Source organism: Bradyrhizobium sp. Ash2021 (assembly GCF_031202265.1).
Lineage (GTDB): Bacteria > Pseudomonadota > Alphaproteobacteria > Rhizobiales > Xanthobacteraceae > Bradyrhizobium.
Genome location: NZ_CP100604.1, coordinates 5,237,257 through 5,350,691, shown reverse-complemented (window position 1 = coordinate 5,350,691; position 113,435 = coordinate 5,237,257). Strand labels below are relative to the sequence as shown.

Below are 113,435 nucleotides of genomic sequence, written 5' to 3'. Positions count from 1 at the left end.
GGTGTTTGCCGACGCGGTGGCGGCCTGCGAAAAGGCGCCGAGTTCGACGCCGTTCAAATGGAATGGCGGCAAGCAAACCGCGGTGATCGGCTTGAACTCGGTCAAGCCAAGCAAGGACACCATCATCGCAAGCTACACGCTGGTCGCCGACAGCGTCTATTGCGACTACGATCCAGTCAAGAAGAAGGCCGATATCGGATCGAACTTCCTGGAGCGGGAATCCTTTTAGGCTTCGCTCCGCTTGACGATATCTTCGATCTCGTCGAGCAGCTTTCGCCACGCCACATCAAGCTCCGGCGACCACTCTGTTCCGAGAACCTCGCGCAGCGTATCGGCGATCACGCCGAAGAACGCGACGAACAGTTCGCGCGGCGTGCCATAGGCGTCGTGCGACGACACCTCGCATTCGATCAGGCGAAAATGGCCGCTGCGTTCGCCTGCGAAATCCAACATCGCCTCGATCGTCAGCGCCAGCATCGAGCCCTTGACGGGCGCGCTGCCTTCGCTGCGAAACATGCCCTCGGCCTCGGGGTGCTTTTCGAACAGCCGGCGATAGACCAAAGGCGTCAGATCCTCGCAGCGCGCCGCGGCAAGTTCAAAACTGCGCGGAATCGGATTTTCTGACGGCATCATCATCTCTCGGGATGATCTCGAAAAAAAGAGCAGGGCGGAAGCCCTGCTCAAAAATTGTGTCGACCCTGTTTTCCCCAAAATTCGGATTTGATCTTGATTGATGGGGTGACGCTGCTTGTGCGCGCCGGGCTCCTCCCGAGACTTGGACCACCAGACCTGAGCCTTGCGGCTGGCCTGAGGCAGCACTGGTAGACCATCTTTTTCGTCTTGTCACCATTTTCAGCAACGAATGTTCAAAATTCGAGCAAATTGCGAAATGATTGGGAACTCACCACTGCCGGTTGCATGTCGGCCGCCAAAACCGCCGGTCGGATAAGAGGATAGGGCGGGCTCCACCGGCGCGGCGGGCGTGCCGGCCAACACCGTCCGCGTGGCGGAATTTCATGGCGACCCGCAACATAACCGGGAACGCAATCTCGACTCCGGACTCTCTTGGTGATTAGTTGGACAACGGATGGGTTTTATGATGCGCCGGCGGCTGAAGAAATTTCTTCCCATAGTCCTGATGGCTCTGATCGTGCAGATTTTTGCACCGATCGGCGCGACCTGGGCTGCCAGCATCGCCGCCTCAGACCCGTTGGCCGCTGCCGTGATCTGCCATGGCAATGCGCCACAGGCGTCAGGACAGACCGATCAAACGGGCGGCCATCGCGCCCATGACGGATGTTGCTCGGTTTGCAGCGTGCTCGCCACCGGCGCGCCCGTCGATGCGCCGCAGGTTGCGGCCGCGATCTCGGTGGATCGCCAGGCCGGGCGCGTGGTCTGGGTCGCGTTCACACCTGACCTTTTTGGTTCACGCGCGGGGTCTCACGAGCAAGCCCGCGCCCCACCGCAGTTGACGTGATCTTGGCGGCCTTTGGCCGTTCGAATGCGTTCACGACTCAACATTTGCGGAGAATTCCATGTCTATCCGTGTTTGGCGCGCGGGCCTGCCAGGGCTTGCCATCGCGCTCGTTCCCCTAAATGGAGGCATCGCCCACGAAATCGTAGGTAATCGCTTCTTTCCAGCAACGATCGGCATTGACGATCCCGGCGTGAACGACGAGCTGTCGCTTCCCACCGTCGACAGCTTCAAGACCGGCGACGTTCCGCCAGTGCGGCAGCGCGACATATCCAGCGAGTTTTCCAAACGGATCACCGAGGATTTCGCGATATCGTTTGGCTCGACCTACACCTTTCTTGGCCCGATCGACCCAACGGCAGCCGGAGCCAACGGTTTTCAGAACCTCGATACCACCTTCAAATACCGCGTTTACAAGAACCCGGAACATGAGTTCGTGATGTCGGTCGGTCTGAGCATCGAGTGGGGCGGGACGGGTGCCGAAAGCGTTGGCGCGGAGCCGTTCCATCATTACACGCCGAATCTCTATTTCGGCAAAGGGCTCGGCGATCTTCCGGACACGCTGTCCTGGATCAGACCGGTCGCGATCACCGGCCAAGTCGGCTATTCGATCCCTGCCAGAAACTCGACCACTACGTTTGGCATCGATCCGGACACCGGCAATCCGACTGTTGACACCCAATTCAATCCCCGAGTTCTGAATTGGGGTGCGACGATCCAATACAGCATGCCCTATTTGAAGTCCGCCGTGGTCGATCTCGGCTTGCCCGATTTCGTCAATCATATGATCCCGATTGTTGAAGCGACGCTCCAAACGCCGGTCTCGAATACATTCACCTCGGGGACCCTGACGACCGGCACCATCAATCCCGGGGTTATCTGGGTCACAAATACATTTCAGATCGGCGTCGAGGCGCTGATCCCGATTAACAGGCAAAGCGGCACCAATGTCGGGGTGATCGCGCAATTGCACCTCTACCTCGATGACATCGATCCGCGCGGCATCGGCAAGCCGATCTTCGGCGGGCCGGTTCAGCCCGCAAGCCCCTTTCCAAGGAATTGACCATGCGCCGCTCATCTCTTGCCGCCATCATCCCGCTGCTGCTGTTGCTCGCGACCGGCGAAGCCGCCGCGCACGCTTTTCTCGATCACGCCGAACCGCGCGTCGGCAACACCGTCGCGGCGGCACCACATCAGGTCACGCTGTGGTTTACCCAAAAACTGGAGCCAGCGTTCAGCACCATCACCGTGACCAACGCCGCCGGCGAGCGGGTCGATACCGGCAAAACCCGCGTCAGCGGCAATCAGATGTCGATATCGTTACGCTCCGGGGGCGTCGGAACGTATCATGTCACCTGGCACGTGCTTTCCGTGGACACGCATACGACTGACGGCAATTTCACCTTCCAGGTCGGCAAGTAAGGCCGCGGGCAAACCGATGGACTGGTTAGGTGCGGATATCGACGGTCCGCTGGTTGTCATTCGCGCACTGCATTTTGCCGCCACTGCGATGACGACGGGAATCCTGATTTTCCGCGTCGTGGTGGTGGATGCCGCCTTTGGTCCGTCAACGCCGACCAGCAAAATTGTCCGGGCGCAGACGCTTCGCCTGGCCTCGATTTGTCTCGCGCTGTCCGTGGTGTCAGGCGTGGTCTGGCTGCTGCTGGAGGCCGTCTCCATGAGCGGTCTTGCGCTGCCGGAGGCCATGACCTCGGAGGTGCTGTCGACCGTGGTGAACCAGACGCAATTCGGACGGGTCTTCGAAATCCGCTTCGCGCTGGCGGTCATTTTGGCGGGCTGTCTCGGATATGACCGGTTTCCGCCGGCCCGCTGGCTCGCGCTCGCAATCTCGCTCGGCCTGATTGCGGCCATCGCCTGGACCGGGCATGCCGGATCGACGCCGGGTGAGATGGGAATCCTGCATCTGGTCGCCGACACGCTGCATCTCGTTGCCGCAGCGATCTGGACTGGAGGCCTCGTATCGCTGGTGCTGCTGTTGTCGGCAAGCCGGCGTGACCGGAGTTCTGCGGGCGCATCATTTGCATGGCAGGCGACGACGCGCTTCTCGACGATGGGCATCGCCGCGGTCGCGGTGATTCTTGTCACCGGCATCGTCAACACATGGATTTTGGTCGGCTCCTGGCACGCGCTGATCGGGACTGGCTACGGGCAACTCCTGATGCTGAAAATCGCGCTGTTCATCGTCATGCTGTTGTTTGCCGCGGCAAATCGATTTTGGTTGACGCCGCGGCTCGCGTTGCCGTCAAGCGCGCCGCAGCCCGATGCGCGTCGCCAGCTGGCGCGTAACAGCATAATCGAGTTCGGGTTGGCGCTGATAATTTTTGCCATCGTCGGGATGCTGGGTACCTTGCATCCCGCCATCCACGCCTTTGCGTCTGACGTCCCGATGCAATAACTGTCTCGCTGAAAACGATAAGGACCACGAAATGCAAATCAAATGGCCAGCGTTGATGTCAACCGCAAGCGCCATCGCAGGCGCGGCCCTGCTGTTGGTATTTTTCACAGCGTCGGTGCGCGCCGAAGAAATCAAGGCCGGCGATCTCGTCATCTCGCAAGCCTGGAGCCGCGCGACACCGAACGGGGCGAAAGTCGCCGGCGGCTACCTCACTATCGAAAACAAGGGCTCCGCACCCGATCGCCTCATCGGTGGCGCAGGGGACATCGCCGGCAAGGTCGAGGTCCACGAGATGGCCGTGAATGACGGCGTGATGACGATGCGTCCACTCGACAACGGCCTGACGATCGAGCCGGGCAAGACCGTCAAGCTTGCGCCGGGCGGCTATCATCTGATGATGTTCGACCTGAAGGGGCAGCTCAAACAAGGCGACAAGGTACCGATTACGCTTGAATTTGAAAAAGCCGGCAAGGTGACGCTGTCGCTCGATGTGCAGGGCGTCGGCGCGCGCCGGCGCCCGCGGGCGCCGATGGGGCAGGCGGTCACATGGAGATGAAGAATATGCCGGATCATCCCGGCATGAAGATGCGATGACGATGGCGATGGCGCACCGGCGGTCTCTTGGTCCGCTATTGTCGCGGCTCGCGTTAGGCATCTTCTGCCTTGGTTGGCTGTGGTGCTTGACGGCAGGACCGTCGGCTGCCGCGGGCGATGACGATAATTTCTTCACGCATATTCACACAGAGAAGGCGATGGCCAATGTCACGGTTTCGCCGGGACGCGCCGGGCCGGTGGACATCACGATCCAGCTTGAGACGATGGAAGAGAAGCCGCTGACGGCCAAGGCCGTGTCGGTGACGCTTTCCGATGCGAAAGCCGGAAAGCGGCTGCAGGCGGTCCAGGCCGAACATAGCTTCGACGACAGCTGGCACGTGAGAATTCCCAATCTGGCGGCCGGGCGATGGATGCTCGGCCTTGGCATTTCGATCGCCGATAGCGACACGTTCAGCGTGGAATCGCCGATCCTGATCAAATGAACGTATGCGCCATCAAGGCGCGGATTCCGGCACGGGATCGCGTCCCCCGGATGGATTTTGCTCGTCACAATCTTTGGGCCGAAATGGCCGGAAATCCGCATTTCTTGCGGCTTTTTCACACTCCCCGGCCTTGTGTTTTCGTACCCGATCCGGTTTCACTGCACCCCTCTCGTGTCCCCGCTGATTCCCTTGAGTTTGACCCATGCGATTGTCGCGTTTTTTCCTGCCGATCCTGAAAGAGAATCCGAAAGAGGCGGAGATCGTCTCGCATCGGCTGATGCTGCGCGCGGGCATGATGCGGCAGGAGGCGGCTGGCATCTATGCCTGGCTGCCGCTGGGTTTTCGGGTGCTGAAGAAGATCGAGCAGATCGTCCGCGAGGAACAGGACCGCGCCGGCGCCCTGGAACTGTTGATGCCGACGCTGCAGCTCGCTGATCTCTGGCGCGAAAGCGGCCGCTACGACGCCTACGGGCCGGAGATGCTGCGCATCAGCGATCGCCACAAGCGCGAATTGCTGTACGGGCCGACCAATGAGGAAATGATCACCGAGATTTTTCGCGCCTACGTCAAATCCTACAAGAGTCTGCCGCTCAATCTCTACCACATCCAGTGGAAGTTCCGCGACGAGCAGCGTCCGCGCTTCGGCGTGATGCGCGGCCGCGAATTCCTGATGAAGGACGCCTATTCCTTCGACATCGACGAGGCGGCGGCACGCCGTTCCTACAACAGGATGTTCGTCGCTTATCTGCGCACCTTTGCGCGGATGGGGCTGAAGGCGATCCCGATGCGCGCGGAAACCGGCCCCATCGGCGGCGATCTCAGCCACGAATTCATCGTGCTCGCCGAAACCGGCGAGTCCGGCGTCTATTGCGACAGCGACGTGCTCAATCTGCCGATCCCCGGCGACGATGTCGATTACGACGGCGATCTCACCGGCATCATCAAGCAATGGACCTCGGTCTATGCCGCGACCGAAGACGTCCATGATGCCGCGCGCTTCGAACGCGAAGTGCCCGCCGACAAGAAGGTGCATACCCGCGGCATCGAGGTCGGCCAGATCTTCTATTTCGGCACCAAATATTCGGACGCCATGAAGGCGCTGGTGGCCGGCCCCGACGGCGCCGACGTGCCGATCCATGGCGGCTCCTACGGCGTCGGCGTGTCGCGCCTGGTCGGCGCGATCATCGAGGCTTGCCATGACGATGCCGGCATCAAATGGCCGGAGGCGGTCGCACCGTTCAAGGCAGTGATCCTGAACCTGAAGCAGGGCGACGCGGCCGTCGATGCAGCTTGCGAAAAGCTGTATGGAGAATTGCAGGCCAAGGGCGTCGATGTGCTCTATGACGACACCGACCAGCGCGCCGGCGCGAAATTCGCGGCCGCCGACCTGATCGGTATCCCCTGGCAGATCCTGGTCGGCCCCAAGGGCCTCGCCGAGGGCAAGCTCGAGATCAAGCGGCGCAGCGACGGATCGCGCGAGAATCTCAGCCCGGCCGAAGTGGTCGCGCGGATAGCAGGATAAAGATTATCCACCGGACGCGTTGAAGTCAGGCATTCCGGCCACATTTGGCCCGAATCATGGGATTATCGAAAGATGGATGAAACCATGAACGAGACAGTCCGAACCCCGCCTTTTGCGCCATTCGAGTGGCTGCTGTCCGGACGCTATTTGCGGGCACGTCGCAAGGAAGGTTTCATTTCCGTCATCGCCGGCTTTTCCTTTCTCGGCATCATGCTCGGCGTCGCCACGCTGATCATCGTGATGGCCGTCATGAACGGCTTCCGCAAGGAGCTGCTGGACAAGATCCTCGGCCTCAACGGGCATTTGCTGGTGCAGCCGCTGGAATCGCCGCTGACCGACTGGAAGGACGTCGCCGAGCGGATCAGCCAGGTCTCCGGTATCCGGCTTGCCGCGCCCGTGGTGGATGGCCAGGCGCTGGCGTCCTCGGCCTTCAATGCATCCGGCGTGCTGGTCCGCGGCATGCGCGCCGACGATCTCAACAATCTCACCTCGATCGCCTCGAACATCAAACAGGGCACGCTCGAGGGATTCGACGAGGGGCAGGGCGTCGCGATCGGCCGCCGGCTCGCCGATCAATTGTCGCTGCATGCCGGCGACAGCATCACGCTGGTCGCGCCGCGCGGCGCGGTCACGCCGATGGGCACGACGCCCCGTATCAAGCCCTACAAGATCACGGCCGTGTTCGAGATCGGCATGTCGGAATACGATGCCGGCTTCGTGTTCATGCCGCTGGCGGAGTCGCAGGCCTATTTCAACCGCAAGGACGACGTCACCGCGATCGAGGTGTTCACCGCCGATCCCGACAAGATCGACACCTACCGCAAGACGGTGACGGAGGCCGCCGGGCGACCGGTGTTCCTGGTCGACTGGCGGCAGCGCAACTCGACCTTCTTCAATGCGCTCCAGGTCGAGCGCAACGTGATGTTCCTGATCCTGACCATGATCGTGCTGGTCGCGGCACTGAACATCGTCTCCGGCCTGATCATGCTGGTGAAGGACAAGGGCCAGGACATCGCGATCCTGCGCACCATGGGCGCCTCGCAGGGCTCGATCATGCGGATTTTCCTGATCACGGGAGCCGCGATCGGCGTGGTAGGGACCTTTGTCGGCTTCCTGGTCGGGATGTTGATCTGTTTGAACATCGAATCGATCCGGCAGTTTCTGTCCTGGGCCACCAACACGCCCTTGTTCGACCCCACGCTGTATTTTCTGTCGCGCCTGCCGGCCGAGATCGATTTTGGCGAGACCTCGGCGGTCGTGATCATGGCGCTGACGCTGTCGTTCCTGGCGACGCTGTATCCAGCCTGGCGCGCCGCGCGCCTCGATCCTGTCGACGCGCTGCGGTACGAGTGAGGACGAGATGGCCGAGGGGGCAGAAGATGTACCGGTTATTTATCTTCACGAGATAAAACGCCAGTACAGGCAAGGCGAGGCGACGCTGACCATTCTCAACGGCGCCAAGCTGGCGCTGTGGGCGGGGCAATCGGTGGCGCTGGTGGCGCCGTCGGGTTCTGGCAAATCGACGTTGCTGCATATCGCCGGCCTGCTCGAAGGCCCCGACGACGGCGAGGTCTATGTGGCGGGGACACCGACCTCGCAATTGTCGGATACCGAACGCACGCTGATTCGTCGTACCGACATCGGCTTCGTCTATCAGTCGCACCGGCTGCTGCCGGAATTCACCGCGCTCGAAAACGTCATGCTGCCGCAGATGATCCGCGGCCTCAGGCGCGCCGAGACCATCAAGCGCTCCACTGAGATCCTGTCCTATCTGGGCTTGAGCGATCGCATCACCCACCGGCCGGCCGAATTGTCCGGCGGCGAACAGCAGCGCGTCGCGATCGCGCGCGCGGTGGCCAATGCGCCGCGCGCGCTTTTGGCGGACGAGCCGACCGGAAATCTCGATCCGCACACCGCCGATCACGTATTCAATGCGTTGATGCAGCTGGTGAAGGCGACGCGGGTCGCGATGCTGATCGCGACCCACAATATGGAACTCGCCGGCCGGATGGACCGGCGGGTGTCGCTGGTCGATGGCCAGGTTGTCGAGCTGGAATAAAGCGTTTTCAAGCGAAAGCCTGCCCCGGACTTGATCCGGGGTGGATACCGGTTCGCATAAAGAATACGCGTCAAAACGAGAATCAATAAGCGCGATGCCGCCGGCGCGCGGGATCCACCGCACTTGCAAAATAGGGATTAAGCAGGCACTCCGCGCCACGGCCGGCCGCCGTGCCTTTGCATTGCGCGATGGTCGAGTAACGGCATTCGAAATAGGTCGGGTCGCCAAACACCCGCATGCAAACCGGATAGCTCGGGTCGTAGGTTTGGGCCTGCGCCGGTTGGGCGATCGACACCGCGCCAACTGCCAACATCGCCAAAGTCAGAATGCGCATCAATACCTCCTGCGGGGCATCCGACCGCGATCGGCCGGCATTTCGGCCTTGGCAATGAAATAGGAGGTTTCGGCGCGCGTGGCTACCGTGCCGAAGCGCGCGCCTGGTGCGGCTTGTGTCGTTGGCCGATGTCCAGGCCGTCGAGCCGGCGTAGAGCGTTTCCAGGCGAAAAGCTGCCGCGACTTGATCCGGAGTGGTTGCTGGTTCGCGCTTTGAAAATGCGTCAAACCAAGAATCCAGAGCACCGTTCTGATTCAATATTCTTGCAGGACCGTTGCTCCGGCGCTCAGTAAGCGTGGTGCCGCCGGTAGCGCGCCGGGACTTCCGCGTTCGCGACATAGGGGTTGAGCACGCATTGCGCCGAGCGGCCCGATGCAGTTATGGCGCACTGCTCCATCGACGTATAGCGGCATTCGTAATAGGTGGCCGGTCCGTACACGTGCAGGCAGACCGGATAGCCCGGTGCATAGGTTTGGGCCGCTGCCGGGCCAGCGGCTGCGGTAGCGATCGCCAGAATCGCCAAAGCCGATGCGCGCATCAGTACCTCCTGCGGGACATGCGGCTGCGGTCGGCGACCATTTCCGCCTTGGCGCTGAAATAGGGGTTTTCCGCGCAGGTTGCGACCCGCCCCGCAGCACTTGCCTGGCACTGCTGGTAGGTTGTGAAACTGCAATCGCCGAGACCCGAGCCGAAGTCGCAACCCCTGATGCAATAGGGGTAATCGCGGGCCGATGCCGCCGGCATCGCAACCGTTGCAGACGCGGCACAGCCCACTATCAGCGCCAGTAATGCCGTTCGCATGACGTCCTCCGTGTCCGACTTTGACGGGAATTGTCAGCCGTCAACAGACAACCCATGCGAGGGCTGCGTCAAATCACGTTCGCGCGCTGAACGCTTGGGATCGTGCAAATGGTCGGCCTCGCTCTCGCCGATCCTCAATGCGCCGTACCCGGTTCACTATCTGGGGTAGCCCGGATAGGCCGGCGGCAAGCGGCGACCGCGGCCGGCATAGGGCGGCGCGTCGCCGTCGCCGACATAATAGGGATTGGCGATGCACCACAGGCGGCGACCGGAAGCTGTGGCCTGACACTGCTCATAGCTCGTGAAGGTGCAATTGCTCAGGCCGGGATGGTCGTTGCCCTGGATGCAGAACGGATATCGCGTGCCGACCGCTTCGGCGGGCATGGCGCCGAGTGCTATGAGACCGCCGGCTGCCAGCAACGCTAGAATCACTCTACGCATTTTCAAATCTCCCCAACGCCCGAATTTCCCCAACCTGACGGCTGTTCTTCGGCATCATCGAACTTCCATTATTCCGATCCAAGCCGTACGCGCGCCTTCTCGTCAATACATTCTCGCGTGCGAACGATGGTGCGCGATTGAAATGTGAGTTTTTTGCGACGAGCGCGATCACAAAGTTCCGAAAAGTGCCTGTTATGCAATATTAACTTACGTTTTCAGCGAAGTCGTTTCGCGCCGGCTGTTGCAGTGAAGTTACAGCATTTCAAACGAACGCTGCTATGAGGTGGCAACGGCCTTGGGGGCTGTACAAAAATCGGAACGGAATAAAAAAGATGAAGAAGGTTTTGCTTGTTACGGCCAGTCTGATCGCGCTCGGCGCGGCTGCGCCGGCAGTGGCTGCTGATCTTGCTGCGCGTCCTTACACCAAGGCGCCCGCGATGATCGCCGCTGTGTACGACTGGAGCGGTTTCTACGTCGGCGCCAACGGTGGTTGGGGTTCGAGCCACAACAGCTGGGATTCCGTGCCGCCGTTTTTGGTCGGCGGTGAAGGCAGCCATGACGCAACCGGCGGCGTCGCCGGTGGTCAGGTCGGTTATCGCTGGCAGTCCGGCACCTGGGTGTTCGGCGTTGAAGCGCAGGGTGACTGGGCTGACCTGAAGGGATCGAACACGAGCCTGCTGTTCCCCGGTTTCGTCAACACCTCGAAGATCGACGCGTTCGGCCTGTTCACTGGTCAGGTCGGCTATGCCGCCAACAACGTCCTGTTCTACCTCAAGGGTGGTGCTGCGGTGACCGCGGATCGTTACCGCATCAACACCACTGGCGGCGCTCTCTCCGCCACCACCAGCGACGACACCCGCTGGGGTGGCGTGGTCGGTGTCGGCCTCGAATACGGCTTCGCCCCGAACTGGTCGGCCGCGATCGAGTACGATCACCTGTTCATGCAGGATCGCACCTACAGCTTCACCACGCCGGCTGGCGCGTTCTTCGGTGCCGATCGCATCCGTCAGGACGTCGATCTGGTCACCGTCCGCGTGAACTACAAGTTCGGCGGCCCGATCATCGCGAAGTACTGATCTCGCGATCATCGATGAGATCAAAGCCCCGGGCATTGCCCGGGGCTTTTTTCGTTGGCGCACCGCCGGGTTGGGTCGAGCCGGGACAGGAACTGGCGCGGAAGACGTGACGGGGCAGCCCAAACGCCCTGCAGCTGGTGACGTCGAGCACCGGCGTCCGACCGAAGATTTCGCGCAGGAATTAACTCGCGATCAGGCTCAATTTGATTGTGACGGATATCCGCACTGGAAAACGGACGGTCGGCGGGGCATATTTGCGGGATGGCAAGCGGCATTTGGACCACCGAACATTTCACCTGCTCCGGTTGCGGGATGGATTACGACGCGACAAGAGAGCAGCATTCGGACAAGCATTCCGGCAGTTTCAAATGCGGGATTTGCCAGGCCGAGGTCCATGCCTGGTCCGGCCTTTATGATTTCTTCGATTGGAAGGCCAAGCCGATGAAGTCGCCGGTTTTTGGCAAGAAGAAGTGACCGATTTCCAAACGCCCACGGGAAGCCAAGCAACTCGTCGCGCGTCTTGCCTTGATCGGCAGCTAGAACCCTTGTCCCCCTCTCGCCGCCACAGCGACCCGGGGGAGGGGCAAACCGATTCTCGTCGGGCCGGTAACTAAAAAGGTCGCTTCTAAAACCGGCCAACGACCGCCCCTCGGGTAGTGGGTCAGTTTGATTGTGGCAGGATGGCTGGCTTGAATCGGGCCGCCATGGGCGCATATTCGACGGATGATCGAGCAGCGACCAACTTTTATGGCGCGGAAAATTCCCGGAACTGGCTGGGGGATTGATATTCTATGGCCCGATGGCGAAACCGAAGTAATCAAGGGCTTTATTACGGAACATGACGCGGGCAAGTGGATTGCTGAGCACTCCAAGGCGTGGCTGGGAAATACGGACAACTCACCTCCAACGTCCGAGGGACCCCAACCAACTCGCTAGGTCGATCAATTCATCGTGCGGCAGTACGCTATCGGCAATGGCCACTTGGTCTGCGTCATGTGGCGCGGAGGTGGATAGCATCTGCCAGATCTCGCCAAAGGCGAGTCCCGTTAACCAAGCGATTTATTTCAGGGTCAGTTTCTCAAACGGACCCACGACCGTCCCTTGACTCCGAAGAACAAAAAGGGAACACTGTTCTTCATATGTTCTAGTCCAGGGAGGCGGGGATGTTGAAGACCTTTATGGAAGAAGCGGCGGCGCTGGCGTCGATCACGCTGTTCGTCGGGATGATCGCGGTCTGGGCGCAGCTGATTCCGCAGTTCTGAACAAGGCGGGCAGGGACCGGGCGAAGCCATGCGGCTTCGGCAGGGGCCCCCTTGGGACATACGCCTTGGGCGTGCGTCCCTTGGGGAAAAGCCGGATGGCGAAGGCTCATTCGCCGTCGCGCGTGGACTCCGGTCGCGTCAGGCATCACCATGGCGGGCGAGTCGGGTCTGGAGGCTTGGGTTTCCTTTGGGTTTCCTTTGCGTGTCCGTTGGCCTGACGATCGCAGCCATCCCTGACCCAGAAGCGCTTGAGCAGCCATGTCCAGTGCCGGATTCGTTCATCTCCACGTTCATTCGGCCTATTCGCTGCTGAAGGGCTCGATCAAGATCCAGAAGCTCGGCGAACTCGCCAAGGCGGACCGCCAGCCGGCGCTGGCGCTGACCGACACCGACAACATGTTCGGGGCGCTGGAATTCTCCGACAAGATGGCGGGCTACGGCATCCAGCCGATCATCGGCTGCGAGCTCGCGATCGACTTTGGCGACCAGGATCCCAATGCGCGCAATGCGCTGGCTTCGGCGCCTTCCCGAATCGTATTGCTGGCGGCGCGCGAGCGCGGCTATCGCAGCCTGATGCGGCTGAACTCACGGGCGTTCCTGGAGACGCCGGTCCATCAGTCCCCGCACATCAAGTTCGAGTGGCTGGAGGGCGATGCCGAGGATTTGATCGCGCTCACCGGCGGTCCCGACGGGCCGATCTCGCTGGCGATTCACGGCGATCATGCAGCCCTTGCCGCGACGCGCTGCGACCGGCTGGCGAGCCTGTTCGGCGATCGCCTCTATGTCGAGCTGCAACGTCACGGCATCGAGAAGGAGCGCCGCGCCGAGGCCGGCTTGATCGATCTGGCCTACGCCAAGGGACTGCCGCTGGTCGCGACCAACGAGCCGTACTTTGCCGCCAACGATGATTACGAAGCCCATGACGCGCTGTTGTGTATCGCCGGCGGCCGGTTGATCGCCGAGACCGATCGCGATCAGCTCACGCCCGATCACCGCTTCAAGACCCGGGCCGAAATGGCGGTATTGTTCGCCGACATTCCGGAGGCGCTGGCATCGACGGTGGAGATCGCGGAGCGCTGTTCGTTCCGGCCGAAGACGCGCAAGCCGATCCTGCCGCGCTTCACGGTCGGCGCCGGCAGCAATGCAGCCGACGCCGAAGCCGAGGAGGCCGCCGAACTGCGGCGCCAGGCCGAGGCGGGTCTTAGCCATCGCCTGAAGGTCCACGGCCTCGCGCCGGGCATGACCGAGGAAACCTATCAGGCGCGGCTGGCGTTCGAACTCGATGTCATCACCCGCATGAACTATGCGGGCTACTTCCTGATCGTGGCCGATTTCATCCAGCACGCAAAATCCGAGGGCATTCCGGTCGGGCCGGGTCGCGGCTCCGGCGCGGGATCGCTGGTCGCCTATGCACTGACCATCACCGACCTCGATCCGATCCGCTTCGGCCTTCTGTTCGAGCGCTTCCTCAATCCCGAACGCGTCTCAATGCCCGACTTCGACATCGACTTCTGCCAGGACCGCCGCGGTGAGGTGATCGACTACGTGCAGCAGCGCTACGGCCGCGATCAGGTGGCGCAGATCATCACCTTCGGTACGCTGCAGGCGCGCGGCGTGCTGCGCGACGTCGGCCGCGTGCTGCAGATGCCCTATGGGCAGGTCGACAAGCTGACCAAACTGGTGCCGCAGAATCCCGCCGCGCCGGTGACGCTGGCCGCGGCGATCGCCAGCGAACCGAAGCTGCAGGCGTTTCGCGACGAGGATGCGGTGGTGGCCCGCGCCTTCGACATCGCCCAGCGCCTCGAAGGCCTGACTCGGCACGCTTCCACCCACGCCGCCGGTATTGTGATCGGCGACCGTCCCTTGAGCGAACTGGTGCCGCTCTATCGCGATCCCAAATCCGACATGCCGGTGACCCAGTTCAACATGAAATGGGTCGAGCCCGCGGGGCTGGTGAAATTCGACTTCCTCGGCCTGAAGACGCTCACCGTGCTCGACGTCGCGGTCAAACTGCTCAAGCAGCGCCACATCGAAATCGACCTCGCGACTTTGCCGCTCGACGATGCCCCGAGTTACCAGATGCTGGCCAAGGGCGATGTGGTCGGCGTGTTCCAGGTGGAAAGCCAGGGCATGCGCCGCGCGCTGGTCGACATGCGGCCCGACCGCTTCGAGGACATCATCGCGCTGGTGGCGCTGTATCGTCCGGGCCCGATGGCGAACATTCCGACCTATTGCGCGCGCAAGCATGGCGACGAGGAGCCGGAATATCTGCACCCGCTGCTCGAGCCGATCCTGAAGGAGACGTTCGGCGTCATCATCTATCAGGAACAGGTGATGCAGATCGCCCAGGTGATGGCCGGTTACTCGCTCGGCGACGCCGATTTGCTGCGCCGCGCGATGGGCAAGAAGATCCGCTCCGAGATGGAAAAGCAGCGCGCGATCTTCGTGGCCGGCTCGGTCAAGAACGGCGTGCCGAAAGGGCAGGCGGACACCATCTTCGAATTGCTCGCCAAATTCGCCGACTACGGCTTCAACAAGAGCCATGCGGCGGCCTATGCGCTGGTGTCGTATCACACCGCCTATATGAAGGCGCATTATCCGGTCGAGTTCCTGGCCGCGTCGATGACGCTCGAACTCAACAACACCGACAAGCTGTCGGAGTTTCGCGCCGAGGCGCAGCGGCTCGGGATCAAGGTCGAGGCGCCCAATATCAACCGTTCGGGGGCGACCTTCGAAGTCAGCGACAACACGATCTATTACGCGCTGGCCGCGCTGAAGGGCGTCGGCCCGCAGGCCGTTGAGCTGATCGTGGCGACGCGGAAAGAGGGCGCCTTCACCTCGCTGGCCGATTTCGCCGCGCGCGCCAATCCGCGTGCGATCAACAAGCGCGTCATCGAAAGCCTGGCCGCGGCCGGCGCCTTCGACACGCTCGATTCGAACCGCGCGCGGGTATTTGGCGGCGCAGAGGCGATCCTGGCGGCGTGCCAGCGCAGCCATGAGGCCGCGACGCTCGGGCAGAACGATATGTTCGGCGGCGCCTCCGACGCACCGACCATCATGCTGCCGCAGGTCGAGCCCTGGTTGCCGGCCGAGCGGCTGCGGCGCGAATACGACGCCATCGGCTTCTTCCTGTCCGGCCATCCGCTGGATGATTACGCCACCGTCTTGAAACGGTTGCGGGTGCAGTCGTGGGCGGAATTTTCGCGCGCGGTCAAAACCGGCGCGACCGCCGGCAAGGTTGCCGCGACCGTGGTGTCGCGCATGGAACGGCGCACCAAGACCGGCAACAAGATGGGCATCATGGGCCTGTCGGACCCGACCGGCCATTTCGAAGCCGTGTTGTTCTCCGAAGGCCTTGCGCAATATCGCGACGTGCTGGAGCCGGGCGCCGCCGTGCTGCTGCAACTCGGCGCTGAGCTACAGGGCGAGGACGTGCGGGCGAGGGTGCTACACGCCGAACCGCTCGACGCCGCCGCGGCCAAAACCCAAAAGGGGCTGCGCATCTTCGTGCGCGATACCAAACCGCTGGATTCCATTGCGAAGCGTCTGAACATGCCGGAGGCTGCGGCGCCCGGCGGCCCGGCCCGCATCCCGCAGGTCAAACCCGCGCCAGCCCCGGCGGACGGAGCCAATGGCGACGTCTCGCTCGTCATCATGCTCGACCTTGAAACCGAGGTCGAAATGAAACTCCCGGGCCGCTTCAAGGTCTCGCCGCAGATCGCCGGCGCGATCAAGGCGGTGTCGGGCGTGGTGGACGTGCAGACGCTGTGAGGTAGCAGGGTCTCCGGCGTCTCCTGCCTTGCGGGTTGTCATTCCAGATTTTTAATCTTGGCGCACGGTTGCGTGCGATGCCGTTTGTAAAACCTATCCATGGCCCGCTTTGCCGGTTGCGTTGCCCTTTTGGTTTAACGCGTTTTCCGCTGATGGTGCGGGCAAGAAATGACCTTCAGTGCCTGCGCGGGCAGCAGCGTTGCGCTTTGCGCGGCCGCAATCCGTGATTTCGCATGCGGCATGAATGTCCGGCTGTTGCAACCAGGCCGTGTTTCTTGTTACTTGCCTGCTGGGGGATCGAATGGGGCGTGGGGGCGTGATGTTTTGGCGTGGCGTAGCGTTGTTGATCGTTGCCGCATTGTTGTCCGGCTGCGAGACGGAAAGAAACGGGCTGGACTACTCCGCGATGATGCAGAAGATCGGTCCGCCGCGAGCAGGACAGTCGCGCATCGTCGTGCTTCGCGAGAAGGGCTATGCTGGGATCACTGACCCAGGCTGGGACGTCAGACTCGACGGTGGGCCGATGGCCGAACTCAAGACGGGGACCTATGTGTATGTCGACCGCGCGTCCGGTCAGCACCAGCTCTCGGCCACCGCTGCGTTGTTTCCCGGGGTGAGTCAGCGCGACATTTCCACACAATCCGGCCGTACCTATTTCTTCCTTGCAAGGCCGAGCGACAGAGCCAAGGTCCTTGGCGGGATGTCGGCTGCGGGTGGTGTCGCCGGCCTGCTCGTTGGCGCCGCGGTTACCTCCGGCAACAGCAATCCCGGGCCGCTCGATTTCTTTCCCTTGGAGGAAGACGCCGCGCGGGCAACGATTGCCGAGCTTCGACTGGTGCAATAGCGTTTGTTGGGGCGCCTGAAGTGAGAGGCTCCGCTAACCACAGCGGTCCGCCCTGTTTTCATCAGGGCTTGGAGGATTTCTTGGCGGCTTCGGTTAGCTATGTTGTGCGGCTATTGCGGTTGTTGACGGCGATTGCCGCGCTCGGTGGCGCCGCCGCCCAGGCGGCCCCTGGCCCGGCTTCGGTTGCCGAGGGCATCTATGCGTCGGCGCCGCCGCGGCTGTTGCAGATTCGCACGCTGGTCGCCGACGCCGGGCGGCAGATTTCGATCGGCTCGGGATTTCTGGTTTCCGCCGATGGGCTGGCGATCACCAACTATCACGTGGTCTCGCAGGTTGCGCTCGAGCCGAAGACCTATCGGCTTGAATATGTGGCGGCCGATGGCAGCCACGGCGACGTCAGTCTGCTCGGCGTCGACCTGCCAAACGACCTCGCCATCGTTCGCCTCGACAAGCATGACGCGCCGTTCTTCACCTTCGACAAGACCGCCATGGAGGGGGGCCTGCCCAAGGGTGAACGGCTCTATTCCATGGGCAATCCGCTCGACCTCGGCTTCACCATCATCGAAGGCACCTATAATGGTCTGGTCGAGCACAGCTACAACGATCGCGTCCACCTCAGCGGGGCGCTCAATCCCGGCATGAGTGGCGGCCCGACCGTCAACGGCGAAGGGCTTGTGGTCGGCATCAACGTGGCGACCCGCAGGGGCGGCCAGCTTGTCAGCTTCCTGGTGCCGGCGCGTTTTGCCGCGGCACTGCTGCAGAGCGCCCGCGAGCATGAGACGGCGCCGGACCTGCGTGCCGAGATTGCGCGACAGCTCACCGCGTGGGGGGCCGCGCTCTACAAATCGCTGGGCGAAGAAGGGTTTCGCTCGACCGTACTCGGGCCCTACCGGACACCCGAAACGATTGCGCCGTGGTTCAATTGCTGGGCCAACACCAATGCCGGCGCCACGCCGAAGCCGCGCGCCAATATCAATTCAACCAATTGCAGCAGCGATACCGGCCTGTACGTGGCGTCCGATCTCAACACCGGCGCCATCCAGATCAACCATTCCTACGTCAAGACCGTCGATCTCAATCAATTCCAGTTCGCGACCTATCTGACGCAGCTTAGCCAGCCGCGCCTGGTCGGCGGCGGCCCGTACCGCAAATGGTACACGCCGGAGCGCTGCCACGAGGACTTTGTCAGCGCAGCGCCCGCGCCGGACCATCCGCCGCTGCGGGTGATCTGGTGCGCGCAAGCCTATCGCGAGTTCGAAGGACTTTACGACGTGGCACTGATCGCCGTGACGCAGGACCACAGCAGCGAGGCGCTGGTGTCGCGGTTGAGCCTTCAGGCGGTGGGCTATGACGACGCCATCGCGCTCGGCAGACGCTTTCTCGAAGCGGTGCAAATAACCAAATGATCTGGGTCGAGATATTATCGCGCCACCGCGACATCACCGCACGCGTCCGGATCGCCGGTCCGGAAGTGCGCATCGGCCGCGGCTACGATAACGATGTGATCGTCGACGATCCCTATGTCGCAGCACGGCACCTGCGTGTTTTTCGCGACGAGGCCGGGCAACTCGTTGCCGAGGACATGGGCAGCGTCAACGGCACGTTCCTCGACGGCGGCAAGAGCCGGCTGGCGCGCATCATCGTTGACGGCACCAAACCGATCCGCATCGGTCAAACCTATTTGCGCTTCCGCGCAATCAACCATGAAGTCGAGCGCGAACGGGTGGCGCGGCCTGAGCGGGGGATGCTGCCGTTCCTGGGCGCCGCGGCGCTCGGCTGCGTGACGCTTGGGATCTACATGCTCAAGGTCTGGCTGACCCAGACCTCGGAGCCCCGGGTCTCGACCTATCTGACACCGTCGCTGACGATCGTCGCCACGGTGCTGGTGTGGGCCGGATTGTGGGCGCTGCTGTCGCGCATCTTCTCCGGCCGCTCGCGTTTTCCGCGCCATCTGCTGATCGTGCTGGTGGGCGCGTTCGCGCTTTCGCTCTACAACGAGTTCGCGCAGGTTTCCGCCTTCGCGTGGACCTGGCCGACCGCCAGCACCTACCAATATGTCGCGATCTGGTCGATCCTTGCCGCGATGTGCTTCTTCCACCTGCGCGAGGTCGGCCCAGCGCGCCTGTGGCTGAAAGGCGCCATCGTGACGACGGTGCTCGTGACCGTGATTGCGGCACAGACGCTGCAGCAATCGGAGGCGTTTTCCGACTCCGGCCGGCAAAACACCACGCGGCTGCTGATGCCGCCTTCGTTCCGCGCGGTCCCGTTCCGCGACGAAAACGCGTTCTTTGGCGACATCGCCGGTCTCAAGGCCAAGCTCGATCGCGATCGCAACCAGGCCAAGCCCGTCGAGGCCGGCCGGTAGCGCGTTTTCGAGAGCCTGCCCCGCAGGTGATTCGGGGTAGATACCGGTTCGGGCCACGCGTTGCCTTATTCACAGCGCTTTTCATTCAAACGATGTTCAGCTAGCAGCGTATTCAATGCGTGTCGTGCTTGAACCGGTGGGGACCGAACAGCCATGCGTGTGACCAGAACCTTTTCGATCTTTTCGCTCTGTTTGGTGCTGTTGTCCGGGTTCCCGGGGCTCCTGACTTCCGCCTCCGCGCAGCAACAGGAAAAACGCATCGCGCTTGTCGTCGGCAATGGCGCTTACGCCAAGTCCCCGCTTGCAACGGCGGCCAATGACGCCGGCTTGATCGCCCAGACCCTGCAGGCAGCGGGCTTCGATGTCGTCGGGGCCCGCGATCTCGATGGCGATACGCTGCGGCGAAGTTTTCGCGATTTCATCCAGAAGGCCGAAGCGTCCGGCCCGGGTACGGTCGCGATGGTCTATCTCGCCGGCTACGGCATCCAGCTCGCCGGCGAGAATTATTTCATCCCCGTCGACTCCTCGATCAGCCGCGACACCGACATTCCGACCGAAGGATTGCGGATCAACGACTATGTCCGCCAGCTGGCATCGCTGCCGCTGAAAGCCAACATCGTGGTGCTGGACGCGGCGCGGCCGCAGCCTTTCATCGAAGGCGGCCAGCCGATCGCGAGCGGGCTGGCCCTGGTCGAGCCGGAGGCGCACATGCTGATCGCCTTCAACGCCGCGCCCGGCACGGTGGCTCCCAGCGAGCAGGGATCGTATGGCGTTTACGCCCAGTCGCTCGCGGAGATGATCCGCACCGGCGGATTGCCGCTGCCGGAGGTTTTCAACCGGCTTCGGCTGCGCGTCAACGACGCGAGCAAGGGGGCGTTGGTGCCCTGGCACGCGGAAAAGATCGACGCACCCTTCATGTTCTTCGATCGCGCGCCGGATGCGCCCGCGCCGGCGCCGCCGGACCAGGTCGCCGCCATCAGGAACAAGCCGATCCGCGATCTCGGTGCGCAGGACGCCTACGCCGCCGCGCTCGAGCGCGACACGATGCCGGCTTATGAGGATTTCCTCGGCGCCTATCCCGGCGATCCCTTGGCGCGCCGCGTGCGCGCGATCGTGGCCGCACGGCGTGAGGCGCTGACCTGGCTTCGCAGTTACCGGGCCGACACGCCGCAAGCTTACTGGTCGTACCTGCGACGCTATCCGAACGGGCCGCATGCCGGCGATGCCCGCCGCCGCCTCGCCATCCTGACCGCGCCGCTGGAGCCGCCGCCGGCATTCGCGGTTATCGACTACGACGTGCCGCCACCGCCGCCCGACGAGATCGTCTATGTCGATCGCCCGGTGTTTTACTTCGGCGATCCGGACTTCGGCTTTTTGCCGCCACCGCCGCCGCCGGTGTATTTCCTGCCGCCGCCGCCGCCGGATTTCATCATCCTGGAACCGCCGCCGCCGCCGATCGGGCTGTTCATCCTGCCGCAGCCGTTCTTTGTGCCGATCCCGGTTTATGTCCAGGCGCCGGTCTATGTCGCGCCGCCGCCGAACAACATCATCTTCGCCAATATCCACAACACCACCGTCATCAACACCGTCATCAACCGGCCGGCGCAGGTTGCGCCCGGAGCTCCCGGCGCCGGTGCGCCGCCGACAGCACTGGGCACGAAGGCCGCACCGGGGCAGGGCGCTGTGGCGCCGGCTGGCGCTGGTCCGGCCCTCCCGGCAGCGGCCGCGCAAAAGGCCTCGCTGATCCAGCAGGGAAAACTGCCGGTGCCACCGAGCGCGGCGATCAATCCAGCCAAGCCCGGAACTCCGGCGGCACCGCTTGGTCAGAAAGCGGCGCCAACGACGCCGCAGCCGGCCAACGTGACCCCAAATGCGCTGCCGCAGGGTCAGGGGCTGCCGAAGGCCAATAGCCTGCCGGTCCCGGGCACCAAGGGCACGCCTCCCGCGCCCCCGGCCGCGACGGCGCCTGTTACCGGAGCGCCCAATCCGAACGCGAAGCTTGCGCCTCTCAACCAGCCTGCCAAACAGCCTACTACGACGGCCCCGGCAACGTCGGCGCCGAATCAACCGGGAGCCGTGAGCGCGCCGAAGACGCCTGGAACGACCGCGCCGGCACCTCTCGTGGGTCAACCGAAAGCCGGCGGCACCGCGCAGGCCCCCGAGGCCAAGCCGGTCGTTCCGGAGACGGCCCGAAAGCCAACCGCGGCTCCGCCGCCACCGCCGCCGAAACCCGCGGCGCCGGCTCCAGTGGCCGCGCCAAAGCCTCCCGCACAGCCGCAGATCCACCGCGCCGAACCGCCGCGCCGGGCCGCGCCGCCGCCTCCGCCGCGTCCGGCGCCGCAGGTATCGAGGCCAGCGCCACCGCCGCCGAGGGTCGCCGCGCCACCGCCGCCTCGACCGGCGCCGCCTCCGCCGCCGCGGCCTGCACCCCAGATCGCCCGTCCGGCACCGCCGCCACCACCACCACCACGTCCGGCCGCTCCGCCGCCGCGACCGGCGGCGCCGGCAGCCAAGAAATGCCCGCCGAACGTTGCGAGGTGCTGAAAACCGAGCGGGTGATGCGGAGGCCGAGCAAATGCAAGCTACGCCTTTGCATCGCTTCGGGCGGCATCAAGTTCTTGCCGCAGCGATCGAAACGGTAGATGGGGCGGAGAGGGCGCGTAGCTAATCGGTTTCAATATCTTCGAGTCTGGTGCCGTGTCCTGCGCGCAGATTGTTCCGGGCCTGCTCGATACGTCGCAGAAAGCGCGGATCATGTTCGAGGCGATACTCGAACCATTCCTCCTCGGTTTCAAAGCCAATCAGCACGCCGGCCGGTTTGCCGTGGCGCGTGATGACGATTTCCCGCGTCTCCGCCTCTCTGAGAAACCGCGATAGATCGTCTCTGATTTCCGAAAGCGAAACTTCTTTCATTCCCGATCCCCGAACTGAGCGAGCCATGACTCGGCCTCCGATTTGGCCACGATCGCCAAGATTTCTACCTCCGTGACGGAAACGTCGCAGAATACCCGAACCTCGTCCTAAACGCGGCGCAAATCGAACGATTTGGCCCCCCAAGAACTCACAAAACCGGCCTTATTTCCTTGCTTCTCGCCAAAATCCGGCTATATACCGCGCCATCTCACACGGAAGCATGGCTTTACAAGGCCGTCCGGTGGCTGCCGGGCCATAAGGCTCGTCTGCTCACACGCTTCCGGAGGAACCAACCGGAGAACTGATACCATGGCGCTACCCGATTTCTCTATGCGTCAGCTGCTTGAAGCTGGCGTTCACTTTGGCCACCAATCGCACCGCTGGAATCCGAAAATGGCGGAGTTCATTTTCGGCGCCCGCAACAACATCCACATCATCGACCTCGCCCAGACCGTGCCGATGCTGCATCGCGCGTTGCAGGCGGTCAGCGACACCGTCGCCAAAGGCGGCCGTATCCTCTTCGTCGGCACCAAGCGCCAGGCGCAGGACGGCGTCTCCGAGGCTGCCAAGCGCTCGGCGCAGTATTTCGTCAATTCGCGTTGGCTCGGCGGCACGCTGACCAACTGGAAGACGATTTCCGGCTCGATCAAGCGGCTGCGCCACCTCGATGAGGTGCTCAATTCCGGCGACGCCAACGCCTACACCAAGAAGGAGCGGCTGACGCTGCAGCGCGAGCGCGACAAGCTCGATCGTTCGCTTGGCGGCATCAAGGACATGGGCGGTCTTCCCGACATGATCTTCGTGATCGACACCAACAAGGAAGACATCGCGATCCAGGAAGCGCAGCGGCTCAACATTCCCGTCGCCGCCATCGTCGATACCAACTCCGACCCCAAGGGCATCACCTATGTGGTGCCGGGCAATGACGATGCCGGTCGCGCCATTTCGCTGTATTGCGATCTGATCGCGCGCGCCGCCATCGACGGTATCTCGCGCGCGCAGGGTGATTCCGGGATCGATATCGGTGCGTCCGCTCAGCCGGTCCGCGAGGAAATTCCGGCCGCACCCCAGCCGACCGGATTCCAGGGTCTGGCCGGTCCGCGCGGCACTGCCGACAACCTCAAGAAGCTCACCGGCGTGTCGGGAGCGATCGAGAAGAAGTTCAACGACCTCGGCATCTTCCACTACTGGCAGCTCGCCGAACTCGACCACGACACCGCGCACAAGATCGGCGAAGAGGTCGGACTTCCGAGCCGGGCCGATGGCTGGGTCGCCCAGGCCAAGGCCCTGACCGCGGAAGCGGAATAATTCAAAGCGGCGTGGCCGGGTTCTCCCGGCCACCGGTTCGACTCCCGATACGACACTCCCTGTAGCTGATGGCGGCACGGCGCAAGCGCGCGCCGCTGCCGTCCTGACAGGCAAGAAGGATATTCAACGATGGCAACGATCACAGCAGCGATGGTCAAGGAGCTGCGCGAATCGACCGGCGCAGGCATGATGGATTGCAAGGCAGCCCTCACCGAGAGCGCCGGCGACATGCAGGCGGCACAGGATTGGCTGCGCAAGAAGGGCCTGTCGAAGGCTGCGAAAAAGGCCGGCCGTGTCGCGGCCGAAGGCCTGATCGGCGCCGTGACGTCCGCTACCAAGGGCGTCGTGGTCGAGGTCAATTCCGAGACCGACTTCGTCGCGCGTAACGAGCAGTTCCAGGGCCTGGTCAAGATGATCGCCCAGGTCGCGCTGCACAACAGCGCCGATGTTGAGAAGATCAAGGCGGTCAAGGTCGGCGCCGTCACGGTCGAGACCGCGATTTCGGATGCGATCGCAACCATCGGCGAGAACATGACGCTGCGCCGCGCGACTTCGCTCGAAGTCGGGCAGGGCGTGGTGGCGAGCTATGTCCATGGTGCCGTGATCGAAGGCGCCGGCAAGATGGGTGTGCTGGTCGCGCTGGAATCCGCCGGCAAAGCCGATGAACTTGCGGTTCTTGGCCGCCAGCTTGCCATGCATGTTGCCGCGGCCAACCCGCAGGCGCTCGATCCGGCGGGGCTGGATCCGGCAGTCGTGACCCGCGAAAAGGACGTGCTGGCCGACAAATATCGCCAGCAGGGCAAGCCTGAAAACGTCATCGAGAAGATCGTCGAGTCCGGTTTGAAGACCTACTACAAGGAAGTCTGTCTGCTGGAGCAGGCCTTCATCCATGACGAAAAGGGCAAGTCGGTCGCGCAGGCCGTGAAGGAAGCCGAAGGCAAGATCGGCGCGCCTGTGAAAATCACCGGCTTTGTGCGCTATGCTCTCGGCGAGGGAATCGAAAAGCAGGAATCCGATTTCGCAGCCGAAGTTGCTGCAACCGCCGGCAAGAAATAACCGCGAAGACAGCCTTGCGGCGCATGTTGCGCCGGAAGCCCGCGCGGGGACTTAAGGAAGCGATCGCATCATGGCTGAGCCGGTCTATCGTCGTGTCGTGATCAAGCTCTCGGGCGAATATCTCGCCGGCAGCCAATCCTTCGGTATCGACCAGCCAACCGTGGACCGAATCGCCGGCGAGTTGATCGCCGCACGCCAGCTCGGGGTCGAGGTCGCCGTCGTAGTCGGCGGCGGAAACATCGTCCGCGGCGTGGAAGTATCGTCACGCGGCGTGTCCCGCCCGACCGGCGACACCATGGGCATGCTCGCCACCATGATGAACTGCCTGGCGCTGGAGGCTGCGATCGAGCACAAAGGCACGCCGGCGCGCACCCTGTCGGCGTTCGTGATGCCCGAGATTTCCGAACTGTTCACCCGTAGTGCAGCGCACAAATACCTCGCCGAGGGGCGAATCGTGCTGCTTGGCGGCGGAACCGGCAATCCGTTCTTCACGACCGATACCACGGCGGTGCTGCGGGCGGCCGAGATCGGGGCGCAGGCGGTGCTGAAGGCCACCAATGTCGACGGCGTCTACAGCGCCGACCCCAAAAAGGACCCGTCCGCCAAGCGTTTCGACCGCCTGACGCACTCCCAGGCAATCGAAGGTGGCTACAAGGTGATGGACTCAACCGCATTCGCGCTTGCCCGCGAGACATCGCTGCCTATCATCGTATTCTCGATCGCCGAGCCGGGTTCGATCGGTGCGATCCTGCGCGGTACCGGACACGGCACGGTCGTTGCCGGGTGACGTCGTGTGCCGTATCGAACCGCACCGCCCGCTGACCGCGGCGACGGCTGGTTTACTTCAAGGAGGGGAGAGCGTTATGCCCACGCCTGGTTTTGACATCAACGAATTGAAGCGCCGCATGCAAGGCGCCACCCAGTCGCTCAAGCACGAATTGGGCGGTTTGCGCACCGGCCGTGCCGCAGCGTCGATGCTGGAGCCGGTGCAGGTGGAAGCCTATGGCTCGCACATGCCGCTCAATCAGCTCGCGACCATCAGCGTGCCCGAGCCGCGGCTTCTCTCCGTCCAGGTTTGGGACAAGTCCATGGTCAAGGCCGTGGAGAAGGCGATCGTCGATTCCAATCTCGGCCTCAGCCCGGCCACCGAAGGGCAGGTGCTGCGTTTGAGGATTCCGGAACTCAACGAGGAACGCCGCAAGGAACTCGTGAAAGTCGCGCATAAATACGCCGAAGCCGCCAAGGTCGCGGTCCGGCATGTTCGCCGCGACGGACTGGATACGGTCAAGAAGCTCGAGAAGAATCACGAGATATCCGAGGACGATCAGGAACGCCTCGCCGGTGATGTGCAGAAAGCCACCGACGGGATGATTTCCGAGATCGATCAATTGCTGGCGGCGAAGGAAAAGGAAATCCTCACCGTTTGACGCCGCAAGACTACCCGTGCGACCCCTTGGAAAATTCCTTGGGACCCTTCCTGGGATTGAATGATGTCTAATGCCGCCGCCCCCGCAACCGAAGGACCGGATCGAACCGGCGGTCCCTTGCATGTGGCGATCATCATGGACGGCAACGGGCGCTGGGCGGCCGCGCGCGGTCTGCCGCGTGCGGAAGGCCATCGCCGCGGCGTCGAGGCGCTGCGGCGCGTGGTTCGTGCGGCACACGAACTCGGCGTGCTCTATCTGACGATCTTTTCGTTCAGCTCCGAAAACTGGTCGCGTCCGGCGACCGAAATCGGCGACCTGTTCGGCTTGCTCCGGCGCTTCATCCGCAACGATCTGGCGTCGCTTCACCGTGACGGCGTGCGGGTCCGCGTGATCGGTGAGCGTGAGGGCCTGGAGAGCGATATCTGCGCGCTCCTGAACGAAGCCGAAGAGCTGACCAAGGCCAATACCAAGCTCAACCTCGTCGTCGCCTTCAACTACGGTTCGCGCCAAGAAATCGCCAACGCCGCGCGTCGCCTCGCCCGCGAAGTTGCCGAGGGAAAGCGCGATCCCGCATCGATCGATGCCGATGCGATCGGTCAATATCTCGACACGCCCGACATTCCCGATCCCGATCTGATCATCCGCACCAGCGGCGAGCAGCGGCTGTCGAATTTCCTGATGTGGCAGGCGGCCTACAGCGAACTCGTGTTCGTGCCGATCCACTGGCCGGACTTCGACAAGGCCGCGCTTGAGAGCGCGATCGCCGAATATGCCAGACGGGAGCGCCGTTTCGGCGGTCTGGCCGCGAAAACCGGATCGTGACCGAGGGCGAAGCCGCACCTGCGGCGGCGGCCGAACCGGGTTCGCGCAATCTTTTGCTGCGCGTCGCCGTTGCATTGACGCTGGCGCCGCTGGCGATTGCGATCGCCTATGCCGGCGGATGGCTGTGGGCGGGTTTGGTCACGCTGGGCGCGATCGGCCTCTATGTCGAATGGCTGACGATCGTGGGCGCGGCGGGCGAAATGCGCGTCGTCGCCTCAGGCGTTGTCGCGCTGGGGCTGGGGGGACTTTGTCTCGCCACGGGACGGATCGATGCGGCGCTCGTTGTCTTTGTTGCCGGGCTCATCGTCGTTGCCTTGATCACGCCGGCGCAGCGCAACTGGACGGCGACCGGGTTTTTCTATGCCGCGGCGGCCGAGATCGCTTCGGTGCTGGTGCGTCTGGATTCGGTCAAAGGTTTCGCAGCACTGATATTGGTGCTGCTGGTGGTGTGGGTGACCGATATTGGCGGTTATTTCGCTGGCCGCGGCATCGGCGGACCGAAGCTCTGGCCCCGGGTCAGTCCGAAGAAGACGTGGGCCGGCGCCATCGGCGGCTTTGTTGCGAGCCTAATCGTCGCAGCGGGCTTCTATGCGTTCGATCATAACCAAGCCGCAGAGCACTCGCTGAAGCTCGAACTAGGGTCACTATTGGTATTGGGCGCAATGCTCTCGGTCGTGTCGCAATTCGGCGATCTGTTTGAGTCCGCTGTGAAACGGCGTTTTGGCGTGAAGGATTCCAGCCACATCATTCCCGGCCATGGCGGGCTACTGGATCGCCTGGACGGATTTGTCGCAGCCGTCGTCATGGCGGCAATTTTCGGGTTCCTTCGCGGCGGCGCCGATGGCGTCGGCCGCGGTCTTATGGTTTGGTGAAACAATGAGCGCAGTTCCATTGCGTAACAACAAGGCCGCGACATCCGCCGTGCGCACCGTGACCGTCCTTGGCGCCACCGGCTCCATCGGCGACAGCACCATGGATTTGCTGCGGGGCGCGCGCGAGCGCTATCAGGTCGAGGCGCTGACCGCGAATACCAATGTCGAGGCGCTGGCGAAGCTCGCCAGGGAATTCGGCGCGCGGTTTGCGGCGATTGCCGATCCGGACCGTCTCGGCGAATTGAAACAGGCTCTGGCCGGGACGCGCATCGAATGCGGCGCCGGCGAAAGCGCGATTATCGAAGCGGCCGCGCGCCCGGCGGACTGGGTGATGGCCGCGGTCAGCGGTGCGGCCGGGCTGAAACCTGCGCTTGCCGCGGTGGACCGTGGCGCGGCCGTGGCATTGGCCAACAAGGAATGTCTTGTCTGTGCCGGCGATTTCTTCATGCAGCGCGCAGCCAAAGCAGGGGCCTGCATCCTGCCGGCGGATTCCGAACACAATGCGCTGTTTCAGGCGCTAGGCTCCGGCAACCGCGAGGAGCTGGTGCGCGTGATCATCACCGCGTCCGGCGGCCCGTTCCGCACCTGGGCCGCCGCCGACATCGAGCAGGCCACGCTGGCCCAGGCCTTGAAGCATCCGAACTGGAGCATGGGTCAGAAGATCACGATCGATTCGGCCTCGATGATGAACAAGGGGCTCGAGGTGATCGAGGCCTCCTATCTGTTTGCGCTGACGCCGGACGAGATCGACGTGCTCGTGCATCCGCAATCGATCATCCACGGCATGGTCGAATTCTCCGACCGTTCGGTGGTCGCCCAATTGGGCGCGCCGGACATGCGGATTCCGATCGCGCATTGCCTCGGCTGGCCCGATCGGATCGTCGGCCCCTCGGCCAGACTGGATCTTGCCAAGATCGGGCAATTGACGTTCGAAGCGCCGGATTTCGAGCGGTTCCCCGGACTGCGGCTGGCTTACGAATCCTTAAGGACCGGACGGGGCGCGACTACGGTATACAATGCGGCGAACGAAGTGGCGGTCGCGGCCTTCATCGCCGGCCAGATCAGATTCGGCGCCATTGCGCGGCTGGTCGAGGCGACCATGAACGACTGGATTCGCTCCGGAAATCTCGCGCCCTTGACCTCGGCCGACGACGCGATTTCCATTGACCATGTTGCGAGAAATAAAGCTGCCTCCCTATTGCCTCAAATTGCCTTAAAGGCATCCTAGAGGGTTGGGGACGGAGCTTTCGGCTCTCGTCGAGGGGAATTGGATGTCTGAGTTTTTTCTACATAGTTTCAATACGTTGAGCCATGGGCTCATCGGTTACATCATTCCCTTCCTGTTCGTCCTGACCATCGTCGTTTTCTTCCATGAGCTCGGCCACTTCCTGGTCGCCCGCTGGGCCGGCGTGAAGGTGTTGACGTTCTCGCTCGGTTTCGGGCCGGAACTCTTTGGCTTCAACGACCGCCACGGCACGCGCTGGAAGGTCTCCGCCATCCCGCTTGGCGGCTACGTCAAGTTCTTCGGCGACGAGTCGGAAGCCTCCACGCCATCGGCCGAGGCGCTCGCCAACATGACCGAGGAAGAGCGCGCCGGCAGCTTCCACCACAAGCGGGTCGGACCGCGCGCGGCGATCGTCGCCGCCGGCCCGATTGCCAATTTCATCCTGGCGATCGTGATCTTCACCTGCCTGTTCACCTTCTTCGGCAAGCCGAGCACGACGGCGCGGGTCGACAAGGTAGAAGCCGGCAGCGCGGCTGCGGCCGCAGGCTTCCAGGTCGGCGACATCGTGACCGATATCGACGGCAAGACCATCGGAAGCTTCTCGGACATGCAGCGGATTGTCGGCGTTCGCGCCGGCGAGCAATTGTCCTTCACCGTCAAGCGCGGTGATTCCACGGTGCAGCTGCGCGGCACCCCGGAATTGCGCGAAGTGAAGGATCCGTTCGGCAATGTGCAGCGGCTCGGCGTGCTCGGCATTACCCGTGCCACCGCACCCGGCGATGTCCTGACCGAACGCGTCGATCCCGCGACCGCACTCTGGCTCGGCGTCAAGGAGACCTGGTTCGTGGTCGACCGCACGCTGGCCTATATCGGCGGCATCTTCACCGGCCGCGAAGCGGCCAACCAGGTCGGCGGACCGCTCCGGATCGCCCAGATATCGGGTCAGGTCGCCACCATCGGTCTTGCAGCATTGATTCACCTGGCTGCGGTACTCTCGATCTCGATTGGCTTGCTGAACCTGTTTCCGGTGCCGCTGCTCGATGGCGGTCACCTTTTGTTCTATGCGGTAGAGGCCGTCCGGGGCCGGCCGTTGTCGGAGCGGGCTCAGGAAATGGGGTTCCGAATCGGCCTCGGCCTTGTGCTCATGTTGATGGTGTTTGCGACCTATAATGACATCCTGCATCTCGCGGCATCGTGAAGCGGCTTTTTTGTGGCGTTGCCGATGGGCAACGTCTTGGAATGAAAATGGAATTGCACTGCGATGTCAGGTTTGCCCACCCGGTTAAATTGGCTACAAGCGACGCAGCAGATGGGAATCTGCCGGTTCGTAGGGATACGGGCCGGCATGGGAATGATAAGGGCGCGTTGCGCATGATGGTTGGAATGCGAGTGCGGGGGGGCTTGGTTGCCGCCCTGATCATGTTTGCCGTGCCGGTGGCTGCCACGCTGGCGGCTGTGCTCGTGTCCGCGCCGGCAGCCGCCCAAGGCGTGGCTTCGATCGGGGTTGAGGGGAACCGGCGCGTCGAAGTCGAAACCATTCGCTCCTATTTCAAGGCGGGTCCCGGCGGGCGTCTGACCCAGGCCGAGATCGACGACGGCCTCAAGGCGCTGATCGAGACTGGCCTGTTCCAGGACGTCCGGATCAACCAGACCGGCGGCCGGGTCGTGGTGGTCGTGGTCGAAAACCCCGTGATCGGGCGCATCGCCTTCGAAGGCAACAAGAAGATCAAGGACGAGCAGCTCTCGTCAGAAATTCAGTCCAAGCCCCGCGGCACGCTGTCGCGTCCGATGGTTCAGTCGGATGCCCAGCGCATTGCCGAAATCTACCGGCGCTCGGGCCGCTATGATGTCCGCGTCAATCCGGAAATCATCGAGCAGCCGAACAATCGCGTCGATCTGGTCTTCACGATCACCGAAGGCCAGAAAACCGGCGTCAAATCGGTCGAATTCATCGGCAACGTCGCCTATTCGTCCTATCGCCTCAAGGACATCATCAAGACGCACGAATCCAATCTCTTGAGCTTCCTCGGCGGCGGCGACGTCTACGATCCGGACCGGGTCGAGGCCGACCGCGATCTGATTCGCCGTTTCTACCTGAAGCACGGCTTTGCCGACGTGCAGGTGGTGGCCGCGCTGACCGAATACGATCCCGACAAGAAGGGCTTCCTCGTTACTTTCAAGATCGAGGAAGGCCAGCAGTACCGGGTTGCTTCGGTGGACTTCCAGTCCAGCATCGGCACGCTCGATGGGAACTCGCTGCGCAGCTTCTCGCGCGTCGGTGTCGGCTCGCTCTATAACGCCGAGGCGCTGGAGAAGTCGGTCGAGGAAATGCAGATCGAGGCCTCGCGGCGCGGCTATGCCTTCGCGATCGTGCGCCCGCGCGGCGACCGCAATTTCGAACAGCACACCGTTTCGATCGTCTTCACCATCGATGAAGGCCCGCGAACCTATATCGAGCGCATCAATATCCGCGGCAACACCCGCACGCGCGACTACGTGATTCGGCGCGAATTCGATATCTCCGAAGGCGACGCCTACAACCGCGCGCTGGTCGATCGCGCCGAGCGCCGGCTGAAGAACCTCGATTTCTTCAAGAGCGTGAAGATCGTGACCGAACCGGGATCCTCGAGCGATCGCATCATCCTGATCGTCGATCTGGAAGAAAAATCGACCGGCGATTTCTCGGTGTCGGGCGGCTACTCGACCACCGACGGTGCGCTCGCCGAAGTCAGCGTTTCCGAACGCAACTTCCTGGGGCGAGGCCTGTTCGCCAAGGCGTCGGTCACCTACGGCCAGTATGCGCGCGGCTACTCGCTCTCGTTCGTCGAGCCCTATCTGCTGGACTATCGCGTTGCGCTCGGTCTCGACCTGTTCCAGCGCCAGCAGCTTGCCAACAGCTATATTTCCTACGGCACCAAGACGATCGGCTTCAGCCCGCGGCTTGGCTTCAGCCTGCGCGAAGATCTCGCGCTGCAGCTTCGCTATTCGATCTATGAGCAGCAGATCCAGCTGCCGAGCAATCTGGCGAACTGTAACAATAACCCGAACAACGGGCTGCTCGCGTTCAACCCGTCGCCGGCCTTTGCGAATTTGAACAATATTCCTGCCGGGGGTACTGCAACGTCAGGGGGCCAATCCGCCACCGACACCTCGGGCATCGGGCTGTGGTGCTTCAGCGACGGCGAAGCTTCGCTGCCGGTCCGCAAGGAGCTGCAGAGCGGCCAGACCCTGACCTCGTCGCTCGGCTATTCGCTGAACTACAACACGCTCGACAACAACAAGAACCCGACCGACGGCTTGATCGTCGATTGGAAGCAGGATTTCGCGGGCGTCGGCGGCGACGTCAGCTACATCAAGTCCGCCATCGACGCGAAATATTACACGCCGCTGGTTTCAGACATCGTTGGCGTGATTCACGGCCAGGCCGGCATCCTGAACCAGTTGGGCAACACCCCGTTGCGAATGCTCGACCACTTCCAGATGGGGCCGAACCTGGTGCGCGGCTTTGCCCCGAACGGCATCGGCCCGCGTGACATCAATCCCTACGGCACCGGCGATGCGCTCGGCGGCACCAAGTACTGGGGCGTGTCGGCGGAGTTGCAGATGCCGTTCTGGTTCCTGCCGAAGGAAGTCGGGCTCAAGGGCGCGGTCTATGCCGACGCCGGCGGTCTCTACGATTACAAGGGGCCAACGGAGTGGATTGCAACGGGCGAAACGAATGCCCCGGGCTGTATCAAGCCGACGCAGGTCAGTGCGACGACCTCGGCAAATCCCGGCACCTGCCTCGGATTGCAGTACGACGACAGCAAGGTCGTCCGCTCGTCGGTGGGTGTCGGCTTGATCTGGGCATCGCCGTTCGGACCGCTGCGCTTCGACTATGCGGTTCCGCTCACCAAGGGTAGGTTTGACCGAGTCCAGCAGTTCAAGTTTGGCGGCGGAACATCGTTCTAAAGCAATATGATCTAAGCGTTTTCGAGCGAAGTGGGTGCCGGTTCGCGTGAAGAAAACGCGTCAACGCAAAGCAGGGCTCCGGTTCTGATCGATCAGAGCCGAAGCTCTGGTCCGATCACCGGCCGGACTGCGACGGGTGGAATGGCGCAGCCGAACTTCTTCAAGCAACCCCCTTCGTCGACGCTGGCCGATATCGCCACGCTGACGAAGGCAGAGTTGGTCGACCCCGCGCGGGGCGGCCTCAAGATCAGGGGACTGGCGTCGCTCGACGAAGCCGGCCCCATGCATCTGACGTTTTTCGACAACCTCAAATACGCTGATCAACTCGCGTCGACCAAGGCCGGCGCGTGCCTGGTCAGCCCGCGTTTCGAAGCCAGGGTCCCCGCCCATGTCGCCGTGCTGCGGGCGGCGCAGCCGTTCCGCGCCTTCGTCACGCTCGCCCGCGAATGGCACGGCGACGCGCTCCGCCCGCAATCCTGGTGCGACAATGACGGCATCGCGCCGTCGGCGATCATTGACCCAACGGCCCATCTGGAGGACGGCGTGATCCTCGATCCGCTCGCGGTGATCGGCCCGAGGGTCGAAATCGGCGCCGGCACCGTGATCGGCGCCGGTGCCGTGATCGGCGCCGACGTCAGAATCGGCCGCGACTGCAATGTCGGCGCGCGCAGCGCCATCCAGTTTGCCCTGATCGGCAACAACGTGCTTATCCATCCCGGCTGCAGCATCGGGCAGGATGGCTACGGCTTCATTTTCTTCGGGCCCGAAGGCCATTTGAAGGTGCCGCAGACCGGCCGCGTCCTGATCCAGAACGATGTCGAGGTCGGCGCCGGCACCACGATCGACCGCGGCAGCCTGCGCGACACCGTGATCGGCGAGGGCACCAAAATCGACAATCAGGTCCAGATCGGCCACAATGTGACCATCGGCAGGCACTGCCTGCTGGCGGCCCAGATCGGGCTCGCCGGCAGCCTGACGATCGGCGACAATGTGGCGCTGGGCGCCAAGGTGGGTATCAACAATCATCTCAAGATCGGCGACGGCGCCCAGGTCACGGCGATGAGCGCGGTCAAGGATGACATCCCGCCCAACGGCCGCTGGGGCGGCCATTTTGCCAAACCGACCAAACAATGGTTTAGGGAGATTATTGCGGTGGAGCGTCTGGTGCGCGACAGCACGGCCGATCCGAAGGGCGAGGGGCGGGAGTGATGGAGGAGGCACCGGTCAGATTTGAGCTCGTGGATATCAATGAAATCCTCAAGACGCTCCCGCACCGCTATCCGATGCTGTTGATCGACCGGGTGATGAAGATCCGGACCGATTACAGCGGCATCGGCGTCAAGAACGTCACCTTCAACGAGCCGCCGTTTCTTGGGCATTTTCCGGATCGCCCGGTCTATCCCGGCGTGATGATGATCGAAGCCATGGCGCAGACCGCCGGCGTCATCGGCATCAAGTCGGTCGAAGGCACCGAGAAGCCGCGCGCGGTTTACTTTTTGACCATCGACAAATGCAAGTTTCGCAAGCCGGTGATGCCCGGCGACACCATCGAGTACCACATGCGCTCGATCGGCCGCCGCAAGACCATGTGGTGGTTTCACGGCGACGCCAAGGTCAACGACACCACGGTCGCCGAAGCCGACGTCGGCGCGATGCTGACGGATTGAGGCGGGACCGGTCGGCAAGATCGGTAATCGATTCTGCCACGTTGATTTCGCCGCGGTTTGGATTGTACCGCTTTGCGCAACGGGGTATTTTGCAGGATCAAGGGATCGCCGTCTGCAGGCGGAACTTCAGCCCGGCTTGCGGTTTGTCAGTCTGGCGTCGACGGCCTTCTCGGCGCTTGCGCGCGAGACCGGTTGATGAGTTTTATCAAGGTGTCGATGGCGGTGATGGCTTTGGCTGCCGTTCTGGCAGGAAACGCAACCGCGCGCGACGATGGCCGCTATTCCGGGTCCCCGCTGAAGCCGTGGTTCGACACACTCAGGAGCGCAAAGGGATTGTGTTGCTCCGTTGCGGACGGTTTTGTCGTCGCCGATCCGGACTGGGAATCCAAAGACGGGCACTTCCGCGTTCGTATCGAGGGCGAGTGGATCATGGTTCCGGATGATGCCGTCGTTACGGAGCCAAACCGCGCCGGTCGAACCATGGTCTGGCCCCTCAAGGGCCCGTCCGGGACTTCAATCCGCTGCTTCATGCCCGGCAGCATGACGTGATGTCTGCGGATCCGGGATGTCTGCCTAGCCGGGCGAACGATCATTCCAATTTCAAGTGCGCCTTTTCCAGTGCTTCATGATCAATGCGCTCGCCGCCGGCTGCGAGAAATTGCTGCCGGGATGCGGACCCCGATCATGGGTGCAGCGCCGAAATACGCCGTAACGATACGTCACTAGACAGCATCAGCATGTCGCGGTAACCACCGGAAAACCCGACGTTTTAACCTCCCTTCTTGTTAACGAATCGGCGGACCTGTCTGGATGAGCATGATCGATCCCACCGCGCGGATTGAAGACGGCGCGGTGATCGGCGAGGGCACCTCGATCGGTCCCTACTGCATCATCGGCCCCCACGTCGTCATCGGCGACAGCTGCAAGCTGATCGCGCATGTCCATATCACCGCGAAAACCACCATTGGCGCCGGCTGCACGATCTATCCGTTCGTCTCGCTCGGCACCCCGCCGCAATCGCTAAGCTATCGCGGCGAACTCACCCGGCTCGAGATCGGCGCGGGCTGCACGATCAGAGAATCCGTCACCATGAACGCCGGTACGGTCGCGGGCGGCGGCGTCACGCGGGTCGGCGAGCGCGGCTATTTCATGAACTGCAGCCATGTCGGGCATGATTGCCAGGTCGGCAATGACGTGATCTTCGCGACCTCGGCAACCCTCGGCGGCCATTGCGAGATCGGCGATTTCGTCTTCATCGGCGGGCTCTCTGCAGTGCACCAGTTCACGCGAATCGGTCCGCAGGTGATGGTCGGCGGAGTGTGCGGCGTGCGCGGCGATGTGATCCCGTTCGGCCTCGTCAACGGCCAGTATGCAAGCCTCGAAGGGTTGAACATCATCGGCATGAAGCGCCGCAAGTTTACCAAAGAGCGGCTGGCGACCGTGCGGTCGTTCTACCAAAAACTGTTTCACGGCCCCGGGATATTTGCCGAGCGGCTGACCGCAGTGCAGCCGATGGCCGCGCAGGATCCGGCGATTGCGGAAATCCTCGCCTTCATTGGCGACGGCAAGCACCGCGCGCTGTGCCTTCCGGCCGACGACGGCAACAAGCACTGATGACGGGATCGCCGCAACCATGATGTCGGCGGTTTCAGGGATTTCCTCGCCGGTGGGCGTGATCGCAGGTGGCGGCGCCATGCCGTTCGCGGTGGCGGATTCGCTCACCGCACGCGGCATCGCACCCGTGATCTTCGCGCTTCGAGGCGCCTGCGATCCGGTCGCGGTGGAACGCTTCCGCCATCACTGGATTTCGGTCGGCCAGCTCGGCCGCGCGACAAAGCTGTTTCGCAGCGAAGGCTGCCGCGACCTGATCTTCATCGGCACGCTGCTGCGGCCGGCACTGTCGGAGATCAGGCTGGACTGGGGCACGATCCGCGTGATCAGCAAGGTGATGACGTCGTTTCGCGGCGGCGACGATCATCTGCTGTCGGGGATCGGCCGTATTCTCGAACAGGATGGTTTCCGCATGGTCGGAATCAGGGATGTCGCCCCTGACGTCCTGATGCCCGAGGGGCGCATTGCCCGCGCAGCGCCGGATCCCGCCGCGACCGCCGATATCGCCAGGGGGCAGGAGGTGCTCCGCGCGCTCGGGCCATTCGATATCGGCCAGGCCGTGGTCGTGATCGACGGTCACGTGGTGGCGGTGGAAGATATCGAAGGCACCGACGGCCTGCTGGCGCGCGTGGCGCGGCTGCGCGCCGAGGGCCGCATCCGCGCCAAGGCCGGCCGCGGCGTGCTGGTCAAGGCGCCGAAGAGCGGCCAGGATCTGCGCTTCGACCTGCCGACGGTCGGGGCCAAAACCATCGAAGGCGCGGCCAAGGCAGGGCTTGCCGGCATTGCCATCATCGCCGGTCACACCATCGCCGCTGAATCGCAGACGATGATCGAAGCGGCCGACAGGGCCGGCCTCTTCATCCAGGGCCTGCCCGCGTGACGGCGGCGCGCCCAATCGCCGATCGGGGGCGGAAAATCTTTCTGATCGCGACCGAGGAATCCGGGGATCGGCTCGGCGCCAATCTGATGAAGGTTTTGCGACAGCGCCTTGGCGACGCGGTGCGATTCGAAGGCGTCGGTGGCCGCTCGATGGCGCGCGAGGGGCTGGTATCGCGGTTTCCGATCGAGGAACTGTCGATCATTGGCCTTGCCGCGGTCGTCAAACATTTGCCGAAAATCCTGCGGCTGATCCGGGAAACCGCGGCCGCCGTGACGGAAGCCAGGCCGGATATTCTCGTCATCATCGACAGCCCCGATTTCACCCACCGCGTCGCCAGGCGCGTTCGCGCCGCCGACCCCCAGATCCCGATCGTGGATTATGTCTCGCCCTCGGTCTGGGCGTGGCGCCCGGGGCGGGCCCGCGCGATGCTCTCTTATGTCGATCATGTCCTGGCCCTGCTGCCGTTCGAGCCGGCGGCCTATCAGCGGCTTCGCGGCCCACCCTGCAGCTATGTCGGCCATCCCCTGACCGAGCAGCTCGCCGCGCTGCGGCCTGGCGCCGATGAACAGAAGCGGCGTGATCTGGCGCCGCCGGTGCTGCTGGTGCTGCCGGGAAGCCGCCGCAGCGAAATCCGCCACCACATGGCCGTGTTCGGCCAGGCGCTGGGCCGGCTGCGCGACGACGGTGTGGCGTTCGAACTGGTGTTGCCGACCATGCCGCATCTGCAGGAGGCGATCGCCGAAGCGTTGGCGGGCTGGCAGGTGCAGCCCCGCATCGTGGTCGGCGAGCAGGAGAAGCGGGCGGCGTTCCGGATCGCGCACGCGGCCTTGGCGAAATCCGGCACCGTCACGCTCGAACTCGCGCTCTCGGGCGTGCCGATGGTGACGGCCTACCGGACCGGCTCGGCGGAAGCCTGGATTTTGCGCAAGGCGATCAAGGTCAATTCGGTGATCCTCGCCAATCTCGTGATCGGCGAGAACGTCGTTCCGGAATTTCTGCAAGAAGACTGCACGCCGGAAAAACTGTCGCAGGCGCTGCGCGAGGTGCTCGGCGATTCAGCGCTGCGGCGAAAACAGCTCGAGGCTTTCGCAAAGATCGATCGGATCATGTCGACCGGCAACCAGCCGCCGAGCGCCCGCGCCGCCGATATCGTGCTGGCGACGATGCGGAAGGCGCGAAGGACGAATTAGCGGACGGTTGCAAGGTTCCGGCGTGCCCCAACACAAACCTCACCCGGGAAGGCGCTAACTCGATCCGCACAAATTTGTGATGCGCAGTTCGAGGAGCGCTTGAAGGTGCGAGTTTGTTGGGAAAGCAGACGCGAGTGCTCCGAGAAAGGAGGCTTGAAAGGTGCTCGGTAGCGGTTCCTATTGCGTTTGCGATCGGGCCAAATTAATAATCCCGAAGGGGAAGAAGCAGTCTCCCCTTGAGACTCCGGTCCAATGACTGCGCAACACTCGATTTGTCGAGGAGATTTGCGCATGGATCGAAGCAAACACTCAATTTCCCCGAATGACCTGTATGCACGGCCAGGCTCCGAAGCGGCGCCGATTGTCGTCGACGTACGGCGCGATGCTGACATTGCCGGTGCCGATCGGCTGGTTGCTCCCGCTTTAGTGGTTCGGGCGACGGACGACAAATTCACCGTCTCCCTCGATCGGATTTGGTTGTTTACCGGGTTCAACAAGACTCTGTCCCGGCCGGGCCGCATCGCGTTTTGGAGCAAAGGCGACAGCATCACGCGGTTCGACCCGATCGAGATCGTACCGTTGCCATGAGCCTGCAACCAGTCAGTCATCTTCCGCATTCACCTCCCGCATTCACCTTTCGCGACTGTCAGCCCAGGAGATTTCCATGACCATCTCAACCGAACGCCGAAGCTTCATTCAGGGAGCAGGGCTCGTCGCTGCCGCCGCATCGACAGCGACGCTGGCCGCGAACCCTGCATTCGCCCAAAGCAACCAACCGAGCGGAGCCAGAACGATGTCGTATCAAGCAAAACCCCTGTCACTCGACCCAAAGTCGATCAAGGGCATTTCGGAAAAGGTTCTCGTGAGCCACTATGAAAACAACTACGTTGGTGCCGTAAAGCGCCTCAACGCGATCGGCGCGCAGCTGGCCGAGCTCGATTTCGCCAAGGCGCCGAATTTCATGGTCAACGGCTTGAAGCGTGAAGAGTTGATCGCTGCGAACTCGATGATCCTGCACGAGATATATTTCGATGGGCTCGGTGGTGGTGCCGCCGCAAGCGGCGCGCTGGCGGAGGCCATCGTTCGCGACTTCGGCAGCCTCGAGCGCTGGCGCTCGGAATTTGTCGCGATGGGCAAGGCGGAAGGCGGCGGCTCCGGCTGGGTGATCCTGTCCTACTCGCCGCGCGACAAACGCCTCGTCAATCAATGGGCCGCGGACCACACCACGACGTTGGCCGGCGGCCGGCCGGTGTTGGTGCTCGACATGTACGAGCATGCCTATCATATGGACTACGGTGCGGCCGCCGCGCGCTATGTCGACATCTACATGGAGGCCATCCGCTGGGACAACGCCGCGAAGCTGTACGATCAGTACAGCCGCGAAAGCTAGTGGCTGCGTGCGAGATACCTTGCGTAGAGATGCACAATTGGCTGGCGATGCGGCACGCTTACGACGGAGTTCGGTCATGAGCTGCCGAGCGTCACAAATCCTTGCGCTGACAATTTTGTTGCCTGCGACGGTTTGTGTACGGACTGCGCACGCGGAGGAAACGTTCAAACTGCTTGGCGAGAAGGAAATCCAAGCAAGAGTAGTCGGCAAGGACATTACCGATAGCACTCATTGGGTGAGTTACCTCCGGCCCGACGGCGTACTCCTTAGCGACGAAATGGGTCGGAAATGGACCGGGACCTGGAAAATACAGAACAACAAGCTCTGCATGTCGAATCCAAATCTGGAGTCGTCCGATTGCAATGAAGTCTGGATGTCGGGCGCCAGCATAAGGATGCGGGCGAACAAGGGTCAAGAGACCTTCGACGCCGTCGTCGAGAAACACAAGGCGAATTGATCACAGGCTTCATGCTCACAAGAGCAAGAACCCGCAACCAGGCCAACCAAGGAGGACCGAACAATGCGTAACATGGTTTAGACGGCGAGCACGAAGAGCTAGGTCTCCCCGCTTTCAAAAAAGGTACTCTCATCATGAAAATCTTTGCGATGGCGTTGCTGATTCTTACTGGCCTTTGGGCCGCTAATGAAGCGGCACAGGCTCAATCCAGCTGCAAGGTATGCAGCGAGCAGCAAGCAGCGTGCATGAAGAATTATGCCGGGCCGACCTGCAAGTCCGAATATAAAATGTGCATGAAATCTTGCGGAAAGAAGTCGTGAACCGCTGATTTGCTTGGGATATGGCGCAATCTTGAAGAAATTGTCTGTATTCGCTGCCGTAACAATAGGCTCGCTCTCGTCCACGATCAGGCCCGTCGCGGCAGAGAACGTACAAAAACTTTCGGGCAATCAAATCCGCGCAAAAATCGCCGGGATGCAGCTGACCGACGAAGTGCATTGGCGTGACGTCTACGACCGTGACGGCTCGTTGAGAAGCTATGCAGATGGAAAGAAGAGAGTCGGCAAATGGGTAATCGAGAAGGACGAGCTCTGTGTTTATTTCAAGGAACCGGAAGATGGTTGTTACGAAGTGTCGCTCTCGGGGAATCGCATTGAGATGAAGCCCTTCGGGTTGGGTTTGACCATCGAAGGTATTCTCCAGAAGCCAACTGATCGTAACTGAGTGGAAATGTAAATGACGACGCGAGACACACGGACCAGCATCAGCCGACCGGTCCTGCGACAATCCGACGGCAAGGGCGAAATTCGAGATCTCACAACGGGCGGGGCATGACATGACGACGACTACAACGACAATTCCGAGCGGCGGAATCAGCGAGTTGGTGCGGTACTTCCTGCGCCTCGGCTTTCTCGGCTTCGGCGGTCCGGTTGCGCTGGTCGGCCAGATGGAGCGCGAACTGGTCAATGAGAAAAAATGGCTCACGAAAGACCAGATGCGCGAGGCCATCGCGATCTGCCAGTCACTTCCCGGACCTCTTGCGATTCAGGTTGGCATCTACGTTGCTTATCTCCGTTGCGGGTTTTGGGGAGCCTGGGCGGGTGGCTGGGCTTTCATCCTTCCGAACTTTGTCATCGTCGCCGCACTCGGTGCCCTCTATGTCTATCTCGGCGACCTGCAGCCGGTAACCGCCATCTTCTACGGCGTGAGCCCGGCGGTTATCGCGCTGATCCTGCATTCCTGCTACCGGCTGGCCAAGCTTGGCATGGAAGACTGGTTGCAATGGGTGATCGCGGCGGTCTGCGTTGCCGTTACCGTTATCCTTCAAGCCGAAGTGGCGCTGCTGTTCATCGGCGCAGGCATTGTCGGAATTCTGTATTACGGCAGCCTGTTTAAGCGAACGCCAACAGCGCTCTCGGTAACCGTGGCGCCGGTTCTCGCACAACTCGCGCCCACTGCCTCAAGCTCAATTCTCGGCAAGCTTTTGCTCTTCTTCCTCAAGGCGGGCTCGCTCACCTTTGGAAGCGGCCTTGTGATCGTGCCGTTCCTTGAGCAGGGACTGGTTCAACAATTCGGCTGGCTGGATCAACGCCAGTTCCTGATCGCAGTGGCCATTGGCATGATCAGCCCGGGACCGGTTGTCATCACCGCGACCTTTGTCGGCTATCTCGTCGCGGGATTCTGGGGCTCGCTCGTCTCGACGATCGGCATTTTCCTTCCATCGTTTCTGCTGGTGCTGATAGCAGCACCACTGCTCGCACGTCATCGCGGCAATCCCAACGTGCAGGGATTCGTCAAGGGTGCCTACGCGGCGGCGATCGGAACGATCCTGGGAGCCTGCATCCTCTTGGGACGGATCGCCGTCGGTGATTGGCTGACCGCCTTGATCGGGCTGGTCTCGCTCGCTGTTTTGTTCCGCTGGAAAGTCAGCAACCCGCTCCTGATTGCCGCAACGGCCGTCGTCGGCCTGATCGCGTTTCCGTTGCTGCAGCCCACTTGGGTCATGACGAAATTCTAAATCAAGGAAGGCGAAATGGGGCGATAACAACCCACCGAAGGAGGTCAACATGACCCGAAGAAAGATGTTGCTGATGACTGGCGGCGCGACGGTGCTTGGACTGGCCGCCTTGGTAGGCTTCGCCGATCAGAATGCTATCTTTGCAAACGACGATGATGACGAAGGTCAGGAGAAGCTCATCAAACTGCTGGACACTTCGAAGATCAACCTGCAGCAGGGTCTAGCGGCCAGCGAACAGCAGGGCCAGCCGATCTCGGCTAAATTCGAGGTCGACGAGGGCAAGCTCCAGCTTTCGGTCTATACCGCGAAAGATGGCAAGTTCTCGGAGGTGCTGGTCGACTATACCAATGGCAAAGTGATGAAGGCAGAGCCAATCACCGAGGGAGACGACCTCGCAGCGGCCAAATCGCAGAGCGCGACGATGGCCAAGGCAAAGACCACGTTGAAGGACGCGGTCGATAAGGCCGCCGCCCAGTCAGCCAAAATCCGGGTGGTAAGTGCGGCGCCCAGCCTGAAAGACGGGCGTCCCGTTGTTTCGATTGCCTTCCTCGACGGTGAGCAAATGAAAACTGTGCAACAGCCCTTGGATTAGGGGCGCCTCTGCACTGAGCAACGCATCGGCAGAGAGACGCCGTTCGTCCCTCGGGAATGGTGTGGCGATGTTGAATTCGCTTCGGACAACCTTGACGGTGTTAGCCAGCATTGTGATGCTGGCTAACGCCGCAGCCCCTGCTCAGTCAGCGGATGCAAGCCCGCTTCAACTCGAGACCAAAATTGTGCTGGGCGACGTGCGTGGCCGCATCGATCACATGGCGATCGATTTGAAGAGGCAACGTTTGTTCGTTGCCGAGTTAGGCAACGATAGTGTCGGAATTGTTGATCTCGCAAATCGCAAATTGATCCGCAGGATCGCGGGACTGAAGCACCCACAAGGCGTCGGGTACGAGCCCACGACCGATATGCTTTATGTCGCCAATGCCGGTGACGGCTCGGTGCACTTGTTTGAAGGGAGCGACTACAAGGCCACGGGACGAATCGAGCTTGGTAGCGACGCCGACAATGTTCGCATCGACGCGGCGGCCCGTCGGGTCTTGATCGGGTACGGCAGTGGAGCGCTGGCCGTGATCGATCCCGCAACCCGCCGCAGGGTGGGAGACATTTCACTGACGGCGCACCCCGAAAGTTTCCAGATCGACCTGGATACCAGCCAGATCTTCGTCAACGTCCCGGAGGCGCGAGGGATCGCGGTCGTGGATCAAGGTTCGCAAAAGCAAACCGGAAAATGGCCGCTGGCCAATCGGAGTGCGAATTTTCCGATGGCCCTGGATCCCGTCCGTCGCCATGTCCTCGTGATCTTTCGCTCTCCCGCCGAACTTGGCGTCTTTTTAATGACGGACGGCAAGCCGATCGCGACGATCGAAACCTGCGGCGATGCCGACGACTTGTTTGTCGATGCCAAACGCGCGCGCGTTTACGTCAGTTGCGGGGCTGGCTTCCTGGATGTTTTGGAAGCGAAAGACGGGACGTATCGCCGAATCGTGCGTATCCCCACGGTTTCCGGCGCCCGAACTTCGCTCTTTGTGCTCGAGATGGATCGTCTGCTGCTTGCCGTCCGGGCGAGTTCCGGAGAGCCCGCAGCCATTTGGGTATTCCGGCCAACGCCTTGATTCCGTCGCCACGGCACCGAAGACAAACGCATGGGCACGAAACGGAAGCGTTCGAAACCGGGGCTCCCGAAATGGGCGATCATCGCTGCGTGTTTCGTCGCGTGGTCCGACCCTGCCTTGGCCTATCGGCCGTTCGATGGAACAGATGCTGCGGTGGCAGCGCCGGGAGAGCTGGAAATCGAGTTTCAACCGGCCGGGCCCTTGCGTGAGAGTGGGACCACCACTCTGATTGCGCCGGCAACGGTTGTTAATTACGGATTGAGCGAGGGATGGGAAGCCGTGTTCGAGGGGGCGGGCCAAACTCCGCTGTCGCCTGCGGGCCCAACCAGCCTGACGGCAGCGGGAGCATTCCTCAAGCATGTGCTGCAGCCCGGCAGTCTGCAGGATAAGAGCGGCCCCAGCATCGCGACTGAATTTGGCGTGCTGCTTCCGGACAGCATGGGGAGTTCAGGCGTCGGCGCAAGCCTGGCCGGCATCGTCTCGCAGCGCTGGGATTGGGGAACCGTTCACTTGAATGCGGCGACCGCGCTGACCCGGACCCATCACGCCGATATCTTTCTTGGCGGCATCGTCGAAGGACCGTCAAAATGGTCAGTCCGGCCGGTTGCCGAATTCTTTTACGAGAAGGAATTTGGCCAATCCGAAACGATATCTGCCCTGATCGGCCTCATTTGGCGGGTCCAGGACAATCTCAGTTTCGACGTCGGGCTGCGTCACGCGCTCAGGAACGGCCATCCGGTGAACGAAATACGCGCAGGCTTGACGTTCGGCTTCCCGCTGCGGTTGTTCGGTGAACGCGCACCATAGTCCAGATGAGTTCGAATGCCTCTAGCGCCTGGATCTGGCCACTGCTGTCAACGACGAGGGAGACAAAGGGCTCGGGCGCAATGCGTCGCGGGAGCGTGAAGCTGCGTCGAAATTACTCTCAAAATGAAAAAGCCGGATGCGACGAACGCATCCGGCTTTCTAACGTAACGTCTTTCTAACGTAACGTATTGTGCAGCGCCTGTTACGTCCGCTTGGCGATATCGACGTAATCGCGGCGGGCGACGCCGGTGTAGAGCTGGCGCGGGCGGCCGATCTTCTGATGCGGGTCCTCGATCATCTCGCTCCACTGGCTGATCCAGCCGACGGTGCGGGCGACGGCGAACAGCACAGTGAACATCGAGGTCGGGAAACCCATCGCCTTCAGCGTGATGCCCGAATAAAAGTCGACGTTCGGGTAGAGCTTGCGGTCGATGAAGTAGGGATCGCTGAGCGCGATCTTTTCCAGCTCGAGTGCGACCTTGAGCATCGGATCGTCGCCATGGCCGGTCTCGCCCAGCACCGCGTGACACATTTTCTGCATGATCTTGGCGCGCGGATCGTAGTTCTTGTAGACGCGGTGGCCAAAGCCCATCAGGCGGACTTCGCTGTTCTTGTCCTTCACCCTCGCAATGAAGTCGGGGATTTTATCGACGGTACCGATGTCGGCCAGCATCGCCAGCGCAGCCTCGTTGGCGCCGCCATGCGCCGGACCCCACAGGCAGGCGATGCCGGCGGCGATACAGGCGAACGGGTTGGCACCGGAGGAGCCGGCGATACGCACCGTCGAGGTCGAGGCGTTCTGTTCGTGGTCGGCGTGCAGGATGAAGATCTTGTCAAGCGCGTCCGCCAGCACCGGATTGATCTTGTATTCCTCGCAGGGCACCGCGAAGCACATGTTGAGGAAGTTCTCGGCGAAGGTCAGCGAGTTCTTCGGATACACGAAGGGCTGGCCGATGGTGTATTTGAAGGCCATCGCGGCCAGCGTCGGGATCTTCGCGATCATGCGCATCGAGGCGATCATGCGCTGCTGCGGATCGTTGATGTCGGTGCTGTCGTGATAGAACGCGGCCAGCGCGCCAACCGATGCCACCATGACGGCCATCGGATGGGCGTCGCGGCGGAAACCCTGGAAGAAGCGGGCCATCTGTTCGTGAACCATGGTGTGATGGATCACGCGGTTGTCGAAGTCCTTCTTCTGCGCCGGGGTCGGAAGCTCCCCGTAAAGCAGGAGGTAGCAGGTTTCGAGGAAGTCGCCGTGTTCGGCGAGCTGCTCGATCGGGTAGCCGCGATATTCCAAAATACCGGCGTCGCCGTCGATATAGGTGATCTTGGACTGGCAGCTGCCGGTGGAGGTAAAGCCGGGGTCATAGGTGAACATCCCGGCCTGGCCGTAGAGCTTGGCGATGTCGATGACATCAGGCCCCACCGTGCCGCTTAAAATCGGGAAATCATAGGTCTTGTTACCGACCGTGAGGGTGGCTGTTTTGGTGCTGGATTTTGCGTCCATCGTGAAGTCCCCGATGAAATCGTTGCGAAAAACCGGGCTGACCTTGGTGCCATTCTACAGGAGATGGTGAGGCAGGCCGGGTTGTCTAGAAGGCTGCCTTAAATGGGTAGCTTATTGCCCTGTGCACTGCAAGATGGCCGCCGCGCAGGTGCGATACCACCTTATGCGGAGGCCTGATCGGCCAGCCGGGCCAGGCATTCCTGCCGTCCCAGCACCGCCAGGACATCGAAGATGCCCGGCGAAGTCGTCCGTCCGGTCAGCGCCACCCGCAGCGGCTGGGCAACGGCGCCAAGCTTGAGGTTGTTGGCATCCGCGAAATTCCGCATGGCGGTTTCAGCGGTCTCCGAACGCCAGTCGGTGACCGTTTCCAGCGCGGCGCGGAGCTTGCCGATCAGTTCGCGGGTTTCCGGCGTCAGCAAAGCCAGCGCCTTCGGCTCGATCTCGAGCGGCCGGTCGGCAAAGATGAAATAGGAACCCGCGATCAGCTCGATCAGCGTCTTGGCGCGCTCTTTCAAGCTCGGCATCGCCCGCAGCAATTGTGCGCGCGTGGTGTCGTTGAGTTTCGCCTTCAAATCGGCGCCGTCGGGCACGTAATCCAGCACGTTCTCGAACTGGCTCACGAGGAACTGATCGTCGCTGTGCCGGATATAATGGCCGTTGAGATTTTCCAGTTTTGCGAAGTCGAACCGCGCCGCGGATCGTCCGATCTGCGGCAGGTCGAATGCGTCGATCATCTCCTGGGTCGAAAAGATCTCCTGGTCGCCATGGCTCCAGCCGAGCCGCACCAGATAGTTGCGCAGCGCCGCCGGCAGATATCCCATGGCGCGGTAGGCATCGACGCCGAGCGCGCCGTGGCGCTTGGAGAGTTTTGAGCCGTCCGGGCCGTGGATCAAGGGGATATGGGACATGTTCGGGAGGTCCCATTCCAGCGCGTCGTAGATCTGTTTCTGGCGCGCGGCGTTGATCAGATGATCGTCGCCCCGGATCACATGGGTGATGCCCATGTCGTGGTCGTCGACCACCACCGCCAGCATGTAGGTCGGGTTGCCGTCACCGCGCAGCAGCACGAGATCGTCGAGGTTCTCGTTCTGCCAGACCACGCGGCCCTGAACCTGGTCCTCGATCACGGTCTCGCCGGTCTGCGGTGCCTTGAGCCGGATGGTCGGTTTCATGCCGGCCGAGGCTTCTGCGGGGTCGCGGTCCCGCCACAGGCCGTTATAGAGCCGCGTGCGGCCCTCGGCGCGCGCCTGCTCGCGCATCGCCGTCAGTTCTTCCTGGGTGGCGTAGCAGCGATAGGCCTTGCCGCTGGCCAGCAATTGCTCCGCCACCTCGCGGTGGCGGGCGGCGCGGGTAAACTGGTAGACGACGTCGCCGTCCCACTCGATCCCGAGCCATTTCAGGCCGTCGAGAATGGCCGCGATTGCGGGTTCGGTCGAGCGCTCGCGGTCCGTGTCCTCGATCCGCAGCAGCATTTTGCCGCCGCGCTTCCTGGCGTAGAGCCAGTTGAACAGCGCGGTGCGGCCGCCCCCGATGTGGAGGAAGCCGGTCGGCGAGGGGGCGAAGCGGGTTACGACGGATTCAGTCATTGCGGGGGCAGGGCCTATGCGTGAACGGCCGTGGTGTATAGCAGGAACCGTGCATAACTAAAGCCTTGGCAATTAAGAGCCTTGGCAATTAAGAGCCTTGGCAATTAAGGCCTTGGCCGCGCCCCGAATTCGGCGAACGCCACTTGGCGGCTCGGTGCGAATTTGGCAGAAGGTCCGCTTGAACGCCTGCGGGAACCCTTACATGACGACAGAAACGGCGGCGGCAGAGGCGGGGCGCGATTTCATTCGCGACATCGTCCAGGCCGATCTCGACTCCAAAAAGCACAAAGGGATCGTCACCCGATTCCCGCCGGAGCCGAACGGCTATCTGCACATCGGCCACGCCAAGTCGATCGCGCTCAATTTCGGTATCGCGCAGGAGTTTGCCGGGCGCTGCCATCTCAGGTTCGACGACACCAATCCGACCAAGGAAGAGCAGGAATATATCGATTCCATTCAGGCCGACGTGCACTGGCTCGGCTACGACTGGGGAACCGACCTCTATTACGCCTCGGACTATTTCGAGCGGCTGTATGACTGGGCGGAGGGCCTGATCAGGGACGGCCACGCCTATGTCGACGACCAGTCGCAGGAGGAAATCCGGTTTTCGCGCGGCACGCTGACGGAACCCGGCAAGAACTCGCCGTTCCGCAACCGGCCCATCGACGAAAACCTCGATCTGTTCCGCCGCATGAAGGCCGGCGAGTTTCCAAACGGCGCCCGCGTGCTGCGCGCCAAAATCGACATGGCCGCCGGCAATATCAATTTGCGCGATCCCGTGCTCTACCGGATCCTGCATGCCGAGCACCCGCGGACCGGCACGAAATGGTCGATCTATCCGAGCTACGACTACGCCCACGGCCAGTCGGATGCGATCGAGGGCATCACGCATTCGATCTGTACGCTGGAATTCGAGGACCACCGGCCGCTCTATGAATGGCTGCTGGACAAACTGCCGGTGCCGTCGAAACCGCGCCAGTACGAATTCGCGCGGCTCAATCTGACCTATACGCTGCTGTCGAAACGCGTGCTGACCCAGCTCGTGCGCGAAGGACATGTCGCCGGCTGGGACGATCCGCGGATGCCGACGATCGCAGGCTTGAAGCGTCGCGGGGTGCCGCCGGCGGCGGTACGCGAATTCGTAAAAAGGATCGGCGTGGCAAAGGCCAACAGCGTGGTCGATGTCGGTATGCTGGAATTCTGCATCCGCGAGGAGCTCAACAGGACGTCGTTGCGGCGCATGGCCGTGCTGCGGCCGTTGAAGGTCGTGATCGAGAATTATCCGGAAGGCCAGGTCGAGCAGCTCGAGGCGATCAACCATCCCGACGATCCCGCAGCCGGCACGCGCAAGATCGCGTTCGGCCGCGAGCTCTATATCGAGCGCGACGATTTTATGGAAAATCCGCCGAAGAAATTCTTCCGCCTCTCGCCGGGCACCGAAGTGCGGCTGCGCTACGCCTATTTCATCAAGTGCACCGGCGTGATTAAGGATGCGGCCGGCGAAATCGTCGAACTCCGCTGCACCTATGATCCCGCAACAAAGGGCGGCAACGCGCCCGACGGCCGCAAGGTGAAAGCCACCATGCACTGGCTGCCGGCGGCGCAGTCACGCCCTGCGGAAATCCGCATCTACAATCAGCTGTTTTTAAAACCCAGTCCGGACGCCGGCAATTTTGCCGCCGACATCAACCCGCAGTCGCTGGAAATTCTTGCCGACGCACGGGTCGAGAACGCGATTGCGGAAACCAATTCCAGCGACGTGATTCAGTTCGAGCGCCAGGGCTATTTTGTGCGGGATGCCGACTCGCGGCCGGACAGGCTCGTGTTCAACCGCACCATTGGGCTGCGCGACACCTTTGCTAAGGAAGTCGGCGGCAAAGGGTGAGGGCGGCGATGCGAAACGCGGCTGAAGACGTCGTAGCAGCGATCATCGAGCGATGGTCGGCTGGATTCAGCAAACTCGACGCCAACGCTCTCGCATCGCTCTACTCGAACAACGCCTTCTTCTTCGGCTCGAACCCGACGCTGTATCGCGGCAGCGAGGGCGTCGCCGCCTATTTCAACGGGCTGCCGCGCTGGGCTTCGCCGACCGTTCAATTTACCGATGTGAGGACCGCAGAGGTCAATGCCGATTTGATCAACTTTGCGGGCACCGCGTCTTTCTCTCTCGGGGAAGGCGAACCGCCGCTGTCGGTCAAGATCAGCTGGGTCATCGCGCGCGAGGGCGGTGAGTGGCGCATTGTCAGCCACCACGTCTCCTCCAAGACCCCGCTGATCGAGCGGTAAGCTGGTCGGATGTCAGCTGGCGCGACTGCTGCTAGACTAGATGTCGTAATAGAGATGAAACTCGTGCGGATGAGGGCGCAGCCGGATGGCATCGACCTCCTTTTTTCGCTTGTAGTCGAGCCAGGTTTCGATCACGTCGCGGGTGAACACTTCGCCGCGCAGCAGGAATGCGTGATCGCGTTCGAGCGCGTCAAGCGCCTGGTCCAACGATCCGGGCGTCGACTTCACGTCCTTCGCCTCGGCGGGCGGAAGGTCGTAAAGATTCTTGTCGATCGGCCTGCCCGGGTCGATCCGGTTGTTGATGCCGTCGAGGCCGGCCATCAGCATCGCGGCGAAGGCCAGGTAGGGATTACAGGACGGATCCGGCGAACGAAACTCGACGCGCTTTGCCCGCGGGTTCGGCGAATACATCGGAATGCGGCAGCAGGCTGAGCGATTGCGTTGGGAATAGACCAGGTTGATCGGAGCCTCATAACCCGGCACCAGCCGCCGATAGGAGTTCGTGGTGGGGGCGCAAAGCCCGCATAACGCCCAGGCGTGGGTCAGCAGCCCACCGATGTAGTAGCGGCCAAGCTCGCTCAGCTCGGCGTAGTCCGCCTTGTCGTAGAACAGGTTGGTTTCTCCCTTCCACAGACTCTGATGAACGTGCATTCCCGAGGCGTTGTCCTCGAACAGCGGTTTGGGCATGAACGTCGCGGTCATGCCGTTTTGGCGGGCAGTATTCTTCACCACGTATTTGTACATCATCAGATTGTCGGCCATGCGGGTGAGCGTGGTGAAGCGCATGTCGATTTCGTTTTGGCCGCCGGTTGCGACCTCATGGTGATGGGCTTCGATCGCGATTCCCAGCCGTTCCATCGTCAGCACCATTTCGGTGCGGAGATCCTGCATGCTGTCAGTCGGAGGAACCGGAAAGTATCCCTCCTTCGGGCGCGGCTTGTGGCCCAAATTCGGCGCTTCCTTCGTGCCGGTGTTCCAGCTGCCTTCGCTGGAATCAATTTCGTGGAAAGCGTAGTTGATACCCTGTCCGTAGCGCACGTCGTTGAATACGAAGAACTCGGCCTCCGGGCCGAAATAGCTCGTATCGGCGCGGCTGCTGCCCTTGAGGTAGATCTCGGCCTTCTGGGCGATATAGCGGGCGTCGCGGCTATAGGATTGACCGGTTACTGGATCCCTGATGTTGCAAATCAGGACCAGGGTCGTTGCCGAGGAAAACGGGTCGAGGAAGGCCGTCGTCGGGTCAGGGACGACCAGCATATCGCTTTCCTGGATCTCCTGAAAGCCGCGGATCGATGAGCCGTCGAATCCAATGCCCTCGTTGAGAGCATCGACATTCACTGCGCTCGGCGGAACGGAAAAATGTTGCCACACCCCCGGCAAGTCGGTGAACCGGAGATCGACCATCTGGACCTTCTCGTCCTTAATCGTCTTCACGAGATCTTCGGCTGTCGTACAATTCGGAACCATGGCTTAGCTCCTGTAAACGAGAGGGGGCGCCTCGAAGATCGTGCTGCCGTTCCGCTGCCGCCAAGCTCCCACGCCGCCGCCGCGCCGGCCTTGATCTGGCATGGTGGCGCTCGCATTCAGACACGCCTTGTCACGCGCGAGCCCGCAGTTTCAGCTTTGGTGCGGCCCGCGCATGAGCTTCATGGCGTCTTCGATATGCCGCCAGTCCTTGGCAAGTTCGGACTCGCCCTTCGCCTCAAGTTCGATGGCGTTCTGAGCAGCTTCCGCAATGGCCTTCACGCCGTGGGCTTCCAGTAACTGCCGCGCATAATCATGGATTTCGATTTCTCGCATGGCGTCATGCTCCTCTCGCTCTGCGCGCGGCCGTGAACTCCAGCCGGGCAGCAGAACCGTAGACGTTGACACCTATCAAGCCCGCACAGTTTCATCCTGGCGCGGGACAGTTGCAAGAGCCTCCTTCCAAATTATGGGCCGCCAGGATGTTGGCCGGATGCATTGTCATCAGTGCATCACCACATACAGGGAAGGAAGGGAGGTGAGCATCATGCGCATTCAACATTGGCAAGACGCCGGCAGCCTGTTGTTAGGCGTGTGGCTGGTCTTGTCGCCGTTCGCCTTGGGCTTCGCCGGGGCGGCTGTCTGGATAACCATGGCGCTTGGGTTATGCGTCATTCTGTTTGCCGTAGAAGGATTTGTCATTCCGTCCTATCTGGAGGAATGGGGAGAAATCCTCATCGGCTTGGCTCTCGTGGCGGCGCCGTGGACGGTCGGCTACCAGCCGGGATCGGCCACGGTAAACAGTGCGGTCTCAGGCATATTGGTGATTTTGCTTGCAGTCTGGGAACTAACGACCGATCGCGATTTCAGCACCTGGTGGCACGATCGCTGGCATCATTCGGCCAGCTGACATCATTCGGCCAGCGATGAGATAACGGTCGGGCTAAGAGGGCTCAAGCAGAGAGGCAGGATCTCGGCAACGTGGTCTATCGGTCGCGCCCTCAGCGCGGGGCCATGGCGGCCCCGCACTGGGGCGACTTTGTCACGATGCGGTTCGAGGCTCTATCGGTTGCCAGATGCTGATCTTGCGGGTCTCCGGCATCAGGAAGAGGGCGAGCACGAAGCACACCGCGGGCACTGCAATCGGGTAAATCAGCGCGTAACCAATGCTGCCGGTGGCCGCGAAAGCCGCCGAAGTGATGAACGGCACCAATCCGCCACCCCAGCCGTTGCCGATGTGATACGGCACCGAGACCGACGTGTACCTGATCCTGCCGGGGAAGAATTCCGCCAGGAACGCGCCGACCGGCCCGTATACCATCCCGACATAGCAAACGAGGATGAAGATGATGAAGACCGCGATCGGATAATTGATGTTACCGGGCTGCGTGACCGTTCCCAGCCACAGATAGAGCGGATAGTACGTGATCGCGGCGAGCAGCATGCCGCCCAGGATCACCGGCTTGCGGCCGATATGATCCGACAGCCAGCCGAAGAAGATCAGGCTCGGCGTTGCAATCAGCAACGCAGCTCCCACGATGTAGGCCGAGGTCACAGGGTCCACCTTGGAGACCTGCTGCAGAAAGTACAGCGCCCAGAACTGACCACTGTACCAGACAACTCCCTGTCCGATCAGAACGATGATGGCGATCCCGATGTACTTGATGTTGGCGCTCAGGAAAGCTTCCTTCCAGGGGTTCCTGGTCATCTGTCCGCGAGCCTTGATCTCCTGGAAGATCGGCGTCTCCTGGAGCTGGAGGCGGATGTAGATGGCGATGGCCACCAGCAGGAACGACAGCAGGAAGGGAACGCGCCATGCCCATTCGTCGAAGGCCTGATTACCGAAATAGGTTCGGGTAAGAACGATCACGGCCAATGACACCACGATCCCGAGTGTCGGAGAGGTCTGCAGCCAGCCAGTATAGTAGCCGCGCTTGTCGTCCGGCACATGCTCGGCAACATAAGTGATGGCGCCTCCATATTCGCCACCAAGGCACAGACCCTGGATCATGCGCAAGCCGAAGAGAAGGAATGCGGCCGCAAGACCGATCGACTGGTAGGTCGGGATCAACCCGATCGCCCCGGTACCCAGCCCCATTCCGCTGAGCGTAATGAGGAACGTATATTTGCGGCCGACCCGGTCGCCCATCCATCCAAAGAGAAATGCTCCCAGTGGACGGATCAGGAATCCTGCTGTGAACAGCGCGATCGTGCTCAGCAGCGCGGCGATGGGGTGGGATTGCTCGAAGAACTTGACCGACAAAACGGCGGCCAGGCTGCCAAAGATATAGAAGTCATACCATTCGATGACGTTTCCCACCGACGCAGCGACAATCACGCGGCGAAAATCACTCGGTATCTGAATTGCCATGTGCTGCTCCCGTTAATTCAAAGGCTTCTCCTCGCGTTTTTCAGCGCTATTCGCTCGCGGAGTACGCTTGATGCGCGACGGTACGGGCGGGAATTGCGAGTTGCGTCCGCAACGCCTGGTCTCAGGGAAGCCTTGAACTACCTGAGAGCTCCAGCGGCCTTCATACCGCGAGCCAACGTTGCCTCTGTCCCGTCTGGCCGAGAGCAGAGGCGCGACAGCAGTTTAATCCTAATGGGACTGGTGGCTTATGAGACTTTCGGCTCAATCGGCCTGAGGCAGGCGGAAGAGATCATCGCTGACGTCAGCATTTCCTCCGTATTCTGCATCTGTTCCGCTATCCCGGGACTAACACCTTCCGGTAGCCTTGGCCCTGCCAGGTGATCGTAAGGTGTAACGTTAGTGTCGGAGCAGGGCAGTACGCCGGGCGGCAGGCGAGGCTATGCCGGCACCTGGCCGCCGCGCCAGTTGGCGCAGGCGGGCGGCTATGTCCCGTCGCGCCCGAGCGCTTGGCCGGCGTTCGCCGAAACGCTGCGCCAATGGGTACGCGCGGAGGCCGGCGCCGGCCGTTTGTTGCCCTGGGTGCCCATCGCCTTCGGCACCGGCATCGCCTTCTATTTTGCCGCCGACCATGAGCCGGTGTTGTCGGTCGCGGCCATCGTCGCGATCGCGCTGTGCGCGGTGGCGGTGCTGCTGCGGCGGAAAAAGATGTTTCCCGCCGCGGTCATGATCGCCGCGGTCGCGGCGGGCTTTGCAGTTGCGACCTGGAAGACCGCGCGGATCGCGCATGGCGTGCTGGCGCGGCCGATGTTTTCCGTGGCGCTGACGGGTTTTGTCGAAACCCGCGACATCCGCGAGCGTACCGACCGTTTTGTGCTGCGCGTCGCGACGATGGAGAGCCCGCGCGGACAGACCAAACTGGAGCGCGTGCGGCTGTCGGTGAAGAAGGGCACCGCGCCCGATGTCGGCAGCTTTGTCGAATTGAAGGCGCGGCTGCAGCCGCCGCTCGCACCCTTGCGGCCGGGTTCCTACGATTTCGGCCGCGACCTGTATTTTCAGGGCATCGGCGCCTCCGGCTTTGTGATGGGGGCCATCAAGGCAAAGGAGCCGCCGGCCAGCGGCGGCCTTTTGCTCGGCTACGCCGCCTTCATGCAGGGCTTGCGCGACGCGATCGACGCGCGCATCCGCAACGTCCTGGAGGGCGACAAACGCGCCATCGCCACCGCGCTGCTCACCGGCCGCCGCGACGCGATCTCGGAGCCCGTCAATGATGCGATGTTCATTTCCGGCCTCGGCCATGTGCTGTCGATATCGGGCTATCACATGGCCGTCGTCGCCGGTGTGGTGTTCTTTGCGGTCCGCGCGCTGCTGGCGTTGTTCCCCGCGCTCGCCACGGGTTTTCCGATCAAGAAATGGTCGGCGGCGGCAGCATTGGTCGCCGCGGCGTTCTATCTCTTGCTGTCTGGCGCCGAGGTCGCGACGCAACGATCGTTCTTCATGACGGCGGTGGTGTTGATCGCGGTCCTGGTCGACCGACGCGCCATCACCTTCCGCACGCTCGCCGTCGCCGCGATGATCGTGCTGGCGATGGCGCCGGAGGCGCTGGTGCATCCGAGTTTTCAGATGTCGTTTGCGGCGACGCTTGGCCTGGTCGCGCTGATACAGATCGGGATGCCGCGTCTGTTCGCTTCACCCGACAATTCGGCGGCCGCCAGGGTCGCGTTGTGGGGCGGGCGGGAGATCATGACGCTGGTGCTGGCGTCGCTGGTGGCGGGGCTGGCGACGACGCCCTATGCCGCGTTTCACTTTCATCGCGTGACGCCGTACGGCCTGCTGGCCAATCTCGCCGCGATGCCGGTGGTGTCGGCGGTGGTGATGCCGGCGGGGCTGCTCGGCCTGGTTGCGATGCCGTTCGGTTTCGACGGCGTGTTCTGGGCGATCATGGGAGCGGGCATCGACTGGATGATCGTGGTGACGCAATGGGTCGCGGCGCTACCCGGCGCGGTCGGCCGCATGGCCGCCTTCGGCATCGGCCCGCTGATCACGGCGAGTGCTGCGATCATCCTGTTCGGGCTGCTCCGCACGCCGCTGCGCTGGTCGGGGGCAGCTTTGCTGCTGGTCGCGGTGGTGTGGGCCATCAGGGTGCCGCAGCCGGATATCCTGATTTCCGCCGATGGGCGCAATGTCGGCGTCCGCGGCGCAGATGGGCGGCTGCATCTGATGCGCACGGCCAAGGATGCCTTTTTGGTGAGGGAATGGCTGGCGGCGGATGCCGACGCGCGCCTCTCGACCGATGCCTCGCTGGCGGAGGGCGTCTCATGCGATGAGGCGGGCTGCGTGACCGAGGCGGCCGGCAGTGCGTTGGTCGCACTGGCGCTGCGGCCTGAGGCTCTCGCCGACGATTGCGAGCGCGCAGCGCTGGTGGTGAGCGCGCGGCAGCCGCCGGCTTCGTGCGCCGCTTCGGTCATGGGTCTCGAGCGCCTGCGGCGGCAGGGCGCATTGGCGCTGCGGCGAAGCCGCGACGGATTTACTGTCGACGCGGTCAAGCCCAGGGGTCTCGACCGGCCGTGGTCGCCGGGGATGGCCGGCGAGGCCGAGACAACGATCCTCGCGCCGCGCCTGGCTGCACCGCGCGCTATCGATGCAACGCCGGCGGAGGCCGATGTGCAGGCGGATGAGTAGTCTCTCGTTTGATGCGTTTTCTTCGAAAACGACGAGTAGTCCTTGGTTTGACGGGTTTTCTTCGAAAACGCTATGGGGGGCGCTGTTACTGTCTGTCCGGTAAGGGATGCGCCGGCACTTCGAACGCGCCGAGGTGAAATTCCTCCATGCCGTCCGCCGCCGCCGCCATCTGGACCAGCGTAAACGTCGCATCCGGAAATTGTTCCCAGATCGCCAGGTCTTCTGCTGCGACGTTAAGCCATCCGAATCTGAACATGTATCGGCCGGGCTCGGTGACGTGCCCGGCTTTTTGCCAACTGATCTTGGTGACCACCGGTCACTCCCTTTGGCATGTTTCGGCAACACACAGCTTTTTTGCGCCTCCGGATTGCGTACCGGAGGCGCTCCAATACGATTTCACTCACCGCGCGTCGCAACGCTCGCCGGCCGAAGCCGACGGCGAAGGATCAGCCGATCGAGATCGACGTCGCCGGACGCGTTTCGACAGCCGGAGCCGCGCGCTCGGTGATCGGATGAGTCACCGTCACCGGCAATTGCAGTACGCTGACCCGCTGTCCCTCGCAGAGCTGCGTCACCAGCACGAAGCTTCCGTCCGGAAACTCGACCGCGTCATGGTGACGTTCCCGAACATGCGGATCAATCATGTTGAACTTGCCGACGCGGAAGCCGACGGTCCGGGTCCAGATCCACCGGTTGTCGTATTTGACGTCTTCGGCAAACGCCAGCTCGGTGCCGGGAAGCATGCAGACCGCGACATTGGGTTCGCTCTCTGATGCAAATCCGCGGGTCGATGTGCCGCGGAATGTCGTGGTGATCAGCGTCTCTCCGACCTTGGCGGGGCGGGTTGCCATAGCGTGCAGACTATAGTCACACATCGGATGCTCCTCATTCGAGATAGCCGACCCGTGCCTCCTGTTGAGGCAACAGGCCTCTATCAGAGTGGAGACAGCTTACGCGCTTTTGTGGGCAATTGTGCGGCTGGCGTAGGCCTGTCAGATCACAAACGCGCTAACACGCGCTCGGTTCGAACCGTGCGTGCAAAAAAAAGCCCCGACTCCGCCGGGGTCTCTTTGTCGTTGCCGAGTTGATCAGTGACCGGCGGGTGCCGAGAAGCCGCCATAGGCCCAGCCGGACGGCGCGGGGGCGTCGACTGAATTGTTGGCGTTGCGGTATTGTCCGCCGGCCACCACGCGGTTCGCCTTGTTGGCGCGGTGCCGTTCGGCCGCTGAAGCGAACTGCGACGTCGATGCGGCAATCAATGCCGAAACCAGAACCGTCAAAATGGTCTTGCGCATGGTTGTCTCCTCGTGCTGCACGCTATTTTCGACGAAGCGGGTGCGCTTCGTTGCTTGCGTGCTGAGGATCTAGCGCCGGACTGGGCCGCGGATAATCCTTACGATTGCCGAAGGACCATCCATCAGGGGTGGATAATCCGCCCCTTGCAGGGAATCGAAAGCGGACCAGCGCGTCCGCTCAATACTTCCGGTCTCAATACTTCCGGTAAAGCCCGATCAGCTTGCCCTGAATCCTGACCCGATTCGGCGGCAGGATGCGGACTTCATAGGAGGTATTGGCGGGCTCGAGCGCGATCGAGGCGCCGCGGCGGCGGAAGCGTTTCAGCGTGGCTTCCTCCTCGTCGATCAGCGCCACCACGATATCGCCGGTGTCGGCGGTGTCGTTGCGCTGGATCAGCGCCATGTCGCCGTCGAGAATGCCGGCGTCGACCATGGAATCGCCGCGCACTTCGAGCGCGTAGTGCTCGCCGGAGCCGAGCATGTCCGGCGGCACGCTGATGGTATGGCTGCGGGTCTGCAGCGCCTCGATCGGCGTACCGGCGGCGATCCGGCCCATCACGGGCACCGCGACCGGGCGGTTGCCGTCGTCCTCGGAAGCACTGGCGCCGGAGCTGCGGACCTTGCCCAGCGTGCCTTCGATGACGCTCGGGGTGAAGCCGCGGCGGCCATTGCCGTTACCGCCGCCCGACAGCTCGGGCAGCTTGATGACCTCGATGGCGCGGGCGCGATTGGGCAGGCGGCGGATGAAGCCGCGCTCTTCCAGCGCGGTGATGAGTCGGTGGATACCGGACTTCGAGCGCAGGTCGAGCGCATCCTTCATCTCGTCGAAGGAGGGCGGCACGCCAGCCTCTTTCAGCCTTTCGTTGATGAAACGCAGAAGTTCATACTGTTTGCGCGTAAGCATCTCGAGCATTCCCCCGGTTGGTCGCGTCGTTCGATTCCCTGAGATCGGGAGCCTGATATCGGAAGTCCGAAACTCCCGTTCCTAGACACAAGGTCTCGAAACAAATCATGAACGGACACTATATGTTCGATACATGTTCCGCAACCACTTAATTTCCGGTGAACGGGACCCGGTTTTGCCGGAACGTGCCGCCCGGCGCTTCACTCCGGCAAACGCAGGAGCTCGCAGGGCGCGCCGGCACCGGCTGCGGGTGCAAACGGCGGACGTATCACAAGTGCCCTTGCCGCAGCGAGATTCCCGAGCAGCGAACTGTCCTGATGGGTGACCGGGGTTGCAATCAGCGTGCCGTCGGCGCGCTCCTCGAGGCGGGCGCGCAAGTAATCCTCGCGCTGGTCGTTGGCGGCGAGATCGCGGCCGAGCAGCGCCGTTTCTCTGGTGTGATGGACGCTGGCGCGGCCCGACAGCGCCCGAATCAACGGCACCAGAAACAGAAAACCGCAGACATAGGAGGAGACGGGATTGCCGGGCAGGCCGATCACCCGCATTGCGCCGAGCCGGCCATGCATCATCGGTTTGCCCGGCCGCATCGCGATCCGCCAAAACGCCATGGTGACGCGCTCCGCCTCCAGCGATTGCTTGACGAGGTCGTGGTCGCCGACCGAGGCGCCGCCGGTGGTGATCAGGATGTCCGCGCCGGATGCGCGGGCCCGGCGGATGCCCTCGGTGGTGGCCGCGACCGTGTCGGCGGCGATGCCGAGGTCGATGGTCTCGGCGCCCTCGGCCCGCGCCAGCGCGCGGAGCGCATACCCGTTGGAATAGACGATCTGGCCGGGGCCGGGGATGGTGCCCGGCATCACCAGTTCGTCGCCGGTCGCCAGCACCGCGACCTTCGGGCGGCGGCGGACGGCGAGTTCCGGATAGTTCATGCCGGCGGCGAGCGAGAGGTCGCGATCGGTGAGGCGGCTTCCCCCGGCAAGCAGCACGTCGCCCTCGCGGAAATCGACGCCGGCGGGGCGGATGTGCCGGCCGGTTTTCGCGGCCTCCGTGATGGTGATGTGGTCGCCGTCGACTGCCGAATCTTCCCGAATCGTGTCTTCCTGGATGATGACGGCATCGGCGCCGTCGGGGATCACGCCGCCGGTGAAAATCCGCACCGCCTCGTTGGCGCCGACCTTTTTCTCAAACGGGCGGCCGGCCGCGACCTCGCCGATCACCTTCAGCCGTGCGGTGAGATCACCGGCGTCCGCCGCGCGCACCGCATAGCCGTCCATCGCCGACATCGCCTGCGGCGGCTGGGTGCGCCGTGCCGCGACGTCGCGCGCGAGCACGCGATGCCAGGCGGCATCGAGCGCGACCATTTCTTCGGGCAACGGTTCTGCGCCCGCCAGGATCGCGCTGAGAGCATCGGCAACCGGCATCAAGGCCACGGCAAACTCCTAAATTCCGAGTGCAGCGAGCGCGTTCACGACATCATCGGGCGATGTCACGTGAACCGCAACCAGACCGCGCGCCCGGGCGCCTTCGATATTGGCGGCAACGTCGTCGAAGAACACGATGCGTTCGGCGGGCACGCCGATCGCTCTCACCACGTGATCATAGGCTGCCGCATCGGGCTTTCGAAGCCCGATGCTCGATGACAAAAACACTTCGCGGAAATGGCCGAGCACATCGGCATAGGCTTTCGAGAAATGCGCGACATGCGGCCGGTTGGTGTTGGAGAAGGCGTAAAGCGGCAGGTGGGCCGCCGCGCGCTTCAAAAGCGGTGCGATGCCCGGCATTTCGCCGGCAAAGATCGCGTTCCAGCCCTCCAGGAACTGGGCATCGGAAATGCCGATGCCGAGCGCGTCGCGCAGGCTTTGAAAGTAGGCCGCGTCCTCGATCTTGCCGACCTCGTGATCCCGGTAGGATGCTTCGCGGACGAATCGCGCGGCAAGGTCGGCCGGCGCACGGCCGGCATGGCCGGCCCAGCAGGCCAGCGCCTTGCCGAAATCGATATCGAGCACCACGCGGCCGAGATCGAACAGCAACGCGTCGGCGGAGTTGGGGGCGAGGCTTGAGATCATCCCGGTCGTTTACAAAACCGGATCAATTCGGGCAATGGCTGGACGGTATCGGCCGCAGCCTCATCCTGGCCGTTCCATAATTTCGGCTATTCAATGCTGCACGTGAACTTGCCGCGCGCTATGATATGCTCTCGTGGAGAGCCTGCGCAGGTCGAGGGAGCAATACGCATGAAAATCTTGGGCGCCGTCGCCGTTATCGCGTTGCTGGCCGGGCCGGCCTATGCCCAGTCGCAGTCGGTTCCCAGATATGGCGACGTCGACAAGGGCAAGTCGCCGCAGGAGATCGAGGCCGACAAAGAGGCTGAGAAGGCCTACAAGAGGTCGCTAAGCAATATTCCGGAACAGAAAAGCGCGGACCCCTGGGGTGCTGTGCGCAGCGACAATGCGCCGAAGGCCCCGGCCAAGACTGCCCACGTTAAGCCGAAGGCCAAGACCGACAGCGCCGCGAAGCAATAAAAATATAAAAGAACGTCTGCTGGCACCGCGCCGGGATCATGGTGACCGGGATGCGAGGAAACAAAACATGTCGGGAACCCTGCTGTTTTCACCGATGACGATCCGCGCCGTCGAATTGCGCAACCGGATCGTGGTGCCGCCGATGCATCAATATTCGGCCATCAAGGGTTTTCCGACCGACTGGCATCTGATGAACGCCGGAAAATTCGCCGCCGGCGGCGCCGGGCTCGTCGTGGTCGAGTCGACCAAGGTCGAGCGGCGCGGCTGCGGCACGGTCGGCGATCTCGGCATCTGGGATGACGCCTTTGTCGAGCCGCTCAGCCGGCTCGCCAAATTCATCAAGCAGCAGAATTCGGTCGCCGGCATTCAGCTCGGCCATTCCGCAAGGCGCGCGCCACAAGGCCATGGAAAGGCGACCGGCCGCTGCAGCGGACGCCCGAAATCGAGGACTGGGACGCCTGGTCGCCGGTGGAGCCGAGCGCGATTGCCCATAGCGAGCGATGGCCGGTGCCGAAGGCGCTGGCGCGGGGCGAGGTGAAAGATTTGGTGCAGGCCTGGGGCGACGCCGCGCGGCGGGCGCATGAGGCCGGCTTCGATGTGCTGGAACTGCACGGCGCGCATGGTTACCTCGTGCACCAGTTCCTGTCGGAACGATCCAACGCGCGCACCGATGAATATGGCGGGTCCGAACTGAACCGGATGCGCTTCATCACCGAAATCACCGAAGCGGTGCGGACGCACTGGCCCGATCACAAGCCGCTGTTCGTCCGCCTGTCGGTGGAGGACAATGCCGGCTGGGGCCCCGAACAGAGCGCGCGGCTCGCGAAAACCCTCAAGACAAAAGGCGTCGACGTCATCGACTGCTCGTCCGGCGGCATCACCGAAATGGCGCCGATCCTGGGCAAGGAAATCAAATACAGTTACCAGGTGCCGCTGTCGGAATACGTCAAGCGCCACGCCGATATCATGACCATGGCGGTCGGGCTCATCATCCACGGCGATCAGGCCGAACAGATCCTTCGCGACGGGCAGGCCGATCTGATCGCGGTCGGCCGCGAGATCCTCAACAACCCGAACTGGCCGATGGACGCGGCGCTGAAGCTCGGCGTCGAAGGCCCGTTCCGCAACGTCCCGCCGCAGTTCGGCTATTGGCTGGGTACGCGGGCCAAACGCGGGTTCGGGACGCAGCCATCGACATGGCAAAACGGGCTGGGTGAGGACAGCGTCAAAGGGGACACCCTTCGCTAAAACAAGAAACATCGGAGGAAGCCCGTGCCGAAATTGCTGAGCGAACACGACGTCGCTGATTATCGCGACCGCGGCTATCACTTCCCGGTCGATGCGCTCAGCGCCGGCGAAGTCGCTGATTTCCGCCGCAAGCTCGAGGACTATGAAACCGCCAGCGGCGGCCCGATCAAGGCGGAGATGCGCCATCGCAGCCACGTGCTCTTCACCTGGATCGACGAGATGATCCGGCACCCCAAAATCCTCGATGCGATCGAGGATTTGCTCGGGCCTGACATCCTGTGCTGGAATACCAGCTTCTTCATCAAGGAAGCGCATGATCCGGGCTTCGTGTCCTGGCATCAGGATGCCACTTATTGGGGTCTCAGCTCATCCGATGTAGCGACCGCCTGGATCGCGATGTCGCCAGCCAACAAGGTTTCCGGCTGCATGAAGTTCATCGCCGGTACCCACACGCAGCAAGTCCAACACGAGGACACGTTCGACCAGAACAATTTGCTGACCCGAGGCCAGGAGATCGCGGTCGATGTCGATGAGGCTAAGGCGGTCTATGTGGAGCTGAAGCCCGGCCAGGCATCGCTTCATCATGTGCTGCTGTTTCACGGATCGGAGCCGAACCGCTCCGACGACCGGCGCATTGGTCTTGCCGTCCGCTACATCCCGACCCATTTGAAGCAGGCGGTGGGCGCGCGGGATTGGGCGACGCTGGTGCGCGGCAAGGATAGCTACCGCAACTTTCTGCCAGCGCACGTGCCAAAGCGCGACCTAGAGCCCGAGGCGCTGGCTTTTCACAAGGAAGTCTCGGAAGAGCAGGTACGCGTGCTTTATCGCGGTACTGGCAAGACCGCCTACCGCGTGTGAGGCGGCATACCTTGCACGTCACGCCGGACATACACGAGCGGAACGTCCTTCAGGCGGCTGTGCTCGGCCATCACGCTCACGTCAGCGTCCATTCCTCGGCGCTGGCGCCGGCCAGCGCGCGGACGCGGGCTTCGTCGGCGGCGAGTTCGTGCGCGGTTCCGGAATAGACCACGATGCCGTCGTCCAGCACATAGGCGTCGTCGGCGATTTCGAGACTCATGCGCGCGTTCTGTTCGACCAGCAGAACGGAAATGCCCTCGGCCTTCATCTGCTGGACGATGCAAAACACCTCGCGCACGATCAGCGGCGCCAGGCCCTGCGAGGGTTCGTCGAGAATGAGCAGGCGGGGATTGAGCAGGAGCGCGCGCGCGATCGAGAGCATCTCCTGTTCGCCGCCGGAAAGCTGGCGGCCGCGATAGAGCTTGCGCTCCTCGAGGCGGGGGAACAGCTGGTAGATCCGCTCGATGGTCCACGGGCCGCCGCGCTCGAGCGGGACTTTAAGATTTTCCTCGACGCTGAGATTGGCGAAGATGCGCCGGCCTTCGGGCACATAGCCGACGCCGCTGGCTGCGATCCGGAAGGTCGGCCAGCGCGTGGTATCCGCGCCGAAGACGGAAACCTTGCCTTCGCGCGGCGGCGTCAGGCCCATCAGGCTGCGCAGCGTCGTGGTCTTGCCAGCGCCGTTGCGGCCGAGCAGGGCGGTGATTTTGCCCTCGGCCACTTCGAGGCTGACGCCATGCAGGATGTGGCTCTTGCCGTAATAAGTGTGCAGGCCTTCGGCGATCAATGCGGCGGTCATGCGGCGGTGCCCAGATAAGCGGCCTGAACGGTCTCGTTGGCGGCGATTTCCTGCGGCGTGCCCTGCGCCAGCATCCTGCCCTGATCGAGCACGCAGATGCGGTCGGCAAGATGAAACACCACGCGCATGTCGTGTTCGATCAGCACGATGGTGTAATTGCTTTCGCGGTGCAGGCGGCGGATCAGTTGCGTGATCTGAAACGTTTCCTGATCGCCCATGCCGGCAGTCGGCTCGTCGAGCAGCAAGAGATGCGGCTTCAGCGCCAATGCCATCGCGATTTCGGCGGCGCGCTGGTCGCCATGCGCGAGTTCGCCGACCAGCCTGTCGGTCTTGGTTTCCAGCGACACCAGCTTGAGCGTCTCCTCGACGCGGGCATGGACTTGCGCCTGTTCGGCGCGGTTGATCCACGGCCGCAACCGGTATCCGCTGGCGACCTCAGTGGCGATGCGGACGTTTTCGAACACGGTGAGTTCGGGAAAGATCTCGGTGACCTGGAAGGTTCGCGCCATGCCACGGGTGACGCGCTCATGCGTGGACAGTTTTGTGATGTCCTGGCCGTCGAAGCTGATGCTGCCGGAAGTCGGTGGAAAAAATCCGGAGATCAGGTTGAAGAAGGTGGTCTTGCCGGCGCCGTTCGGGCCGATGATGGCGCACATCTCGCCCTTGGCCACGTTCAGCGATACATCGCGCACCGCCACGAGATTGCCGAAGCGCTTGGTGACGCCGTTGATTTCGAGGACGTTCATGCCTTGCTCCGCTGCAGGAAGCCAAGCAGGCCGCGCGGGAAAAACAACACCACCAGCACAAACAGAAGGCCGACGAACGACATCCAGTTGACGGTGACGCTGGACAGATAATCCTGCAGCACCACGAACACGGTGGCGCCGAGCAGCGGACCCCAGAAGCTGCGCATGCCGCCCATCACCGCCATCATGACGAAATCGCCGGATTGGCTGTAATGCAGGCCCTTCGGATCGGCGAAATTATTGACCAGCGCATAGAGCGCGCCGGCCAATCCCATGAAGAAGCAGGACAGGGTGAAAGCGATCCAGATGTGCCGTTCGACGGGAATGCCGAGAAAACGCGAGCGCCGCTCGTTCTCGCGGATCGCGATCATGGTGCGGCCGAACGGCGAACGCAGAATAAATCCCATGGCGCCGACGGCAAGCGCGAAACAGAACAGGACGAAGAAGTAGAAGTTGTTGGCGCTGGAGAGGATGTCGATCTTGAACAGGCCAAGGTCGAGCGGCTGGCGCGAGAAGCCGCGCAGGCCGTCATCGCCGCCGGTCAGCGAGCTCCATTGAAACGCGATGTAGTAGAACACCTGGCCGAAGGCGATGGTCACCATGGCAAAGTAGACGCCGCGCCGCCGCACGATCAGCGTGCCCAGGAGGCCGCCGCAAACACCGCCCAGCAGCATTCCAAGCAGCAGCGCCAGCGGCGTGCTCGCCGCGAGAAATTTCAGCGTCAGCCCGGCGCCGTAGGCGCCGAGGCCGAAATAAGCGGCGTGGCCGAACGACAGCACACCGGTAAATCCCAGCAGGAAATTCAGCGACATTGCGGCGAGGCCCAGCACCAGGACGCGGGTGGCGAGCGCGGTGTAGCCGCCGAGCGGCACCATCCAGTAGGGGGCGAAGATCAGGGCGGCCCAGATCGCCGCGAGGACGATCAGCTTGCGGGTCTGCTCGGTGGTCAAGACATCATTCCTTCTTCGCCCAAGAGTCCGCGCGGGCGTATCAGGAGGACCACCGCCATCATGACATAGATGACCGCCTCGCTGGCGGCGGGAAGGAATACCGCGGTCAATCCCGAGGCCACCCCGATCAAGAGGCCGCCGAGCAGGGTTCCCGGCAGGCTGCCGATGCCGCCGACGATAATGGCGATGAAACTCGGCATCAAAAGGCCGGTCCCCATGGTCGGTTCAAGCCCCAATTGCCCGGCCGCGAGCACGCCGCTGAGGCCGGCCAGGAAAATGCCGACCGCGAAATTGAGCGAGCGCAGCAGTTGCACGTTGATTCCGAGGGCGGCAACGGTCTCGAGATCGAGGGTGCCGGCGCGGATGCGGATGCCCAGCCGCGTATAGCGCAGCAGCACGAACAACAGCGTGACCGCGATCACCACCACGGCCACCATGAACAGGCGATAGCCGGTGATGAAAAAGAAATCATTGCTCAGGGGTTGCGCCAGAAACGGCGGAATGGTGACGGGCTTGCCCTGCGGCCCGAAGATGAAGCGGGTGCCGTCCTCGATGATGAAGGCCAACCCAAACGTGAGCAGCAGGCTGTACAGGGGATCGCGCCCGTAGAGCGGCCGGATCAGCACGCGCTCGACCACGAGCCCGATCACGGCGGTCAAGGGCGGCGCGATCAGGAGTGCGCCCCAGAAGCCGATATAGGGCGTGATCGCATAGGCGATGTAGCCGCCGATGACGAGAAATCCGCCGTGGGCGAAATTGATGGTGTTGCTGAGGTTGAGAATGAGCGACAGGCCAAGCGCCATCAGCACGTAGAACGCGCCGACGATGAGCCCGTTGGTGATGTTGAACAGCAGAAGCAGGGTCATCGGGTACCGGATAATGGACATGGAATTGATCCGGGAGAAATCGCTCCCGGGGTCGAGGGCATCGCGGACTTCATGTTACGCCGGCCACTGGACTTTGCAGCCTGTCTCCTCAATGGTAGGCGCGGTCTTGTCGCCCGGCACGACTTCGTCGACCCGGTAGAGATCTTCCGGATCGTCCTTGCCTTTCGACTGCGCCTCGCCGACGAAGGCTGACGTCATCAGCTGATGGTCGCCCTTGCGGTAATAGACCTTGTTCGGCTGCAGCTTGACGTCGTCCGGCAACTCGAAATTCTCCAGCGCCGCTGCCAGCTTCACCGCGTCGAGCGACTTCTCCTTGTTTGCCACCAGGGCAAAGGACATCGCCGAGGCGTAGCCGAACCAGTGCCGCGCGGTCGGCACGTTGCCCTTGTTGACCTTGCGAATGTCGGCGACGAATTTCTCGACCCCCGGCACGCCCGGCTGTTTCCAGTACCATTCGAACATCCAGACGCCGATCCGCGCTTCCGGCGGCAGCGCGGCGAGCGATTCCAGCTCCTGCTGCGTTCCCGCGACGTGGATCTGTTTGTCGAGGCCGAACTGCACCACCTGCTTGAGGCAGTTGATCATGTCGGAGCCCTGCACCAGCAGGATCATGACGTCGGGGTTCGCCGCCCGCGCCTTGATCAGATAGGCCGAGAAATCCGTGGTGCCGAGCGGCGTCAGCTCGTTGCCGGTGACCGTGCCGCCGAGCTTCTTCAGATCGTCGGTGCAGGCGTCATACAGCGTGTGGCCGAAGGCATAGTCGGGGGTGATGAAGTGCCATTTCTTGCCATACTTGCTGTACAGCACGCTCGATACCGAATTGGCTTCCATCCGCGTGGTGTTGCAGACCCGGAACACATTCCATTTGCAATCCTTGCCCGTGATCGAGTCGGTGTGGCCGCCGGAGACGATGTGCAGGATCTTCTTTTCGCTGGTGACCTGGGCGATCGCAGCCGCAATGCCGGAATTGACGTCGCCGATCATGAAATTGACCCCGTCGCGCTCGATCAGCTTGCGCGCCTTCTGCACGCCGGTGCCGACGTCATTGGCGGAATCTTCCACCAGCAATTCGACCTGGCGTCCGAGAATGCCGCCTTTGGCGTTCATCTGCTCGATGGCCAGTTTGGCGCCCATCACCTCATTGCCGGCGGGCGCGGCATAGACGCCGGTGAGGGGATCGACCATGCCGATCCGGACCGCGGTCTCGCCGCGGGCCTGGATGATGAAGGGGGAAGCCACCTGAATTGCGCCGAGTGCGGCGGCGCCCTTGAGAAGCGTGCGGCGTTCGATTCTTGGGGTGAAGGATGTCATGGGCTTGTCCTCGTTGGGAGGTTCAGATTCTTGTTGCAGAAGTGATTTCGCCCGGTGCGGTCAGGCACCAGGCGAAATCCGTTTCGGTTCAGGCTGGCCACTGAATCTTGCAGCCGGTGTTTTCGACCGGTCCGGCGGCCTTTTCGCCGGACACGGGGGTGCGTATCGTGAACATATTGTCCGGGTCGCCCTTCGGCGGGTGCGCCTCGCCGACAAACACCGTGCTCATCAATTCATGGTCGCCGGCGCGGTACTCCGGCGCTCCCGGTTGCAGGGCGACTTCCGGCGGCAGCTTGAATCCGGCAAGCGCATGCGCCAGCTTGGGTGCGTCCAGTGTTTTCTCCTGGTTCGCGATCAGCGCCAGCGTCTGCACCGACGCATAGCCGAACCAGTTGCGGGCGGTGGCAGAGGCGCCTGTGATCTTCTTGATCGCGGTGTTGAATTCCGCGACATGCGGCACGCCCGGCTGGTCCCACCACCATTCCATCGTCCACCATCCGACGCGCGCGCCATCGGGCACGGCGCGGATGCTCTCAAGCTCGAACAAGGCGCCTCCGACGGCCATCTGCTTGTCGAGGCCGAACTGGACGAACTGCTTGAGGCTCGAGACCTGGTCGCCGCCGCCCATGACGTTGATCAGCACCTGCGGACCGTACGACTTGGCCTGAATCAGGTAGGCGGAGTAATCTGCGGTGCCAAGGGGGACGAGGGAGCCGGCGGAGGTGCCACCCGCGGCTTTCAGGACTTTTTCGAATCCGGCCTGCACCGAATGACCATACGCATAATCCGGCGTCAGGAAGTACCACTTCTTGCCGAACTTCTCTATCAGCGTGGTGGCGATCGCGTTGGCATCCATGGTCGTGGAGTTGCAGACCCTGAACACGTTCCAGGAGCAATTTGCGCCGGTGACGGGATCGGTGTGGCCGCCCGAGACGATATGGAGCACTTTCTTTTCGCTGGTGACCTGCGCCATCGCGATCGCGATACCGGAGTTCACGTCGCCGATGATGAAGCTCACCTGATCGCGCTCGATCAGCTTGCGGGTTTTCTGCACGCCGGTGCCGACGTCATTGGCGGAGTCTTCTATCAGCAGCTCGACCGGCCGGCCCAGGATGCCGCCCTTCTTGTTGATCTCTTCGGCCGCGAATTTCGCCCCGACCACTTCGTTCTGCGCGATTGCGGCATAGACGCCGGTGAGCGGATCGACCATGCCGATCCGCACCGGCGTTTCGCCGCGGGCCTGAATGATGAAGGGGGAAGTAACCTGCACTGCAGCAATAACGGCGCTTGTCTTTAGAATAGTCCTGCGATCGACCGACCAGGGCCGTTGCGGCTTACCCATGCGTGTCCTCCCAGACAATATGAACCAGACAGTATGAACATGTCCCGATAGCCGGCATTCTCTCGATGCCTTTGGCCATTGAGCTAAGCGTAGCCCTTCCGAATTGCTTTTGCCAATGATAACCCGGAGCGGCCGTTGCGACCTTCGGCCTAGCCGTCGGCCAGGCCCGGTTTCGCGGCAGCGGCGGCAACGACAGGGCGAACACCATGCGCATCTTCCTCACCGGCGCGAACGGATTTATCGGCGGCGCGGTCGCTTCCGCCCTGATCGCGGATGGTCATAGGGTTCGCGGGCTGGTTCGCGACCAGGCCAAGGCTGACGCAGTCGCAGCGCACGGCATCGAGGCGGTGATCGGCTCGCTCGACGATACGGCGTTGCTGCAAGCCGAGGCCCGCGCCTCCGACGGCGTCGTCAACGCGGCGAGCAGCGGCCACCGTGGCGCGATCGACGCCTTGATCGCCGGACTTGCGGGCTCGGGCAAGCCTTTGATCCATACCAGCGGCAGCAGCAACGTGGCGGATAGAGCCATGGGCGAGCCCTCGGACCGGATATTTCACGAGGACACGCCGATCGAGCCCGAGCCTGAGCGGGCAGTGCGGGTCGCGATCGACCGGCTCGTCGTCGGTACCGCAGGCATTCGCTCGGTCGTGCTCTGCAACAGCATGATCTATGGCAACGCGCTGGGCGTACCCGCGCAAAGCGTGCAGGTTCCCGTGCTCGCGCAACAGGCCAGGGAAAGCGGTGTTGCGCGTTATATCGGCCGCGGCCTGAACCGCTGGTCCAACGTGCACATCGCCGACGTCGCGGCGCTCTATGCGCTGGCCATCGCCAAGGCGCCTGCCGGAAGTTTCATGTATGTCGAAAGCGGCGAGGAAGCCCTGGGCGAGGTGGCGCAGGCGATCGCGAAGCGGCTCGGCCTGGGGGTGGCACAGTCGTGGCCGGCCGAGCAGGCGATCGCGGCCTGGGGCAGGGAGAAGGCAATATTCTCGCTCGGTTCCAACAGCCGCGTCCGCGGCAAGCGCGCCAGCGAATTGTTGGGTTGGCGACCGAAGCATCGTTCGATCACGGAGTGGATTGCAAGAGAGTTGGTGTAGCGGCTTGTTGCGGAGACGGTGAACTTATAGCGCGAAGCCACAAATTTTGGGGCGTTGGCGGATGTCTGCTTTGAAGTACATTACAGAATCAAATCGGACCTCGCGCGAGGAGAAGCGCTCCGGCGTTCTCGCTCGGCTACAGCCCGTGGGGCGGATTGGAGCCCAACGGGTCCGCGCAAGGCGCGGCCCGATGACAGGCTCTGGAGCAATCCGCCGTTTCAGGCCAACCGCCGCGGGTTATTATCGTTCACGGAAATCGCTGCTCGCCAATCGTCCAGGCGTGACGATAATTCGGCGTCAGGCGGAGGATAGCACGGGATACATCGGCGTTGGAGCCTTGAGCGGCGGATTGCGCGTTCCGCCTTCGCTCAATCGAGCTATGACGGACGGGGTCGGCCAACTAATCCGCCGCACGAGCCTCAAACAGCGTCTTTCACAACCTTCAGCGGTGACGCCTTGACCGACTTGCTGGCCGGCTTGGCCGCGAACTCCATAGGCTCTTTCGTGAAAGGATTTACCCCGCTGCGGGCCTCGGTAGCAGGCTTGTTCACAACGGACATTTTGACGAAGCCGGGAATGACGAACTCGCCGGATTCATTCAGCTCCTTATAGCCTACGGTCGCCATCTGCTCGATGACGGCCTTTACGTCTCCCTTGGAAACCTGGGTTCCCTCTGCAATTGCATCAATCAACTGATTCTTGGTCATCTTGGTCATGATGGATTCCTTTGTGGAGGCTCAGAACGATTTAAAGCGCATGAGATACGCCGGGTGCGTCACTCGGTCCAAAACGCGGCAAAGCCACGCAGCTCGCTTCTCGTTCATACCTGTGGTCATGAAGTCTGCGGGCTTAAAACCTATCGAGGCCCAAAACGCAAGGAACTCCGCGAACGCAGATGGCTGTTCAGCGTGGATTTGCAGTGTGGAGGGTTCATGCTCGCCTTAAGTATGGCGTCGGTTTTCAATATTGATCACGGCCCGATGAATGAAATCCGATATGATAGTTGGAACCGGCACAGTTGCCGCGGGGCCGGTTGTTGCGCCGATTGAACTGCCTTGAAAGAGGCCGTCAACTGAGGCGGCCTGAAAGGTCAAATGAAGCTGTCACCGAAAATCAATGAGATAGGTGCCCGGCCTGCAACGGCACCGGCTTTCCAGCGATAAAGCAACCGGCGCAGCCAAATCGGAAAATTTATCCAGTCCAGTGTAAGGCGTGTGCCGGCAAGGGAAGAATTACGGACGCCGCTGGCTGAGATGCTCTGATGACGTTGCATCCGTAGCAACGACGAGGTGCAGCGCCCTCAAATGCGCGCGCAGCTGCCGCCTGGATCGGCCAGGAGTCCGACGCAGCTGTCAGCCATCGGTAATGCGCAGGATTCGCGGGTGTCGCCGTAATTCTCCGTTCCACTACTGGTTCATGTTGTTGATCATCTGTTGCAGGTTGTCCTGATCCTGCTGCCATCGAACCATGTCGTCATTCGAGGACGTGTCGATTTGGGGCGCGGGTGACGCGGGTGAATCGTCGCCGGCGACGCGGGCGCGGGCCGACGGCGGATCGGGAATGATATGATCGAGCGCCCAGCCGCGCACGAACATGCACGCTCTCATGTTAGGAGCGGCCGCGGCGCTGAACGACCGGCCACTGCGCAAAGCGCCACAGCTGCGGCCGTCGGCGCGCTTGGCCGCCATGCTGCGGTCGTGACCGTTCGGCCGCAGCGTATCCCTGAATACCCAGGTGTCGGCGTGGGCTGCGCGGAGCATGCCGACCAGGAGAAGCGTTGTGCTCAGCGCCGTCGCGATCATGGTCCGTTTCATCGGTCATCTTCCATCTTGCTAGCGGGCCTTCGCTGATGGGACGCGATGAAGTCGGCGGGCGGTTCGAACCGCGTCGATTACAAATTGGACATCAACCCCGGGGAGGCCCGGTGCTGGCGAGCGGGCCGACCGAGCCCTGGCCAGCCGCTGCCCACCGGTAATGCCGGCGGGCTTTCGTCAAATCTTAACCGTCGACAGTTATGTATTTGCCAATCGCGCCCCCAAAGCGTCGCGAGAGTATTGCGTAACGAAAACCCGCCGCCTCAACCCGGCGGGTTTTTCTTCGGGTTTTTCTTGGGAAAGTTCACGATGTCACTGTCCTCAGCAAAGAACTATGCACTTCGAGCCGAGCGATCGCAGGACGCCAAGGAAGCTGCCGACCTCTTGGCGAAAGCGATATTGGAATTGGCCGCGGCAATCGAGGCAACCGACGCCAAAGTAAAGAAGATGAACAAGTCGGGCTAGCCTCGCCTCATAGTTGTGCGGCTCTCACGCGCTTGACCAACGCGGGGCGTCATTCGATCACGTCGTCGGCACGCGCGAGCAGCGCGGGCGGCACGGTGAGGCCGAGCGCCCTGGCGGTTTTGAGGTTGATGACCAGTTCGAACTTGGTCGGTTGCAGGACGGGTAGTTCGGCGGGCTTGGCGCCGCTGAGGATCCGGCCGACATAGACGCCTGTCTGGCGAGCGGATTCTGTGAAGCTTGTTCCGTAGCTCATCAAGCCTCCATCCACGACAAATTGACGCCAGGGGTAAATGGCGGGAATGCGATGGCGCGCTGCCAGCGCGACTAGTCTGGCCCGACGGATCAGGAAGAAGGGGCTGCCGCCAACAAAGTGCGTTTGCGGGTCTCGTTTGGCGATGGATGCGAAGGCGCCATCCAGATCGGGATCGCTCGTCACATTCACAAAATCAAGTTTTAAGCCGAAGAATCCTCGTTGTGACCGACGCTTCGGTCCGGGGCCATTCGCGGCAAGATTATTTGAACGGTAGTACCCGAGCCGAGCTTGCTTTCAAGCCGGAGCTGTCCCCCCAATCGATCCACAACGATGCTGTGGACGATATGCAGACCAAGACCACTCGCGCCATCATGTCGGCGCGTGGTAAAAAACGGATCGAAGGCCCGCCTCTCGACGTCGGGAGCCATGCCACAGCCGTCGTCGGCGAACAGAACTTCTACATGCTCGTGCCCGGCCGCGCGAACCGAGACGTCGATGTTCCCCTTGCGGCGACCGGAGAAGGCATGCGTCATTGAATTGACAGCGAGATTGGTCAGGGCCTGACCGAATGGCCCGGGGTAGCTGTCCATGGCAAGATTAGGTTCGCATCGGAGGCTGAGCGCAATGTCGCGGTTTTGCAGCTGCCGCGCAAATTGAGAGAGAACCTGGCCTGCCAGTTCGCTTGCGTCGAAGCTTCGCCGATGGGACTTAGTTTGATCGGGCGCTACTTGCTTGAAGGATTGCACGCGCTCGGCGGCCCGACCGAGATTTGATACCAATTGCGCCGAAGCGTCGCCGACAAGTTCCACGAACTCGCTCAGAGTTGAACGCCTGAGATCGCCGCGCGCGACTTCGGCAGCGAACAACTCGGCCTTGCGCTGGAGCGTCGAGGCAACAGTCAGGCTGCTACCGAGTGGACTGTTGATCTCGTGAGCGACACCAGCGACCATTCGGCCAAGCGCGGCAAGTTTTTCAGCTTCGATCAGCGAGTCCTGGATGTCGCGCAAATGTCGAAGGGCCGTCTCAGCGGCGTCCCTGGCGCTCCGGATTTCCCGCTCGGCGCGCTTGCGTTCAGTAATCTCCTCGGCAGCCACATTGACCGCAACGATTTCACCATTCGGCGTTCGCAGTGGATGCCAATAGGTCATCCAGGAGCGCTCCTCGACCTGATCTGCACGTTGTCCCGCGACTTCGATGCCGATGACAGGTTCTCCCGTCTCCATGATAGAGCGAACGATTTGCCCGACGGAGTCGGCAAGTGCCGGCACGCAGTCTCGGACGAAGCGCCCCAGATGACCCTCGACCGATATGCCACAAATCTCGGTAAGGCGCTGGTTGATCTGTAGATATCGGCAGTCAGGCGACAGGCAGGCAAGGCCGATTGGGGCGGTGTCATAAATCAGTTGCAGAGCGGGCAATTGTGGGAACAGCATCACCTCCGAAGCAGGCGATGATTTCGGTGTGCTCGTCACCAAACTTCCCCGTGGTTGTTGCGTCAGGCGCATGAGATTAGGACGGGTTCCACAGTCGATTGATCTAGATCAACGATACCCATTGGTTCGGTACCGGTCCCAGCTCTCGACAGCGTGTTTAGGGTGTCGCTTTTTCAAAGGCCGTTTTGCGTCGCATTGGACGCGATGTCCGCGATACCTGAGGATCAACGCAGGCTCACGGTTGTTAGCGCGCGCGTGGACAGGTTTGCGGAAGTGTCCGTTTCCGACACTGGGCCGGGCATTCCGCCCGACAAGCTCAAGGAAATCTTTGATCCATTCTTTTCTACCAAGGAGAAGGGCTTGGGCATGGGCCTGTCCATTGCGCGAACCATCGTTGAGGCCCACGGCGGGCAGCTAACGGCAGAGAACCGGGCCGGACGCGGCGCGATGTTTCGCATGAGACTACCACTTGCGGCGCTGCGGAAATGACTGGCTCTGGCCCATGGCGAAATTGCTGGAGGTCCGCTTTCGTTCCGCGCGACCGGCAGGGAAATTAAACACAGCTGCCAAATGCCACCGCTGGAATATATCGGACGCCATGCCGATATCATGACCATCGCAGGTGGTCTGATCACCCACCGCGATCAGACCGAACCGGCCCTGCGCAATAAACAGGCAGATTTGATCGCGGGTGGCCGGAAAATCCTCAATGATCCCAACTAGCCGGCCGATTGGGCGTTGAAACTCGGTGGAAAGCCGTCGTGACGAGACCGTAATGATCCGGCAGGGTTTGGCCTTGATCCGACCAAAAAGCCGTTGTGTGTTTGGCGTCGCCGGGCGAGGCTGCCGATTCATCCGGGTCGACGCCAAGAATGAAGCCAAAAATAGCGAAAAAATAGCGAGAAGGATCGCGAGCGATGCGCAAGAACATTACCTTTCTGCTTGGCACGGTTACGGGCGCCTGTCTGACCCTTTTCGTCGCCGGACCGCAGGGGGCGCATCTAATTGGAGCCGCCACGGCGGCCGCGCGCGCCGACAACACCTACTCGCAGCTCAATCTGTTCGGCGACGTGTTCGAGCGCATCCGCACCGACTATGTCGAGAAGCCCGACGACGCCAAGCTGGTCGAGGGCGCCATCAACGGCATGATCTCTTCGCTCGATCCGCATTCGCGCTACATGAATGAAAAGGGCTGGAGCGACATGCAGGAGACCACCCGCGGCGAGTTCGGCGGGCTCGGCATCGAGGTCACCATGGAAGACGGCTTTGTCAAAGTCGTAGCCCCAATCGACGACACGCCGGCCTCCAAGGCCGGCATCATGTCGGGCGACGTGATCACGCAGATCGACGACGAAGCGATCCAGGGCCTCACGCTCGATCAGGCCGTCAACAAGATGAAGGGCGTGCCCAACAGCCAGACCCGGCTGAAGATCATTCGCAAGGATGCCGACAAGCCGATCGACATCGCGATCACCCGTGAAATCATCCGGGTGCGGCCGGTGCGTTACCACACCGAAGGCGGCGATATCGGCTATGTCAGGATCACCTCCTTCAACGAACAGACCACCGACGGCCTGCGCAAGGCGATCACGGATATCTCGAAGGAAATCCCGCCGGAGAAGCTCGCGGGCTATGTCATCGATCTGCGCAACAATCCGGGCGGATTGCTCGACCAGGCGGTTTCGGTCACCAGCACCTTGATGCCGCGGGGCGAAGTCGTCTCGACGCGCGGCCGCACGCCCGAGGAAACCCAGCGTTTTACAGCGCGGGGTGGCGATCTGACCAAAGGCAAGCCGCTTGTGGTGCTGATCAATGGCGGCTCCGCGTCGGCGTCCGAGATCGTCGCCGGCGCATTGCACGATCACAAGCGCGCGACCGTGATCGGGACGCGCTCGTTCGGCAAGGGCTCGGTGCAGACCATCATTCCGCTCGGCACCGGCAATGGCGCGCTGGCGCTGACCACCGCGCGCTATTTCACGCCGTCAGGCCATTCGATCCAGGCGCTCGGCATCAAGCCCGATATCGAAGTGCTCCAGGACGTGCCGGACGAATTCAAGACCCGCTCCGAGCTCAAGGGCGAGGCCTCGATGCGCGGGCATCTGTCCGCCGAAGGCGCCGAGCAGACCGGTTCGCAGTCCTATGTTCCGCCGGAGGAGAAGAACGACAAGGCGCTGATCGCAGCCTTCAACCAGCTTCGCGGCGTCACCGTCAACGCGGATGCGCCGGTATCGCCGAAGCGGCCGATTCCGAACTGAGAGGCTGTGAAGCTATCTCGGACCTCATCCTGAGGAGCGGCGTCTTCGCCGCGTCTCGAAGGATGGCGGCGAGTCGATTGTTGCGTCCATCCTTCGAGACGCTTGCGGAGTTTATCATCGGGCCGCGCTTCGCGCGGACCCAGTGGCAAGCTCCTCACGATGAGGTTTGTACTCTCCGTCATCCCGAGGTGGCGTAGCGTTTTCAGGCGAAGTGGGTGCCGGTTCGCATAGCAATCAAGTTTACGCAGATTGCGTAGACTTATCTGCGGTAGAAAACGCGTAAAAAAATCGATCAGGCCGGCCGGGCAACGGGTTTGCGTTTTCGCGCCGGGATTGGGTGCGTCGCCGCCGGCTTTTGCCGGGCCTCAGCACCAGGTTTGCGATGAAATAATCGAAGGCGGGTCACGACTGTCGATCGGCGATCACCCGCGAAACTACATCCCGTCGTGTGCGCGAAAGCTTGTCGTCACTGCGTGCGGACCGCCGATGAAGCGGAGCGGTGTATCCGCGATCGTTTTCCGGCGACGCCGACGGTCTGACCGCCGGACCATGTGCGGTCGTTCTGTCCCAGGCGGCTGCGATATTCGAGGCTGTTGGGATTGCCCGGGCCCATGTTCTGGCAATTGGCGTCGGGATAGTACTGCGCACAATAGCCGGGCTCGTAGATGACAGCCTGCGCCATCGCCGGCAGGGCGAGCACCGAAAAAACCGTGGCTGCACCGAGAAGCCTGAATAGCCGCATCGCGTTTCTCCGCATGAAGGTGACAAGAGGATAACACCGCACGCCGGCGCTTAAGTCCGGATCGTCCCGTCACACCCCCGTGATGGGTCTTGCCTAGGCGCGGTAGTGCCCGGACTTGCCGCCCTTTTTCTCGACGAGATGAATGCCCTCGATGCGAACGCCGCGCTCCACCGCCTTGATCATGTCGTAGATCGTCAGGCACGCGACCGACACCGCCGTCAGCGCTTCCATCTCGACGCCGGTCGGGCCGGTGACCTTGACCGTGGCGCGGACCAGGCAGCCGGGCAATTTCCTGTCCGGGGTAATGTCCAGCGTGACCTTCGACAGCGCCAGCGGGTGGCACAGCGGGATCAGATCCGACGTGCGCTTCGCGGCCATGATGCCGGCGATGCGCGCGGCACCCAGCACGTCGCCCTTCTTGGCGTTGCCGGAAACGATCAGTTCGAGCGTCGCCTTGCTCATGACGACACAGCCTTCGGCGACTGCCATTCGTTCGGTCGCGGGCTTGGCCGAGACGTCGACCATCCGCGCTTCGCCGGACGCATCGATATGGGTGAGGGCGGATCCGCCTTTGGACGATTTTCGGGCCATCTTCTTCTAGCGCGTTCCGGTCGCGCGGGGGGTCTCGGCGCGGGTCAGCAAGGCGCGCGTGGCCGCGGTCACATCGGCCTGACGCATCAGGCTTTCGCCGACCAGGAAGGTCGACATGCCGACCCGCTCCAACCGCGCGAGATCGGCGGGCGCGAAGATACCGCTTTCGCCGACCATCAGCCGGTCGCGCGGAATCAGCGGCGCCAGCGCCTCGCTGGTCGCAAGCGAGGTCTCGAAGGTGCGGAGATTGCGGTTGTTGACACCGATCATCGGCGAGCGAAGCTTCAGCGCCCGATCGAGTTCGGCGCGGTCGTGGATTTCGATCAGCACGTCCATGCCCTGCGCGATCGCCACGTCCTCGAGATCTTTGGCGGCGGCATCGTCGAGCGCCGCCATGATGATCAGGATGCAGTCGGCGCCGTGGGCGCGCGCCTCGACCACCTGATAGGTGTCGAACATGAAATCCTTGCGCAGCACCGGCAGATTGGTCGCCGCGCGCGCCGCGACCATGAAATCGAGATGGCCCTGGAATGACGGCGTATCCGTCAGCACCGACAAACACGCCGCCCCGCCGGCCTCATAGGCCTTTGCCAGCACCGGCGGATCGAAATCGGCGCGGATCAGCCCCTTCGAGGGCGATGCCTTCTTCACTTCGGCAATCAGCGCGTAGTCGCCGCGCGCGAGTTTTTCACGGATCGCGCGCACGAAACCGCGCGGCGGCGGCGCCGTGTTCGCGAGCACCTCCAGGTTGGCCAGCGGATGCGCGCGCCTGGCGGCGGCGATCTCTTCGCGCTTGTAGGTCTCGATCTTGCTGAGGATATCGGACATGTCAGGCGCTCCCGAGGGGTCAGGCGTTGGAAACCGCGATCAGGTGCTTGAGACGCGCTGCAGCCGCACCGCTGTCGAGCGATTTGCCGCCGATCGCCACGCCTTCTTTCAGATCCTTGGCGCGGCCGGCCACGATCAGCGCCGCCGCGGCGTTCAAGAGTGCCACGTCGCGATAGGCGCTCGGCTTGCCATTGAGCACGCTTTGCAGCGCCACCGCGTTGGCATCGGCGTCGCCGCCTTTCAGCGCCTCGCCGCCGACGCGCGTGAGCCCTGCGTCGTCCGGTGTCACCTCGAAGGTGCGGATGTTGCCGTTCTCGAGGCTGGCCACGAAGCTCGGGCCGGTGAGGGTGATCTCGTCGAGCCCGTCGGAGCCGTGCACCACCCAGACGGATTCGGAGCCGAGATTCTTCAGCACCTGCGCCAGCGGTTGCACCCAATGCCTGGAAAACACGCCGACCATTTGCCGTTTGACGCCGGCTGGATTGGAGAGCGGCCCGAGCAGATTGAAGATCGTGCGCGTAGCGAGCTCGACCCGGGTCGGGCCGACATTCTTCATGGCGGGATGATGCGTGGGCGCGAACATGAAGCCGATGCCGGCTTCCCGCACGCAGCGGCCGACGTGTTCGGGCGAAAGATCGATCTTGACGCCAAGCGAAGCCAATACGTCAGCCGCGCCCGAGCGCGACGACAGCGCGCGGTTGCCGTGTTTGGCGACGGGTACGCCGGCGCCCGCGACGATGAAGGAGGCGCAGGTCGACACGTTGACCGAGCCCGAGCCGTCGCCGCCGGTGCCGACCACGTCGACCGCCTCGGCGGGCGCATTGACGCGCAGCATCTTGCCGCGCATCGCCGATACCGCGCCGGTGATCTCGTCGACGGTTTCGCCGCGCACCCGCAAGGCCATCAGCAACCCGCCCATCTGCGAGGGCGTGGCCTCGCCGGACATCATGCTGTCGAAGGCGGACGCCGCCTCCTCGCGCGACAGCGTCGCGCCGGTGGCGACTTTCCCGATGATAGATTTGAGGTCGTCCATCGCGTGCTTTCAGGATTGGGTGGGGGCATGACCCGTTCGGATCATGCTCAGTTGTTCGCGCCCGTCACCTGTGCGAAGGCGGCCTGGTTGATGGTGGTGCCGATCTCGGATTCGAGTTTCGTAACATATTGCGCAAGCTGTTCATCGGTCAGCCCGCGCACCAGCGTTTCCTTCAGCTTCTTCACGTCGTCCGAGGCGGCATCGACCGGCGGTACGCTGATATCGGTGACGCGGAATACGATCCACTCGCTGCCGCCGGCGCCGGGGGTTTGGCCGACGCCGTCCTTGGCCGTGCGAAATGCCGCCGTCACCACGCTTGCGGGGACGCCGGGCAGGGAGGCATCGCGCCGGAAACCGGCCGCGGTTTCGACCTTCGACCCCACTGCCGCCGCTTCCTCGGCCAGCGTGCCGCCATGCTCGAGCTTCTCGACCATTTCAGTCGCCTTGGCGCGCAGCTTGGTCGAGATCTGGTCATCGCGCCAGCGCGCCTCGACCTGGTCCCTGACCTCGTCGAGCGCGCGCTCGCGCGACGGCGTGATGCCGAGCACGTCGTACCAGACATAGCCGCCGCCGAACTGGATCGGGTCGTTGTCGACGCCGACATCGCTGTTGAAGGCCTGCGAGACCACGTCGAGGCCGCGCGGAATATTGGCCACCAGCTGACCGTTGGGCATACGGCCGGAACGATCGACCGCGTCGATCGTGACGGCGGCCAATCCAAGCTTCTGCGCCGCTTCGACCACGCTGGCGCCACCGCCGCGCTCGTCTTCCATCTTGTTGTGAAGTTCGGCGACCTTCGCGCGCGCGCGTTCGGTCGCGATTTCCTTCTTGAGCTGGGCAGCGAAGCTCTCATAGGTGGGCGTCACGCCGGGCTCGATCTTGCCGATCTTGACCAGCGCCACGCCGAACTGGCCTTGCACGGGCTGGCTCACCTCGCCGGAAGGCAGCGAAAACGCAGCCTCCGCCACCGCAGGATCGATGATCGCGGATTTCGCGATCATGCCGAGGTCGACGTCGGATACGTTGAGGTTGCGCTCCTTGGCCAGATCGTCGAACGACAATCCGGACGTGATGCGTCCGCGCGCCGCCAGCGCTTCCTCCGCGTTGGGAAACACCATTTGCGACACTTCGCGCCGTTCCGGCGTTCCGAGTTTGTCGCGCCGCTGCTCGAACGCCTTCTTGGCATCCTCGTCGGAGACATCGGTCCATTTACCGATCTCTTCCGGGTTGATAACGACGAAGGAAAGCTTGCGGTATTCGGGGGCCCGGAACTGGGTCTTGTGTTCGTCGAAATAGGCCGCGAGCGTCTCGGGAGAGGGTGGATCGATTTGGCCGGCCTGCGCGGTGTCGAGCTTGATATATTCGACCGAGCGCTGTTCGTTCTGGAAGCGCGTCAGCGCGTCGATCAGCACCTTCGGCGGTTCGAGGCCGGCCGAAATGGTGCCGGCGATCTGGCGCCGCAGCCCGACCCGGCGCCGCTCGGCGAGATAGCGCTGCTCGGTGTATCCGAACTGCCGGATGGTGGACTGGAAGCGGGCCGGCTCGAACGTGCCGTTAAGTCCCTTGAAATTGGGATCGTTGTAGATCGTCCGCATGACCTCGGCGTCGGACTGACCGAGCCCCATGCGGCGGGCTTCCTCGTCGAGGGCTGCCTCGGCAATGGTTTGTTGCAGCACCTGGCGGTCAAGCCCGAAGGCGCGGGCCTGGTCCATGGTCAGGGGGCGGCCGAATTGGCGGCCCAGCTGCTGCAGCTTGTCGTTATAGATCTGACGGAATAGCTCGGCCGAAATCTCGGTCCGGCCGATCTTGGCCAGCGTCGACTGGCCGAATCCCCGGAAGATGTCGGCGATGCCCCAGACTCCGAAGCTCACGATCAAGACGCCCATCACGGTGGCCATGATGATCTTGCCGAGCCAGTTTGATGAGGCTTTCCGCATTCCTCGAAGCATGGGTCCAACTTGTTTTGCAGGAGGGGAACCGGGTCGTGCCCAAAGGCGGATTCGGGTTCGAATTCCGCAACAGGGCGTCACCGAGTTGATAACGCATCATAAAGTGGCAGCCGCCCGGTCGCAACCTCAGCGGGGTGGCCCAATTGAAGCAGTTAACGACTTGAGGGATCGTATCGGCGGTGTCTGGAACTGATGGCCGCGCTCTGCTAGCGCATGCGGGCCCAATATTCGCGGGAATTTGACATGACCGAGACCATCCGGCCTCTGATCGCCGGCAACTGGAAAATGAACGGCCTAACGGCCTCTTTGGCCGAATTCGACGCCATGTGCGCGGGCGCCGCCGCGCTCGAGGGGAAAGCCGATTTGCTGGTCTGTCCCCCGGCGACCCTGATTGCCGCCTTCGCCGACAAGGCGCGGGGCTCAAAGCTCGCGGTCGGTGCGCAGGATTGCCATCCCAAGGCCTCCGGCGCCCATACCGGCGATCTTTCGGCCGAAATGCTGGCGGATGCCGGGGCCGGCGCCATCATCGTCGGCCATTCCGAGCGGCGGGCCGACCATGGCGAAACCGACGCGCTGGTTCGGCAGAAGGCTGAGGCGGCCTGGCGCGCGGGCCTCACCGCCATTGTCTGTATCGGCGAAACCCGCGCGCAACGCGATGCCGGGCAGACGCTCGATATTTGCGGCGGCCAGCTCAAGGGCTCGCTGCCGGACGCGGCGACCGCGGCCAATCTGGTGGTAGCCTACGAGCCGGTCTGGGCGATCGGCACCGGGTTGACCCCCACGGCCAAAGATGTCGAGCAAGTTCATCGGCTTATCCGGGATGTTCTGGTAGCTCGCTTTAACCGCGAGGGGGCTCAGGTCCGGATCCTCTATGGCGGCTCGGTAAAGCCCTCGAACGCGGCCGAATTGATGGGGGTTGCCAATGTCAACGGCGCCCTGGTCGGCGGCGCCAGCCTGAAAGCGGCCGATTTCCTTGCGATCGCAGCTGGCTGCCCTTAGTTAAAGCATGATCCGGAAAAGTGGTCGCCGCTTTTCCGAAAGATCATGCTCAAACATAAGGATAGGGCGCGATCGGGGGTGACAATGCCCGGTCCGATCGTGTAACACCGCGCAACTTCAGGAAAACCCGCAAGCCTTCATGTGCAGCCGAACCGGCGCTCTCGGCTTGCGATGGAAGGTTTTAAGATGCAGACCGTCGTTATCGTCATTCACCTCATGATCGTCGCCGTGCTGATCGGCTCCGTGTTGCTGCAGAAATCCGAAGGTGGCGGCCTCGGCATGGGTGGAGGCGCGGGCTTTATGTCGAGCCGCGGCACAGCCAATCTGTTGAGCCGGACCACCGCCGTCCTGGCGGCAGGCTTCTTTGCGACCAGCTTGTTTTTGGCCTGGATCGCAGGCGGTGATCGCAAGCCGGCCTCGGTTCTCGGTAACCCCCCGGCGTCGCAATCCCAGCCGGCCGGCGGCGCGACCCCGATCACGCCACCGACCTCTGGCGGCGTCCTGGATTCGCTGAAGAAGGTGGATGAGCAGCAGGGCCAGCCGGCGCCATCGGGCCCTCAGGCCCCGCGTTCGCAATAAAGCAGGGTGGCTATGCAGGATGGCGTCTACCGTCCCGCATCAGAACTTCCCATCAATACCCTGATATTGCTTTAGATTTCACGTCACCCACAGCCCGACAGAATGTTCGCCGCTGGCTGCGATTCGTTTTGGCGAATCGGCCCAGTGGCCTTAAAGGTTAAGCCCCATGGCGCGGTACATATTCATCACCGGCGGCGTGGTTTCTTCGCTCGGAAAGGGTCTGGCTTCGGCGGCACTTGGTGCCCTGCTGCAGGCCCGCGGGTACAAGGTCCGGCTCCGCAAACTCGATCCCTATCTCAACCTCGATCCCGGAACGATGTCGCCGTACCAGCACGGCGAAGTGTTCGTGACCGACGACGGCGCCGAGACCGATCTCGATCTCGGCCATTACGAGCGCTTTACCGGACGGCCCGCCACCAAGGCCGACAACATCACCACCGGCCGCATCTATCAGGACATCATCACCAAGGAACGCCGCGGCGACTATCTCGGCGCCACCATCCAGGTGGTCCCGCACGTCACCAACGCGATCAAAGAATTCGTGCTCTCCGGCAACGACGACTACGATTTCGTGCTGGTCGAGATCGGCGGCACCGTCGGCGACATCGAGGGCCTGCCGTTCTTCGAGGCGATCCGCCAGCTCAAGAACGATCTGCCGCGCGAGCATGCCATTTACATCCATCTGACGCTGTTGCCGTTCATCCCGAGCGCCGGCGAATTGAAGACAAAGCCAACCCAGCACTCGGTCAAGGAACTGCGCTCGATCGGCATCCAGCCGGATATCCTTTTGTGCCGCACCGACCGCGAGATTCCGAAGGAAGAGCGGCGCAAGCTCGGCCTGTTCTGCAACGTGCGCGAAAGTGCCGTGATCGAGGCCCGCGACGTCGACAACATCTACGCGGTGCCCGAGGCCTACCACGCCGCCGGTCTCGACGACGAGGTGCTGGCCGCGTTCGGCATCACCCCGAAAATTCCGCCGGCCCTGCAGAGCTGGAACGTGATCAACGAGCGGGTGCGCAACCCCGAGGGTGCTGTGACCATCGCCATCGTCGGCAAATACACCGGCATGAAGGACGCCTATAAATCGCTGATCGAGGCGCTGTCGCATGGCGGCATCGCCAACAAGGTGAAGGTCAATCTCGACTGGATCGAGAGCGAGGTGTTCGAGAACGAGGACCCGGCGCCGTTCCTCGAACACGTTAACGGCATTCTGGTGCCCGGCGGCTTTGGCCAGCGTGGCGCCGAAGGCAAGATCCGCGCGGCGCAGTTCGCCCGCGAGCGCGACGTGCCGTATTTCGGCATCTGCTTCGGCATGCAGATGGCGGTGATCGAGGCCGCGCGCAATCTGGTCGGCATCGAGGAAGCCAATTCCACTGAGTTCGGCCCGACGAAAGAGCCGCTGGTAGGCCTGATGACGGAATGGCTGCGCGGCAACGAACTCGAGAAGCGCTCGAGGTCCGGTGATCTCGGCGGCACGATGCGGCTCGGGGCCTATCCGGCCGAGCTCAAGCGCGGCAGCCGGGTGTCGGAAGTCTATGGCGGCGCCACCGAGATTTCCGAGCGCCACCGTCACCGATATGAGGTCAACACCGCCTACAAGGACCGGCTCGAACAGCACGGCCTGCGGTTTTCAGGCCTGTCGCCCGACGGCGTGTTGCCGGAGATCGTCGAATATGAGGACCATCCCTGGTTCATCGGCGTGCAATTCCATCCGGAACTGAAGTCGCGCCCGTTCGAACCGCACCCGCTGTTCGCGTCGTTCATTCAGGCCGCGATGGCGCAGAGCCGGCTGGTGTAAGAGGCTCCGCGAAACAATCCTTGGCGCGGGTCTGCCGCGCCATTCGTCGCGTTGCTCATCGCAATGACGATGCGGGGCAGTCATGCGTGCCAAGCCGTAGGACGTGCTCGATCCGGCCAAGACAGCCTCCCAACCACCCGCTATAAACGCCGCGTAAGAAAAGGGAGGACCACCAATGATCTACGAAACCCGCGTCTATCGCTGCCTGCCGGGCCGTTTGCCGGCGCTGCTCAAGCGCTTTGAAAACATCACCTTAAAACTTTGGGAAAAGCACGGCATCAAGCAGGCCGGTTTCTTCACCACGCTGGTCGGCGAATCCAATCAGGAATTGACCTATCTTTTGGCGTGGGAATCGCTCGCCGATCGCGAGAAGAAGTGGGCTGCGTTCCAAAGCGATCCGGACTGGATTTCCGCGCGCGCCAAGACCGAGGAAGACGGCCAGATCGTCGGCAATATCGTCAATCAATTGCTGGTGCCGACGGCGTTCTCGTCGGTGAAGTGACACCAAGCGCAACCCTGATATTCGGGGGCTGAACAGGGTTGATCCTGATAGCGCGGACCGGCATGGTCCGCGCCTGAAGAAGGAAATACCCGTGAACGCGAACATCTCTGCAGCCCCGGTCGTAACGGCGGGCGCGGTCAAATTCGGCAACGATCTGCCGATTTCGATCATCGCCGGCCCGTGCCAGCTCGAGAGCCGCGCGCATGCGCTGGAAGTTGCGGGTGCGCTGAAGGAGATCGCGGCGCGGCTCGGAATAGGGCTGGTCTACAAAACCTCCTTCGACAAGGCCAACCGCACCAGCGTTTCCGCCGCGCGCGGCATCGGGTTAAAGCAGGCGTTGCCGATTTTTGCGGAGATACGCGGCTCGCTCGGTCTGCCCGTCCTCACCGACGTGCACGAGGCCTCGCAATGCGCCGAGGTGGCGCAGGCAGTGGATGTCCTGCAAATCCCGGCCTTCCTGTGCCGGCAGACCGATTTGCTGCTGGCGGCGGCCGCGACCGGCAAGGTCGTCAACGTCAAGAAGGGGCAGTTTTTGGCGCCGTGGGACATGGCCAATGTCGTCGCCAAGATCACCGGCGCCAACAATCCCAACGTGCTGGTCACCGAGCGCGGCGCGTCGTTCGGCTACAACACGCTGGTCTCGGACATGCGGGCGCTGCCGATCCTCGCGCGAACAACTAATGCCCCGGTCATTTTCGATGCCACCCATTCAGTGCAGCAGCCCGGCGGGAAGGGGACTTCATCGGGCGGCGAGCGCGAATTCGTCCCGGTGCTGGCCCGCGCCGCGGTCGCGGTCGGGGTTGCCGGTGTGTTCATCGAAACCCATCCCGATCCCGATTCTGCGCCGTCCGACGGCCCCAACATGGTGCCGCTGCGCGAATTCGAAGGTCTGGTACGGACCCTGATGGGGTTCGACGCGCTCGCCAAGAACCTTAGCAAGCACGCAGCGCGTTGATGGCGCGGATATTGCCGTGACCGCGTCGAGCCGCCTGCCGCCGGCGCTGAATATCATTACGCTCGCAACCTTTGCCGCCAGCCTGTCGGCACGCGCGCTCGATCCGGTTTTGCCGCATGTCGCCGACGACTTCGGCGTGACCATCGCGGCCGCCGCCAGCTTCGCCGCCGTGTTCGCCTTCACCTTTGCCATCATCCAGCCGGTGCTCGGCGCCACCGCCGATCTGTTCGGCAAGGCGCGGCTGATGATCGTCTGTCTCGTGCTGCTCGGCCTCGCCAACATCCTGGGCGCGATGGCGACGTCGTTCCCGCTGTTGTTTGCGACCCGTGTTCTCGCCGGCATCGGCTCCGGCGGCGTGTTTCCGATCGCGCTTGGATTGACCAGCGATCTGGTCGGCCCCGAGAAGCGCCAGATCGCGATCGGGCGCACGCTGATGGGCTCGATGACGGGCAATCTGCTCGGTGCCTCGGCTTCCGGCCTGATCGGCGATTTCCTGGGCTGGCGCGGCGTGCTCGCCGTGCTTGGTGCCCTGGTCATCGTGGCGGCGATTGCCGTGGCCGCCGGGTTTCGAAACGCCGCCATGACGCGTCCGCCGCGGACCAGCCTGTCGGCGCTCCGGACCGGCTACCGCACGATCTTCACCAACCCGAACGCGCGCGTTTGCTACTCGGCGGTCTTCATCGAGGGCTGCTGCGTGCTCGGGCTGTTTCCGTTCTTAGCGGCATTCCTGTTCGAACTCGGCGAAACCTCGCTCTCGATCGCCGGCATCGTGATCGCCGGATTTGCCATCGGCGGGTTGTTCTACACCTTGACCGTCTCGCGGTTCCTGCCGCGGCTCGGCGTCAAGGGCATGATGTTCGCGGGCGCGACGCTGGTCGCCCTGCAACTCGTCGCCGTGGCACTCGGTCCGCACTGGAAACTTCAAATGCTGAGCCTGCTCTTCATGGGCTGGGGCTTCTACATGATCCATGGCTGCTTGCAGGTGTTTGCCAGCGAGCTGTCGGTGGAGGCGCGCGCGACCGCGCTGTCGCTGCATTCGTTCTTCTTTTTCATGGGCCAGACCATCGGCCCCATCGCGTATGGTTTCGGCATCCAGCATGCCGGCAAGGTGCCGACCTTGCTTATGGCGGCCGCGGTGATGATCGTGCTGGGATTCGTCTGCGCGCGGCTATTGCGGCAGACGCGGCCGGCGGACGCCGCAACGACCTAGTCGGCGCGCCCATTGCCGGGAGTCGGGGCAAACGATAACCGTCCGTTCACCATGCGGGCAAATCCCGGCTTCCCTTTCGGCAATCTCCGGCGCGCCTCAAGCTCCCTTACACTTTTAGCGCCTAGTCCTCGTTAGACCAGAAGCTGTCATCGCAGCCCGCAGGGGCGCGCGCGTAAGAGTAGTTAGTAAAGCGTATGAGTACCGCACGCATTTTTGTCCTGATGGCCGCGCTCAGCGCCGACGGCGTCGCGGCCTATCTTGAGCAATCGGAGACGCGCGCGCCCGCGCGCCAAAGCAGCACGCCGTCGCTGGCGCTGCGCAGCATTGCCGACGTCAACACGGTTGAGAACGGATCCGACAATCAAGCCCCGAAGCGGGGTGGCAGCATCAGCGTGGTTCGCTACGGCGTATCAGGCTCGACGACGACACAGAAGTGGCAAGGACGTTCGATATGAAATGCAGGGCAAATCAACTGGTGACGCGAACATTTTGGATCCGTGCCCTGTCGTTCTCGGCCGTCGCCGCACTGGCGCTCAGTCCGGCGCTGTCGCCGGTCATTGCGGCCGATTCCGATATCCATCCGACGGCGTCGGTCGCCACCGCCAAGACCCGCTTTCTTGCGCTCGGCATCGGCAAATCGGTGATCATCGATCTGCCGCGCGACGTCAAGGACGTGCTGGTTGCCGACCCGAAGATCGCCAACGCGGTCGTCCGCTCGGCGCAGCGCGCCTACATCATTGGTGCGGCGGTCGGGCAGACCAACGTCGTGTTCTTCGATGCCGATGGCGGGCAGGTGGCGGCCTATGACATCGCGGTCAAGCGCGATCTCAACGGCGTGCGCACCGCATTGAAGCAAATGCTGCCCGCCGCGGTAATCCAGGCCGAAGGCGTCGGCGACAGCGTCATGCTGACCGGCTCGGTATCCAGCCCGGTCGAGGCCCAGCAGGCGGGCGATCTCGTCGCGCGTCTGGTGGGCGGCGCCGACAAGGTCGTCAACTCCATCGTCGTCCGCGGCCGCGATCAGGTGACGCTCAAGGTCACGGTCGCGGAAGTGCGGCGGGACATCATCAAGCAATTGGGCGTCGATCTCAGTGCCAGCATGAATTACGGCACCGCGGCGGTCGTTTTCAACAATACCAATCCGTTCACCGCAAACAATGCACCGCTGGTCTCCGGCAACGGGTTGACCGGGGCGGCCCTGAACAAGGCCGGTCTGCCGTCGGTCACCGCTACCTTGCGCGCGATGGAGAGCGCGGGCGTGGTCCGGACGCTGGCGGAGCCAAATTTGACGGCAATCTCCGGCGAGTCCGCAACGTTTATTTCGGGCGGCGAATTTCCAATTCCGACCGGCGTAACCTGCCAAACGACGACGGCGGGCGCGATCGGACAATGCGTTCAGACGGTTGCCTTCAAGAAATTCGGCATCTCGCTCAACTTCACGCCGGTGGTGCTGACCGAGGGACGGATCAGCCTGCGGGTCATGACCGAAGTGTCGGAAGTCTCGGCCGAAAACTCTTTGACCGGCGGCGCCAATGGAACGACGATTCCCTCGATCAAGACCCGGCGTGCGGAAACCACGTTGGAAATCCCGTCCGGCGGCTCGATCGCGATGGCCGGCCTGATCCAGGAACAGACCAAGCAGGCCGTCAACGGAATGCCCGGCATCGACTCGTTGCCGATTTTTGGCGCGCTCTTCAGGAGCCAGGACTTCATCAACAACCAGACCGAATTGATGGTCATCGTGACGCCCTATGTGGTTCGGGCGGTTGCCCAGAAGGAGTTGTCGCGCCCCGATGACGGGTTTGCGCCCGCGTCGGATTCCCAATCGGCACTGCTGGCCCAGGTCAACCGGATCTACGGCGTTGCCGCCCGCGTCGAACCCGTTGGGCTCTACCACGGCAACTTTGGTTTCATCATTGACTGAGACGGGGCGGCTTTGGCCGATGCGGGATGGGGACAGAACCATGACAAACAGAACGCCGGTGGGTCGCTACCGAACGCTGCGCCTGCTGGGTACCCTGGCCGGGCTCTCAGTGGTGTTGGGGGCATGCAACTATACGACCGGTGAAGTCGTCACCGCGAGCGTTCCCAACGATTATCGTCAGCGTCATCCGATCGCGATAACGGAGACCAACCGCTCGGTCGTGATCTTCGTCGGCCAGGCCCGCGGCGGTCTGACCGTGCCGCAACGTTCCGACGTCATGGGGCTGGCACGGACCTGGGTCAGCGAAGGCACCGGTGCGATTGTGGCCGACGTGCCGGTCGACACGGCGAACGCCAGGGCTGCTGCGGCGGCCTTCCGGGAAGCTCAGGGGATCCTTGCGGCTGGCGGCGTGCCGGCGAGCGCGATCAAGTTGCGTCACTACCATCCCGACGACATCAGAACATTGCCGACGATCCGGTTGAGCTATCCAAGGATTGCGGCGGTTGCCGGCCCCTGCGGTCTGTGGCCGGAGGATCTCGGTCCTTCGATCAACGACCCCGGCTATGGCGAAAACAGGGAGTATTACAATTTCGGCTGCGCGAACCAGCGCAATCTTGCCGCGATGATCGACAATCCGTCGGACCTCGTGCAGCCGCGATCTGAAACCCCCGCCTATACCCCGCGGCGCTCCGAAGCATTCGAGAAGTACCGCAAGGGCGAACCAACCACGACCGTCTATCCCGAAGCCGAAAAGGCCAAACTCAGCGACACAGGCAAATGAGCAGCCGCGCCAGTCAAAACTCCGAAGACCAACTCGACGTCACGCCGCACGCCGACGATTACATCGCGCCGGCGCCCCGCGTATCGGTGCAGGCCTTCTGCACGTCCGATTCGACCGCGGCGGCGGCGCGAGGGGCGTCCGAAGACCGCCGCCTCGCCAAGGCCCATCTGTCGGTCCATATGGGCGGCATCGAAGCCGCGATCGAAACCTATCACAAGGCGCCGACGCCGAACGTCATCGTCCTGGAAACCGAGAGCGGCCACGACATCCTCGCCGGCCTCGATGAGCTCGCGACCGTCTGCGATCCCGGCACCCGCGTCGTCGTGATCGGCAGCGCCAGCGATGTTGCGCCGTATCGCGAACTGGTGCGCCGCGGCGTCAACGACTACGTCATCGGGCCGGTCGTGGTCCTCGATGTGGTGCGCTCGATCTGCAGCCTGTTCTCGGCGTCCGAGGCGGTCGCGGTCGGCCGGATGATCGCCGTCGTCGGCGCCAAAGGCGGTGTCGGCGCGTCCACCATCGCGCACAATGTGGCCTGGGCGATCGCGCGCGATCTCGCGCTGGATTCCGTCGTCATCGATCTCGACCTCGCGTTCGGCACCGCCAGCCTCGACTACAATCAGGATCCGGTGCAGGGGATAGCGAACGCGGTATTCTCGCCCGATCGGCTCGATACCTCCTACATGGAACGCCTGCTGGCGAAATGCTCCGACCGTCTCAGCCTGCTGTCCGCGCCGGCCACGCTCGATCAGGTCTACGACTTCGGCGCCGACGCCTTCGACTCGATCTTCGATACGCTGCGCATGACCACGCCCTGCATCGTGCTCGACGTTCCCCATCAATGGACGGCGTGGACCCGGCGCGCGCTGATCGGCGCCGATGACATTCTGATCGTCGCCGAGCCCGATCTTGCCAATATGCGCAACGCCAAGAACATGATGACCTTGCTGAAGGCGTCGCGGCCCAACGACAAGCCGCCGCTCTATTGTCTCAACCAGGTCGGCATGAGCAAGCGACCCGAGATCGAGGTGCGCGCCTTCGCCAAGACCATCGAGAGCCAGCCGATCGCGGCCATTCCCTTCGATTCGCGAATGTTCGGCACGGCTGCCAACAACGGCCAGATGATCGCGGAAATCGCAGCCAATCACCGCACCACGAAGATGTTCCTGCAGATGGCGCAGCGGATGACGGGCCGCGCAGAGACCAAGCCGCGCAGCTCGCTGCTGTCGCCGATCATGCCGATCCTCAAGAAGATGCGGGGAGGCCGCGGCCGTTCGTAAGGGCATGATCCCGAAAAAGCCTGCCCCGCACTTGATGCGAGGTGGACACCGGTTTTCGGAATAGATCATGCCCAAACAAATATTTGCTTAGACTCTGATTCAGCGTCGCTGAAACAGACTCCAAGGCAGGGGCTATTCGGCAGTGCAGGCCGCTGCCGGTCTCCATTGCCATTGCTTCGGGATTAGTCCGCGTGTGCGGCAGCCGCGACCGGTATTTTATCCCCGTCCGCGTGTGCATGCTCTTTCCGGGACAATAATTGCTTCAAGGCCGCGACCCTCGCGGCGGCTTCCTCGGGCGGCAGATCGGCTTTAACGAGGCCTTCGGCATCGGCGACGCGGCCCTGCAGACCCACCACGAAAGCCAGATTGGTCCGGATCCGCTGATCCGCCCCCGCCTGGCCATGGGCGCGGCGCAAGGTCTCCTCCGCCTTCGGCAGGTCTTTGGAAAGGACGTAGGACAGGCCGAGATTGGACAGCACGGTGGGTTCGTCGGGCACGATGTTCAACGCGCTCGCATAATACTGCCGTGCTTCCTCGTAGCGGCCGAGCTGATCGAGCACGGCGCCCTGAGCCGAGAGGATTCGCCAGTCGGGATCTTCCGGGGAGTGGGCGCGGCCGAGCACGTCGAAAGCCTGCTGGAAATTGCCGTTGTCCGCGAGCGCCCGCCCGTAACCGGCGAGAAGCGCCTTGCTGCCGGGATTGGCGATCGTGGCCTGTTCGAGCACGGCGACCGCCTGGGCGCGCTGTCCGGTGGCGCGGAGCGCCTTGCCATATTCGAGCGCCGCATCGACGTCCTTGGGGTTGGCGCGAAAGCGGTCGCGATAGAAACCCACCTCGCGCCGCGGCTCGGCGGGGCGGCTTGATTCGGTTTGGTCGCCCAGCGACCCCGTGATGTCGGACGGGCCCGACGTCTGGCAGCTGCAAAGCCCCAGCGCCACGACCGCGGACGATCCTATGAATGCAATGAGCCTCGCGAAGCGAGGCGGCGGGAGCAACTGCCGGAGCATGTAATCTGACCTGTAGTCGGCGACTGGTCAGGAATGCTTACATCTTAACCCTAAGTTCAGGTTAAGCCGGCGGGCCGGCCGCCGGTCAGGGGGCCATCCGGGCCCGCCGCCCGGTGCGGCGGCGGGCCCGTGGGCCAGGCGCGTTAACCGGCCAATGCTCCGACAGGCTTTTCGGTCTATCCGACGAATTCGGCGCCGAATTCGAAGCCGATCCGCCATCGCAACTTGCATTGGCGGGGATGGCCCGTCGAAAGGATGAGGGTGAATTCAGACGGAATTTCGGGATAATCGGCAATGACCTTGACGCCGCCGTCCGAGATGTCCGTGATCGTGCAGTCGCGCGGCAACGAGCCGGTCCCGAACTGGATTTTCGCGAGCTTTTTGCAAAGCTGACGTTCGCTTCGGCGTCGATTTGCTAACATGTCGATCCTTACCCCTTGTTCGATCATGCCTCGTCCGGCATTCCAGCTACTTTTACCGAACAACTATTGGCGTCTGTTTAGCGGGATCGTTCGCAATTAATTCGTAGTTTCTGAATTCGTTTAACGCCGTTGGCGGTCGTCCGCGCCGCGGGTCGCCAGCTCGCGTTCAGGCGTTCGTATTCGCAAAGAGGCGGACGCGAGAGAGCGTTCTCTGCACTCTCGCGCCATTCTCGCTACTTACACGAGATGGAAATCGTGGAAGTCGAACCCAGGCAAATGGAACGGGGAGGCGTCGTGCGGGACGTCGAAACCGCTCTGCGCCGCATGGGAAAGGTCCGCGGCAAGCTGCGAAGCCTTATCCCCAAACAAGTTACCTTGCGGAACGATGTGGTCGGAGGCGGCGTTGCCGGCTCCGTTGGCAAACACGAAGCCGTCATTGACGGTGTCGACCGAGACCAAATTGCCATCGCCATGATGTGCGATTTGTTCGGAATTGTGATCCGCCACGAACTCGACGCCATGGGCGCTGCCGAACTTGAAGCCGGGTGCGTTGGCCGCTGAAACCAATGCAGTGAACTGACCGGTCTGCGGATCGACCACGCCGAACGCGTTGCCGACCGAAGCATAGTAGTCGTTGCTGTTGAGGCCGGTCGCGTGAACTGCGAGCACCCGGTTATCGGCTGTGTCGGACAGATAGAACGTCCCGGCACTGGCATCGACCTTGAGCACGTCGTCGAGCCCGGCGCCGGCCGGCACGCCCTGCACCTGGGTGAAACTGACCGACTGATGCGTGGTGCCGGGGTTATGCACGTCGATGATGGCCTGATCGGCGCCGCTGGCAAACAGCAGATCGCCGTTCGGCGCGAGTTTGAGCGAGTCCGGATCGTTCTGCGGGATCACCTCCATCTTGCCGGTTTCGAGGTTGAGACCTTGATCTCCGAAATCGAGGATCGGCTTGGTCTTGATGGGACCGCCGTCCAGGTCGTTGGCGTTGGTCACCTGTACCAGCGTCGGGTCGCCGGGGTTTGCCGGGTTGGTGTAGCTCATGAACACGTTGCCATGCGTGAACACGACATCGTCATAGCCTCGTGTCGACGATGGATCGGCATAGGACAACGGCTGACCGACGCTGTGATCGTCCGGATGGATAATGCTGAGGGTGGAATTGCCGTCCTGGTTTTGCAGCGCCCAGATTTCGCCGGTCGACGGATCGAACTTCAGGCCGTCGACATAACCGTCGATCTGATAGCTGTGATCGATGTGGCCGTTGCGATCATATTCGACGATTGTGCTGGAGCCCGACAGGCCGGTGGAATCGGCGCCGTTGGTGTAGGCGACCCAGATGTCGCCGTTCGCCAGCGTGATGGAGTCGGGTGACTTGGCGCCAGCGGGAGCTGCGGCCAAGGTCGAGATGTGATCGACGTCGGCAACCACCGGAGCCGGAGACGGATCAGCGGTGAAGCTGACGCCATGGGGCGAACTGAAGTTGAAGCCTGGCGCGTTGTCGGCCGAGAGCAGTGGCGTGAAGATCCCTGTGGTCGGGTCCACCCGACCGAACGCGTGGAGACTTCCCACCGAGGCATAGTAGTCGTTGGGGTTAAGGTCTGTCGCGTGGAACGAAAAAACGTGGTTGGTTGCGGTATCCGTCAGGGTGAAGGTGCCGGATTTGGCGCCAGGCATGATGACGTCATCGAGCCCGGCGTGGGCTCCGACGCCGGCAACCGGCGTGAAGGAAACCGATTGGTGGGCGGTACCGGGATTCTTTACATCGATGATGGTGCCGTCATCGCCGCTCGACAGCAAGAGATCGCCATTTGGCGCGAGCTTTAGCGAGTCGGGATCGTTTTGCGGAACCAGTTCTGTCTTGCCGGTCACGGTATCCAGGCCCATGGCGCCAAAGGTCAGGATCGTTTTGGTCGTCAGTTCGCCCGTCGGATGGTCGCCGTTGACAAGCTCGACCAGGGTCGCGTCGCCGGGACTGGCCGGATTGGTGTAGCTCAAGAACACCTTGTCGCCCTTGAACACCACATCGTCATAGCCGCGGCTGGCCGACGAGTTGGCGAAGCTGAGCGGCGCCGATACCGCGTGCGTCTTCGGGTCGATCAACGTCAGGGTGGGATTGCCATCCTGATTCTGCAGCGCCCAGATCTCGCCGGTTACAGGGTTGTATTTCAGCCCGTCGACCGAGCCGGGTATCGAGTAGGAAAATTCGATTTTGCCGGTCTTGTCGTACTGGATGATCGTGCTCGAACCGCCGGCACCGGTTGAATCAGCACCATTGCCATATTCGACGAAGGTCGAGCCATTCGCGGTTGTTACCGAATCGGGACTGGTCGAGCCATCGAGCGGAGCTTCGAAGGTCTTGACCGTGCCGATCTGCGGGAAAGGAGCCGCGTTCTTGTCGGGAACGAAGACGACGCCGTGCGGCGAACCGAAGGTGAAGCCGGGCGCATTCTCCGCGGAGACCAGCGCCGTGAACATGCCGGTGTTCTCGTCGACCTGACCGAACGCGCCGAGCGAACCCACCGAGGCATAATAGGCGTTGGGGTCGAGGCCGCTTGCGTGCACGGTAAGAACCCGGCCGTCCTTGGCGTCCGAGATATAGAATGTGCCCGATGTCGCAGTCGGCTTGATGACGTCGTCGAGCCCTGCGTTGCCCACCGAGCCCGCGGGAATTCCCTTGATGGGGGTGAAGGCAACCGCCTGCTTGGACGTACCGGGATTCTGGATGTCGATGATCGCGCCGTCGGCATTGCTGCTGAAGATCAGATCACCGTTGGCGGCGAGCTTCAGCGAATCCGGATCGGTCTGCGGGACCAGCTCCATCTTGCCGGTCACGGTGTCATATCCCATCGTGCCGTCGAGCAGTACGGGAGCTGTGGTGAGCAGGTCGCCGGGCTTCGGGTTCGGGCCGTTCAGGAGCTTGACGATGGTCGGATCGCCGTTGCCGGTCGGATTCGTGTAGCTCAGGAACACATCCTTGCCCTTGAACACCACGTCGTCATAGCCGCGGGATGTCGAGGGGTTAGCGTAGTTGAAATGCGCCGCGATTGTCTGTGTGTTGGGGTCGATCAGCGTCAGCGAGGAGCGCGCATCCTGGTTCTGCAGCGCCCAGACCATCCCGGTCTCCGGGTTGTACTTTAGTCCGTCGACCGATCCTTCGATCGAATAGGCATGCACGAAATGTCCGGCCTTGTCGTACTGGATGATCGTGCTGTTGCCCGGCACGACGCCGGTCGAGTCGACGCCGTTGCCGTACTCCACGAACACGTACCTGCCGGCGATCGTGATGGAATCGAGTCCCGTGACGCCATTGGGCGGACTGGCGAACGTCCCGATGGAATCGACGTGCGCCGCCGGCGGTGCATGCTTGTCGGGGACGAAGATCAGCCCGTGCGCCGAGGCGAATTGCGCTCCGGTGACGAGCGGCGCGAAGACGCCGGTCGCCGGATCGACCTGGCCAAAACCGCCCAGGCTCGCAACCGAAGCGTAATAGTCGTTGGTGTTGAGGCCGCTGGCGTGGAACGAATAGACGTTCCCGGATTTCGTGTCGGTCATGTAGAACGTGCCGGCCGTCGCGCTCGGCTTGATCACGTCGTCGAGCCCGGCATTGCCGACGGAGCCTGCCGGAATCCCCTTGATCGTCGTGAATGAAATCGCCTGGCTGCTGGTGCCCGGATGCTGCACGTCGATGATCGTGCCGTCGGCATTGTCGGTGAAGATCAGGTCGCCGTCGGATGCGAGCTTGAGCGAGTCCGGGTCGGACTGCGGAACGACTTCGGTCGCGCCCGTCACCGTGTTGAAGCCGGTCGCGCCGTCGGCCAACACCGTGGTCGTCAGCAACGTGCCGCTCGGATGGTCACCGTTGAGCAGTTCCACCAGCGTCGGATCGCCAGTGCCGGTCGGATTGGTATAGCTCAAAAATACCCTGTCGCCCTTGAACACGACGTCGTCATAGCCGCGCGTCGGAGAAGGATTCGCGAAACTCAGCGGGCCGGTCACCTTGTGGGTGATTGGATCGATCAGCGTCAGCGTGGAGTTTCCGTCCTGGTTCTGCAGCGCCCAGATCTGGCCGGTGTAGGGATTGAATTTCAGACCGTCGACCGATCCTGCGACGGCGTAGGTGTGTTCGATCGTCCCGTTCTTGTCGTACTGCACGATCGTGCTCGAACCGCCTGCGCCGGTCGAGTCCGCGCCGTTGCCGTACTCGACGAAGATGCTGCCATTCTCAATGGTGATGGAGTCGGGGGAGGTCGCGCCAACCGGCGCGCCTGACGCAAACTTTTTTATCCCGCTGATTGCAACCATTCGCTGCTCCTTGGGTGCTATTTGAGGAGCGGAAAAAAACACCTGATGCACGACGGGCATGTGACGATTGGACGCCCAAATTTCTTGCTGGATTGAGGAACCTTTTGCGTGCTGCGAATTCGTGTTGTCGTTCAGCCGCTTCGTTACCGCGCCGACAACATCTCGAAATAGTTGCCGCACAAACGTCAGAAATAAGCCGCATCACCGCAAAGATTTGCGCAAGCGCCGGATGCGCGCGTAATGCGCGGAGATGTGCCGGCTACACGGGTGATGATAAATCGATCTCACCGCGGAGGCGCGCCGTCTGAATTACCAGCGCGCCGCCATCGCGATGTGTCGACGTCGCTGCATCATCCTCGGCCGCGATAGGGCGCTACGCCCTGATCGGGCATCCACATCCCCTTCGGCAATCTGCCGGTCTGCCAGAACACGTCGATCGGGATGCCGCCGCGCGGATACCAGTAGCCGCCGATCCGCGGTCGGCGAGAGATGTCGCCGCGCCGTTCAGACCCGGGTTGAGTGCGAGTGGCCGAGCGATTGATTACTCGTCTCAGAGAAGCGTAACGTTGACTGGTGGGATCGAGGAGGCGGCTATGGAAGCTACTTCGGACCGGAATTCGGCGGGTGGACCTGAGGTGTCGGCAAGAGTCGGCCACGACCCGGCAGTTTCCAACCAGGTCCGGACCATCAACCTGGCTCTTCAGGGAGGCGGAGCGCATGGGGCCTTTACCTGGGGTGTACTCGACCGATTCCTGGACGAGAAACATGTTGCGTTCGAGGGTCTCAGTGCAACCAGCGCCGGGGCAATGAATGCCGCGGTCTTTGCTTATGGGCTTGCGATCGGCGGTCGCGATGGGGCACGCCAAGCGCTCGCCGACTATTGGAAGCGGGTCAGCGATGCAGCCAGGCTCGGGCCATTGCAGCCAAGTCCCATCGACCGAATGCTGGGCGATCACAAGTTGGCCTGGTCGCCGGTTTTCTCCCTGATGGGTTTCGTAACGCGCGTGCTTTCGCCCTATGAGTTCAATCCTTCGGACTACAACCCTTTGCGCGACTTGATCGAGCAGTCGATCGATTTCGACGTGCTGAGGCGTCCGGATGCTCCGGTGAAGCTGTTTCTCTCTGCGACCAACGTTCGCACCGGCAAGGTGAAGGTCTTCAGCGGAAAGGAAATCTCGGTATCTGCCGTGATGGCCTCGGCCTGTCTTCCCACGATGTTTCACGCGGTCGAGATCGATGGCGAAGCCTATTGGGACGGCGGCTACATGGGAAACCCCGCGCTGTTCCCGCTGATCTATAACTGCAAAAGCGCGGATATCGTCATCGTTCACATCAATCCGCTGTTCCGCAAGGAGCTGCCGACCGCCGCCGGCGATATTCTGAACCGCATCAACGAGATCAGCTTCAATTCGTCGTTGATGCGCGAGATGCGGGCGGTGAGCTTCATCACCGGGCTGGTCAAGCAAAACCGCATTGTCGACCAGGAGATTAAGCGGATATTGATCCACAGCATCACTGACGACGAATTCATGGGCGAGCTCAGTCCGACGAGCAAGTACAACGCTGATTGGGACTTTCTAGTGTTTCTTCGCGACCAGGGACGAAAATGCGCAGACGATTGGCTCGCAAAAAACTTCGTCAAACTAGGCGTCGAGTCGTCGGTAGACATTGACAATGTATACCTCTGAGCTCTGGCGTTGAGGGCATCGAGATACCCTGGATTACCCCCGCCCGCGATAGGGCGCGACGCCCTGATCGGGCATCCACATCCCCTTCGGTAATCTGCCGGTCTGCCAGAATACGTCGATCGGGATGCCGCCGCGCGGATACCAGTAGCCGCCGATGCGCAAGAATTTCGGCTTGATCTCGTCGGCAATCCGCTTGCCGATCATGACCGTGCAATCCTCGTGGAATGCGCCGTGGTTGCGAAAGCTCGCGACGTAAAGTTTCAGCGACTTGGATTCCAGCAGCCACCGGCCCGGCACATAGTCGATCATCAGATGCGCGAAATCCGGCTGTCCCGTGACCGGGCAGAGCGAGGTGAATTCCGGCGCGGTGAAGCGGACCACGTAATTGGTGTCAGCCTGCGGATTGGGCACGCGGTCGAGCGTGGCCTTTTCGGGGCTGTCGGGCCATTCCACGGCGCGGCCGAGCTGCAGGGGTTTTTTGGCCATGATGTTCGTCCTTTGCGGACGCGTCATTGACGCAACAGGATAGGCCCGTCAACCGTCACCGTGAGATCGGGATGTCGGAAAGCCGCGAGGATTTCAGGTAGGCGCGACGGTCTGAACGACCACCAGACGCGCGTTGCCGGATTCGGCGCCCCATACCTCGCCGGCCCGCCCATCCAGTTGGCGAACATTGGCGCCCGCTCTGTCGCTGGCGAACACGTTGAATTTCTCGCTCACGGGATCGAAGCGCACGATGGCATTTGCCGAGAAATCGGTGAGCCAGATCTTGTCCCTGTCATCGACATAAACCGCATAGGCGTGCGGGCCCGTCCCCGGTAGCTTCCAGGCTTTCCAGGAGCCGTCCGCGGGGTCGTGCATCGACACGTTGCCGCTGTTCCACTCGCTGACCCAGAGGCGGCTTCTGGAGTCCGACCATATCCGCCGGGCGCCTTGTTTTGGCGTGGGTGGTTCGACCACCGTCGCCTGGCCCGTTGTCGGATCGAGTTTGGCAATGTGATTGCCGGCGAGCGAGGCGTACCAGACTTGGCCCTTCGGCGTGACCGTGATGCCGTAGGGACCAACGCCCCGCGGGGCATCGAACACGTTCATGGCGCCCGACTTTGGGTCGAGGCGGCCGTAATAGCCGGATTGGCCGGTGAACCAGTAGATTCCGCCTCTGTCGAACACGCCGGTGTTGAGGTTGGCGTAAGCAACTTTTTCGGGCAGGCGGAACAGCGTGACGCGATGATCCGCTGGGTCGACGCGGGCGATCGCATTCTGTCCGCCCTCGGTTACCCATGGAGCGCCGTCGGGGCCGATCGTGACGCCGTGGGGTGCCGCGCCTTTGCCGAGACCGACCAGTTTGAATGAGCCGTCGCGCGGATCCAGGCGCCCCAGCGTTCCGTTGCCCTGGCCGGTAAACCAGATGGTGCCGTCGCGGGCGGGCGTGACGTCGTGCAGGCCGATGCCCGCGTCAACCGGATAATATTTGACCCGGAACGGGCTTTCCTGCGCGCCGGCGCCTCGGAACAGGGCGGGCGTGGCAACAATTCCAGTGGCGGCCGAGATGAGAAACTGGCGGCGATTCATTGCGTTACCCCGGCTCTCGGAGAAGGAAGGTTTACACGCGGTGATCGACGTCCAGCCAGCATAACCGCGCCAAATCCACCCGTCAGGAAAAGGCCGCAGGTCAAGCGTTCACATTTGCTTGCGCTCCGTGTATGACGCGGCGCAACCAGCCAGAACCAACCGGGGAAGCATAGACATGACCGCCATCGTCGACATCATCGGCCGCGAAATTCTCGATAGCCGTGGCAATCCCACCGTCGAGGTCGATGTCGTGCTGGAGGACGGCTCGATCGGCCGCGCCGCGGTTCCCTCCGGCGCCTCCACCGGCGCACATGAGGCGGTCGAACTGCGCGACGGCGACAAGGCGCGCTATCTCGGCAAGGGCGTCCAGAAGGCGGTCGAGGCCATCAACGGCGAAATCTTCGAGGCGCTGAGCGATCAGGCGGTCGAGGAGCAGGTCCAGATCGACCAGATCATGATCGACCTCGACGGCACGCCGAACAAGAGCCGGCTCGGGGCCAACGCCATTTTGGGCGTTTCGCTGGCCTGCGCCAAGGCGGCCGCGGAATCCTTCGATATGCCGCTCTATCGTTACGTCGGCGGCACCTCGGCGCGGACGCTACCAGTGCCGATGATGAACATCATCAATGGCGGCGTGCATGCCGACAATCCGATCGATTTCCAGGAATTCATGATCATGCCGGTGGGAGCGGCGACCTTCGCCGAGGCGCTGCGCTGCGGCTCGGAAATCTTCCACACGCTGCGGGGCGAACTGAAGAAGGCCGGTCACAACACCAATGTCGGCGACGAGGGCGGTTTTGCGCCGAACCTGCCGTCGGCCGACGCCGCGCTCGAGTTCGTCATGGCCGCGATCGGCAAGGCCGGTTACAAGGCTGGAAGCGACGTGATGCTGGCGCTGGACTGCGCGGCGACCGAGTTCTTCAAGGACGGCAATTACGTCTATGGCGGCGAGAACAAGACCCGCTCGGGTTCCGAGCAGGCCAAATATCTTGCCGACCTCGCGGCGCGCTATCCGATCGTCTCGATCGAGGACGGCATGTCCGAAGACGACATGGCCGGCTGGAAGGAATTGACCGATCTGATCGGCGGCAAATGCCAGCTCGTCGGCGACGACCTGTTCGTCACCAACGTCACGCGCCTTGCCGACGGCATCAAAAACGGCCGCGCCAATTCCATCCTGGTCAAGGTCAACCAGATCGGCACGCTGACGGAGACGCTCTCGGCAGTCGAGATGGCCTACAAGGCCGGCTACACCGCCGTGATGTCGCACCGTTCCGGCGAGACCGAGGATTCCACCATCGCCGATCTGGCCGTGGCCACCAATTGCGGCCAGATCAAAACCGGCTCATTGGCGCGCTCCGACCGCACCGCCAAATACAACCAGCTGCTGCGCATCGAGCAGCAACTGGGCGCGCAGGCCAAATATGCCGGCAAGTCAGCCTTGAAGGCGCTGGCGTAACGCGCCCGCAACCAAGCCTTCGGGAGGCAGACCCAAAACAGTGGGCAAGCATCACGCCGTCAATGCTTGAAGCAGGTTTCGTCGTCCGATGCCGCCACGACGTTTCGGGCGACCGCCGCGGCGGGGGAGAATGTCGCGGTTCTCGGGAGTTCGTGGCGGAGGCCGTGATCGGCTTCGAACTCCTTGACGAGCTTGACGATCCGGGAGTTGACGGTCACAAACCGGTCTTCGCCCAACGCAGCGCATTTCGCCAGAAATTCCTGTTCCTTGTTGCCATCGACGATCGCCTTCATCTTCTCGAGCACTTTTTGGATCGAGACGCCGAACGTTGTGCGCTTTTTCGCTGCCTTCTTCGCGGTCTTCTTTGCCCCTGCCGTCTTCTTTACTTTTGCCTTTTTTGCCATTGCTTCCTCCTGGCCGCTAGTTCAGGTTCGGTGATCCGAGCCGGTTGATAATGCTTCGGTTGATTGCGTCGTCGATGGCGCTGTTGTTACGTTCGATTGCCGTCGACGGACGCGGCGCGTATGTCGAGCCTCCAAGGAAGCCGTGAGGAGCGGGAGCGGGTTGGGGTTTCGGCGGCGGAGGCAACGAGATCGCGACAATTACCCTGTGAATGTCCTTTCGGAGCGCGGCTGCGCCTAGTGACGCGCCGGACACATTGAACAGGTGGTTCAAGGGGGTAAGGGTAACTTGAGGCGTCACCGAGCCTCCGATAGTGGTTTGAAAATTGAACGTGTCCGCGATCGTCGGAACCGTATCGCCATCTTTCGAGCCGGTCAGCCGCTGGAATTCGTTGAGATCGACAAATGTCTCGACCAGTTCGCCCAGCCCTATCCGGCCGCTCACGGGGTAGGCGAAATTCTCAGGTGACCCGTCCTCGGTGCACCGACCGCGGCGGAAATTGATCAGTTCACCAAACGTGTCATTGACCCGAAAAATCCGAACCGTCTGGCGCTGCAGGTCACTGGATCCTTTCGCCGGCATGCTGAATGTGCCATGGCTGAGAAGGTTAACGAAATCGACTTCTGCGGTGACTGTGTTCTGTTCCGTAATATCGAAGGTGAAATCGTAACTGATGGCCGCGCGTTCGTACTTCACGATGTTGGCACGTACCCTTGCGGGCAGTTCGTGCAGGTGCAGATCGAGTTGATCGAGGGGAAGCTGGTTGCTCTCGAGCTGACCCATGAATTCGGTCAGCTCCAATTTTCTGAGATAATCGATGATGGCCTGTTTGATAGCCGCTCGGGCCTCGCATCGGATGTGATGGACAATCTCGCGAGTGGCAAGTCGGATGACGTCGTCGGGTAGGGGATGGATCGCGCATCCAGCCATTCCAAGCGCGCCACAACTCAAAAGAATAAAACGCCACATAAGGAAATCCGCTTGAAAGAAAAAAATAAATCCGGACAAGTCTATGTTTGGTTCGATGCAAATGTCTGTGACATTTTGGCAACAAATCAACATTAGGTTGTGCCGACGGTGGCGTACTAGTCGCGCCGCACAACTTAGTTATCCGTTGTCTAAGACATGGCGGTCATCAAAAATCGATTCCGAACGGGAGGTTTACCGTGAGCACTTCATCTGGGCTGCAATTGCGTTCGCTGCTGAAAAAGAGCGGCGAACTCGAACTATCGCTGGTCAATATCCAGACGCCGGAGCCGGCGGAGGACGAAGTCGTGGTTCGTATCGAGGCCTCGCCGATCAACCCGTCCGATCTCGGGCTTCTGATCGGCCCGGCTGACATGTCGACCGCCAAGGTTTCTGGAACCAAGGACGCTCCCGTGGTCACGGCGAAGATGCCGGAAGCTGTGATGAGGATGATGGCGGCGCGGCTGGATGAATCGCTGCCGGTCGGCAACGAGGGGGCCGGCGTCGTGATCAAGACCGGATCCTCGGACGCCGCCAGGGCGCTGATGGGCAAGACCGTCGCTTGCATCGGCGGCGCGATGTACACGCAGTACCGTGTTCTCAAAGTGAGGGACGTCATGGAGCTGCCCGCCGGCGCTACGCCTGCCGACGGTGCTTCGTGGTTCGTCAATCCGCTGACCGCGCTCGGCATGACCGAGACCATGCGGCGCGAGGGTCACAAGGGGCTGGTGCACACCGCGGCCGCGTCGAACCTCGGGCAGATGCTCAACAGGATCTGCATCAAGGACGGCATTGGCCTCGTCAACATCGTCCGCAGCAAGGAGCAGGCCGACATCCTGCACAAGATCGGCGCCAAATATGTCGTCGACTCCACCGCAGCCAGCTTCATGGACGACCTCACCGCCGCGCTGGTGGAAACCGGCGCCACGATCGCCTTCGACGCCATCGGCGGCGGAAAGCTTGCCGGGCAAATCCTCACCTGCATGGAGATCGCGGCCAACAAGACCGCCAAGGAATACAGCCGCTACGGCTCGAACGTGTACAAGCAGGTCTATATCTACGGCAGCCTCGATACCCGCCCGACTGAACTGAGCCGGGCCTTCGGGCTAACCTGGGGTGTCGGCGGCTGGCTGTTGACGCCGTTCCTGCAGAAGATCGGCCCGGCTGAGATCGGCAGATTGCGCCAGCGGGTGGCGGCCGAGTTGAAGACGACCTTTGCCAGCCATTACACGCAGGTGGTGTCGCTGCAGGAGACGCTCCAGCTTTCCAACATCGCCATCTACAACAAGCGCTCGACCGGCGAGAAATTTTTGATCAACCCGAACAAGGGCTGACCGGGGGCAACAGCCCTCGCTTGGCCTGAGAATAGGAAATCCAGCTTCAGGAGTTGTCGGAATCGCAGTTTAAAAAGGGGGAAATTCAATGTCCACAGACCTCAAATATCTCGCCTTTACCGCCATTCTGACCGCTTCGCTGTGGATTCCCTATGTCGTCGCACAGGTTTCGACCAACGGGCCGCTGAAGCCCGAGAATTACGTCGATCCCACCCAGCGGCCATTGCCTGACTGGGGCAAACGTGCCGACCGAACCTACATCAACGCCGTCGAGACCTTCGCCCCGTTTGCCGCGCTGGTGATCGTGGCGCATCTGGCCGGCAAGGCCAACGCGATGACGGCATTCTGGGCGACCTGTTATTTCTGGATCAGGCTCGCCCATGCCGTGGTCTATCTGCTCGGCATTCCCCTGGTGAGGACAGTGCTGTTTACACTCGGCTATGTCGCGGTTGCCGGGATCTTTTGGGAAATCATCAAGTAGTCGTAACTGCATCGAACAGGGCTTGCGTTCTCCCGGCGACGGGAGAACATTTGCGCCGGTAACATATGCGGGAAACACCGCAAAAGCCGAGACCAGGGGAGAATTCGCCATGACCGAACTGAGCCGCCGTCATCTATTGGCCGGAGCCGCCGCCGCAGGCGCCACGACAGCCCTTTCGCCATTCACATCGCCGAGCGCGGACGCCGCGGTACCACCAACCGGAGCGCAGGCGCCCGGGTTCTATCGCTACAAGGTCGGCGACTACGAATGCACCTCGATCAATGACGGTGTGTTTTTGCGTCCGATCGATAACTTCGTCAGCAACGTCGCGAAAGACGAGGCGCAGGCCGCAGCGGACTCAGCCTATATGCCGAAGGGCATGGTCGCGGTGCCGTTCAACCCGCAGCTCATCAATACCGGCAGCAAGCTGGTCCTGATCGATTGCGGCAACGGCGTTTCCATGTTGGGGCCGAGCAAGGGGCGGGCCGGGCGCACCTTGCAAAATCTCGCCGCCGCCGGCGTCGACCCCAAGAGCATCGATATCGTGCTGATGTCGCATCTGCATCCCGATCACACCAACGGCATTCGTGCGGCCGATGGCTCGATGGCGTTTCCCAATGCCGAGATCATGGTGCCGGCAAAAGACTGGGAATTCTGGATGAGCGACGAGAACGCCGCCAAGGCCCAGTCCAACGAGATGATGAAGAACTACTTTGCCAACGTGAAGAAGATTTACGCCGGCATCGAGTCCAAGGTGACGAAGTATGATTGGGGCAAGGAAGTCGCGCCCGGCATCACCTCGATCGCAACGCCGGGCCACACGCCGGGACACACCTCCTTCGCCGTCGCCTCGGGGAGTTCGAAAATCCTGATTCAGTCCGATGTCACCAACATCCCCGAGTTCTTCCTGCGCAACCCGGACTGGCACGTGGTCTACGACGTCGATCCCGAGACGGCGCAGACGACGCGCCACAAATTCTATGACATGGCGGCGGCCGAGAAGGCGACGGTGGTGGGATTCCATTTCCCGTTTCCCTCGATCGGCCATGTCGAGAAGGATGGCGCGAAATACCGCCTGGTCCCGGTTGGCTGGGATCCGGTGATCTGATCGGCATCGCCAGGCCCGACGCAACAGGCCGCCCGGGGGCGGCCTGTTTGTTTTTTGGCGAAATGTTGTCTATGCGAACCCTGCGTTTCCAAAATTGCGCAGTTCATGCACTTGCATCCTTCTGCCGATGCGGCTAGCTGAGCATCACCGGTCCAGCTTAAAAAAGGAAATACCATGGCCACCCACAACGTCGTCGCGATCGTCGGCAGCCTCCGCAAGGAAAGTTTTTCGCTCAAGATCGCCCATGCGCTGGCCAAGCTGGCACCGGCTTCGCTGCAGCTCGAGGTCACGACCTTGCACGGCATTTCCTTCTTCAACCAGGATCTGGAAGCCGCCCCTCCGGCCGATTGGCTGGCGTTCCGCGAAAAGGTGCAGAAGTCGAACGGCGTGCTGTTTGTGACCCCCGAATACAACCGCTCGATCCCCGGCGTCTTGAAGAACGCCATCGACGTCGGATCGCGGCCCTACGGCAAGAGCTGGTTCCTCGGCAAACCGGTCGGCATCGTCAGCAATTCCCCGGGTCCGCTCGGCGGCGTCAGCGCGGCCAAACATCTGCAGAACATCCTGCCGGGTATCGCCGGGCCGATCCTGGGCCAGCCCGAAATCTATCTGAATGCCGTCGGCGATGCCTTTGACGACAAGGGCCAGCTCACCAAGGAATCGCTGCAGAAAGTGTTACAGCAGTACATCGATGCGTTTGCGGCTTTCGTCGAAAAGCAAAACCACTAAGTAAGGGCGGACCCGGCGCAGTCGTCTTAGGATTCCGTTAACCGGTCCGTCGCATGTTGGTGCCATGGTCTCTCGCACCCGACTGAAATCGCTGCTCACCGGGCTCGCCCTCTACACGATGGCGGCGATGATGGTCAGCTATTTCGGCGTCAACGCCTATACCGGCAAATATGGACTGAACGCGCGCCAGGAACTCGATCAGGAAATCATCGCCCTGACCTCGGAACTGGCGCGGCTGAAGCGGGAGCGCGCCGAGGGCGAGCAACGCGTCTCGCTCTTGAGGTCGGACCGGGTCGACCCTGATTTGCTGGACGAGCGCGCGCGCTTTCAGCTCGATTACGCCAATCCGCGCGATCTGGTCCGGACCAATAATCCGAACTGATTCCGTCAGACGTAATCTCCGCCGTCGTCCTGAGGTGCGCGCTCTTGCGCGCCTCGAAGGACGAGCCGCAAATTCATCCTTCGAGGCTCGCCAAGAGGCTCGCACCTCAGGATGACGACCGAGCAATTCCGCATATTTCAAAATCACCCGCCAACGATCACAAAAATGTCGCGCTCGGTTGCAGTGCGGCATAGCAATATTCCGTCAAGCGAACGCAATCCTTTCGCGGCGATTTGAGTTGGGTTAGAGAGGGCTTGAGTTCAGTCCCTCTTTGATCTGGAATTGCCCATGGCCTCACCAAAGAAAAGCGTCGCGAAGGAAGCAGGTCAGGACAAGGCACACGGCTCCCCTCCGGAATTCACCCGCGCGCAGGAACTGACCGCGCTGCGCGACATGCTGCTGATCCGGCGCTTTGAGGAAAAGGCCGGTCAACTCTATGGCATGGGGGCGATCGGCGGCTTCTGCCATCTCTATATCGGCCAGGAGGCGGTCGTCGTCGGGATGCAGATGGCCCTGAAGAAGGGCGATCAGGTCATAACCGGATACCGCGACCACGGCCACATGCTGGCCTGCGGGATGGAAGCCAAGGGCGTGATGGCCGAATTGACCGGCCGCCATGGCGGCTATTCCAAGGGCAAGGGCGGCTCCATGCACATGTTCAGCAAGGAGAAGAATTTTTACGGCGGCCACGGCATCGTCGGCGCCCAGGTCTCGCTCGGCACCGGTCTGGCTTTTGCCAACCGCTATCGCGGCAATGATTTCGTCAGCCTGGCCTATTTCGGCGACGGCGCCTCCAACCAGGGCCAAGTCTACGAAAGCTTCAACATGGCGGAGCTGTGGAAACTGCCCGTGATCTACGTGATCGAGAACAACCGCTACGCCATGGGCACCTCCGTGACCCGCTCGTCGGCGCAAACCGATTTCTCCAAGCGCGGTGATTCCTTCAACATCCCGGGCAAGCAGGTCGACGGCATGGACGTCCGAGCGGTGAAGGCGGCCGGCGACGAAGCGGTGGCCTGGTGCCGCGCCGGCAAGGGGCCGTTCATCCTGGAAATGCAGACCTACCGCTACCGCGGCCACTCGATGTCGGATCCGGCGAAGTACCGTACCCGCGAAGAGGTCGAAAAGATCCGCCACGACCAGGATCCGATCGAGCAGGTTCGCAATCGCCTGCTGGCGGCCAAGATGAGCGAGCAGGAATTGAAGGCGATTGACGCCGAGGTGCGCGAGATCGTCAATGCATCGGCGGATTTCGCCCAGCACGATCCCGAGCCCGATGCATCCGAGCTTTACACCGACATCTATCGCTGAGCAGGCGCAAGTTTTAATTTCGGAGTTCCCATGCCCATTCAAGTGCTGATGCCTGCGCTGTCGCCCACCATGGAAAAGGGCAACCTTGCCAAGTGGCTGAAGAAGGAAGGCGAGACCATCAAGTCGGGCGATGTCATCGCCGAGATCGAAACCGACAAGGCGACGATGGAAGTCGAGGCGACCGACGAGGGGACGCTCGGCAAGATATTGATCCCCGAAGGCACCGCCGACGTCGCGGTCAACACCCCGATCGCGACCATTTTGGCTGACGGCGAGAGTGCGGCGGACCTCGGCAAGGTCAGCGCGCCGCCGAAGCCGGCCGCGCCGCCTGCTGAAGCAAAAGCCGAAGCTCCCCCGTCAGAAGAAAAGAAAGCGCCATCCGCGCCGGCAGCCGTCGCCGAGCCTGATGCGGAAATTCCCGCTGGCACCGAGATGGTGACGATGACGATCCGCGACGCGCTGCGCGACGCGATGGCCGAGGAGATGCGGCGCGACCCGGACGTGTTCCTGATGGGCGAAGAGGTCGCGGAATATCAGGGCGCCTACAAAGTCAGTCAGGGATTGCTGCAGGAATTCGGCGCGAAACGGGTGATCGATACGCCGATCACCGAGCATGGCTTCGCCGGCATTGGCGTCGGTGCGGCGATGTCGGGCCTGAAGCCGATCGTCGAGTTTATGACCTTCAATTTCGCGATGCAGGCGATCGACCAGATCATCAACTCCGCGGCCAAGACGCTGTACATGTCCGGCGGACAGATGGGCTGTTCGATCGTGTTCCGTGGGCCCAATGGCGCCGCGTCGCGCGTCGCAGCCCAGCACAGCCAGGATTACTCGGCCTGGTACTCGCAGGTTCCGGGCCTCAAGGTGGTCGCGCCGTTCTCGGCCGCCGACTACAAGGGCCTGCTGAAAGCCGCGATCCGCGATCCCAATCCGGTGATCTTCCTCGAGAATGAAATGCTGTACGGCCATACCGGCGAGGTGCCCAAGCTCGACGACTATGTGGTGCCGATCGGCAAGGCCCGGATCGTACGGTCAGGCGGTCACGTGACGATCATCTCGTGGTCGAACGGCATGAGCTACGCGCTGAAAGCCGCCGATGAACTGGCGAAGGAAGGCATCGAGGCCGAAGTGATCGATCTGCGCACGCTGCGTCCGATGGACACCGACACCATCGTGGCCTCGGTCAAGAAGACCGGCCGCGCGGTGACGGTGGAGGAGGGCTGGCAGCAGAGCGGTGTCGGCGCCGAAGTCGCCGCCCGCATCATGGAGCAGGCCTTCGACTATCTGGACGCGCCGGTTAAGCGCGTCTCGGGCAAGGACGTGCCGATGCCCTATGCCGCGAACCTCGAAAAACTCGCATTGCCGTCGGTGGCCGAGGTGGTCGAAGCCGCCAAAGCCGTCTCATATCGGTGACGCATGGCGAAGGAGCAGCCATTACCGCCCGACGTCATGGGCCGCGATGATGCCATCGAGGTGCTGCGCGCATTCGTGGTCGATGGCGGGCTGTCGATCGCCTTCACCCGCGCGTTCGAGGAGCCGGACATGTGGGGCCTGCTGCTGGTCGACATCGCCCGCCATGCCGCGCGCGCCTATGCCCGCGAAAGTGGCTACACCGAGGACGAGGCGCTGACACGCATCGTCGACATGTTCGAAGCCGAAATCGCGCGACCGACCGATTTGGGCGATACCGCGCTCCGCTCGCAGCAGGGTCACTGAGAGAAACAGGCAGTCCTTTGGCAATTGAACAATATCATTTCGACTTTATGGCCGAAGCCATTCGCGAGGCCGAGAAGAGCATCGCGCAAGGGGGGCTGCCGATCGGCGCCGTGCTGACGCGCGACAACAAGATCATCGCGCGCGGGCATAATAACCGGGTGCAGGAGAAGAACGTCATCCTGCACGGCGAGATGTCCTGCCTGCGCAATGCCGGGCTGATTTCGTTTCATGACACCGTCATGTACACCACGCTGTCGCCGTGCTCGATGTGCGCGGGCGCGGTCGGGCTGTTCAAGCTGTCGCTGCTCGTCATCGGCGAGTCCGTGACGTTTCCCGGCAGCAAAGACATCCTGACCCAGTTCGCGATTCCCTATATCGATCTCGAGGACGAGCGGTCGATCAACATGATGAAATCATGGCGGTCGGTTCCGGCCAACGAGCGGCTGTGGCAAGGCGATATCGGCAATTGACGCGCGCAGGTCTTCCATCGGGCCTTTCCGAGGCCCAGACGTTTTGGTTAGCTTCCCGGTCGATGGAAGCATGAATAGGTTTGTGAGGTCGGTATGCCCATCAACATTCTGATGCCCGCGCTGTCGCCCACGATGGAAAAGGGCAACCTTGCCAAGTGGCTCAAGAAAGAGGGCGACAAGGTCAAGTCGGGCGACGTGATCGCCGAAATCGAGACCGACAAGGCGACGATGGAAGTCGAAGCCGTCGACGAGGGAACGATCGCAAAAATCCTGGTGCCGGAAGGTACCCAGGATGTCGCGGTCAACGACGTGATCGCGGTGATGGCCGGCGACGGCGAGGACGTGAAGGCGGCGGGAGCGGGGGCAGCAGCGCCGCCGAAAGCCGCTGCCGCACCGGCGCCCGCACCAGCCGCAGCGCCTGCGCCGATGGCTGCGGCACCTGCACCGGCTGCGCCGGCGCCAGCGCCTCAGGCGGCGGCACCGGCCCCGCAGGCCAACGGCCACGCCCGCATCTTCTCGTCGCCGCTGGCCCGCCGGCTCGCCAGGGAAGCCGGCATCGAGCTCGGCCGCATCAACGGCTCCGGCCCGCATGGCCGCATCGTCGCGCGCGACGTCGAAGACGCCAAATCCGGCAAGGGCCTGAAAGCCCCGGCCGCAGCACCCGCCGGCGCGCCCGCGATCGCGCCGTCAATGTCGGACAAGCAGATTCTCGCGCTGTTCGAACCCGGCTCCTACGAGGTGATCCCGCACGACGGCATGCGGCGCACGATCGCCCAGCGCCTCACCGCGTCGGTGCAGACCGTTCCGCATTTCTATCTGACAATGGACTGCGACATCGGCAAGCTGCTCGCGGCACGCGAGGAGATCAACGCCGCGGCGCCGAAGGACAAGGAAAAGAAGCCGCTCTACAAGCTCTCGGTGAACGATTTCGTCATCAAGGCGATGGCGGTCGCGCTGCAGCGGATTCCCAATTGCAATGTGAGCTGGACCGAAAGCGGCATGCTCAAGCACAAGCATTCCGACATCGGGGTGGCCGTTGCGATGCCGGGCGGCCTGATCACGCCGATCATCCGCAAGGCCGAAACCAAATCGCTGTCGACGATCTCAGGCGAGATGAAGGATTTTGCGGCGCGCGCCCGCGCCCGGAAACTCAAGCCGGAAGAATATCAGGGCGGCACCACGGCGGTGTCCAACCTCGGCATGTATGGCATCAGTCATTTCACCGCTGTCATCAACCCGCCGCACGCGACCATCCTGGCGGTCGGAACCAGCGAGGAACGCGCGGTGGTGCGCGGCGGCAAGGTCGAGGCGGCGCATATGATGAGCGTGACCTTGTCCTGCGATCACCGCGCCATCGACGGCGCGCTCGGCGCCGAATTGATTGGCGCCTTCAAGATGCTGATCGAAAACCCCGTCATGATGCTGGTGTAGCGGCGAAGGCGGCTTGAAATGCGCCACGTGGTCGCTGGTTGTGGTTTCCTGCTGGTGCTCTATCTCCCAATTTGGTGGAGCATGCCTTCGACGCTTCCGGCTCAAGACGTGGGATTTGCCTTGCTGCCCTTCACGCTGGCGGTATATGGCGGGCTGGCGATCGCGGCTCTTGCCATGTACTACGCCTTGTTTCGCGCAAGCGGTCATTCGATGCTTCTGCTGGCGCTCCTGCTCGCAGCCATTGTGACGTGCTGGTGCCTTCGCTGGGTCGACGGGCTCACAAGTCTGGAGGCTGGCGCGCTTGCCGCAGCTATACTCATGCATCACCTGATACTCAAAACCTTTGGCGCAATATCGCCTGCTAGACAGATCTGACCCGGGAGCCACCATGGCCGATACATCCTTCGACATCATCATCATCGGCGCCGGTCCGGGCGGCTATGTCACCGCGATCCGGGCGGCGCAGCTCGGCTTCAAGACCGCGATCGTCGAAAAGTCCTACCTCGGCGGCATCTGCCTGAACTGGGGCTGTATCCCGACCAAGGCGCTGTTACGCTCGGCTGAAATCTTCCACTACATGCAGCACGCCAAGGATTACGGGCTCTCGGCCGAGAAGATCTCCTACGATCCGAAGGCCGTGGTGCAGCGCTCGCGCGGGGTGTCAAAGCGCCTCAATGACGGCGTCGGCTTCCTGATGAAGAAGAACAAGGTTTCCATCATCTGGGGCGACGCCTCGATCGACGCGCCCGG

The 113,435-nt window shown here is 62.4% G+C and carries 116 protein-coding genes and 2 pseudogenes (2 of these 118 only partly in view); 77 read left to right on the top strand and 41 right to left on the bottom strand.

The features are described 5' to 3' along the window. Window positions 1-229: the 3' portion of a hypothetical protein gene (locus tag NL528_RS25755; RefSeq protein ID WP_309177268.1), read on the top strand. The gene continues 125 nt to the left of window position 1, outside the view; the window shows 229 of its 354 coding nt (coding positions 126-354); its start codon lies beyond the left edge, outside the window; the stop codon is at window positions 227-229. On the opposite strand, the gene NL528_RS25750 is transcribed toward NL528_RS25755, so the two are convergent. Beyond that, on the bottom strand, window positions 226-633 hold the full coding sequence (locus NL528_RS25750; RefSeq protein WP_309185029.1) for a globin: 408 nt from the start codon (window positions 631-633) through the stop codon (window positions 226-228). The genes NL528_RS25755 and NL528_RS25750 overlap by 4 nt on opposite strands. A 463-nt stretch (window positions 634-1,096) precedes the next feature. On the opposite strand from NL528_RS25750, the gene NL528_RS25745 reads away from it, so the two are divergent. The 9 genes and pseudogenes from NL528_RS25745 to NL528_RS25705 all read left to right on the top strand — a co-directional run bounded on the left by NL528_RS25745 (window position 1,097) and on the right by NL528_RS25705 (window position 8,508). Next, window positions 1,097-1,477: a DUF2946 family protein gene (locus NL528_RS25745; protein WP_309177267.1), complete on the top strand. Its 381-nt coding sequence runs from the start codon at window positions 1,097-1,099 to the stop codon at window positions 1,475-1,477. Between the two features lie 58 nt (window positions 1,478-1,535). Beyond that, window positions 1,536-2,537 (top strand): hypothetical protein, encoded by a 1,002-nt coding sequence (locus NL528_RS25740; protein ID WP_309177266.1) that lies wholly within the window; start codon window positions 1,536-1,538, stop codon window positions 2,535-2,537. A gap of 2 nt (window positions 2,538-2,539) precedes the next feature. Continuing rightward, on the top strand, window positions 2,540-2,896 hold the full coding sequence (locus tag NL528_RS25735; RefSeq protein WP_309177265.1) for a copper resistance protein CopC: 357 nt from the start codon (window positions 2,540-2,542) through the stop codon (window positions 2,894-2,896). A 16-nt stretch (window positions 2,897-2,912) separates the two neighbouring features. Beyond that, window positions 2,913-3,890 carry a copper homeostasis membrane protein CopD gene (gene copD / locus NL528_RS25730; RefSeq protein ID WP_309177263.1) on the top strand — a complete coding sequence of 326 codons (978 nt, stop codon included), beginning with the start codon at window positions 2,913-2,915 and terminating at the stop codon, window positions 3,888-3,890. Window positions 3,891-3,945: 55 nt separating this feature from the next. Continuing rightward, a pseudogene (locus NL528_RS25725) lies at window positions 3,946-4,484 on the top strand (copper chaperone PCu(A)C). Continuing rightward, window positions 4,481-4,927, top strand: a complete 447-nt coding sequence (locus NL528_RS25720; RefSeq protein WP_309177262.1) for a hypothetical protein — start codon at window positions 4,481-4,483, stop codon at window positions 4,925-4,927. Before NL528_RS25725 ends, NL528_RS25720 begins: the two are co-directional and overlap by 4 nt. A 202-nt stretch (window positions 4,928-5,129) precedes the next feature. Continuing rightward, a complete protein-coding gene (gene proS / locus NL528_RS25715; protein ID WP_309177261.1) occupies window positions 5,130-6,449 on the top strand; it encodes a proline--tRNA ligase in 1,320 nt (439 codons plus the stop codon). 72 nt (window positions 6,450-6,521) lie between these two features. Next, window positions 6,522-7,802 carry a lipoprotein-releasing ABC transporter permease subunit gene (locus NL528_RS25710; protein WP_074276514.1) on the top strand — a complete coding sequence of 427 codons (1,281 nt, stop codon included), beginning with the start codon at window positions 6,522-6,524 and terminating at the stop codon, window positions 7,800-7,802. Window positions 7,803-7,809: 7 nt separating this feature from the next. Beyond that, entirely contained in the window at window positions 7,810-8,508 is a 699-nt protein-coding gene (locus NL528_RS25705) for an ABC transporter ATP-binding protein (protein WP_309177259.1), read from the top strand. Between the two features lie 82 nt (window positions 8,509-8,590). Here NL528_RS25705 and NL528_RS25700 read toward each other — a convergent pair whose 3' ends face one another. The 4 genes from NL528_RS25700 to NL528_RS25685 form a co-directional block, all read right to left on the bottom strand. Further along, entirely contained in the window at window positions 8,591-8,842 is a 252-nt protein-coding gene (locus NL528_RS25700; protein WP_309177258.1) for a DUF3551 domain-containing protein, read from the bottom strand. Between the two features lie 286 nt (window positions 8,843-9,128). Beyond that, on the bottom strand, window positions 9,129-9,380 hold the full coding sequence (locus tag NL528_RS25695; RefSeq protein WP_309177256.1) for a DUF3551 domain-containing protein: 252 nt from the start codon (window positions 9,378-9,380) through the stop codon (window positions 9,129-9,131). Then, window positions 9,380-9,643 (bottom strand): DUF3551 domain-containing protein, encoded by a 264-nt coding sequence (locus NL528_RS25690; protein ID WP_309177253.1) that lies wholly within the window; start codon window positions 9,641-9,643, stop codon window positions 9,380-9,382. Before NL528_RS25690 ends, NL528_RS25695 begins: the two co-directional genes overlap by 1 nt. A 156-nt stretch (window positions 9,644-9,799) precedes the next feature. Continuing rightward, on the bottom strand, window positions 9,800-10,084 hold the full coding sequence (locus tag NL528_RS25685; protein ID WP_309177251.1) for a DUF3551 domain-containing protein: 285 nt from the start codon (window positions 10,082-10,084) through the stop codon (window positions 9,800-9,802). A gap of 332 nt (window positions 10,085-10,416) precedes the next feature. On the opposite strand from NL528_RS25685, the gene NL528_RS25680 reads away from it, so the two are divergent. From NL528_RS25680 to NL528_RS25650, 7 genes are all read left to right on the top strand, one after another. Beyond that, window positions 10,417-11,160 carry an outer membrane beta-barrel protein gene (locus tag NL528_RS25680; RefSeq protein ID WP_309177250.1) on the top strand — a complete coding sequence of 248 codons (744 nt, stop codon included), beginning with the start codon at window positions 10,417-10,419 and terminating at the stop codon, window positions 11,158-11,160. A gap of 261 nt (window positions 11,161-11,421) precedes the next feature. Next, window positions 11,422-11,634, top strand: coding sequence for a hypothetical protein (locus NL528_RS25675; protein ID WP_309177249.1), 213 nt, complete (start codon window positions 11,422-11,424; stop codon window positions 11,632-11,634). Between the two features lie 1,046 nt (window positions 11,635-12,680). Continuing rightward, window positions 12,681-16,193 carry a DNA polymerase III subunit alpha gene (gene dnaE, locus NL528_RS25670; protein WP_309177247.1) on the top strand — a complete coding sequence of 1,171 codons (3,513 nt, stop codon included), beginning with the start codon at window positions 12,681-12,683 and terminating at the stop codon, window positions 16,191-16,193. 343 nt (window positions 16,194-16,536) lie between these two features. After that, a complete protein-coding gene (locus NL528_RS25665) occupies window positions 16,537-17,037 on the top strand; it encodes a DUF2846 domain-containing protein (protein ID WP_309177245.1) in 501 nt (166 codons plus the stop codon). Between the two features lie 80 nt (window positions 17,038-17,117). After that, the gene (locus tag NL528_RS25660) at window positions 17,118-18,443 is read left to right on the top strand and encodes a serine protease (protein ID WP_309177243.1); all 1,326 of its coding nucleotides are present in this window, start codon (window positions 17,118-17,120) and stop codon (window positions 18,441-18,443) included. After that, entirely contained in the window at window positions 18,440-19,402 is a 963-nt protein-coding gene (locus NL528_RS25655; protein WP_309177241.1) for an FHA domain-containing protein, read from the top strand. Before NL528_RS25660 ends, NL528_RS25655 begins: the two co-directional genes overlap by 4 nt. A gap of 153 nt (window positions 19,403-19,555) precedes the next feature. Then, complete coding sequence (locus NL528_RS25650; RefSeq protein WP_309177240.1) at window positions 19,556-21,946, top strand: caspase family protein; 2,391 nt, start codon at window positions 19,556-19,558, stop codon at window positions 21,944-21,946. A gap of 120 nt (window positions 21,947-22,066) precedes the next feature. Here the strand turns inward: NL528_RS25650 and NL528_RS25645 are convergent, their stop codons facing one another. Beyond that, window positions 22,067-22,315 (bottom strand): type II toxin-antitoxin system Phd/YefM family antitoxin, encoded by a 249-nt coding sequence (locus NL528_RS25645; RefSeq protein ID WP_309177238.1) that lies wholly within the window; start codon window positions 22,313-22,315, stop codon window positions 22,067-22,069. Window positions 22,316-22,624: 309 nt separating this feature from the next. Here NL528_RS25645 and NL528_RS25640 point away from each other — a divergent pair, with 309 nt between their 5' ends. The 24 genes from NL528_RS25640 (at window position 22,625) to NL528_RS25525 (ending at window position 44,662) form a co-directional block, all read left to right on the top strand. Then, window positions 22,625-23,623, top strand: coding sequence for a 30S ribosomal protein S2 (locus tag NL528_RS25640; protein WP_074276527.1), 999 nt, complete (start codon window positions 22,625-22,627; stop codon window positions 23,621-23,623). A 129-nt stretch (window positions 23,624-23,752) separates the two neighbouring features. Beyond that, window positions 23,753-24,679: a translation elongation factor Ts gene (tsf, locus tag NL528_RS25635; protein ID WP_309177235.1), complete on the top strand. Its 927-nt coding sequence runs from the start codon at window positions 23,753-23,755 to the stop codon at window positions 24,677-24,679. A 70-nt stretch (window positions 24,680-24,749) separates the two neighbouring features. Further along, a complete protein-coding gene (gene pyrH / locus NL528_RS25630; protein WP_309177233.1) occupies window positions 24,750-25,466 on the top strand; it encodes a UMP kinase in 717 nt (238 codons plus the stop codon). A 76-nt stretch (window positions 25,467-25,542) separates the two neighbouring features. Continuing rightward, a complete protein-coding gene (gene frr / locus NL528_RS25625) occupies window positions 25,543-26,106 on the top strand; it encodes a ribosome recycling factor (protein WP_074276530.1) in 564 nt (187 codons plus the stop codon). A gap of 63 nt (window positions 26,107-26,169) precedes the next feature. After that, window positions 26,170-26,928: an isoprenyl transferase gene (locus tag NL528_RS25620; protein WP_309177232.1), complete on the top strand. Its 759-nt coding sequence runs from the start codon at window positions 26,170-26,172 to the stop codon at window positions 26,926-26,928. Next, on the top strand, window positions 26,925-27,800 hold the full coding sequence (locus tag NL528_RS25615; RefSeq protein WP_309177230.1) for a phosphatidate cytidylyltransferase: 876 nt from the start codon (window positions 26,925-26,927) through the stop codon (window positions 27,798-27,800). The genes NL528_RS25620 and NL528_RS25615 overlap by 4 nt, the downstream gene beginning before the upstream one ends. A 4-nt stretch (window positions 27,801-27,804) precedes the next feature. Continuing rightward, on the top strand, window positions 27,805-29,028 hold the full coding sequence (gene dxr, locus NL528_RS25610) for a 1-deoxy-D-xylulose-5-phosphate reductoisomerase (protein ID WP_309177229.1): 1,224 nt from the start codon (window positions 27,805-27,807) through the stop codon (window positions 29,026-29,028). A 43-nt stretch (window positions 29,029-29,071) separates the two neighbouring features. After that, window positions 29,072-30,223, top strand: a complete 1,152-nt coding sequence (gene rseP, locus NL528_RS25605; protein WP_309177227.1) for an RIP metalloprotease RseP — start codon at window positions 29,072-29,074, stop codon at window positions 30,221-30,223. 173 nt (window positions 30,224-30,396) lie between these two features. Continuing rightward, complete coding sequence (gene bamA / locus NL528_RS25600) at window positions 30,397-32,976, top strand: outer membrane protein assembly factor BamA (protein ID WP_309177226.1); 2,580 nt, start codon at window positions 30,397-30,399, stop codon at window positions 32,974-32,976. A gap of 141 nt (window positions 32,977-33,117) precedes the next feature. Then, window positions 33,118-34,185, top strand: coding sequence for a UDP-3-O-(3-hydroxymyristoyl)glucosamine N-acyltransferase (lpxD, locus tag NL528_RS25595; protein WP_309177225.1), 1,068 nt, complete (start codon window positions 33,118-33,120; stop codon window positions 34,183-34,185). Further along, complete coding sequence (gene fabZ, locus NL528_RS25590) at window positions 34,185-34,643, top strand: 3-hydroxyacyl-ACP dehydratase FabZ (RefSeq protein WP_309177224.1); 459 nt, start codon at window positions 34,185-34,187, stop codon at window positions 34,641-34,643. Before lpxD ends, fabZ begins: the two co-directional genes overlap by 1 nt. Before the next feature lie 195 nt (window positions 34,644-34,838). After that, the gene (locus NL528_RS25585) at window positions 34,839-35,192 is read left to right on the top strand and encodes a hypothetical protein (RefSeq protein WP_309177223.1); all 354 of its coding nucleotides are present in this window, start codon (window positions 34,839-34,841) and stop codon (window positions 35,190-35,192) included. Between the two features lie 261 nt (window positions 35,193-35,453). Beyond that, complete coding sequence (gene lpxA / locus NL528_RS25580) at window positions 35,454-36,257, top strand: acyl-ACP--UDP-N-acetylglucosamine O-acyltransferase (RefSeq protein ID WP_309177222.1); 804 nt, start codon at window positions 35,454-35,456, stop codon at window positions 36,255-36,257. Between the two features lie 19 nt (window positions 36,258-36,276). Further along, the gene (locus NL528_RS25575; protein WP_309177221.1) at window positions 36,277-37,134 is read left to right on the top strand and encodes a UDP-2,3-diacylglucosamine diphosphatase LpxI domain-containing protein; all 858 of its coding nucleotides are present in this window, start codon (window positions 36,277-36,279) and stop codon (window positions 37,132-37,134) included. Then, on the top strand, window positions 37,131-38,324 hold the full coding sequence (gene lpxB / locus NL528_RS25570) for a lipid-A-disaccharide synthase (RefSeq protein ID WP_309177220.1): 1,194 nt from the start codon (window positions 37,131-37,133) through the stop codon (window positions 38,322-38,324). The genes NL528_RS25575 and lpxB overlap by 4 nt, the downstream gene beginning before the upstream one ends. Window positions 38,325-38,615: 291 nt before the next feature. Beyond that, window positions 38,616-38,912, top strand: coding sequence for a hypothetical protein (locus NL528_RS25565; RefSeq protein WP_309177219.1), 297 nt, complete (start codon window positions 38,616-38,618; stop codon window positions 38,910-38,912). 205 nt (window positions 38,913-39,117) lie between these two features. Beyond that, window positions 39,118-39,714 carry a Fe-Mn family superoxide dismutase gene (locus NL528_RS25560; RefSeq protein WP_074278610.1) on the top strand — a complete coding sequence of 199 codons (597 nt, stop codon included), beginning with the start codon at window positions 39,118-39,120 and terminating at the stop codon, window positions 39,712-39,714. 76 nt (window positions 39,715-39,790) lie between these two features. Continuing rightward, on the top strand, window positions 39,791-40,171 hold the full coding sequence (locus NL528_RS25555; RefSeq protein WP_309177218.1) for a hypothetical protein: 381 nt from the start codon (window positions 39,791-39,793) through the stop codon (window positions 40,169-40,171). 134 nt (window positions 40,172-40,305) lie between these two features. Next, window positions 40,306-40,491, top strand: a complete 186-nt coding sequence (locus tag NL528_RS25550; RefSeq protein WP_309177216.1) for a hypothetical protein — start codon at window positions 40,306-40,308, stop codon at window positions 40,489-40,491. A gap of 31 nt (window positions 40,492-40,522) precedes the next feature. Continuing rightward, window positions 40,523-40,894 carry a hypothetical protein gene (locus tag NL528_RS25545; protein ID WP_309177215.1) on the top strand — a complete coding sequence of 124 codons (372 nt, stop codon included), beginning with the start codon at window positions 40,523-40,525 and terminating at the stop codon, window positions 40,892-40,894. 112 nt (window positions 40,895-41,006) lie between these two features. Beyond that, a complete protein-coding gene (gene chrA / locus NL528_RS25540) occupies window positions 41,007-42,188 on the top strand; it encodes a chromate efflux transporter (RefSeq protein ID WP_309177214.1) in 1,182 nt (393 codons plus the stop codon). Window positions 42,189-42,237: 49 nt separating this feature from the next. Beyond that, window positions 42,238-42,780: a PepSY domain-containing protein gene (locus NL528_RS25535; RefSeq protein ID WP_309177212.1), complete on the top strand. Its 543-nt coding sequence runs from the start codon at window positions 42,238-42,240 to the stop codon at window positions 42,778-42,780. A 67-nt stretch (window positions 42,781-42,847) separates the two neighbouring features. Continuing rightward, entirely contained in the window at window positions 42,848-43,855 is a 1,008-nt protein-coding gene (locus tag NL528_RS25530) for a hypothetical protein (protein ID WP_309177211.1), read from the top strand. Window positions 43,856-43,885: 30 nt separating this feature from the next. After that, on the top strand, window positions 43,886-44,662 hold the full coding sequence (locus NL528_RS25525) for a hypothetical protein (protein ID WP_309177210.1): 777 nt from the start codon (window positions 43,886-43,888) through the stop codon (window positions 44,660-44,662). A 202-nt stretch (window positions 44,663-44,864) separates the two neighbouring features. On the opposite strand, the gene gltA is transcribed toward NL528_RS25525, so the two are convergent. After that, a complete protein-coding gene (gene gltA, locus NL528_RS25520) occupies window positions 44,865-46,169 on the bottom strand; it encodes a citrate synthase (protein WP_309177209.1) in 1,305 nt (434 codons plus the stop codon). A 161-nt stretch (window positions 46,170-46,330) separates the two neighbouring features. After that, window positions 46,331-47,755: a glutamate--tRNA ligase gene (gltX, locus tag NL528_RS25515; RefSeq protein ID WP_309177208.1), complete on the bottom strand. Its 1,425-nt coding sequence runs from the start codon at window positions 47,753-47,755 to the stop codon at window positions 46,331-46,333. Between the two features lie 202 nt (window positions 47,756-47,957). On the opposite strand from gltX, the gene NL528_RS25510 reads away from it, so the two are divergent. Further along, complete coding sequence (locus NL528_RS25510) at window positions 47,958-49,640, top strand: glutamine--tRNA ligase/YqeY domain fusion protein (protein WP_309177206.1); 1,683 nt, start codon at window positions 47,958-47,960, stop codon at window positions 49,638-49,640. Window positions 49,641-49,648: 8 nt separating this feature from the next. Continuing rightward, window positions 49,649-50,041 carry a nuclear transport factor 2 family protein gene (locus NL528_RS25505; protein WP_309177205.1) on the top strand — a complete coding sequence of 131 codons (393 nt, stop codon included), beginning with the start codon at window positions 49,649-49,651 and terminating at the stop codon, window positions 50,039-50,041. A gap of 36 nt (window positions 50,042-50,077) precedes the next feature. Here the strand turns inward: NL528_RS25505 and glnA are convergent, their stop codons facing one another. Further along, window positions 50,078-51,508, bottom strand: a complete 1,431-nt coding sequence (gene glnA, locus NL528_RS25500; RefSeq protein WP_309177204.1) for a type I glutamate--ammonia ligase — start codon at window positions 51,506-51,508, stop codon at window positions 50,078-50,080. A 150-nt stretch (window positions 51,509-51,658) separates the two neighbouring features. Beyond that, window positions 51,659-51,841: a hypothetical protein gene (locus NL528_RS25495; RefSeq protein ID WP_309177203.1), complete on the bottom strand. Its 183-nt coding sequence runs from the start codon at window positions 51,839-51,841 to the stop codon at window positions 51,659-51,661. 211 nt (window positions 51,842-52,052) lie between these two features. On the opposite strand from NL528_RS25495, the gene NL528_RS25490 reads away from it, so the two are divergent. Continuing rightward, entirely contained in the window at window positions 52,053-52,415 is a 363-nt protein-coding gene (locus tag NL528_RS25490) for an SPW repeat protein (RefSeq protein WP_309177202.1), read from the top strand. A 132-nt stretch (window positions 52,416-52,547) separates the two neighbouring features. Here the strand turns inward: NL528_RS25490 and NL528_RS25485 are convergent, their stop codons facing one another. Next, on the bottom strand, window positions 52,548-53,876 hold the full coding sequence (locus NL528_RS25485; RefSeq protein WP_309177201.1) for an MFS transporter: 1,329 nt from the start codon (window positions 53,874-53,876) through the stop codon (window positions 52,548-52,550). Window positions 53,877-54,275: 399 nt separating this feature from the next. On the opposite strand from NL528_RS25485, the gene NL528_RS25480 reads away from it, so the two are divergent. Continuing rightward, window positions 54,276-56,555: a ComEC/Rec2 family competence protein gene (locus NL528_RS25480; RefSeq protein WP_309177200.1), complete on the top strand. Its 2,280-nt coding sequence runs from the start codon at window positions 54,276-54,278 to the stop codon at window positions 56,553-56,555. A gap of 85 nt (window positions 56,556-56,640) precedes the next feature. Here NL528_RS25480 and NL528_RS25475 read toward each other — a convergent pair whose 3' ends face one another. The 6 genes from NL528_RS25475 to NL528_RS25450 form a co-directional block, all read right to left on the bottom strand. Continuing rightward, window positions 56,641-56,868, bottom strand: coding sequence for a hypothetical protein (locus NL528_RS25475; RefSeq protein ID WP_309177199.1), 228 nt, complete (start codon window positions 56,866-56,868; stop codon window positions 56,641-56,643). Between the two features lie 133 nt (window positions 56,869-57,001). Beyond that, window positions 57,002-57,430, bottom strand: coding sequence for a hypothetical protein (locus tag NL528_RS25470; protein ID WP_074276551.1), 429 nt, complete (start codon window positions 57,428-57,430; stop codon window positions 57,002-57,004). A 213-nt stretch (window positions 57,431-57,643) separates the two neighbouring features. After that, window positions 57,644-57,850 (bottom strand): hypothetical protein, encoded by a 207-nt coding sequence (locus NL528_RS25465; RefSeq protein WP_309177198.1) that lies wholly within the window; start codon window positions 57,848-57,850, stop codon window positions 57,644-57,646. 193 nt (window positions 57,851-58,043) lie between these two features. After that, window positions 58,044-58,754, bottom strand: coding sequence for a transcriptional repressor LexA (gene lexA, locus NL528_RS25460; protein WP_309177197.1), 711 nt, complete (start codon window positions 58,752-58,754; stop codon window positions 58,044-58,046). 200 nt (window positions 58,755-58,954) lie between these two features. Continuing rightward, on the bottom strand, window positions 58,955-60,181 hold the full coding sequence (glp, locus tag NL528_RS25455) for a gephyrin-like molybdotransferase Glp (RefSeq protein ID WP_309177196.1): 1,227 nt from the start codon (window positions 60,179-60,181) through the stop codon (window positions 58,955-58,957). A gap of 9 nt (window positions 60,182-60,190) precedes the next feature. Continuing rightward, window positions 60,191-60,817, bottom strand: a complete 627-nt coding sequence (locus NL528_RS25450) for an HAD-IA family hydrolase (RefSeq protein ID WP_309177195.1) — start codon at window positions 60,815-60,817, stop codon at window positions 60,191-60,193. A gap of 168 nt (window positions 60,818-60,985) precedes the next feature. On the opposite strand from NL528_RS25450, the gene NL528_RS25445 reads away from it, so the two are divergent. The 4 genes from NL528_RS25445 to NL528_RS25430 all read left to right on the top strand — a co-directional run bounded on the left by NL528_RS25445 (window position 60,986) and on the right by NL528_RS25430 (window position 63,379). After that, window positions 60,986-61,273, top strand: coding sequence for a hypothetical protein (locus NL528_RS25445; protein WP_074276554.1), 288 nt, complete (start codon window positions 60,986-60,988; stop codon window positions 61,271-61,273). A gap of 67 nt (window positions 61,274-61,340) precedes the next feature. Next, window positions 61,341-61,811 carry a hypothetical protein gene (locus tag NL528_RS25440; protein ID WP_309177194.1) on the top strand — a complete coding sequence of 157 codons (471 nt, stop codon included), beginning with the start codon at window positions 61,341-61,343 and terminating at the stop codon, window positions 61,809-61,811. After that, window positions 61,781-62,521 carry a hypothetical protein gene (locus NL528_RS25435; protein ID WP_309177193.1) on the top strand — a complete coding sequence of 247 codons (741 nt, stop codon included), beginning with the start codon at window positions 61,781-61,783 and terminating at the stop codon, window positions 62,519-62,521. The genes NL528_RS25440 and NL528_RS25435 overlap by 31 nt, the downstream gene beginning before the upstream one ends. Window positions 62,522-62,545: 24 nt before the next feature. Then, window positions 62,546-63,379, top strand: coding sequence for a phytanoyl-CoA dioxygenase family protein (locus NL528_RS25430; RefSeq protein WP_309177192.1), 834 nt, complete (start codon window positions 62,546-62,548; stop codon window positions 63,377-63,379). 76 nt (window positions 63,380-63,455) lie between these two features. On the opposite strand, the gene NL528_RS25425 is transcribed toward NL528_RS25430, so the two are convergent. From NL528_RS25425 to NL528_RS25400, 6 genes are all read right to left on the bottom strand, one after another. Then, window positions 63,456-64,178: an ABC transporter ATP-binding protein gene (locus NL528_RS25425; RefSeq protein ID WP_309177191.1), complete on the bottom strand. Its 723-nt coding sequence runs from the start codon at window positions 64,176-64,178 to the stop codon at window positions 63,456-63,458. Next, window positions 64,175-64,924, bottom strand: coding sequence for an ABC transporter ATP-binding protein (locus NL528_RS25420; protein WP_309177190.1), 750 nt, complete (start codon window positions 64,922-64,924; stop codon window positions 64,175-64,177). Before NL528_RS25420 ends, NL528_RS25425 begins: the two co-directional genes overlap by 4 nt. After that, on the bottom strand, window positions 64,921-65,874 hold the full coding sequence (locus NL528_RS25415) for a branched-chain amino acid ABC transporter permease (RefSeq protein WP_309177189.1): 954 nt from the start codon (window positions 65,872-65,874) through the stop codon (window positions 64,921-64,923). Before NL528_RS25415 ends, NL528_RS25420 begins: the two co-directional genes overlap by 4 nt. Beyond that, a complete protein-coding gene (locus NL528_RS25410; RefSeq protein WP_309177188.1) occupies window positions 65,871-66,761 on the bottom strand; it encodes a branched-chain amino acid ABC transporter permease in 891 nt (296 codons plus the stop codon). The genes NL528_RS25415 and NL528_RS25410 overlap by 4 nt, the downstream gene beginning before the upstream one ends. Window positions 66,762-66,815: 54 nt before the next feature. Then, window positions 66,816-68,072 carry an ABC transporter substrate-binding protein gene (locus NL528_RS25405; RefSeq protein ID WP_309177187.1) on the bottom strand — a complete coding sequence of 419 codons (1,257 nt, stop codon included), beginning with the start codon at window positions 68,070-68,072 and terminating at the stop codon, window positions 66,816-66,818. A gap of 88 nt (window positions 68,073-68,160) precedes the next feature. After that, window positions 68,161-69,414: an ABC transporter substrate-binding protein gene (locus NL528_RS25400; RefSeq protein WP_309177186.1), complete on the bottom strand. Its 1,254-nt coding sequence runs from the start codon at window positions 69,412-69,414 to the stop codon at window positions 68,161-68,163. A 206-nt stretch (window positions 69,415-69,620) separates the two neighbouring features. Between NL528_RS25400 and NL528_RS25395 the strand changes: the two genes are divergently transcribed. Beyond that, complete coding sequence (locus NL528_RS25395; protein ID WP_309177185.1) at window positions 69,621-70,508, top strand: NAD-dependent epimerase/dehydratase family protein; 888 nt, start codon at window positions 69,621-69,623, stop codon at window positions 70,506-70,508. A 419-nt stretch (window positions 70,509-70,927) separates the two neighbouring features. On the opposite strand, the gene NL528_RS25390 is transcribed toward NL528_RS25395, so the two are convergent. Together NL528_RS25390 and NL528_RS25385 are read right to left on the bottom strand one after the other, a co-directional pair. Continuing rightward, complete coding sequence (locus NL528_RS25390) at window positions 70,928-71,224, bottom strand: HU family DNA-binding protein (protein WP_309177184.1); 297 nt, start codon at window positions 71,222-71,224, stop codon at window positions 70,928-70,930. A gap of 690 nt (window positions 71,225-71,914) precedes the next feature. Further along, window positions 71,915-72,322 (bottom strand): hypothetical protein, encoded by a 408-nt coding sequence (locus tag NL528_RS25385; RefSeq protein WP_309177183.1) that lies wholly within the window; start codon window positions 72,320-72,322, stop codon window positions 71,915-71,917. 309 nt (window positions 72,323-72,631) lie between these two features. Between NL528_RS25385 and NL528_RS25380 the strand changes: the two genes are divergently transcribed. Continuing rightward, complete coding sequence (locus NL528_RS25380) at window positions 72,632-72,787, top strand: hypothetical protein (RefSeq protein ID WP_209844159.1); 156 nt, start codon at window positions 72,632-72,634, stop codon at window positions 72,785-72,787. A gap of 49 nt (window positions 72,788-72,836) precedes the next feature. Here the strand turns inward: NL528_RS25380 and NL528_RS25375 are convergent, their stop codons facing one another. Together NL528_RS25375 and NL528_RS25370 are read right to left on the bottom strand one after the other, a co-directional pair. After that, window positions 72,837-73,223, bottom strand: a complete 387-nt coding sequence (locus tag NL528_RS25375; protein ID WP_309177182.1) for an ABC transporter substrate binding protein — start codon at window positions 73,221-73,223, stop codon at window positions 72,837-72,839. Between the two features lie 17 nt (window positions 73,224-73,240). Then, window positions 73,241-74,512 carry an ATP-binding protein gene (locus NL528_RS25370; protein WP_309177181.1) on the bottom strand — a complete coding sequence of 424 codons (1,272 nt, stop codon included), beginning with the start codon at window positions 74,510-74,512 and terminating at the stop codon, window positions 73,241-73,243. Between the two features lie 234 nt (window positions 74,513-74,746). On the opposite strand from NL528_RS25370, the gene NL528_RS25365 reads away from it, so the two are divergent. Continuing rightward, complete coding sequence (locus tag NL528_RS25365) at window positions 74,747-74,962, top strand: ATP-binding protein (protein WP_309177180.1); 216 nt, start codon at window positions 74,747-74,749, stop codon at window positions 74,960-74,962. Here the strand turns inward: NL528_RS25365 and NL528_RS25360 are convergent. Continuing rightward, window positions 74,936-75,328 (bottom strand): hypothetical protein, encoded by a 393-nt coding sequence (locus NL528_RS25360; RefSeq protein ID WP_309177179.1) that lies wholly within the window; start codon window positions 75,326-75,328, stop codon window positions 74,936-74,938. The genes NL528_RS25365 and NL528_RS25360 overlap by 27 nt on opposite strands. Window positions 75,329-75,390: 62 nt before the next feature. Here NL528_RS25360 and NL528_RS25355 point away from each other — a divergent pair, with 62 nt between their 5' ends. Next, the gene (locus NL528_RS25355; RefSeq protein WP_309177178.1) at window positions 75,391-76,728 is read left to right on the top strand and encodes a S41 family peptidase; all 1,338 of its coding nucleotides are present in this window, start codon (window positions 75,391-75,393) and stop codon (window positions 76,726-76,728) included. 466 nt (window positions 76,729-77,194) lie between these two features. Here the strand turns inward: NL528_RS25355 and NL528_RS25350 are convergent, their stop codons facing one another. The 5 genes from NL528_RS25350 to NL528_RS25330 form a co-directional block, all read right to left on the bottom strand. Beyond that, the gene (locus NL528_RS25350) at window positions 77,195-77,470 is read right to left on the bottom strand and encodes a hypothetical protein (RefSeq protein WP_309177177.1); all 276 of its coding nucleotides are present in this window, start codon (window positions 77,468-77,470) and stop codon (window positions 77,195-77,197) included. A gap of 93 nt (window positions 77,471-77,563) precedes the next feature. Continuing rightward, a complete protein-coding gene (gene moaC, locus NL528_RS25345) occupies window positions 77,564-78,061 on the bottom strand; it encodes a cyclic pyranopterin monophosphate synthase MoaC (RefSeq protein WP_309177176.1) in 498 nt (165 codons plus the stop codon). Between the two features lie 6 nt (window positions 78,062-78,067). After that, window positions 78,068-78,889: an indole-3-glycerol phosphate synthase TrpC gene (trpC, locus tag NL528_RS25340; RefSeq protein ID WP_309177175.1), complete on the bottom strand. Its 822-nt coding sequence runs from the start codon at window positions 78,887-78,889 to the stop codon at window positions 78,068-78,070. A gap of 19 nt (window positions 78,890-78,908) precedes the next feature. Continuing rightward, window positions 78,909-79,922 (bottom strand): anthranilate phosphoribosyltransferase, encoded by a 1,014-nt coding sequence (trpD, locus tag NL528_RS25335; protein ID WP_309177174.1) that lies wholly within the window; start codon window positions 79,920-79,922, stop codon window positions 78,909-78,911. 47 nt (window positions 79,923-79,969) lie between these two features. Beyond that, window positions 79,970-81,871: a SurA N-terminal domain-containing protein gene (locus tag NL528_RS25330; protein ID WP_309177173.1), complete on the bottom strand. Its 1,902-nt coding sequence runs from the start codon at window positions 81,869-81,871 to the stop codon at window positions 79,970-79,972. A 243-nt stretch (window positions 81,872-82,114) separates the two neighbouring features. Between NL528_RS25330 and tpiA the strand changes: the two genes are divergently transcribed. The 10 genes from tpiA to NL528_RS25280 all read left to right on the top strand — a co-directional run bounded on the left by tpiA (window position 82,115) and on the right by NL528_RS25280 (window position 91,899). After that, window positions 82,115-82,870, top strand: a complete 756-nt coding sequence (tpiA, locus tag NL528_RS25325) for a triose-phosphate isomerase (RefSeq protein ID WP_309177172.1) — start codon at window positions 82,115-82,117, stop codon at window positions 82,868-82,870. Window positions 82,871-83,056: 186 nt separating this feature from the next. Further along, entirely contained in the window at window positions 83,057-83,449 is a 393-nt protein-coding gene (gene secG / locus NL528_RS25320) for a preprotein translocase subunit SecG (protein WP_309177171.1), read from the top strand. A 166-nt stretch (window positions 83,450-83,615) separates the two neighbouring features. After that, window positions 83,616-85,247: a CTP synthase gene (locus tag NL528_RS25315; protein ID WP_074276578.1), complete on the top strand. Its 1,632-nt coding sequence runs from the start codon at window positions 83,616-83,618 to the stop codon at window positions 85,245-85,247. 175 nt (window positions 85,248-85,422) lie between these two features. Beyond that, entirely contained in the window at window positions 85,423-85,749 is a 327-nt protein-coding gene (locus NL528_RS25310; protein WP_309177170.1) for an NIPSNAP family protein, read from the top strand. 91 nt (window positions 85,750-85,840) lie between these two features. Further along, window positions 85,841-86,704, top strand: a complete 864-nt coding sequence (kdsA, locus tag NL528_RS25305) for a 3-deoxy-8-phosphooctulonate synthase (RefSeq protein ID WP_309177169.1) — start codon at window positions 85,841-85,843, stop codon at window positions 86,702-86,704. 16 nt (window positions 86,705-86,720) lie between these two features. Further along, window positions 86,721-87,914 carry an MFS transporter gene (locus NL528_RS25300; RefSeq protein WP_309177168.1) on the top strand — a complete coding sequence of 398 codons (1,194 nt, stop codon included), beginning with the start codon at window positions 86,721-86,723 and terminating at the stop codon, window positions 87,912-87,914. 194 nt (window positions 87,915-88,108) lie between these two features. Beyond that, entirely contained in the window at window positions 88,109-88,369 is a 261-nt protein-coding gene (locus NL528_RS25295) for a hypothetical protein (protein WP_309177166.1), read from the top strand. Then, window positions 88,366-89,838: a type II and III secretion system protein family protein gene (locus NL528_RS25290; RefSeq protein ID WP_309177165.1), complete on the top strand. Its 1,473-nt coding sequence runs from the start codon at window positions 88,366-88,368 to the stop codon at window positions 89,836-89,838. The genes NL528_RS25295 and NL528_RS25290 overlap by 4 nt, the downstream gene beginning before the upstream one ends. Window positions 89,839-89,878: 40 nt before the next feature. Next, window positions 89,879-90,619, top strand: a complete 741-nt coding sequence (locus NL528_RS25285; RefSeq protein WP_309177164.1) for a CpaD family pilus assembly protein — start codon at window positions 89,879-89,881, stop codon at window positions 90,617-90,619. Further along, on the top strand, window positions 90,616-91,899 hold the full coding sequence (locus NL528_RS25280) for an AAA family ATPase (RefSeq protein WP_309177163.1): 1,284 nt from the start codon (window positions 90,616-90,618) through the stop codon (window positions 91,897-91,899). Before NL528_RS25285 ends, NL528_RS25280 begins: the two co-directional genes overlap by 4 nt. Before the next feature lie 182 nt (window positions 91,900-92,081). Here the strand turns inward: NL528_RS25280 and NL528_RS25275 are convergent, their stop codons facing one another. The 4 genes and pseudogenes from NL528_RS25275 to NL528_RS25260 all read right to left on the bottom strand — a co-directional run. Next, window positions 92,082-92,906, bottom strand: a complete 825-nt coding sequence (locus NL528_RS25275) for a tetratricopeptide repeat protein (protein WP_309177162.1) — start codon at window positions 92,904-92,906, stop codon at window positions 92,082-92,084. Window positions 92,907-93,082: 176 nt separating this feature from the next. After that, window positions 93,083-93,328, bottom strand: a complete 246-nt coding sequence (locus NL528_RS25270; protein WP_074278617.1) for a PilZ domain-containing protein — start codon at window positions 93,326-93,328, stop codon at window positions 93,083-93,085. 237 nt (window positions 93,329-93,565) lie between these two features. Beyond that, window positions 93,566-97,636 carry a hypothetical protein gene (locus NL528_RS25265; protein WP_309177160.1) on the bottom strand — a complete coding sequence of 1,357 codons (4,071 nt, stop codon included), beginning with the start codon at window positions 97,634-97,636 and terminating at the stop codon, window positions 93,566-93,568. Between the two features lie 350 nt (window positions 97,637-97,986). Continuing rightward, window positions 97,987-98,112, bottom strand: a pseudogene (locus tag NL528_RS25260) (NADPH-dependent 7-cyano-7-deazaguanine reductase QueF); the annotation flags it as partial. 39 nt (window positions 98,113-98,151) lie between these two features. Here NL528_RS25260 and NL528_RS25255 point away from each other — a divergent pair. Further along, on the top strand, window positions 98,152-99,324 hold the full coding sequence (locus tag NL528_RS25255; protein ID WP_309177159.1) for a patatin-like phospholipase family protein: 1,173 nt from the start codon (window positions 98,152-98,154) through the stop codon (window positions 99,322-99,324). Between the two features lie 33 nt (window positions 99,325-99,357). On the opposite strand, the gene queF is transcribed toward NL528_RS25255, so the two are convergent. After that, window positions 99,358-99,810, bottom strand: coding sequence for a preQ(1) synthase (queF, locus tag NL528_RS25250; protein WP_375143892.1), 453 nt, complete (start codon window positions 99,808-99,810; stop codon window positions 99,358-99,360). Window positions 99,811-99,903: 93 nt separating this feature from the next. Then, window positions 99,904-100,896 (bottom strand): lyase, encoded by a 993-nt coding sequence (locus NL528_RS25245; RefSeq protein WP_309177157.1) that lies wholly within the window; start codon window positions 100,894-100,896, stop codon window positions 99,904-99,906. Window positions 100,897-101,071: 175 nt separating this feature from the next. Here NL528_RS25245 and eno point away from each other — a divergent pair, with 175 nt between their 5' ends. Beyond that, window positions 101,072-102,355, top strand: a complete 1,284-nt coding sequence (eno, locus tag NL528_RS25240) for a phosphopyruvate hydratase (RefSeq protein WP_309177156.1) — start codon at window positions 101,072-101,074, stop codon at window positions 102,353-102,355. 59 nt (window positions 102,356-102,414) lie between these two features. Here the strand turns inward: eno and NL528_RS25235 are convergent, their stop codons facing one another. Further along, window positions 102,415-102,759, bottom strand: coding sequence for a hypothetical protein (locus NL528_RS25235; RefSeq protein WP_309177155.1), 345 nt, complete (start codon window positions 102,757-102,759; stop codon window positions 102,415-102,417). Between the two features lie 16 nt (window positions 102,760-102,775). Next, entirely contained in the window at window positions 102,776-103,726 is a 951-nt protein-coding gene (locus NL528_RS25230) for a hypothetical protein (RefSeq protein WP_309177154.1), read from the bottom strand. A gap of 197 nt (window positions 103,727-103,923) precedes the next feature. On the opposite strand from NL528_RS25230, the gene NL528_RS25225 reads away from it, so the two are divergent. The 12 genes from NL528_RS25225 to lpdA all read left to right on the top strand — a co-directional run. Beyond that, window positions 103,924-105,057: a zinc-binding dehydrogenase gene (locus tag NL528_RS25225; RefSeq protein ID WP_309177153.1), complete on the top strand. Its 1,134-nt coding sequence runs from the start codon at window positions 103,924-103,926 to the stop codon at window positions 105,055-105,057. Window positions 105,058-105,145: 88 nt separating this feature from the next. Further along, on the top strand, window positions 105,146-105,538 hold the full coding sequence (locus NL528_RS25220; RefSeq protein ID WP_309177152.1) for an MAPEG family protein: 393 nt from the start codon (window positions 105,146-105,148) through the stop codon (window positions 105,536-105,538). A gap of 109 nt (window positions 105,539-105,647) precedes the next feature. After that, a complete protein-coding gene (locus NL528_RS25215; protein ID WP_309177151.1) occupies window positions 105,648-106,646 on the top strand; it encodes an MBL fold metallo-hydrolase in 999 nt (332 codons plus the stop codon). Window positions 106,647-106,820: 174 nt separating this feature from the next. Beyond that, a complete protein-coding gene (locus NL528_RS25210) occupies window positions 106,821-107,375 on the top strand; it encodes an NADPH-dependent FMN reductase (RefSeq protein ID WP_309177150.1) in 555 nt (184 codons plus the stop codon). Window positions 107,376-107,439: 64 nt separating this feature from the next. Then, a complete protein-coding gene (locus NL528_RS25205) occupies window positions 107,440-107,757 on the top strand; it encodes a septum formation initiator family protein (protein WP_309177149.1) in 318 nt (105 codons plus the stop codon). Window positions 107,758-108,045: 288 nt separating this feature from the next. Continuing rightward, window positions 108,046-109,068 carry a pyruvate dehydrogenase (acetyl-transferring) E1 component subunit alpha gene (gene pdhA / locus NL528_RS25200; RefSeq protein WP_309177148.1) on the top strand — a complete coding sequence of 341 codons (1,023 nt, stop codon included), beginning with the start codon at window positions 108,046-108,048 and terminating at the stop codon, window positions 109,066-109,068. Between the two features lie 30 nt (window positions 109,069-109,098). Next, window positions 109,099-110,481: a pyruvate dehydrogenase complex E1 component subunit beta gene (locus NL528_RS25195; protein ID WP_309177147.1), complete on the top strand. Its 1,383-nt coding sequence runs from the start codon at window positions 109,099-109,101 to the stop codon at window positions 110,479-110,481. Window positions 110,482-110,484: 3 nt separating this feature from the next. Next, on the top strand, window positions 110,485-110,784 hold the full coding sequence (locus tag NL528_RS25190) for a DUF5076 domain-containing protein (RefSeq protein WP_309177145.1): 300 nt from the start codon (window positions 110,485-110,487) through the stop codon (window positions 110,782-110,784). Between the two features lie 17 nt (window positions 110,785-110,801). After that, entirely contained in the window at window positions 110,802-111,254 is a 453-nt protein-coding gene (locus NL528_RS25185; RefSeq protein WP_083641438.1) for a nucleoside deaminase, read from the top strand. A 93-nt stretch (window positions 111,255-111,347) separates the two neighbouring features. Further along, complete coding sequence (locus NL528_RS25180; RefSeq protein WP_309177142.1) at window positions 111,348-112,685, top strand: pyruvate dehydrogenase complex dihydrolipoamide acetyltransferase; 1,338 nt, start codon at window positions 111,348-111,350, stop codon at window positions 112,683-112,685. An 18-nt stretch (window positions 112,686-112,703) separates the two neighbouring features. Next, the gene (locus NL528_RS25175; RefSeq protein ID WP_309177141.1) at window positions 112,704-113,060 is read left to right on the top strand and encodes a hypothetical protein; all 357 of its coding nucleotides are present in this window, start codon (window positions 112,704-112,706) and stop codon (window positions 113,058-113,060) included. 13 nt (window positions 113,061-113,073) lie between these two features. Continuing rightward, on the top strand, window positions 113,074-113,435 hold the 5' end (the start) of the coding sequence (gene lpdA, locus NL528_RS25170) for a dihydrolipoyl dehydrogenase (protein WP_309177140.1). It continues 1,060 nt past the right edge of the window; 362 of the gene's 1,422 nt are visible here — the first part of the coding sequence; the start codon lies at window positions 113,074-113,076; the stop codon falls past the right edge of the window.

Bases quoted from the DNA above. Each gene is read 5' to 3' on its own strand.
- NL528_RS25750 (WP_309185029.1), bottom strand. From the start codon at position 633: ATGATGCCGTCAGAAAATCCGATTCCGCGCAGTTTTGAACTTGCCGCG.
- NL528_RS25745 (WP_309177267.1), top strand. From the start codon at position 1,097: ATGATGCGCCGGCGGCTGAAGAAATTTCTTCCCATAGTCCTGATGGCT.
- NL528_RS25740 (WP_309177266.1), top strand. From the start codon at position 1,536: ATGTCTATCCGTGTTTGGCGCGCGGGCCTGCCAGGGCTTGCCATCGCG.
- NL528_RS25735 (WP_309177265.1), top strand. From the start codon at position 2,540: ATGCGCCGCTCATCTCTTGCCGCCATCATCCCGCTGCTGCTGTTGCTC.
- copD (WP_309177263.1), top strand. From the start codon at position 2,913: ATGGACTGGTTAGGTGCGGATATCGACGGTCCGCTGGTTGTCATTCGC.
- NL528_RS25720 (WP_309177262.1), top strand. From the start codon at position 4,481: ATGACGATGGCGATGGCGCACCGGCGGTCTCTTGGTCCGCTATTGTCG.
- proS (WP_309177261.1), top strand. From the start codon at position 5,130: ATGCGATTGTCGCGTTTTTTCCTGCCGATCCTGAAAGAGAATCCGAAA.
- NL528_RS25710 (WP_074276514.1), top strand. From the start codon at position 6,522: ATGGATGAAACCATGAACGAGACAGTCCGAACCCCGCCTTTTGCGCCA.
- NL528_RS25705 (WP_309177259.1), top strand. From the start codon at position 7,810: ATGGCCGAGGGGGCAGAAGATGTACCGGTTATTTATCTTCACGAGATA.
- NL528_RS25700 (WP_309177258.1), bottom strand. From the start codon at position 8,842: ATGCGCATTCTGACTTTGGCGATGTTGGCAGTTGGCGCGGTGTCGATC.
- NL528_RS25695 (WP_309177256.1), bottom strand. From the start codon at position 9,380: ATGCGCGCATCGGCTTTGGCGATTCTGGCGATCGCTACCGCAGCCGCT.
- NL528_RS25690 (WP_309177253.1), bottom strand. From the start codon at position 9,643: ATGCGAACGGCATTACTGGCGCTGATAGTGGGCTGTGCCGCGTCTGCA.
- NL528_RS25685 (WP_309177251.1), bottom strand. From the start codon at position 10,084: ATGCGTAGAGTGATTCTAGCGTTGCTGGCAGCCGGCGGTCTCATAGCA.
- NL528_RS25680 (WP_309177250.1), top strand. From the start codon at position 10,417: ATGAAGAAGGTTTTGCTTGTTACGGCCAGTCTGATCGCGCTCGGCGCG.
- NL528_RS25675 (WP_309177249.1), top strand. From the start codon at position 11,422: ATGGCAAGCGGCATTTGGACCACCGAACATTTCACCTGCTCCGGTTGC.
- dnaE (WP_309177247.1), top strand. From the start codon at position 12,681: ATGTCCAGTGCCGGATTCGTTCATCTCCACGTTCATTCGGCCTATTCG.
- NL528_RS25655 (WP_309177241.1), top strand. From the start codon at position 18,440: ATGATCTGGGTCGAGATATTATCGCGCCACCGCGACATCACCGCACGC.
- NL528_RS25650 (WP_309177240.1), top strand. From the start codon at position 19,556: ATGCGTGTGACCAGAACCTTTTCGATCTTTTCGCTCTGTTTGGTGCTG.
- NL528_RS25645 (WP_309177238.1), bottom strand. From the start codon at position 22,315: ATGAAAGAAGTTTCGCTTTCGGAAATCAGAGACGATCTATCGCGGTTT.
- NL528_RS25640 (WP_074276527.1), top strand. From the start codon at position 22,625: ATGGCGCTACCCGATTTCTCTATGCGTCAGCTGCTTGAAGCTGGCGTT.
- tsf (WP_309177235.1), top strand. From the start codon at position 23,753: ATGGCAACGATCACAGCAGCGATGGTCAAGGAGCTGCGCGAATCGACC.
- pyrH (WP_309177233.1), top strand. From the start codon at position 24,750: ATGGCTGAGCCGGTCTATCGTCGTGTCGTGATCAAGCTCTCGGGCGAA.
- frr (WP_074276530.1), top strand. From the start codon at position 25,543: ATGCCCACGCCTGGTTTTGACATCAACGAATTGAAGCGCCGCATGCAA.
- NL528_RS25620 (WP_309177232.1), top strand. From the start codon at position 26,170: ATGTCTAATGCCGCCGCCCCCGCAACCGAAGGACCGGATCGAACCGGC.
- dxr (WP_309177229.1), top strand. From the start codon at position 27,805: ATGAGCGCAGTTCCATTGCGTAACAACAAGGCCGCGACATCCGCCGTG.
- rseP (WP_309177227.1), top strand. From the start codon at position 29,072: ATGTCTGAGTTTTTTCTACATAGTTTCAATACGTTGAGCCATGGGCTC.
- bamA (WP_309177226.1), top strand. From the start codon at position 30,397: ATGATGGTTGGAATGCGAGTGCGGGGGGGCTTGGTTGCCGCCCTGATC.
- lpxD (WP_309177225.1), top strand. From the start codon at position 33,118: ATGGCGCAGCCGAACTTCTTCAAGCAACCCCCTTCGTCGACGCTGGCC.
- fabZ (WP_309177224.1), top strand. From the start codon at position 34,185: ATGGAGGAGGCACCGGTCAGATTTGAGCTCGTGGATATCAATGAAATC.
- NL528_RS25585 (WP_309177223.1), top strand. From the start codon at position 34,839: ATGAGTTTTATCAAGGTGTCGATGGCGGTGATGGCTTTGGCTGCCGTT.
- lpxA (WP_309177222.1), top strand. From the start codon at position 35,454: ATGAGCATGATCGATCCCACCGCGCGGATTGAAGACGGCGCGGTGATC.
- NL528_RS25575 (WP_309177221.1), top strand. From the start codon at position 36,277: ATGATGTCGGCGGTTTCAGGGATTTCCTCGCCGGTGGGCGTGATCGCA.
- NL528_RS25565 (WP_309177219.1), top strand. From the start codon at position 38,616: ATGGATCGAAGCAAACACTCAATTTCCCCGAATGACCTGTATGCACGG.
- NL528_RS25560 (WP_074278610.1), top strand. From the start codon at position 39,118: ATGTCGTATCAAGCAAAACCCCTGTCACTCGACCCAAAGTCGATCAAG.
- NL528_RS25555 (WP_309177218.1), top strand. From the start codon at position 39,791: ATGAGCTGCCGAGCGTCACAAATCCTTGCGCTGACAATTTTGTTGCCT.
- NL528_RS25550 (WP_309177216.1), top strand. From the start codon at position 40,306: ATGAAAATCTTTGCGATGGCGTTGCTGATTCTTACTGGCCTTTGGGCC.
- chrA (WP_309177214.1), top strand. From the start codon at position 41,007: ATGACGACGACTACAACGACAATTCCGAGCGGCGGAATCAGCGAGTTG.
- NL528_RS25535 (WP_309177212.1), top strand. From the start codon at position 42,238: ATGACCCGAAGAAAGATGTTGCTGATGACTGGCGGCGCGACGGTGCTT.
- NL528_RS25530 (WP_309177211.1), top strand. From the start codon at position 42,848: ATGTTGAATTCGCTTCGGACAACCTTGACGGTGTTAGCCAGCATTGTG.
- NL528_RS25525 (WP_309177210.1), top strand. From the start codon at position 43,886: ATGGGCACGAAACGGAAGCGTTCGAAACCGGGGCTCCCGAAATGGGCG.
- gltA (WP_309177209.1), bottom strand. From the start codon at position 46,169: ATGGACGCAAAATCCAGCACCAAAACAGCCACCCTCACGGTCGGTAAC.
- gltX (WP_309177208.1), bottom strand. From the start codon at position 47,755: ATGACTGAATCCGTCGTAACCCGCTTCGCCCCCTCGCCGACCGGCTTC.
- NL528_RS25510 (WP_309177206.1), top strand. From the start codon at position 47,958: ATGACGACAGAAACGGCGGCGGCAGAGGCGGGGCGCGATTTCATTCGC.
- NL528_RS25505 (WP_309177205.1), top strand. From the start codon at position 49,649: ATGCGAAACGCGGCTGAAGACGTCGTAGCAGCGATCATCGAGCGATGG.
- glnA (WP_309177204.1), bottom strand. From the start codon at position 51,508: ATGGTTCCGAATTGTACGACAGCCGAAGATCTCGTGAAGACGATTAAG.
- NL528_RS25495 (WP_309177203.1), bottom strand. From the start codon at position 51,841: ATGCGAGAAATCGAAATCCATGATTATGCGCGGCAGTTACTGGAAGCC.
- NL528_RS25490 (WP_309177202.1), top strand. From the start codon at position 52,053: ATGCGCATTCAACATTGGCAAGACGCCGGCAGCCTGTTGTTAGGCGTG.
- NL528_RS25485 (WP_309177201.1), bottom strand. From the start codon at position 53,876: ATGGCAATTCAGATACCGAGTGATTTTCGCCGCGTGATTGTCGCTGCG.
- NL528_RS25470 (WP_074276551.1), bottom strand. From the start codon at position 57,430: ATGTGTGACTATAGTCTGCACGCTATGGCAACCCGCCCCGCCAAGGTC.
- NL528_RS25465 (WP_309177198.1), bottom strand. From the start codon at position 57,850: ATGCGCAAGACCATTTTGACGGTTCTGGTTTCGGCATTGATTGCCGCA.
- lexA (WP_309177197.1), bottom strand. From the start codon at position 58,754: ATGCTTACGCGCAAACAGTATGAACTTCTGCGTTTCATCAACGAAAGG.
- NL528_RS25450 (WP_309177195.1), bottom strand. From the start codon at position 60,817: ATGATCTCAAGCCTCGCCCCCAACTCCGCCGACGCGTTGCTGTTCGAT.
- NL528_RS25445 (WP_074276554.1), top strand. From the start codon at position 60,986: ATGAAAATCTTGGGCGCCGTCGCCGTTATCGCGTTGCTGGCCGGGCCG.
- NL528_RS25440 (WP_309177194.1), top strand. From the start codon at position 61,341: ATGTCGGGAACCCTGCTGTTTTCACCGATGACGATCCGCGCCGTCGAA.
- NL528_RS25425 (WP_309177191.1), bottom strand. From the start codon at position 64,178: ATGACCGCCGCATTGATCGCCGAAGGCCTGCACACTTATTACGGCAAG.
- NL528_RS25420 (WP_309177190.1), bottom strand. From the start codon at position 64,924: ATGAACGTCCTCGAAATCAACGGCGTCACCAAGCGCTTCGGCAATCTC.
- NL528_RS25410 (WP_309177188.1), bottom strand. From the start codon at position 66,761: ATGTCCATTATCCGGTACCCGATGACCCTGCTTCTGCTGTTCAACATC.
- NL528_RS25405 (WP_309177187.1), bottom strand. From the start codon at position 68,072: ATGACATCCTTCACCCCAAGAATCGAACGCCGCACGCTTCTCAAGGGC.
- NL528_RS25400 (WP_309177186.1), bottom strand. From the start codon at position 69,414: ATGGGTAAGCCGCAACGGCCCTGGTCGGTCGATCGCAGGACTATTCTA.
- NL528_RS25395 (WP_309177185.1), top strand. From the start codon at position 69,621: ATGCGCATCTTCCTCACCGGCGCGAACGGATTTATCGGCGGCGCGGTC.
- NL528_RS25390 (WP_309177184.1), bottom strand. From the start codon at position 71,224: ATGACCAAGATGACCAAGAATCAGTTGATTGATGCAATTGCAGAGGGA.
- NL528_RS25385 (WP_309177183.1), bottom strand. From the start codon at position 72,322: ATGAAACGGACCATGATCGCGACGGCGCTGAGCACAACGCTTCTCCTG.
- NL528_RS25380 (WP_209844159.1), top strand. From the start codon at position 72,632: ATGTCACTGTCCTCAGCAAAGAACTATGCACTTCGAGCCGAGCGATCG.
- NL528_RS25360 (WP_309177179.1), bottom strand. From the start codon at position 75,328: ATGAATCGGCAGCCTCGCCCGGCGACGCCAAACACACAACGGCTTTTT.
- NL528_RS25355 (WP_309177178.1), top strand. From the start codon at position 75,391: ATGCGCAAGAACATTACCTTTCTGCTTGGCACGGTTACGGGCGCCTGT.
- NL528_RS25350 (WP_309177177.1), bottom strand. From the start codon at position 77,470: ATGCGGCTATTCAGGCTTCTCGGTGCAGCCACGGTTTTTTCGGTGCTC.
- moaC (WP_309177176.1), bottom strand. From the start codon at position 78,061: ATGGCCCGAAAATCGTCCAAAGGCGGATCCGCCCTCACCCATATCGAT.
- trpC (WP_309177175.1), bottom strand. From the start codon at position 78,889: ATGTCCGATATCCTCAGCAAGATCGAGACCTACAAGCGCGAAGAGATC.
- trpD (WP_309177174.1), bottom strand. From the start codon at position 79,922: ATGGACGACCTCAAATCTATCATCGGGAAAGTCGCCACCGGCGCGACG.
- NL528_RS25330 (WP_309177173.1), bottom strand. From the start codon at position 81,871: ATGCTTCGAGGAATGCGGAAAGCCTCATCAAACTGGCTCGGCAAGATC.
- tpiA (WP_309177172.1), top strand. From the start codon at position 82,115: ATGACCGAGACCATCCGGCCTCTGATCGCCGGCAACTGGAAAATGAAC.
- secG (WP_309177171.1), top strand. From the start codon at position 83,057: ATGCAGACCGTCGTTATCGTCATTCACCTCATGATCGTCGCCGTGCTG.
- NL528_RS25315 (WP_074276578.1), top strand. From the start codon at position 83,616: ATGGCGCGGTACATATTCATCACCGGCGGCGTGGTTTCTTCGCTCGGA.
- NL528_RS25310 (WP_309177170.1), top strand. From the start codon at position 85,423: ATGATCTACGAAACCCGCGTCTATCGCTGCCTGCCGGGCCGTTTGCCG.
- NL528_RS25295 (WP_309177166.1), top strand. From the start codon at position 88,109: ATGAGTACCGCACGCATTTTTGTCCTGATGGCCGCGCTCAGCGCCGAC.
- NL528_RS25290 (WP_309177165.1), top strand. From the start codon at position 88,366: ATGAAATGCAGGGCAAATCAACTGGTGACGCGAACATTTTGGATCCGT.
- NL528_RS25285 (WP_309177164.1), top strand. From the start codon at position 89,879: ATGACAAACAGAACGCCGGTGGGTCGCTACCGAACGCTGCGCCTGCTG.
- NL528_RS25280 (WP_309177163.1), top strand. From the start codon at position 90,616: ATGAGCAGCCGCGCCAGTCAAAACTCCGAAGACCAACTCGACGTCACG.
- NL528_RS25275 (WP_309177162.1), bottom strand. From the start codon at position 92,906: ATGCTCCGGCAGTTGCTCCCGCCGCCTCGCTTCGCGAGGCTCATTGCA.
- NL528_RS25270 (WP_074278617.1), bottom strand. From the start codon at position 93,328: ATGTTAGCAAATCGACGCCGAAGCGAACGTCAGCTTTGCAAAAAGCTC.
- NL528_RS25265 (WP_309177160.1), bottom strand. From the start codon at position 97,636: ATGGTTGCAATCAGCGGGATAAAAAAGTTTGCGTCAGGCGCGCCGGTT.
- queF (WP_375143892.1), bottom strand. From the start codon at position 99,810: ATGGCCAAAAAACCCCTGCAGCTCGGCCGCGCCGTGGAATGGCCCGAC.
- NL528_RS25245 (WP_309177157.1), bottom strand. From the start codon at position 100,896: ATGAATCGCCGCCAGTTTCTCATCTCGGCCGCCACTGGAATTGTTGCC.
- eno (WP_309177156.1), top strand. From the start codon at position 101,072: ATGACCGCCATCGTCGACATCATCGGCCGCGAAATTCTCGATAGCCGT.
- NL528_RS25235 (WP_309177155.1), bottom strand. From the start codon at position 102,759: ATGGCAAAAAAGGCAAAAGTAAAGAAGACGGCAGGGGCAAAGAAGACC.
- NL528_RS25230 (WP_309177154.1), bottom strand. From the start codon at position 103,726: ATGTGGCGTTTTATTCTTTTGAGTTGTGGCGCGCTTGGAATGGCTGGA.
- NL528_RS25220 (WP_309177152.1), top strand. From the start codon at position 105,146: ATGTCCACAGACCTCAAATATCTCGCCTTTACCGCCATTCTGACCGCT.
- NL528_RS25215 (WP_309177151.1), top strand. From the start codon at position 105,648: ATGACCGAACTGAGCCGCCGTCATCTATTGGCCGGAGCCGCCGCCGCA.
- NL528_RS25210 (WP_309177150.1), top strand. From the start codon at position 106,821: ATGGCCACCCACAACGTCGTCGCGATCGTCGGCAGCCTCCGCAAGGAA.
- NL528_RS25205 (WP_309177149.1), top strand. From the start codon at position 107,440: ATGGTCTCTCGCACCCGACTGAAATCGCTGCTCACCGGGCTCGCCCTC.
- pdhA (WP_309177148.1), top strand. From the start codon at position 108,046: ATGGCCTCACCAAAGAAAAGCGTCGCGAAGGAAGCAGGTCAGGACAAG.
- NL528_RS25195 (WP_309177147.1), top strand. From the start codon at position 109,099: ATGCCCATTCAAGTGCTGATGCCTGCGCTGTCGCCCACCATGGAAAAG.
- NL528_RS25190 (WP_309177145.1), top strand. From the start codon at position 110,485: ATGGCGAAGGAGCAGCCATTACCGCCCGACGTCATGGGCCGCGATGAT.
- NL528_RS25180 (WP_309177142.1), top strand. From the start codon at position 111,348: ATGCCCATCAACATTCTGATGCCCGCGCTGTCGCCCACGATGGAAAAG.
- NL528_RS25175 (WP_309177141.1), top strand. From the start codon at position 112,704: ATGCGCCACGTGGTCGCTGGTTGTGGTTTCCTGCTGGTGCTCTATCTC.